The sequence below is a fragment of the Christiangramia echinicola DSM 19838 genome (assembly GCF_000423065.1).
GTDB lineage: Bacteria > Bacteroidota > Bacteroidia > Flavobacteriales > Flavobacteriaceae > Christiangramia > Christiangramia echinicola.
Genome location: NZ_AUHG01000011.1, coordinates 634385 through 749727, shown reverse-complemented (window position 1 = coordinate 749727; position 115343 = coordinate 634385). Strand labels below are relative to the sequence as shown.

The 115343-nt window shown below is 37.9% G+C and carries 85 protein-coding genes and 1 pseudogene (2 of these 86 running past the window's edge); 26 read left to right on the top strand and 60 right to left on the bottom strand.

Features of this window, described 5'->3' with window-relative positions:
- Positions 1 to 388, bottom strand: partial view of a hypothetical protein gene (locus G530_RS0108500; protein WP_026934127.1) — the 5' portion only. 1007 nt of this gene lie to the left of the window's left edge; 388 of the gene's 1395 nt are visible here — the first part of the coding sequence; the start codon lies at positions 386 to 388; its stop codon lies off the left edge, out of view.
- A gap of 397 nt (positions 389 to 785) precedes the next feature.
- Positions 786 to 1796: a helix-turn-helix transcriptional regulator gene (locus G530_RS16690; protein WP_035716036.1), complete on the bottom strand. Its 1011-nt coding sequence runs from the start codon at positions 1794 to 1796 to the stop codon at positions 786 to 788.
- A gap of 383 nt (positions 1797 to 2179) precedes the next feature.
- On the opposite strand from G530_RS16690, the pseudogene uvrA reads away from it, so the two are divergent.
- From uvrA to G530_RS0108465, 5 genes and pseudogenes are all read left to right on the top strand, one after another.
- Positions 2180 to 5011 (top strand): annotated as a pseudogene (gene uvrA / locus G530_RS16685) (excinuclease ABC subunit UvrA).
- A gap of 9 nt (positions 5012 to 5020) precedes the next feature.
- Positions 5021 to 5710, top strand: coding sequence for an LOG family protein (locus tag G530_RS0108485; protein ID WP_026934126.1), 690 nt, complete (start codon positions 5021 to 5023; stop codon positions 5708 to 5710).
- 77 nt (positions 5711 to 5787) lie between these two features.
- Positions 5788 to 8598 (top strand): gluzincin family metallopeptidase, encoded by a 2811-nt coding sequence (locus G530_RS0108480; RefSeq protein ID WP_026934125.1) that lies wholly within the window; start codon positions 5788 to 5790, stop codon positions 8596 to 8598.
- 195 nt (positions 8599 to 8793) lie between these two features.
- Positions 8794 to 11193: an alpha-ketoacid dehydrogenase subunit alpha/beta gene (locus G530_RS0108470; protein WP_026934124.1), complete on the top strand. Its 2400-nt coding sequence runs from the start codon at positions 8794 to 8796 to the stop codon at positions 11191 to 11193.
- 148 nt (positions 11194 to 11341) lie between these two features.
- Complete coding sequence (locus G530_RS0108465) at positions 11342 to 12079, top strand: hypothetical protein (RefSeq protein WP_156888611.1); 738 nt, start codon at positions 11342 to 11344, stop codon at positions 12077 to 12079.
- Positions 12080 to 12435: 356 nt separating this feature from the next.
- On the opposite strand, the gene G530_RS0108460 is transcribed toward G530_RS0108465, so the two are convergent.
- The 3 genes from G530_RS0108460 to G530_RS0108450 form a co-directional block, all read right to left on the bottom strand.
- Entirely contained in the window at positions 12436 to 13275 is an 840-nt protein-coding gene (locus G530_RS0108460) for a 1,4-dihydroxy-2-naphthoyl-CoA synthase (RefSeq protein WP_026934122.1), read from the bottom strand.
- Positions 13276 to 13484: 209 nt separating this feature from the next.
- Positions 13485 to 14966 carry a SusD/RagB family nutrient-binding outer membrane lipoprotein gene (locus G530_RS0108455; RefSeq protein WP_026934121.1) on the bottom strand — a complete coding sequence of 494 codons (1482 nt, stop codon included), beginning with the start codon at positions 14964 to 14966 and terminating at the stop codon, positions 13485 to 13487.
- Between the two features lie 10 nt (positions 14967 to 14976).
- Positions 14977 to 18117: a SusC/RagA family TonB-linked outer membrane protein gene (locus G530_RS0108450; RefSeq protein ID WP_026934120.1), complete on the bottom strand. Its 3141-nt coding sequence runs from the start codon at positions 18115 to 18117 to the stop codon at positions 14977 to 14979.
- 272 nt (positions 18118 to 18389) lie between these two features.
- Between G530_RS0108450 and G530_RS0108445 the strand changes: the two genes are divergently transcribed.
- A complete protein-coding gene (locus G530_RS0108445; protein WP_026934119.1) occupies positions 18390 to 18842 on the top strand; it encodes a hypothetical protein in 453 nt (150 codons plus the stop codon).
- Here G530_RS0108445 and G530_RS0108440 read toward each other — a convergent pair.
- The 6 genes from G530_RS0108440 to G530_RS17925 form a co-directional block, all read right to left on the bottom strand.
- Positions 18836 to 19672, bottom strand: a complete 837-nt coding sequence (locus G530_RS0108440; protein ID WP_026934118.1) for a CvfB family protein — start codon at positions 19670 to 19672, stop codon at positions 18836 to 18838. The genes G530_RS0108445 and G530_RS0108440 overlap by 7 nt on opposite strands.
- A gap of 99 nt (positions 19673 to 19771) precedes the next feature.
- Positions 19772 to 20116: a DUF2853 family protein gene (locus tag G530_RS0108435; RefSeq protein ID WP_026934117.1), complete on the bottom strand. Its 345-nt coding sequence runs from the start codon at positions 20114 to 20116 to the stop codon at positions 19772 to 19774.
- 62 nt (positions 20117 to 20178) lie between these two features.
- A complete protein-coding gene (gene menD, locus G530_RS0108430) occupies positions 20179 to 21912 on the bottom strand; it encodes a 2-succinyl-5-enolpyruvyl-6-hydroxy-3-cyclohexene-1-carboxylic-acid synthase (protein ID WP_026934116.1) in 1734 nt (577 codons plus the stop codon).
- Between the two features lie 50 nt (positions 21913 to 21962).
- Positions 21963 to 23105: a chorismate-binding protein gene (locus G530_RS0108425; RefSeq protein ID WP_026934115.1), complete on the bottom strand. Its 1143-nt coding sequence runs from the start codon at positions 23103 to 23105 to the stop codon at positions 21963 to 21965.
- Entirely contained in the window at positions 23102 to 23524 is a 423-nt protein-coding gene (locus G530_RS0108420; protein WP_035716034.1) for a PaaI family thioesterase, read from the bottom strand. Before G530_RS0108420 ends, G530_RS0108425 begins: the two co-directional genes overlap by 4 nt.
- 221 nt (positions 23525 to 23745) lie before the next feature.
- Positions 23746 to 26985, bottom strand: coding sequence for a thrombospondin type 3 repeat-containing protein (locus G530_RS17925; protein WP_084519433.1), 3240 nt, complete (start codon positions 26983 to 26985; stop codon positions 23746 to 23748).
- Between the two features lie 388 nt (positions 26986 to 27373).
- Between G530_RS17925 and G530_RS0108410 the strand changes: the two genes are divergently transcribed.
- Together G530_RS0108410 and G530_RS0108405 are read left to right on the top strand one after the other, a co-directional pair.
- Entirely contained in the window at positions 27374 to 28009 is a 636-nt protein-coding gene (locus G530_RS0108410; RefSeq protein ID WP_026934113.1) for an alpha/beta hydrolase, read from the top strand.
- A gap of 93 nt (positions 28010 to 28102) precedes the next feature.
- Complete coding sequence (locus G530_RS0108405; RefSeq protein ID WP_026934112.1) at positions 28103 to 29365, top strand: NRAMP family divalent metal transporter; 1263 nt, start codon at positions 28103 to 28105, stop codon at positions 29363 to 29365.
- 1 nt (position 29366) lies between these two features.
- Here the strand turns inward: G530_RS0108405 and G530_RS0108400 are convergent, their stop codons facing one another.
- Positions 29367 to 29708 carry a hypothetical protein gene (locus tag G530_RS0108400; protein WP_156888610.1) on the bottom strand — a complete coding sequence of 114 codons (342 nt, stop codon included), beginning with the start codon at positions 29706 to 29708 and terminating at the stop codon, positions 29367 to 29369.
- A 174-nt stretch (positions 29709 to 29882) separates the two neighbouring features.
- Positions 29883 to 31808, bottom strand: a complete 1926-nt coding sequence (gene dnaK, locus G530_RS0108395; protein WP_026934110.1) for a molecular chaperone DnaK — start codon at positions 31806 to 31808, stop codon at positions 29883 to 29885.
- Between the two features lie 215 nt (positions 31809 to 32023).
- Between dnaK and G530_RS0108390 the strand changes: the two genes are divergently transcribed.
- On the top strand, positions 32024 to 33457 hold the full coding sequence (locus G530_RS0108390; protein WP_026934109.1) for an L-serine ammonia-lyase: 1434 nt from the start codon (positions 32024 to 32026) through the stop codon (positions 33455 to 33457).
- Positions 33458 to 33517: 60 nt separating this feature from the next.
- On the opposite strand, the gene G530_RS0108385 is transcribed toward G530_RS0108390, so the two are convergent.
- Entirely contained in the window at positions 33518 to 35140 is a 1623-nt protein-coding gene (locus tag G530_RS0108385; protein WP_035716031.1) for a dihydroxyacetone kinase subunit DhaK, read from the bottom strand.
- Positions 35141 to 35308: 168 nt separating this feature from the next.
- Here G530_RS0108385 and G530_RS0108380 point away from each other — a divergent pair, with 168 nt between their 5' ends.
- A complete protein-coding gene (locus G530_RS0108380) occupies positions 35309 to 35992 on the top strand; it encodes a CPBP family glutamic-type intramembrane protease (RefSeq protein WP_026934107.1) in 684 nt (227 codons plus the stop codon).
- Between the two features lie 127 nt (positions 35993 to 36119).
- Entirely contained in the window at positions 36120 to 37151 is a 1032-nt protein-coding gene (locus G530_RS0108375) for a formylglycine-generating enzyme family protein (RefSeq protein WP_026934106.1), read from the top strand.
- Here G530_RS0108375 and G530_RS0108370 read toward each other — a convergent pair.
- Positions 37148 to 37606, bottom strand: a complete 459-nt coding sequence (locus G530_RS0108370) for a hypothetical protein (RefSeq protein ID WP_026934105.1) — start codon at positions 37604 to 37606, stop codon at positions 37148 to 37150. The two genes, G530_RS0108375 and G530_RS0108370, sit on opposite strands and share 4 nt — an antisense overlap.
- Before the next feature lie 64 nt (positions 37607 to 37670).
- On the opposite strand from G530_RS0108370, the gene panB reads away from it, so the two are divergent.
- From panB to ypfJ, 3 genes are read left to right on the top strand one after another with little or no spacing between them, the layout of a single operon-like run.
- Positions 37671 to 38489 carry a 3-methyl-2-oxobutanoate hydroxymethyltransferase gene (panB, locus tag G530_RS0108365; RefSeq protein ID WP_026934104.1) on the top strand — a complete coding sequence of 273 codons (819 nt, stop codon included), beginning with the start codon at positions 37671 to 37673 and terminating at the stop codon, positions 38487 to 38489.
- 23 nt (positions 38490 to 38512) lie between these two features.
- Complete coding sequence (locus tag G530_RS0108360) at positions 38513 to 39217, top strand: RluA family pseudouridine synthase (protein ID WP_026934103.1); 705 nt, start codon at positions 38513 to 38515, stop codon at positions 39215 to 39217.
- Positions 39218 to 39268: 51 nt separating this feature from the next.
- On the top strand, positions 39269 to 40102 hold the full coding sequence (gene ypfJ / locus G530_RS0108355) for a KPN_02809 family neutral zinc metallopeptidase (protein WP_026934102.1): 834 nt from the start codon (positions 39269 to 39271) through the stop codon (positions 40100 to 40102).
- Here the strand turns inward: ypfJ and G530_RS0108350 are convergent.
- Positions 40099 to 40986 carry a DMT family transporter gene (locus G530_RS0108350; protein ID WP_026934101.1) on the bottom strand — a complete coding sequence of 296 codons (888 nt, stop codon included), beginning with the start codon at positions 40984 to 40986 and terminating at the stop codon, positions 40099 to 40101. The two genes, ypfJ and G530_RS0108350, sit on opposite strands and share 4 nt — an antisense overlap.
- 10 nt (positions 40987 to 40996) lie before the next feature.
- Entirely contained in the window at positions 40997 to 42541 is a 1545-nt protein-coding gene (locus tag G530_RS0108345) for a hypothetical protein (RefSeq protein ID WP_026934100.1), read from the bottom strand.
- A gap of 148 nt (positions 42542 to 42689) precedes the next feature.
- On the opposite strand from G530_RS0108345, the gene G530_RS16675 reads away from it, so the two are divergent.
- From G530_RS16675 to leuB, 4 genes are read left to right on the top strand one after another with little or no spacing between them, the layout of a single operon-like run.
- Positions 42690 to 43862 carry a 2-isopropylmalate synthase gene (locus G530_RS16675; RefSeq protein ID WP_051199734.1) on the top strand — a complete coding sequence of 391 codons (1173 nt, stop codon included), beginning with the start codon at positions 42690 to 42692 and terminating at the stop codon, positions 43860 to 43862.
- A 6-nt stretch (positions 43863 to 43868) separates the two neighbouring features.
- A complete protein-coding gene (gene leuC, locus G530_RS0108335; protein ID WP_026934099.1) occupies positions 43869 to 45251 on the top strand; it encodes a 3-isopropylmalate dehydratase large subunit in 1383 nt (460 codons plus the stop codon).
- On the top strand, positions 45251 to 45868 hold the full coding sequence (leuD, locus tag G530_RS0108330; protein ID WP_026934098.1) for a 3-isopropylmalate dehydratase small subunit: 618 nt from the start codon (positions 45251 to 45253) through the stop codon (positions 45866 to 45868). The genes leuC and leuD overlap by 1 nt, the downstream gene beginning before the upstream one ends.
- Positions 45869 to 45879: 11 nt before the next feature.
- A complete protein-coding gene (leuB, locus tag G530_RS0108325; RefSeq protein WP_026934097.1) occupies positions 45880 to 46995 on the top strand; it encodes a 3-isopropylmalate dehydrogenase in 1116 nt (371 codons plus the stop codon).
- 65 nt (positions 46996 to 47060) lie between these two features.
- On the opposite strand, the gene argH is transcribed toward leuB, so the two are convergent.
- From argH to G530_RS0108140, 36 genes are all read right to left on the bottom strand, one after another.
- Positions 47061 to 48338, bottom strand: a complete 1278-nt coding sequence (gene argH / locus G530_RS0108320) for an argininosuccinate lyase (RefSeq protein WP_026934096.1) — start codon at positions 48336 to 48338, stop codon at positions 47061 to 47063.
- A 288-nt stretch (positions 48339 to 48626) separates the two neighbouring features.
- Positions 48627 to 49694, bottom strand: a complete 1068-nt coding sequence (locus G530_RS0108310) for a M20 family metallo-hydrolase (protein ID WP_026934094.1) — start codon at positions 49692 to 49694, stop codon at positions 48627 to 48629.
- Positions 49694 to 50470: an acetylglutamate kinase gene (gene argB / locus G530_RS0108305; protein WP_026934093.1), complete on the bottom strand. Its 777-nt coding sequence runs from the start codon at positions 50468 to 50470 to the stop codon at positions 49694 to 49696. Before argB ends, G530_RS0108310 begins: the two co-directional genes overlap by 1 nt.
- A 184-nt stretch (positions 50471 to 50654) precedes the next feature.
- Positions 50655 to 51602: an N-acetylornithine carbamoyltransferase gene (locus G530_RS0108300; protein ID WP_026934092.1), complete on the bottom strand. Its 948-nt coding sequence runs from the start codon at positions 51600 to 51602 to the stop codon at positions 50655 to 50657.
- A gap of 106 nt (positions 51603 to 51708) precedes the next feature.
- Positions 51709 to 52866 carry an aspartate aminotransferase family protein gene (locus G530_RS0108295; RefSeq protein ID WP_026934091.1) on the bottom strand — a complete coding sequence of 386 codons (1158 nt, stop codon included), beginning with the start codon at positions 52864 to 52866 and terminating at the stop codon, positions 51709 to 51711.
- Between the two features lie 2 nt (positions 52867 to 52868).
- Positions 52869 to 53663: a pyrroline-5-carboxylate reductase gene (proC, locus tag G530_RS0108290; protein ID WP_026934090.1), complete on the bottom strand. Its 795-nt coding sequence runs from the start codon at positions 53661 to 53663 to the stop codon at positions 52869 to 52871.
- An 82-nt stretch (positions 53664 to 53745) separates the two neighbouring features.
- Positions 53746 to 54711, bottom strand: a complete 966-nt coding sequence (gene argC, locus G530_RS0108285; RefSeq protein WP_026934089.1) for an N-acetyl-gamma-glutamyl-phosphate reductase — start codon at positions 54709 to 54711, stop codon at positions 53746 to 53748.
- A complete protein-coding gene (locus G530_RS0108280; RefSeq protein WP_026934088.1) occupies positions 54708 to 55895 on the bottom strand; it encodes an argininosuccinate synthase in 1188 nt (395 codons plus the stop codon). Before G530_RS0108280 ends, argC begins: the two co-directional genes overlap by 4 nt.
- 102 nt (positions 55896 to 55997) lie before the next feature.
- The gene (locus tag G530_RS0108275) at positions 55998 to 56639 is read right to left on the bottom strand and encodes a GNAT family N-acetyltransferase (protein ID WP_026934087.1); all 642 of its coding nucleotides are present in this window, start codon (positions 56637 to 56639) and stop codon (positions 55998 to 56000) included.
- 333 nt (positions 56640 to 56972) lie between these two features.
- On the bottom strand, positions 56973 to 58247 hold the full coding sequence (gene ilvA, locus G530_RS0108270; RefSeq protein ID WP_026934086.1) for a threonine ammonia-lyase IlvA: 1275 nt from the start codon (positions 58245 to 58247) through the stop codon (positions 56973 to 56975).
- On the bottom strand, positions 58247 to 59716 hold the full coding sequence (gene ilvC, locus G530_RS0108265) for a ketol-acid reductoisomerase (protein WP_026934085.1): 1470 nt from the start codon (positions 59714 to 59716) through the stop codon (positions 58247 to 58249). Before ilvC ends, ilvA begins: the two co-directional genes overlap by 1 nt.
- Entirely contained in the window at positions 59713 to 60252 is a 540-nt protein-coding gene (gene ilvN / locus G530_RS0108260; protein ID WP_026934084.1) for an acetolactate synthase small subunit, read from the bottom strand. The genes ilvC and ilvN overlap by 4 nt, the downstream gene beginning before the upstream one ends.
- Positions 60252 to 61985, bottom strand: coding sequence for a biosynthetic-type acetolactate synthase large subunit (ilvB, locus tag G530_RS0108255; protein WP_026934083.1), 1734 nt, complete (start codon positions 61983 to 61985; stop codon positions 60252 to 60254). The genes ilvN and ilvB overlap by 1 nt, the downstream gene beginning before the upstream one ends.
- 11 nt (positions 61986 to 61996) lie before the next feature.
- Positions 61997 to 63670 carry a dihydroxy-acid dehydratase gene (gene ilvD / locus G530_RS0108250; RefSeq protein ID WP_026934082.1) on the bottom strand — a complete coding sequence of 558 codons (1674 nt, stop codon included), beginning with the start codon at positions 63668 to 63670 and terminating at the stop codon, positions 61997 to 61999.
- Between the two features lie 489 nt (positions 63671 to 64159).
- Positions 64160 to 65683: a carbon-nitrogen hydrolase family protein gene (locus tag G530_RS0108245; protein WP_026934081.1), complete on the bottom strand. Its 1524-nt coding sequence runs from the start codon at positions 65681 to 65683 to the stop codon at positions 64160 to 64162.
- Between the two features lie 84 nt (positions 65684 to 65767).
- Positions 65768 to 66400: a response regulator transcription factor gene (locus G530_RS0108240; protein WP_026934080.1), complete on the bottom strand. Its 633-nt coding sequence runs from the start codon at positions 66398 to 66400 to the stop codon at positions 65768 to 65770.
- 1 nt (position 66401) lies between these two features.
- Entirely contained in the window at positions 66402 to 67181 is a 780-nt protein-coding gene (locus G530_RS0108235) for a sensor histidine kinase (protein ID WP_035716025.1), read from the bottom strand.
- A gap of 62 nt (positions 67182 to 67243) precedes the next feature.
- A complete protein-coding gene (locus G530_RS0108230) occupies positions 67244 to 67990 on the bottom strand; it encodes a hypothetical protein (RefSeq protein WP_026934078.1) in 747 nt (248 codons plus the stop codon).
- Positions 67991 to 68024: 34 nt separating this feature from the next.
- Positions 68025 to 68711: a hypothetical protein gene (locus G530_RS0108225; protein WP_156888609.1), complete on the bottom strand. Its 687-nt coding sequence runs from the start codon at positions 68709 to 68711 to the stop codon at positions 68025 to 68027.
- A 116-nt stretch (positions 68712 to 68827) separates the two neighbouring features.
- Positions 68828 to 69223: a hypothetical protein gene (locus tag G530_RS0108220; RefSeq protein ID WP_026934076.1), complete on the bottom strand. Its 396-nt coding sequence runs from the start codon at positions 69221 to 69223 to the stop codon at positions 68828 to 68830.
- A gap of 265 nt (positions 69224 to 69488) precedes the next feature.
- Complete coding sequence (locus tag G530_RS0108215) at positions 69489 to 70358, bottom strand: 5-oxoprolinase subunit C family protein (RefSeq protein WP_026934075.1); 870 nt, start codon at positions 70356 to 70358, stop codon at positions 69489 to 69491.
- Positions 70348 to 71079, bottom strand: coding sequence for a 5-oxoprolinase subunit PxpB (pxpB, locus tag G530_RS0108210; RefSeq protein WP_026934074.1), 732 nt, complete (start codon positions 71077 to 71079; stop codon positions 70348 to 70350). Before pxpB ends, G530_RS0108215 begins: the two co-directional genes overlap by 11 nt.
- A complete protein-coding gene (gene pxpA / locus G530_RS0108205; RefSeq protein WP_026934073.1) occupies positions 71079 to 71819 on the bottom strand; it encodes a 5-oxoprolinase subunit PxpA in 741 nt (246 codons plus the stop codon). Before pxpA ends, pxpB begins: the two co-directional genes overlap by 1 nt.
- 73 nt (positions 71820 to 71892) lie before the next feature.
- Complete coding sequence (locus G530_RS0108200) at positions 71893 to 73113, bottom strand: Nramp family divalent metal transporter (RefSeq protein ID WP_026934072.1); 1221 nt, start codon at positions 73111 to 73113, stop codon at positions 71893 to 71895.
- Complete coding sequence (locus G530_RS0108195; protein ID WP_026934071.1) at positions 73110 to 74273, bottom strand: DUF2891 domain-containing protein; 1164 nt, start codon at positions 74271 to 74273, stop codon at positions 73110 to 73112. Before G530_RS0108195 ends, G530_RS0108200 begins: the two co-directional genes overlap by 4 nt.
- Before the next feature lie 116 nt (positions 74274 to 74389).
- Positions 74390 to 75928 carry a YifB family Mg chelatase-like AAA ATPase gene (locus tag G530_RS0108190; protein WP_026934070.1) on the bottom strand — a complete coding sequence of 513 codons (1539 nt, stop codon included), beginning with the start codon at positions 75926 to 75928 and terminating at the stop codon, positions 74390 to 74392.
- 70 nt (positions 75929 to 75998) lie between these two features.
- On the bottom strand, positions 75999 to 77141 hold the full coding sequence (locus G530_RS0108185; RefSeq protein WP_026934069.1) for a sensor histidine kinase: 1143 nt from the start codon (positions 77139 to 77141) through the stop codon (positions 75999 to 76001).
- A 152-nt stretch (positions 77142 to 77293) separates the two neighbouring features.
- Positions 77294 to 78154, bottom strand: coding sequence for an N-acetylglucosamine kinase (locus G530_RS0108180; protein ID WP_026934068.1), 861 nt, complete (start codon positions 78152 to 78154; stop codon positions 77294 to 77296).
- Positions 78155 to 78255: 101 nt separating this feature from the next.
- Positions 78256 to 79257 carry a type I glyceraldehyde-3-phosphate dehydrogenase gene (gap, locus tag G530_RS0108175; RefSeq protein ID WP_026934067.1) on the bottom strand — a complete coding sequence of 334 codons (1002 nt, stop codon included), beginning with the start codon at positions 79255 to 79257 and terminating at the stop codon, positions 78256 to 78258.
- A 15-nt stretch (positions 79258 to 79272) separates the two neighbouring features.
- Entirely contained in the window at positions 79273 to 80259 is a 987-nt protein-coding gene (gene pfkA / locus G530_RS0108170; RefSeq protein WP_026934066.1) for a 6-phosphofructokinase, read from the bottom strand.
- Positions 80260 to 80384: 125 nt separating this feature from the next.
- On the bottom strand, positions 80385 to 81830 hold the full coding sequence (locus G530_RS0108165) for an alpha-amylase family glycosyl hydrolase (RefSeq protein ID WP_026934065.1): 1446 nt from the start codon (positions 81828 to 81830) through the stop codon (positions 80385 to 80387).
- Between the two features lie 29 nt (positions 81831 to 81859).
- A complete protein-coding gene (locus G530_RS0108160; RefSeq protein WP_026934064.1) occupies positions 81860 to 83719 on the bottom strand; it encodes a glycoside hydrolase family 13 protein in 1860 nt (619 codons plus the stop codon).
- 54 nt (positions 83720 to 83773) lie between these two features.
- Positions 83774 to 86083: a glycoside hydrolase family 65 protein gene (locus tag G530_RS0108155; RefSeq protein WP_026934063.1), complete on the bottom strand. Its 2310-nt coding sequence runs from the start codon at positions 86081 to 86083 to the stop codon at positions 83774 to 83776.
- A complete protein-coding gene (gene pgmB / locus G530_RS0108150) occupies positions 86083 to 86763 on the bottom strand; it encodes a beta-phosphoglucomutase (RefSeq protein WP_026934062.1) in 681 nt (226 codons plus the stop codon). The genes G530_RS0108155 and pgmB overlap by 1 nt, the downstream gene beginning before the upstream one ends.
- On the bottom strand, positions 86750 to 88183 hold the full coding sequence (locus G530_RS0108145; RefSeq protein ID WP_026934061.1) for an MFS transporter: 1434 nt from the start codon (positions 88181 to 88183) through the stop codon (positions 86750 to 86752). The genes pgmB and G530_RS0108145 overlap by 14 nt, the downstream gene beginning before the upstream one ends.
- A gap of 128 nt (positions 88184 to 88311) precedes the next feature.
- Complete coding sequence (locus G530_RS0108140; protein WP_026934060.1) at positions 88312 to 89340, bottom strand: LacI family DNA-binding transcriptional regulator; 1029 nt, start codon at positions 89338 to 89340, stop codon at positions 88312 to 88314.
- A 222-nt stretch (positions 89341 to 89562) separates the two neighbouring features.
- Here G530_RS0108140 and G530_RS0108135 point away from each other — a divergent pair, with 222 nt between their 5' ends.
- From G530_RS0108135 to G530_RS0108110, 6 genes are all read left to right on the top strand, one after another.
- Positions 89563 to 92478, top strand: coding sequence for a SusC/RagA family TonB-linked outer membrane protein (locus G530_RS0108135; protein WP_026934059.1), 2916 nt, complete (start codon positions 89563 to 89565; stop codon positions 92476 to 92478).
- Positions 92479 to 92492: 14 nt separating this feature from the next.
- A complete protein-coding gene (locus tag G530_RS0108130) occupies positions 92493 to 94112 on the top strand; it encodes a RagB/SusD family nutrient uptake outer membrane protein (RefSeq protein ID WP_026934058.1) in 1620 nt (539 codons plus the stop codon).
- Between the two features lie 13 nt (positions 94113 to 94125).
- A complete protein-coding gene (locus tag G530_RS0108125) occupies positions 94126 to 95259 on the top strand; it encodes a SusE domain-containing protein (protein ID WP_026934057.1) in 1134 nt (377 codons plus the stop codon).
- 64 nt (positions 95260 to 95323) lie between these two features.
- The gene (locus G530_RS16670) at positions 95324 to 98692 is read left to right on the top strand and encodes an alpha-amylase family glycosyl hydrolase (protein ID WP_035716021.1); all 3369 of its coding nucleotides are present in this window, start codon (positions 95324 to 95326) and stop codon (positions 98690 to 98692) included.
- Between the two features lie 3 nt (positions 98693 to 98695).
- On the top strand, positions 98696 to 99409 hold the full coding sequence (locus G530_RS0108115; RefSeq protein WP_026934056.1) for a hypothetical protein: 714 nt from the start codon (positions 98696 to 98698) through the stop codon (positions 99407 to 99409).
- Positions 99410 to 100084: 675 nt separating this feature from the next.
- Positions 100085 to 102640, top strand: coding sequence for an adenosylcobalamin-dependent ribonucleoside-diphosphate reductase (locus G530_RS0108110; RefSeq protein WP_026934055.1), 2556 nt, complete (start codon positions 100085 to 100087; stop codon positions 102638 to 102640).
- A 76-nt stretch (positions 102641 to 102716) separates the two neighbouring features.
- Here G530_RS0108110 and G530_RS0108105 read toward each other — a convergent pair whose 3' ends face one another.
- The 3 genes from G530_RS0108105 to G530_RS0108095 form a co-directional block, all read right to left on the bottom strand.
- Entirely contained in the window at positions 102717 to 105296 is a 2580-nt protein-coding gene (locus tag G530_RS0108105) for a cellulase family glycosylhydrolase (RefSeq protein ID WP_026934054.1), read from the bottom strand.
- A gap of 20 nt (positions 105297 to 105316) precedes the next feature.
- On the bottom strand, positions 105317 to 106213 hold the full coding sequence (locus G530_RS0108100) for a hydroxypyruvate isomerase family protein (protein WP_026934053.1): 897 nt from the start codon (positions 106211 to 106213) through the stop codon (positions 105317 to 105319).
- Positions 106214 to 106287: 74 nt separating this feature from the next.
- Positions 106288 to 106992: an NUDIX hydrolase gene (locus G530_RS0108095; RefSeq protein ID WP_026934052.1), complete on the bottom strand. Its 705-nt coding sequence runs from the start codon at positions 106990 to 106992 to the stop codon at positions 106288 to 106290.
- A 108-nt stretch (positions 106993 to 107100) separates the two neighbouring features.
- Here G530_RS0108095 and galK point away from each other — a divergent pair, with 108 nt between their 5' ends.
- Both galK and G530_RS0108085 read left to right on the top strand, forming a co-directional pair.
- Complete coding sequence (galK, locus tag G530_RS0108090; protein ID WP_084519430.1) at positions 107101 to 108264, top strand: galactokinase; 1164 nt, start codon at positions 107101 to 107103, stop codon at positions 108262 to 108264.
- A gap of 3 nt (positions 108265 to 108267) precedes the next feature.
- The gene (locus tag G530_RS0108085; RefSeq protein WP_026934050.1) at positions 108268 to 109305 is read left to right on the top strand and encodes a UDP-glucose--hexose-1-phosphate uridylyltransferase; all 1038 of its coding nucleotides are present in this window, start codon (positions 108268 to 108270) and stop codon (positions 109303 to 109305) included.
- A 56-nt stretch (positions 109306 to 109361) separates the two neighbouring features.
- Here the strand turns inward: G530_RS0108085 and G530_RS0108080 are convergent, their stop codons facing one another.
- The 4 genes in view from G530_RS0108080 to G530_RS0108065 are tightly spaced (at most 36 nt apart) and all read right to left on the bottom strand, a layout consistent with a single transcriptional unit that may run on beyond the window.
- Positions 109362 to 111011: a solute:sodium symporter family transporter gene (locus G530_RS0108080; protein WP_026934049.1), complete on the bottom strand. Its 1650-nt coding sequence runs from the start codon at positions 111009 to 111011 to the stop codon at positions 109362 to 109364.
- Between the two features lie 36 nt (positions 111012 to 111047).
- A complete protein-coding gene (locus tag G530_RS0108075) occupies positions 111048 to 112046 on the bottom strand; it encodes an aldose epimerase family protein (protein WP_026934048.1) in 999 nt (332 codons plus the stop codon).
- 2 nt (positions 112047 to 112048) lie between these two features.
- A complete protein-coding gene (locus G530_RS0108070; RefSeq protein ID WP_026934047.1) occupies positions 112049 to 113872 on the bottom strand; it encodes a DUF885 domain-containing protein in 1824 nt (607 codons plus the stop codon).
- A gap of 4 nt (positions 113873 to 113876) precedes the next feature.
- Positions 113877 to 115343 carry the 3' portion of a CocE/NonD family hydrolase gene (locus G530_RS0108065; protein WP_026934046.1) on the bottom strand. Its footprint extends 384 nt past the window's final position, so the window shows 1467 of its 1851 coding nt (coding positions 385-1851); the start codon falls outside the window, past its right edge; the stop codon is at positions 113877 to 113879.

Below are 115343 nucleotides of genomic sequence, written 5' to 3'. Positions count from 1 at the left end.
TCCAGACCACAAATTCTGTAAGCGTTACCGAAATAGTGGTTTCGCCCGCAGGTATAGGAAGTTCAAGGTCTTCAGAATAAGCAGTGAATAATCCCTGATCATCTTCTTTAATAGCAACTATTATATCTTCCTTTACAGTATCATCAGGTCCATATATAATAGACAACTGGGCAAACCCAGGAGTTTCACCTGTACAATCTGGAATGTCCTGTTCTTCCTGCTTCAGAAAAGCACGAGTTTCAGCATCATTTAAAAGCGGTCCCAATTGAAGGGTAGCTGTTTCAGCTGAATCAGGAACATTACTTGTTCCCGGATCATCCTTACTACATCCGGTTAATACCATTGCCATTACAGCAAAGTATGCCAGAAAAAGATTAATTTTTTTCATAATAAAAAAGTTTTGGTTTATAAAAATTTAGAATGGTTAATAAACTATTATATCACCTTATCTGAAGTGAATAACAGAAAGGGTCTTAGGATCAAATAAAAGACTTGGGAAAAATTAGAAATTGTGGGAGTGACTTAAGTTTTCATAATAGAAAGTATTGGTTAATAATATTTAGAATGGTTAATATATATACAGACCTTCCCCATGGAAGTAAAGTATCAAAACAATAAAAATTAGTGATTTGGGGGGTTATTGAACAGTTTCAAATAAAAGGTGTAGGAAAAGTACTTTTATTTAAATCCACAGTAAATTTATGAAAGTCGGTTATCGAGGCGCATGGGGGAAAACCCGTATAATTATAAAATAAACGCCTGTTTAACAGTATTTTATAATTTATTTAAGATTTTGGCAAATCAACTAGGTTATGGTTGATTGCGTAAACAATGCTTTCCAGTATAGTCTCAGAATTTGTTCTCTTAATTATATTAGAGCGGTGCTTTTCTATGGTTTTTGGAGATATGAATAATGCATCTGAAATTTCTTTAGTTTTGTATCCCTGGCATAATAGTGAAATAATTTCCTTTTCACGTTTAGTAAAACTAAACTCTGCCATTTCACTGTTCTCTTTAAAACATTTTTCTACCTGATTTGCATGACTTCCAATTCTATCATCCATCGTATCTTCCTCACCAGAGAAATCTATCATCATAATAAATTGATCTGTGATGTTTCTACTTAACTTAGAAAAACTTACTCTGGCATTTCTAAGTTTATCATTATTGATCAAAAGCGAAGTGGCGGTTACAGCCTTCATATGTTTGCCCCTGGCAAAATTTCGTAGACTTGTTTTAACCTTTGCTTTATTTTCAATATTCACAAAATCAGTTAGTTTATGTCCATCTATTTTCTCTAATCGAAATGTTTTTTTGAAAGCATCATTCATGGCTATGATATTATTCTGCTGTAAAAGCACAATTGGCTGGGTCATGAGATTAAATAAGCCCATAAAACAGTCATGCCAGTAATTATAGTTTTTACATTTCGTATCCCTCTGGATCTTAGCAACGATTTGATCTATATTTAATTGATCTGATACAAATTCGTCTATAATATTTTTATACCGCTTATTTAGAATTGAAAGGTCTGTATCGCTACCGTATACGATCAAAAAACTTTTTGTTAGAAAATGAGTGGATTTGAAATTTTTAAGATTTCTAAAGTCGGAAGCTTTATTATAGGAATTCTTATCAAAGAATATAGTATCCGGTAAGAGGTTTAAGGCAGTATTATAAGCTACATGTATAGATTTTTCCGAAGTAATTTCAAAATATACACTTACCTGTTCTACTAGTCTATCTATGAATTCCTGGTTACGGCTTACAATTAATAATTGTCTTTTTTCCATCATCAATCAGCATTAAATAAAATAAAATATTTTTCAGAAATACAGGGGGGCTTGCATTCTTAACATAGTTGAATGTCGTGGACATTCGTAGGAAATAGACTCGGGAAAGGTATTTTTGGATGAACCAAATATAAGTGATTCCCCCCATAATTGATAAAAAATCCGGTAATATTATACTGACACACAAATACTTAAAAAGAAGTTTAAAGGATAACTTTCAGATTTAAAAGCATTATAAATTTCAATCTATAAGATTCAATTTATAAGCTCCCTGGTAAAATTAATAGCCAAACACTCAAAAATTACAGCAACCTTAACATCAGTAGATTGGTATTAGCTTTTTATATATTAATACAATAAGTAACTTTGCCACCTTGAAAAAATTTATGGCAAAAACCGAAGATAAAATTGAAGTACTGGGCGCACGCGTCCACAACCTTAAAAATATTGATGTAAATATTCCCAGGGAAAAACTTGTGGTGATCACAGGTCTTTCTGGATCAGGGAAATCTTCATTGGCATTCGATACTATATACGCAGAGGGCCAAAGACGTTATATTGAAACTTTTTCAGCCTATGCGTGACAATTTCTAGGCAGTCTTGAACGGCCTGATGTAGATAAAATCGAAGGCTTATCTCCAGTGATCGCCATAGAACAAAAAACTACCAGTAAAAATCCCAGGAGTACAGTAGGAACTATAACAGAGATTTACGATTTTCTTCGTTTACTTTTTGCCAGAGCCGGTGAAGCTTATAGTTATAAGACCGGTGAAAAAATGGTTAGTTATACCGATTCACAGATCAAGGAATTGATTCAGGAAAACTTTACTGGTAAAAAGGTAAACATCCTTGCTCCGGTAGTTAGAAGTCGTAAAGGTCATTACAGAGAATTATTTGAGCAGATTGCCAAACAGGGATTTATTAAGGTTAGAACAGACGAGGAAGTTGTAGATATCGAGAAGGGAATGAAACTGGATAGATACAAAACCCATGATATAGAAATTGTTATAGACCGGCTTAAGATCGAGAATAAACCAGATTCAGATAAGCGACTTTCAGATAGTATAAAAACTGCCATGTATCACGGGGATGATACACTCATGATCCTGGAGCAGGAAACGGGTAATATCAGATATTTCAGCAGGAACCTGATGTGTCCAACAACAGGTATTAGTTACCCTAACCCAGAACCTAATAGCTTTTCTTTCAATTCCCCAAAAGGAGCCTGCCCCAATTGTAACGGGATAGGAAGCCTTTACCAGGTGAATATTGATAAAATAATTCCAGACAATACTAAATCTATTAAAAATGGGGCTTTAGCACCTCATGGTCCTCAGAAAAAAAACTGGGTGTTCTCTCAACTGGAATTAATTGCCGAACGATTCGATTTTAAACTAACAGATCCGGTTAAAAAAATTCCTGAGGAAGCTTTGAATATGATCCTTAATGGTGGAAAAGAAAAATTTTCCCGGGAATCCAAAGCTTTAGGTATAACCAGGGACTATAAAATAGACTTTGAAGGAGTCGCAAACTTTATTGAAACGACCTATAGAAATAATGATTCAACGTCTTTAAGACGTTGGTCTAAAGAATATATGGACAAGGTTATATGTCCTGAATGTGAAGGATCGAGACTTAAAAAAGAAGCGCTCTATTTCAAGATCAATGAAAAGAATATTTCAGACCTTGCGTATCTTGATATTAGTGATCTATTTGCGTGGTTCCATGGTCTCGAGAAAGACCTTTCAGAAAAGCAATTATTAATTGCCGAAGAAGTTATAAAGGAGATTAGAACAAGACTTCAATTTTTATTAGATGTTGGCCTTACTTATTTAAACCTTAACCGTGGTTCTAAATCACTTTCTGGAGGTGAAGCGCAGAGAATTAGACTGGCAACGCAAATAGGATCTCAACTGGTTGGGGTACTTTATATTTTAGATGAGCCAAGTATCGGTCTGCATCAAAGAGATAATGAAAAGCTCATTAACTCATTAGAATCCCTTCGCGATATAGGCAATACCGTTATTGTTGTGGAACACGACAAGGACATGATAGAAAGAGCAGATCATGTGATTGATATTGGTCCGCGGGCAGGTAAACATGGTGGAGAGATCATAAGTGAAGGCACACCAGCCGAACTTATGAAGCATAATACATTAACGGCAGATTATTTAAGCGGAAAAAAAGAGATACCTGTACCCAAAGAACGTAGAAAAGGTAACGGTAAGAAAATAGAATTAAAAGGAGCCACCGGTAACAACCTGAAAAAGGTAAATATCAGTATTCCTTTGGGTAAAATGATCGCAGTAACAGGGGTTTCTGGTAGTGGTAAATCTACTCTTATCAATGAGACCCTCTACCCTATCATGAACGCCCATTATTTCAATGGCGTTAAAATCCCGAAACCATATAAAAGCATAAAAGGTCTTGACCATATAGATAAGGTCATTGATATTAATCAAAGTCCCATAGGTAGAACGCCAAGGTCTAACCCTGCTACTTATACAGGAGTATTTTCAGAAATAAGAAATCTTTTCGCCAAAACTCCAGAAGCTTTAATTCGAGGCTACAAACCGGGAAGGTTCAGCTTTAATGTTAAAGGCGGTAGATGTGAAACCTGTAAAGGCGGCGGACTAAGAGTTATTGAGATGAACTTCCTCCCAGACGTTTATGTTGAATGTGAAACCTGCCAGGGTAAAAGATTCAATAGGGAGACTCTGGAAATAAGATATAAAGGAAAGTCTATTTCAGATATATTAGAAATGACCATAGACGAGGCTATTCCTTACTTCGAGAACATTCCAAAAATTCACAGAAAATTAAAAACTATTCAAGATGTTGGTCTAGGCTACATAAGTCTGGGACAGCAATCTACAACCCTTTCTGGTGGTGAGGCGCAAAGAATTAAACTGGCTACAGAACTTTCTAAGCGTGATACCGGAAATACTTTCTATATATTAGACGAGCCAACCACGGGACTACATTTCGAAGATATTCGTGTTTTAATGGAAGTTCTTAACACTTTAACCAATAAAGGAAATACAGTTTTAATAATTGAACATAATATGGACGTTATTAAGATGGCAGACTATATTATCGATATTGGATACGAAGGTGGAAAAGGCGGTGGACAGGTCGTAGCAACCGGTACACCAGAGGAAATTATTAAAGACAAAAAAAGTTATACTGCAAAATTCCTGAAAAAGGAATTACACTAATCAAAAAATATGAAGACACATAATAGGAATAAAGCCTGGAATGAGATAAAAACCAACGATTCCTGGGCTATTTTTAAAATAATGGGAGAGTTTGTGAACGGTTATGAAAAACTGAGTCAGATTGGCCCATGTGTATCTATTTTTGGTTCAGCCAGAACCAAGCCAGATATGAAATACTACAAACTGGCAGAAAAAGTGGCAAAAAAGATAGTAGATCATGGTTATGGAGTAATTACCGGTGGTGGTCCGGGTATTATGGAAGCTGGTAATAAAGGTGCTCATCTGGCAGGGGGAACTTCTGTAGGATTAAATATCGAACTTCCTTTTGAACAACATGACAATCCTTATATAGACAACGATAAAAGTCTTGATTTTGATTACTTCTTTGTAAGAAAAGTAATGTTTGTAAAATACTCTCAGGGATTTGTGGTAATGCCTGGAGGATTTGGAACTTTAGATGAATTATTTGAAGCGATCACCCTTATTCAAACTCATAAAATTGACAAGTTCCCAATTATCTTAGTTGGTAGTGAATTCTGGAGTGGCCTGGTAGATTGGATAAAAAGTACACTATTAGACAACTTTGAAAATATAAGCGCTGCAGATATAGATCTTGTTCAGGTTGTGGATACCGAGGATGAAGTAATAGAAATTCTGGATCAATTCTACGGGGAATATAATCTAAGTCCTAATTTCTAGTTAATAGGCCTGCTGAAGGTATCAAAGTTTGATTATATTTAGCCCTGATACCTTATCAGTTCTAAATCTATTGCTAATTGAAACACCTTCACTTTTTCCTATTATTTCTATTTTTCACAGGTGGCCTTTCTGCTCAGAATGCCATCACTGTGAACGCACGTCTTATAGACAGCATTCACACCTTAAAGATAGAACAGGAGATCAAGTTCGTAAATACTGAAGAAAGGGAATTAGTAAGTATCTATCTAAATGACTGGAACAACGCTTTCAGTAATAAAACTACGGCTTTAGCAAAACGTTTCGCAGAAGATTATGCGAGACGTTTTCATTTTGCCAAAGAAGAAGAAAGAGGTCATACAAACATTAATTCTATCAAAAGCTCTACAGAATCTGAGCTTAAATGGGATAGACCAGGCAATATTGCCGATCTGGTAAGGATCACACTCGATGAACCTTTGCAGCCCGGCGACACTATTCTTTTAAAATTAGATTATGAGCTAAAGATCCCCGACGATAAATTCACCAGGTTTGGAAGGGATGACCTGGGCAACTATAAATTAAGGTATTGGTATATGGTGCCGGCACCTTTGGATAATGGCTGGAAACTTTATAGCCATAAGGATCTGGGTTTGCAATATGTTAAACCATACCATATCAAAATTAATGTTGATGTTCCTACAGAATTCTATGCCGCCTCGGCTTTAAACCTTGAGAGAACACAAACAAGACAGGGTTTTAAAACCATCCAGTTCGAAGGCGAAGAGCGGGTAGATAGTGAAATGTATCTCACCAGGTCTTTTATATTTGAATCTATCAATGCCAAAGCCAATCAGGTTATTACCAATATCGAAGATGAAGATATTCAATTTGATCTTAAGAATTCACTACTAGAAAGATCTGTTAATTTCCTTAATGAAAGACTTGGAGCTTATCCTCACCAAAACATTTTTATTACTCAGGAAGATTATTTAAACAGTCCTATTTATGGTCTGAATCAATTACCAGGATTTATAAGACCTTTTCCTGATGGATTCCAGTACGACCTGAAGTTATTTAAAACCATAACCAGCAACTATCTAAAAAATACCATTTTTATAAACCCCAGGGAAGAAAAATGGGTTACAGATGCTATCATGGTTTCTTTAATGATGGACTATGTAGACACTTACTATCCTAAAATGAAATTAATAGGAAGTCTGAGTAAAATTATAGGACTAAGATGGTTCCATGCTGCCGATCTTGAGTTTAATGATCAATATCAGTTCTTATATATGAATATGGCCAGGTTAAACCTGGACCAACCTCTTACTACAAGTCAGGATTCACTGGTTAAGTTCAATAAAAATATTGCAAATGCCTATAAAGCCGGGGTTGGAATGAAGTACCTCGAGGAATTTCTGGGCGATGATTCAGTTAAAAAATCTATATCAGAATTCTATTCAGAATATAAACTAAAAAGGGTTACAGATGAGGATTTCGTGAACCTGCTTCAGAAAAATGCTACCAAAGATATCTCCTGGTTTTTCAATGATTATGTAGACTCTAATCAAAAGATAGATTTTAAGATCAAGAATGTTGAAAAACTTGATGATTCCTTAAAAGTGACCATTCAAAATCTTCGCAAGAATGATTTTCCTGTTAGTCTTTACGGGATCAATGATAAAAAGGTGGTTTATAAAACCTGGGTAGAAAATGTAAGAGACACCCTGAGTGTGACCATCCCGAAAGACAGTATTCAGCGACTGGCCTTAAATTACAATCAGGAAATTCCAGAATTCAATCAACGCAACAACTATAAGGGCGTTACAAAATTACTGGATAAACCAATACAGTTCAGGTTGTTACAGGATGTTGAGGACCCCAGGTATCACCAGATATTTTTCATGCCAGAGTTCGAATATAATTTATACGATGGTATATCTATAGGTCCTAAATTATACAATAAAACGGTACTTAGTAAAACATTCAATTTTGCGATTTCTCCTAAATACGGTTTCACTAGTGAAACCATTGTAGGATCTGCTTCTGTCTATAATTCACATCAATTTGAGAATAAAGAATTATACAATATTATCTATGGTATTGGTGGTTCCCGCTTCTCATACGGTTATGGTCTGTTTTACGAAAAATTCAGCCCCTTTCTAGCCTTTTCTTTTCGTAACTCTTACTTAAGAAGTAATGAAAGACAGAGGTTACTAATTAGAAATGTAAATGTGAGCAGAGATCAAAATCCCGTTGATCCTCTTATTCAACCAGATTATAATGTCTTTAATGTAAGATACAGTTATAGTAATCCTAACTTTCTAAAACATCTAACGGCTAATTTTGATTATCAGCTTTCAGATAAATTTAGCAAAGTTTCTATTACTGCAGAATACAGAAAACTTTTTACCAATAACCGTCAGATTAATCTGAGGTTTTTTTCGGGCGCATTCCTTTATAATGATTCTGGTTCCAACGATTATTTTAGCTTCGCCCTGGACCGACCAACAGATTACCTCTTTGATTACAATTATTATGGTCGTAGCCAGGGTAGCGGATTGTTCAGCCAGCAAATTATTGTCGCTGAAGGTGGTTTTAAATCTCAATTACAACCAGAATTTGCTAATGAATGGTTAACTACAGTTAATGCTAGCACCAATATCTGGAAATGGATCTATGCATATGGAGATGTTGGAATTGTTAAAAACAGAGGTGACAATGGTAAATTTTTATTCGATTCGGGCGTAAGAGTGAGTCTTGTACAGGACTATTTTGAGGTATTCTTGCCGGTTTATTCAAGTTTAGGATGGGAAATAGGTCAGCCAGATTACGACCAAAGGATTAGATTCATAGTGGCCCTGGACATTAATACCCTTATTAGATTATTCACAAGACGCTGGTATTAAGGGAGAAATCTAATTATTAAATTATCCCTACCGTAATTTCGGTATTATCAACAAATTCATAATACTGAAGCTTTTAATTCTGAAATAAATACTATTTAAAGGTTAAAATTACATTATTATCAATTTTTGCTGAAAAATTTGAATTGTATTTAATCATACTTTTCGCTACATTTGTTACCATTCAAAAATTAGTTCATGCAAAGCGAAACACAAACTGAAAATTCAATTTCATTTGATGAATTCAAGTCTCAGGTACTTGAAGATTACAAAACTGCTGTTACCAGCAGGGAATGCAGTCTTCTAGGACGTAGAGAAGTGCTTACCGGGAAGGCGAAGTTCGGAATATTTGGTGATGGAAAGGAAGTACCGCAATTAGCCATGGCAAAAGCTTTTAAAAAAGGTGACTGGAGATCTGGATATTACAGGGATCAAACCTTTATGATGGCAATTAATGAATTAACCCCCGAACAATTTTTTGCCGGCCTTTATGCCGATACCAATATAGAAAATGAACCGATGTCTGCAGGACGTCAGATGGGTGGCCATTTTATGACCCACAGTCTGGATGAAAACGGAGATTGGAAAAATCTAATGGAACAGAAGAATTCCAGTTCAGATATTTCACCTACTGCAGGCCAGATGCCACGTTTACTTGGTTTGGCACAGGCTTCCAAGATTTTTAGAAATGTAGAAGGAATTGATGCAGAGAAATTTTCTGATCAGGGTAATGAGATCGCCTGGGGAACTATAGGTAATGCTAGTACAAGTGAAGGTCATTTCTGGGAAACGATTAATGCTGCAGGTGTATTGCAAGTTCCTATGGTCATGAATGTATGGGATGATGAATATGGAATTTCTGTACACGCCAGGCATCAAACCACAAAAGAGAACATTTCTGAGATCCTAAAAGGATTCCAAAGAGATAAAGAAAAGGATGGGTATGAGATCATGGTTGTTGAAGGATGGAATTACCCTAAACTAGTAGATGCTTATGAAAAGGCTTCTACCATTGCTCGAAAAGAGCATTGCCCGGTGCTTATACATGTGATTGAATTAACTCAGCCACAAGGTCATTCTACTTCAGGCTCTCATGAGAGATATAAATCTGAAGATAGACTTAGCTGGGAAAAAGAGCATGATTGTAATGTGAAGTTCAGAGAATGGATGATCGAGAATGATTTTGCAACTTCAGAACAGCTTGAAGAACTTGAAAAAGGGATTAAGAAAGAAGTTAGAACTGCTAAGCATAATGCATGGACGGCTTATTTAAAACCAACCCTTACCAAGCAAAAGGAATTTATAAAATTACTGGAAAATGTAGCTGGTTCAAGTGCAAATGCAAATTTCATAAACTCAATTAAAAAGGAGATCGCAGGCACTAAAGAACCTCTAAAAAAGGATCTTGTCTCTGCAGGTAGAAAGTGTCTACGCTATTTAATTGGCGAAGATACTTCTGAAAAAAGTGCCCTGATCAATTGGTTAAATGATTTTAATGAGCAGGCACATGAAGATTATGCCACTTATTTATATAAAGAAGAAGATACTCAGTTAGAAGTCTTGCCAAGCTATGATGATGACGTGGAAGAGGTAGATGCGAGAATTATTTTAAGAGATAATTTCGACACAATATTCAGTAACAGACTAGACACCTTGATCTTTGGAGAAGATTCCGGTGAAATTGGTGATGTTAACCAGGGATTAGAAGGACTACAGAAGAAATACGGAGAATTCAGAGTTTCTGATACCGGTATTAGAGAAGCTACTATCCTGGGACAGGGAATTGGAATGGCTATGAGAGGCCTTAGGCCAATTGCCGAAATACAGTATCTTGATTACGTTATGTATTGTCTTCAGGGAATGAGTGATGATCTATCTACTGTTCACTATAGAACCAAAGGAAAGCAAAAGGCACCGCTAATTGTTAGAACCCGGGGTCATAGATTAGAAGGTATCTGGCATAGTGGTTCTCAAATGGGAGGCTTTTTAAATCTTTTAAGAGGTATGTATATTCTGGTACCACGTAATATGACCAAAGCGGCAGGATTCTATAACACCCTATTAGATCTAGACACTCCCGCTATGGTGATTGAATGTCTAAATGGATATCGCCTAAAGGAAAAGCTACCTAATAATCTTGGTGAATTTAAAACGCCAATTGGAGTTACCGAAACTGTTCGTGAAGGAAATGATATTACATTAGTTTCTTATGGCTCTACTTTAAGAATTGTAGAGGAGGTGGCGAAAGAATTGCAGGAGGTTGATATAGATGCTGAAGTTATAGATGTACAATCATTGCTTCCTTTCGATCTTAATCATGACATTGTTAAGAGCGTTGAAAAAACAAACAGATTATTAGTAATAGACGAAGATGTGCCTGGAGGGGCTTCTGCTTACATATTGCAAAAGGTACTTGACGAGCAGAATGCTTACAGATACCTGGACAGCAAACCTCAAACACTCACTGCTAAGGAACATAGACCTGCTTATGGTACAGATGGAGATTATTTCTCCAAACCTTCAGCAGAAGATATTTATGAGAAGATCTATGCCATTATGCATGAATCTAATCCAAACAAATATCCTAAGTTGAGATAATTCGAACTGATATAGATAGAAATACCCTAAATAATATTGCGCTGTTTTATTTTAATCTTACTTTAGAAGTATTATTTCCCTAATAAGGGAAGTAGAATATTTAATTTTATTTATAAAATAGTCCACTCAATTGTTAAATAATTATATTTTGAACCATATAAAAATACTTCTATTTTTTACACTTCTATCCGTTTTTGGCTATTCTCAAACCCCAGGACTTAATGATGTTACAAATATTGTAAGTACCACGGCTCCTAATAACCCCCTATATGGTCAACTTGAAACATTGAAGGGGGAAATTAGAATAAGGGGTAATTCAACTAAATATAAAGATATAGATGGGAGTCCGTATTATCAAAATACGAAAGAATTTCTTCCTGGAAAATTAATTTTGCCCAACGAGAAACTAATAAATGTAAATATTAGATATGATATCGCAGCGGAAGAAATGCAAATTCAATTGGAAGAAAATCAATATCAGGTTTTAAATAATGACTTTCCAGTTATAATTGAAAATTCAGTGTTTAGAAAATTCAGATATTTAGATAGTGAGGGGAAATATTATTTAGGTTATTTCAAAATGAAAAATCATGACTCAAACGCTAATTTACTTCTCTTGGAAAAACTAAGAAAAGAAGTTAGAGGAACAGAGAGAAATATTGCAAGAGGTTTTCCTCCAAAATTTACAGATGATTCAAAATTCTACCTTAAATTCAAATCATCGGGAGAAGCATTTTACTCCGAGACAAAGACTAAGAATCTTGTAAAAAGTTTTCCCTACAAAATTCAGGAACAAATTGAAAATTTCATCAATAAGAATAACTTAAAGCCAAAAAAAGAAGAAGACTTATTAAAAATTATTGACTATTATAATAGTGCATTTTAAATTTCAAACTTAAATACCATGTTTGAATCCCACCTCTAAAATTCAGCTAGCACCTATTATTCCATTGCAAGATGAAAATTTTTTAAATTAATTCAACATTACTACTTCTCATTCTGATTGATTTTTAAAATTTTTCAATCTTAATTGATGTACCTCCTCTATTTATTCTATAGTTAGTTATTTATAGATAAAATTTAATCTTAGTCTCTAATTTAATCTTACCAATTAAATTCACGAAAATTCCGATAATTCAGATCATATTTTTTCAGAATAATTTTAGTTGTTATTTTATTTAACTAAATAATATAAATAACTTCAAGTAAAACAATAATAAGGTACCGTATAAAACTCCAGTATTAAGGAATCCATTTCTTTTCAAAATTCGGTTTTCTCTTTTCCAGAAAAGCATCTCTTCCTTCTTTAGCTTCATCGGTCATGTAAGCTAGTCTGGTTACTTCTCCTGCAAAAACCTGCTGCCCAACCATTCCATCATCAGTCATATTCATAGCGAATTTCAGCATTTTAATAGAGGTAGGTGATTTTTCCATGATCTCCTGAGCCCATTCATAAGCTGTATCCTCTAACTCATCATGCGGGATTACGGCATTCACCATTCCCATTTCATAAGCCTCCTGAGCGGAATAATTTCTACCTAAAAAGAAAATCTCTCTGGCTTTCTTCTGCCCTACCATTTTAGCCAAATATGCCGACCCGTATCCTGCATCAAAACTGGTAACATCGGCATCGGTTTGTTTAAAGATCGCATGTTCCTTACTGGCCAGGGTAAGATCACAAACCACATGAAGACTATGCCCTCCTCCTACTGCCCATCCAGGAACTACACAAATAACCGCTTTAGGCATAAAGCGAATCAGCCTTTGAACTTCCAGGATATTCAATCTGTGATATCCATCTTCACCTACATATCCTTTATGACCTCTTGCCTTTTGATCGCCACCACTACAAAATGACCATTTCCCATCCTTTGAGGAAGGTCCTTCAGCAGATAGAAGAACCACCCCAATAGAAGTATCTTCATGAGCATCATGAAAAGCATCCAGTAATTCTGAAGTTGTTTTAGGTCTAAAGGCATTTCGAACATCGGGGCGGTTAAAAGCTATCCTTGCTACCCCTTCAGATTTTTTATAAGTGATGTCTTCGTATTCCTTTACTGTTTTCCAGTTTATTTTAGGCATATTCTTTATTTCAAAATTTCCGACTAAAATACGAATTACTATCTAAATTTTTATGCTGATCGAAACTCAGGATACTTCAATCCTCATATAAGGTCACGAATTAACTCTGACCAGGAACGTTAAAGAATACATTATTAAAATAAAAAAAACCGGCCAATATGTGGTTGACCGGTTTTATAAGAATTTCTATACTATATCTATGTCAGGAATTAGTCAGCATCCCACCAAACAGGTGTTACAGGAGTTTCCTGGTATTGCTGAACAACACTACCATTTCTATTTATCTCTGTAGTTGGATATGTAGCTCTTCTAAACCACTGACCTTCATACTCTACACTATTCTCTCCATCTTCCCTGATCGTAAGACCAGTAAACACTTCATCTGAAAAATCATATCTTCTAAAGTCCACGAAGGATTCAGGATTAAGAAAGTTATGAATATATTTTTCTTTCATAATATGATGAAGCATTAGATTTTCTGCTCCAACATCCACTGCGGGATCATTAATGTAGGCTGTACCATCTACACCATATTTAGCCATACTGGCCATGATACCTTCCAGATATGCCTGATATCCGGCCTCTGTAATACCTGCACTTGTAGTTGTTCCACCATTAGCCAGAAATTCAGCTTCAGCTTTAATGAATTGCGCCTCGGCATAAGTGATTATTACAATTGGAGCTTCTGCTCTTGTATAGTAACCTCCATCTGCAAACTGCACATTAGCTACCGTCCCGTCAGGTGCCAATCCGCCACCTCCACTTACATGACCTTTCCATTCGGTATCTTCAGAATTATCTATCTCTCCAAAGACAGGTAACCTGGGATCTATTTCTAAAGCGTCACTTTCGAAAGGATAATAATCACCGTTCATGCTGCTAACGATCTGGCTTGCCAGAACATTATGAGGATTCCCCGTGTTTCTAGCAAGTATCTCCAGAGAGTATCTTGGGTTTATACTCCTGTCATCGTAAAACATTTGAAAATCATCATCATTAGAAGTAAAACCATTTTCTATAGTATTAATTACCTCCCCAGGTGAAACCACACCTTTATTTACTAAATGTAATTGATAACGAGCTTTGAAAGTGTAAGCCGCTCTTAACCATTGCTCAACATTACCTCCATAAATTAAATCCTCACTACCTATATTAATACTAGATGTATCTTCCGCTTCCAGATCTGCAATTGCTCCATCCAGAAGATCGAAAATTGCACTATACACATTCTCCTGCGAAGCGAAATCTGGAAAAAGATTATCATCTCCCATGGATGCTTCGGTCAACGGGACATAATCCCATGAATCTGTAGCTATTCCAAGATTTACTGCCTTCAGAATATCTGCTATAGCAGCATAATGAGTTGCTCCAGATTCTGCGGCCTTTTCTTTAATAGTTTCAATATTTGGTAACGCATAAAGGTACACGTCTGCCCAAAGACCAGCAGCAGTTGTTTCACCAGCTGCATTTCCTGACTCCCCGGTAAAATTCTGTACATAATTCCCAAAGCTTAAACCTGCGGAATACTGTCCTTCTACTGTATGGAAAATAACCGGAGCCAGCAGGTCATTGATTCTTAACTGATCGACCTCTGCGGTACCGGAAGGTCTATTAACATCGAAATAGTCTTCACTACAGGAGAAGAGCCCTAGCAGTAATACTATATATATAATTTTGTTATAATTTATCATATTCAATTTTTTAAAATCCTAATTTAAGTCCTAGCGAAAAATTTTGTGTAAGAGGCGTACTCAAACCGGCAAAACCATAAACATTACTTCCCGCACTGTATTGATTTCCTTCGGGATCATAACCATCATAAGGAGTCCAGATCAAAATATTGCTTCCACTTGCATTAATCGAAAGTCTGTCGAGGTTCAATGTCTCTAGAATATTACCAGAAAAATCATATCCTAATGAGATATTTCGAAGCTTCACCCAGGAGGCATCCTGTACAAGGATTTCTGATGCACGATTATATGCGTTAGAGTTTCTGTAGTAATTTTGATCTATAAAAACTTCCTGTGTGTTAGGCACAAACCCACCATTACCATCATCCATGACTCCTTCTAATACGGTTGTTACATTACGAAATTCAGTAACTTCTAAAATTCCGTTTCTCAATGAGTTTCTTCTTCCAGAATCATAAAGATCCCCTCCTTCTTTCCATTCAAGTAGGAAATCAAAATTAAATCCTCTATAATTCACCCTGTTTCCTATAGACGCAATAAAGTCTGGGAATGCGTTTCCTACCTTTTTACGATCATCTGCACCTGTTTCAACCACAGGTAATCCATTTTCATCAATATAACGCTGGCCGTTTTCATATCTCCACGTATATCCATATAAGGAACCTAATTCATCCCCGTCTCGGATCTCAGAAGTTACCCCTGCAAATCCTGCGTCTGCAAATACCAGAGATTCTATATCTTCTGGTAAGGAAACCACTTCTCCTTTATTGGTAGAAAAATTAATATAAGCCTCCCAGGTAAAATCATCTTCCCTGAAGATATCATAAGAAGCTAGTAATTCATGACCTGATGATTCAAACTCCCCCGCATTTCTTACGATACCAGATAATCCAGTAGAATATGCTGTCCCTACGGTAAATATCTGATTGTCTACCGTCGTTTTATAATAAGCATAGTCAAATCTCAAACGATTCTCAAAGAATCTAAGATCGGCACCAACTTCAAAAGACCTGTTTTTTTCTGGTACAATGAGTGGATCACCTATTGAAGTATCGGCTCTATACCCACCTGTTCCACCAAAAGGAAAAGCTGGATCTGCAATATAATAACTTCCTATTTGTCCAAATAACGGACCTTTCCCTACCTCGGCCCAGGAAGCTCTCAATTTACTGAAGGTTAGAAATTCGCTATCTTCATCTATTAAATTATGAAAATCATAAGCTAAACTTACCGATGGATAGAAAAATGACCTATTTTCCTGAGGAAGTGTAGATACCCAGTCATTCCTTCCAGTCACCGTTAAGAACAATTCATTACGGTAATCTAGTTTCAGTTCTCCAAATACCCCAATATTTCTAATCTGGGTAATTGTTTTTCCTCCAAAAGTATTTATAGTATTCGCTAAATCATTAATTCCAGGCACATTTAGGGTTTCTCCTCGAACAAATGAATAATCACGTTTTGAATCTGAAATTTGATTTCCTATAGTGAAAGATGAACCAAAATCTTCTGTCCAGTCTTTTTCGAAATTGATGAGGAAGTTAGACTCAAGGCCTAGAAAATCATTATTCTGTTCTAATATAAATCCTCCAACCTGAGTACCAACATCCAGGTCTGGAGCTACAAAACGATTTCTTCTATCTGAGTAATTGTCAACTTGTGCGGCATAAGAAATATTCATCCAGTCTATAGGAGACCAGTTTAAAGAAATATTTCCCACCCAACGGTTCACATCATCGATCAGTGGGCTTTTTTCCAGTAAATACCTTGGGTTATCGATAATCCCGAAAGAGTAGTTTCTCTGGGTTCCGTCTGCATTTTGATAATCGTTTATTGGAAATGAACCTGAAAAATAAGACAGTGAACTAAAAACAGATTTATCACCTCCATTACCCCTGGCACCGCCAGAATTTGAATAACTAACCGAAGTATTAATATTAAAATCATCTGTCACCTGGTAACCTGCCTTTAATCTTAAATTGGTCTTATCATAATTAGTATTTGGCAAAACCCCTTCTTCGCTATCATTTCCTACTGAAAAATAGTAATTAAGTTTCTCGGTTGCTCCACTCAGGTTAAGATCTACCTGAGTAATAACTCCTGTTTTAAAGAGATCATACGGACTATAGAATTGATCATTAGAAAGATCTACAACCTGACCATCTTCCCTGGTTATTGAATCTTCAGAATATCTAGGTCCCCATGAATAGAATGATGTTCCACCCAATCTGGTAAATCCGGTCTCAGTTTCCGGAGTATACAAAGTGTTTGGCTCTCCACTGAAACCTTCACGATAGGTTGTTTGAAGCTCAGGAACTGTTTCAATACTTTTAAATGTGGTAGAGGCTGAAACATTTATCTGAGCCTTACCCTGTTTTCCTTTCTTCGTTGTGATAATTATTGCTCCATTGGCCGCTCTTACACCATAAAGTGCGGTAGCCGCAGCACCTTTTAGTACGTTATAAGACTCAATATCTTCAGGGTTTAAATCTGCCGCCCTGTTCGTGAATGAGAATTGTTCTGCACTATTTGGAGAGTTGGATCCTGCACTAGGCCTTACATCTCCAGAAAAAGTATCATTATCTAAAGCCAAACCATCTATTACAATTAATGGTTGATTTCCTCTTTGAGGATTTATAGAAGTTATTCCACGAATAAGAATATCTATACCTCCACCGGCAGAACCCGAGGTTTGATTGATCTGAACACCAGCAACACGTCCCTGTAGTCCCGATAGGGCATTTGTATTACCATTTAAATTAATATCTTCTGCATCTACCTTTGTAACAGAATAACCAAGGGAACGGGTCTCCCTTTCTATTCCAAACGCTGTAACCACTACTTCACTCAAGGCATTTTGATCCTCTCTCATGGCAACATTAATAGTGGAATCTGTAACTGGCATTTCTTGGGTAATGAATCCCACGAAAGAAAAGACCAAGGTACTCCCATCTGGGGCATTTATGGAATATTCACCATCGAAATTAGTGGTTGTCCCGGTATTAGTACCCTTCACGAGAATGGTTACACCTATCATAGGCACACCATTATTGTCTCTAACTTCACCTGTAACCTCATTTTCCTGAGCACTCAGGACTATAAAGTTTGAGGTAAAAAAGACAATAAAAAACAGGATGATTTTTTTTGTCATAATTGAATTTTTTGGGTTTAGAAGAAGAGTAAATATATGTAAAATATGACGCAATGTTAATTATATATTAATTTTTAAGAGAATCCTTCATCTTTTTAATATAAAAAACGTAATTATTTTTTATGTTTTAACTTATAACTCTTTTAATCTTCTTAACAGTTTTTTAGCAAATCAATAAAGAAGGATTTGAAACTTTTATTAAAATAAAAACCATGAAAAAAGCATTATCGCTTAATTTTGCATAATCTTTGATTAACTAAGGAAAAAACAAAATGAAACCGCTATACCTCTTTCTTGCTCTGTTTGCCTTTTCCAATGTAAGCGCACAGGAATATTGGGATCGTGAAGATTTTGAGATTGGTAATAGAGGTATTGAGAATACTTGGAGAGAATTCAGTTTTTCATGGCAGGAACAATCCCGCTTCAGTCTTCCAGATGGTTCTTTTCTACACTTAAAAAATCACATTCAAAATGACCAAATAGACATGTTGGCTGTGATAGATCAAACCAATAGAAACCGAGTACAGCGAGAGGTAGATCTGGGATCACCTCTTCCGCAAAGAAAAGAAAAAGAGAAAAAATTATTTGAAATATCGGGAGATGTCAGGGCCAGAGATGCCAATGATATTTTCCTAAATCCTTATTATCCCAGTCCGTTTATAAATAATTATAATCGACGTGGATTAAATTCGAGACGATACTCTCCCTATCGTTACGATTACTGATCTTTTAGTTGAATCCCGTCTTCTTTAATGTCAATTAGACGTTGTTTATAAAGATTTCCAACGGCCTTTTTAAAGCTCTTCTTACTCATTTGGAGTCTGCTCTTTATATCTTCTGGATTAGATTTATCTGAAATATCCATAAAACCACCAGCCATTTTCAATTTATCCAGGATTTTCTGAGAATTAGGCTCTATACTACGGTAGCCCGGACGTTGCAACATTATATCCAGCTTATTATCCTTCCGAATCCTTTTAATAAAGCCTGAGACAGCATCACCGATCTTTAATGGTTTAAAAACCTCATCATGGTAAATAAGGCCTAAATGCAATTGATTAACGATCACATTATATCCCAGGTCTGTTTGATTGCTAACCAGAAGATCTACCTCCTCATTTGGCTCAACAGTTAATACATCATTATCCAGAAAAGCATGAACCTTAGAAGACGCGGCTAATCTGCCTGTTTCAAGATCCAGGTAACAGAATACCAAATATTCATGTCCCGGTTGCATTGGGATAACCTGCTCCTTAAACGAAACAAAAAGATGTTTTTCAAGTCCCCAATCTAAAAAGGCACCAAATTTATTTACTTCAACACAAGTTAAACTACCGAATTGATCTAACTTAATTTTAGGCTTTAAAGTTGTAGCTACCGGTCTTTCTTCATGATCCAGATATACAAAGACCTCTATCTTATCATAAACCATCCAGGTTTCAGGAACATACTTGTTTGGCAGGAGCACCTCATCACCTTCATCATTTTCAAGATAAATACCGTGATTAGATTCTCTGATGATAATTAAATTATGGAACTCTCCTAATTGGATCATAAATAAAAACTTTAGCGTACAAAGATAGTCTTAATCATAAATAAAAAAATCCGTTTAAGGGAATATCCCATAAACGGATGAAATTCTAAAAAATTAATATTATTTGTACAGGTTTTCCTTTCCAAAATGCTTTGTAAGTAAATAGTATATTACTACCCTATATTTGTTGCGATTAGATTTGCCGTATTTTTCCAAAACCTGATTTACAGCTTCATTTACTTTACTTTCATCGGTTTCGCCTAACTTTTTCATTACAAAATTCTTCTTTACGGTATCTACTTCAGATTCGCTGGAAGATGCAACAGTTTCAGCATCAGCATTGTAAATACTAGGACCCATAGATTTAGCTATCTTACGAAGCAGATCTACGTCGGGATTTTTTTCACCTACTTTAGACTTTAGATCATCCAGGTATTGTCCTACTTTTTCATCAAGTTTACTCATAATTTTATTTTATGTGGTTAAATCACCTTCAATATAATAATTCCTGACAAATGTTAGACTATTTAAGATTTCATAAAATTGAAATATTCAAGTAATACCTCATCATTCAATTTTCTAGGAGTAAAAATCTCTAAAAGCTTAGGCCTATCAGATTTATTGAAGAAACCTTCAAGGGAAGATTGAACTGTTTCTTCTGAATCTGCCTGAAAATACTCGAAATTGTAAAGATCACAAATAGGCTTAGCCTTCATATTATGAGTAGTCTCGAAAAATTTTTCAAAGTTTTCCGAATTCTTATTTCCGGGTAAGATCCTGAATATCCCTCCTCCATTATTATTCAAGACAATGATCCTGAAATTTGAAGGAATATGATCATTCCACAATGCATTGCTATCGTAAAAGAAACTAAGGTCGCCTGTGATCATTAAAACTGTCTCGGGACTGCTCACTGCGGCACCAACTGCGGTAGAAACACTACCATCTATCCCGCTGGTTCCACGATTGCAATATGTTTTTAAGCTAGGTTCCCATTGAAACAACTGAGCATATCTAATGCTAGAGCTATTCCCGAAATGTACTATAGAATTTTCCGGTACTTGTGGGACAATTTGCTGCATGACCTTAAGATCTGAATATGGGATCTCAGCCATATATTCTTCATGCCTGGTTTGTCTTTTGCTTTTTACCTGCTTCCAGAACTTTCCATAATCACTCTGAGTATTTTTTGTAAGCGGAAAGAATTCTGAAAAAAATGAATTCACATCAGTTTCAAAATGTTTATTCAGGCAGAAAAAAGTATTATATGCCTTCTTTGAGTCTACATGCCAGTGATGATCTGGATTGTAATTCCTTAAAAAGGCTTTTATTTTTTTCGAAACTATCATACCTCCAAAAGTCAGCAGCAAATCTGGCTGTAATTTTCTGAAAAGTTCTTCTTTATTTATATCCTTTTCAATGGGTCCTATAAGCGTATCAATCCTCGTAAAAAATTCAGATTGATGTAAATTAGAAGTAGTTTCGGTTAATACGATCACACTTGGATCATTAGCCAGGCTATCCAGAAATTTCTGTTCAACGGCATTTGGCTGGGCTACACCAACAATTACCATTTTACGCTTCGCAGAATTCCATACCTCTGCATAGTTTGATAATTGATTTTTTGAATAATGCCTTTCTTTGATCTCTGGAAGGATCTGTAAAGGATTTACCTTAATATTTTCAACAGTATCATATAACGGCTCATAAAAAGGGACATTAATATGTACAGGTCCTTTTTCTTCGATAGCCTTATTCAAGGCCAGGTTTACTTCTCTCTCATTATGTTTTTGGGCTTCAAATTGCTTTTGCTGAAGTTTTGGATCTATTGCTTCATTTTCCAGAACCAGTTCAGAATACAGATTTGCTGAATATAAAATATGGTTCTCAAAGACATTCTTTTGTCGTATTGTCTGCCCATCCCCAATATCTATTCGCTCTATAGGTCTATCTGCAGAAATGACCACCAAAGGGATATCGCTATAAAATGCTTCAGCAATGGCCGGATAATAGTTAAGTAAAGCAGAACCTGAAGTACAAACAAGTGCAACTGGTTTCTTTAATTGCTGAGCCATTCCCAGGGCAAAAAAGGCCGCGCAGCGTTCATCAACAATACTATATGGAGTAATTTCATCATGGTGAGTAAAACCAATGGTAAGCGGAGCATTTCTTGACCCTGGAGAAATAACGACATGTTTTATATCTTTTGCCACGCATAAAGCAACCACAGAGCGGGCAACTGGAATTTTTGAGTACTTCATAGAAGACCAAAATTACAATTTACCAATAATTTTAAGACCTGTTTTTGAGCTTATTTAACAAGTACAGCTTTCATGGTCTGTGATTTATTCACCGTTTCCATCCATTCATCCCCGGCATTCGAACCTTTTGTCACGCCTCCTCCTACAAAAATTGTAGCATTGCCATCTTTTAATTTCATACATCGAAGATTTACAAAAAGATCGGTTTGTTTTAGAATAGAAGTGAATTGCTGGTTTTCCTGGTTTCTCCTGTTAGAATTTCGCTTTTGCTCAGTTTTTAAGTTGACTTCGCCTAAGTAACCCGAATAAAATTCTCTAGAATGATCTTCATTTTCCAGAATAAAATTAAGCGCTTTCTCTTTAGGTAATCCGCAAACTGCAGGAGTTGGATGCAAGGCCTTAACCAGGTCTTTTAGATATTCAGGATCTTTTAAATGGCCAGAAATATCTGTACAAATATGCAGTAGATTTCCAGCTTTAGCAGAGTAAGGCCTGGAGGCCTGAATATTTTCTACATTCCGTAGTTTTTCTAAAGACTCAAGAATATAATCGGTCACAAAAAGTTGTTCCTCGACTTCCTTAGTTTCCCACTCTACATCTGTCTCCCCCTTAAATAACTGAGTGCCGGCTAGAGCCATGGTCTTAAATTTATTCCTTTCTGCTTTTAGCAATGTTTCTGGAGTTGCTCCCAACCAAACCCCTGTTTCCGGATGAAACCATACATATACCATTGCATGAGAATAACTGGACAGTAGTCTCTTAAAAATTCTGATAGGATCTGGATCCAGCACCTGTACTTTTTCAGACCTGGAAAGCACAACCTTTTTAAAGTCCCCTTCTTTTATATGGTCAATTCCTTTTTGTACCAGATTTTCATGCCTTTTCTGGTCTTCTTCCATGTATTCAAAATCAACACCGTTCAATGAGTTTTCTACTTCAACAGTATCTACATCAATATTTTCATGTTCCAATATTGCGGACTTATCTACCGGAATTATATAGGAATTTGCTTCAGAATTAAAAGGCGCAAATACAAATCCACTTTCAGACAGATCTTTAGAATAGTATATTTCTGAGTCTGTTTGGAGTAAAGCTTTTACAGACTGAGAACCAGGTTTTCTATATGCAACAAAAGGCCTTTCCTCTTCTAACTGGCTTCTAAGCTTATCGTAAAATTCTCTTGCATTTATCATTTCTCCTGCTTTGGTAAGGCTATAGTAGTAAGTTTCACAATTGAGATCAAATTCGCAGCCTCATCGGTAATTCTTATTTCAAAAAGCTGAGTAGTCATTCCTTTATGAATAAAAGTAGCTTTAGCAAAAACCCAACCTTCTTTAATACTTTTTAAGTGATTTGCAGTGATCTCGATTCCTCTTACGAAGAAATTATCAGTATCAAGGAACACATAACTAGCCATGCTACCAACACTTTCTGCAAGGGCTACACTAGCTCCGCCATGCAAAACTCCATCGGGTTGATGTACCCGGGAATTAACCGGCATTTTTGCAATAAGATAGTCTTCACCTATTTCTGTAAATTCAATTTCCAGAGTTTCCATCAAAGTATTTTTACATACTTTTTTAGAAAGCTCGAGCATTTCTTCCTTCGTCATCATATAAAAGATTGGTTACTTTGTAAAAGTACAAAACTGTCATAAATTATATCAAGATAGATAATTAAAGAGAGCCGCATATAAGCAGCTCTCTTCATATGTAAAAAAAATGAATTAGTTTCTTTAAAAGAGTTTTGAAACTGATTTAATTTTGATTCAAAACTAATAGCTTTAAACTACCAAAATTTTATATTCTCTAATTTATCAAAACGAGCCTATTTTCACCAGGATGTTGTGAGTATATAGTTGCCCGAACCGTTGGTACCCCAGTCATCCACAATCACTCGATATGTACCAGTTTCTGACGCATCCTCCACTACAAGAGTGGCAGACCCACCCCCGGGTGCCACAACGTCCACAACTTCTCCGGATGGCGACATCAACCGAATTTGAGGACTTAAGTTACCTGTTGTGGTAGCCATTGTCAATTGGATAAAATCGCCCGCTTCCGCTGTCAAGGTCCATTGGTCTATGTCTCCATATGGAATATCACCTGAATGATTTGAACTGTTAGTTAATTCTCCTCCTTCATCGCCATTAGGCACCTCAAAAACTTGAGGCACTTGAGCCAATCGAAGGACATATTCACCTCCCCCATTAGTACCCCAGTCATCTACTATGACACGATAGGAGCCGCTTTCAGGAGCATTAACAATATACAAGGCAGCTGATCCGCCCCCGGGAGCTGATCTATCCACTTCAGTTCCATTCGGTGTAAACAAACGAATCTGCGGACTCAAATTTCCCGACACACCAACCATGGTCAACTGAATAAAATCTCCTTCATCCGCCGCGAAGGTCCATTGGTCGATATCGCCATAAGGTATGTTTCCTAAATGATTATCCCCGTTAGCGAGGGCTCCTCCTTCATCTTCAGTGGGTACCATATAACTTTTTGGTGTCTGAGCCAAACGTAGGTTATATTCACCAGATCCATTAGTACCCCAGTCATCTACTATAACACGATACTCACCGCTTGTAGGAGCATTCACTACTACAAGTGATGCTGAACCGCCACCAGGGGCTATCCTATCCACTTGATCTCCACTAGGGTCAAAGAGCCTAATATGGGGACTCAAATTACCCGTAACCCCAACCATATTCAGCTGTATAAAATCTCCTGCTTCCGCCGAAAATGTCCATTGGTCGATATCGCCATAAGGAATGCTTCCTAAATGATTATCCCCGTTTGTGAGAGGTCCTCCTTGATCGTCAATAGGTACAATGTAACTATTCGGTGTTTGGGCCAGACGGAGAATATATTCACCAGAGCCATTTGTCCCCCAATCATCTACTATAACACGATACTCACCGCTTTCAGGTGCATTCTCCACTACTAGAGAAGCCGAACCTCCACCGGGAGCTACAACATCTATAACCTCACCTGTGGGTGACATTAATCTAATCTGCGGACTCAAATTACCCGAAATTCCAACCATAGTAAGCTGTATAAAATCTCCAGCCTCAGCGTTAAAAGTCCATTCATCTATGTCTCCAAGTGGAATCTCTCCGAAATGATTTTCGCCATTTATTAAATTACCACCATCTCCGGGAGTACCATTATTTTCACAAGCATCTCCTACTCCATCCTGATCAGAATCTTCCTGGTTAGGATTGGCTTCAGCCGGACAGTTATCACAAGTATCACCTACACCGTCACCATCGGTATCTCCCTGGTCGGGATTAGCTTCATTTGGACAGTTATCTTCGGAGTCGGGTGTGCCGTCTCCGTCTCCATCCGGTGCAGCTTCACAGGCGTCACCTACTCCGTCTTCATCTGTATCTGCCTGGTCTGGATTAGCAGTGTCTACACAATTGTCACATACATCACCTACTCCATCACCATCTTCATCAGCCTGGTCATCATTAGCGGTATCTGGACAATTATCTTCAGCATCTGGTATACCATCTTCATCGGCATCAGGAGTAACCTCTTCACAGGCATCACCTACTCCATCTTCATCTTCATCTGCCTGGTCTTCATTAGCTTCATTCGGACAGTTGTCACAAACATTACCTACGCCGTCACCATCTTCATCAGCCTGATCTTCATTAGCGTTATCTGGACAATTATCTTCAGCATCTGGTATACCATCTTCATCGGCATCAGGAGCAACCTCTTCACAGGCATCGCCTATTCCGTCTTCATCTGCATCTTCCTGGTTTGGATTAGCATCATCAGGACAATTATCACAAGCATCTCCAACGCCATCTTGATCTGTATCAGCCTGATTTTCGTTCGCGGTATCAGGACAATTATCTTCAGAATCATCGGTGCCATCACCATCTGAATCGGAGTCATCACAGGCATCTCCAATACCATCCTGGTCGGTATCCGTCTGTTCAGCGTTCGGTGTTTCCATACAGTTATCGCAGGCATCACCTACTCCATCTTCATCAGTATCAGCCTGATCTTCATTAGCAGTATCTGGACAGTTATCTTCCGCATCGTCTGCTCCATCTCCATCAGAATCTACAGGTTCTCCTCCGCCATCGTCTTCATCACAATTTATAAAGGCATGGAAATATTCAGAGGTTTCACCATCTTCATTTAATAGACTTTCAATGTCAATCCAACTCCAGGTACCGGAAACAGTCTGCCCGTCCGCACTTCCATAATTACCTTCCCAGTCCTCTAAAGTGGCTTCATAATATAAATATGGATCGCCATCGGCCTCATCATTCTGAGGTCCGGGTATAGCCAGACATAAAGGATCTGCAAAGTATCCACCATCTTCACCCGTTACCGGAACTTCACCCGAATACAACGGAATACCCTGAGCATCGGTTCCGTAATAAAGGTCCAGACTATAGTTCGCTGTATAGTGCCTTCCGGACTCACTACAGTAGTTCGCGAAAAAACAGACTTCATATACAGTTTCCGGATTTATATCGAAGAATTGATAGCCATAAAAGTTTACAAGCCTATTATCAAAACATAAAACTTCGACATGGGTATAGGTTTTTGTTCCACCTCGAAGATCCCAGGTAAATGGAAGCGGATTATCAGAGAATACTTCAAAATCACTATCAATCTTAGGTGCAGCCCAAATTATTTCTCCTGGTTCACCAGAATCATTAGACCATACTAGAAACTCATTTAGTGTTACAGTAACAAAATTAGATCCCTGTGGTATTGGTATTTCAAGAGCTTTATCATATGCAGTAAACAAACCATTATCATCTTCAAGAATTTCAACCACCAAGTCTATTGGCGTATTTGCATCTCCATAAAATAAAGATATTTGAGCATACGCAGCTACTTCATCTGAACAAGTTGGAATACCATCTGTAGTCTGTCTTAAGTTATTTTGGACAAAATCGTTAAGCACAGGACCTAAAGAGATTACTCCTACATTTTCATCTATTTCAATCAAAGCAGCATCATCTTCCTTGCTACAAGAGTAAAACAGAATTAGGCACATCACTAGAATAGTGATGCATTTTACGTACAATTTCATAATTTAAAAGTTTATTGGTTATTACATATATCCTACACTTTTCCTCTCAACTGGAAAATGCATTCGAGATCTAGTAGGGGGAAATTTAATGTAGGGTTATAGGGTTACCATAGAGGGAGGAGATAAGTCTTAAGTCTGTCTGATTTGGGAAGGGCTTTTTCTTCAAAGATTACAGTAAATTTAAAAGAAGAAATCAATAAAATTTATAGGGGAATTCCCTAAATTATTTTAACGCTTAGATATAGAATAAATATCCGGAAAGATCACATGAAGGTTAGATGTTTTTTGTTCGAGAATCAATTAAACTGTTCTCATTGATTTTCCTTTCGAGCTTACCTTGGAAAATTTAATCGCTAGTTTTGCAAGAGCATCAATTAAAAAAGCATTTATGAAAAAAGAATTTTCGGTCTCGTATCAGATTTTGAACACTTATGAAACCCTGAACTCAAAAACAAATAAAACAAAAACGGTCTGGCTTGTATTTCACGGAATTGGCTATTTGAGCAGGTACTTCCTGAAATATTTTAAACACCTGGATCCCGAAGAAAATTATATCATCGCTCCCCAGGCGCAATCCAAATATTATTTAAATGGAGAATACCGTCACGTAGGTGCTTCCTGGCTAACTAAAGAAAATACGGAGGCTGAAATAGAAAATATGCTGAATTATCTTGATGCTGTTTTTGAAGCTGAAAATTTATCTGAAATTCAAAATTTGAATATTCTTGGTTATTCTCAGGGAGTATCGGTAGCTACCAGATTCGTTGCAAGAAGACAGATTCAATGCAAAAATTTGATCCTGCTTTCCGGAAAAGTTCCGCAGGAATTGAGCATGAAAGATTTTAATTTTCTCAATGAAACTGAGTTTAGTTTTATATACGGAACTGAAGATGAATACTTAAAATCTGGAATTGTAAAAGTAGAGGGAAAACGATTACAGGAATTATTCCCCAATAATCTTCAGATCTACTCTTTTGAAGGCGGCCATGAAGTAAATACTGAATTGATCTCTAAATTTGCTTAATTTCACTTTAACTTGTCCTCCTGAATATATCTCAGGTTCTACTTAGAAGCTGAATTAAATTCACTTTGACAAATTAATTACAACCTTATTTTAATGCAGAAAAAATCCTCCGGAAAAACCTCTATTTTCAAGACTCTAGGACCCGGATTCCTTTTAGCCGGAGCCGCCATTGGAGTCTCACATTTGGTCCAGGCTACACGAGCAGGAGCCGACTATGGATTTTTATTAATATGGGTTTTAATTATAGCCTGTATAACCAAATATCCCTTTCTGGAATTCGGCCCACGTTATGCTGCAGGAACCGGGAACCATCTCATAACCGGATATAAAAAATTAGGCAAACTCCCCTACTGGACCTTTATAATTATAACGATTGGTGGCATGTTTATAGTTGAGGCTGCCGTTACTATTGTTACTGCCGGTCTCGCTGAAAGACTTTTTGGAATGGGCTGGTCAACCTTTACTTGGAGCTTTGTAATAATTGGTTTCTGCATAGCCCTGCTCCTTATAGGAAAATATCCCGCCCTGGATAAAACGATGAAAGCTATAGTGAGTTTACTAGGGTTAGCAACACTCACCGCGGTAATTCTAGCCTTTGGAGAAGGCAGACTGGAAACTGCTATGGCAGTTGAAACACCCGATGTCTGGAACAAAGTAGGTATCGCATTTATTATTTCATTTATGGGTTGGATGCCTATACCTCTGGACGCTTCGGTTTGGCACTCCATCTGGACCAAAGAAAAAGCCCTGAGTAATAAAAGGAGTACCTCTTTAAAGGAGGCTTTTTTCGATTTTAATATTGGTTATCTCGCTGCCGCAGTTATCGGACTTTTATTCTTTCTTATGGGAGCTTTGATTATGTTTGGAAGTGGCATTGGCTTTTCAGGTAACGGGGTAGAGTTCTCCGGACAACTCGTGGACCTTTATGGAAAGACCCTGGGTGACTGGAGCAAACCAATAGTTGCCGTAGCCGCTTTAATCGCCATGCTCTCTACAACTCTTGCCGTTACCGATGCCATCCCCAGGGTTATTTCAGAAATTTTTGCTGAAGAAAAACCGCAATGGACAAAGGAACAGAAATGGAAAAATTACAGGTTAAATGTATTTATCATTCCAATTCTATCGCTATTAATTCTATATTTTTTCACAGCCTCATTTACTGTTTTAATCGATTTTGCTACTGCCCTATCTTTTCTTTCGGCACCTGTTCTCGCCTGGTTCAATTATAAGTTAGTGACCAGCGATCAGATGAAAATAGAAGACAGACCTGGAAAAAAGTATAGGATTTTCAGTATTATTTGTCTGGGAGTATTAATTCTATTCAACCTGGCATATATAACTACCTGGTTCATTTAATTTATTCTGAACAAGTGTAGATAACTTCATCATCCCTACCATCACCATTCAAATATTCTATACTTTGATCATTAGTGAGTTCGACAATAATATTACCCCTACAATCCAGCATATCCAACCTTGGTGAAAAATTCACTCTTGGATCTGTAATCAATACATAGTATACAATTCGCCCATTATATACTGCCTGAAAAATAGAAGTTTTAATTGAACAGTCGGCATCCAGGTGATCTTTAAGACCCTGAAACCACACCTGGTTTGATCCTGATGAACAATCTGGAGAATCATCATTAGAACATGAACAAAGGGACAAAAAAGCCGCAAAGAGAAATAGCCTTTTCATTTTTCTAATTTTATATAAAATGATCAAATCTGGTTTAGTAGGTACGAAAATAAAAAAGCCTCGCATTTCTGCGAGGCTTTTCAAATTTATTGTGATTCGATTCTATGAAGATCCCTCGCTATGCCAGGGATAAGTGAGACGTAAGGCTTTGCTTAAGCAAAACTAACGTCCTGCTTACTTAACTTCTTCGAAATCTACATCTTCTACATCATCTCCACTCTTAGCGTCTCCACCTTCAGCTCCGGTTGCACCTTGTTCAGGTCCACCTGGTTGTCCGTTTGCACCGCCCTGAGCTTCTGCCTGAGCTTTATACATTTCTTCTGAAGCAGTTTTCCATGCCTCATTGATCTTATCTAAAGCTGGAGTGATTTGATCAAGCTCCTTAGTTTCATAGGCTTTCTTCAATTCTTCCAATGCATCTTCGATTGGCTTCTTCTTATCATCAGATAATTTATCACCAAATTCTTTCAATTGCTTTTCAGTCTGGAATATCATTGCATCAGCTTCGTTCAGCTTATCAACTTTCTCTTTCGCTTGCTTATCAGCATCAGCATTCGCTTCAGCCTCTTTCTTCATCTTCTCGATCTCTTCTTCTGTTAATCCTGAAGAAGCTTCGATACGAATATCCTGAGACTTACCAGTTGCTTTATCTGTAGCACTTACTTTAATGATACCATTAGCATCAATATCGAAAGTTACTTCAATTTGAGGAGTTCCTCTTGGCGCTGGTGGAATTCCGTCTAAATGGAATCTACCAATCGTCTTATTATCTGTCGCCATTGGACGCTCTCCCTGCAATACGTGGATCTCAACCGATGGCTGATTATCTGCCGCCGTAGAGAAAGTCTGTGACTTTTTAGTTGGGATCGTAGTGTTTGATTCAATTAGCTTTGTGTTAACTCCTCCCATAGTTTCAATACCTAGAGAAAGTGGAGTAACATCAAGTAGCAAAACATCTTTTACATCTCCTGTAAGTACACCACCCTGAATCGCAGCACCAATTGCTACAACCTCATCTGGGTTCACCCCTTTAGAAGGTTTTTTTCCGAAAAATGCTTCAACCTCTTCCTGTATCTTAGGAATACGAGTTGACCCACCCACAAGAATTACCTCGTCTATATCACTTTTAGAAAGACCTGCATCGCTAAGAGCTTTTTTCACAGGCTCCATAGATCTAGTTACTAATTCCGCAGCTAATTGCTCGAATTTAGATCTTGAAATAGTCTCTACAAGGTGTTTTGGTCCGCTAGCAGTAGCTGTTACATAAGGTAGGTTGATCTCTGTTTGAGAAGAAGAAGATAACTCGATCTTCGCTTTCTCTGCAGCCTCCTTTAAACGCTGAAGTGCCATAGGATCTTTTCTAAGATCAATGTCTTCTGCTTTCTGGAAGTTATCTGCCAGGTAATCGATCAATACTTCATCAAAATCATCCCCACCAAGGTGAGTATCACCATTAGTAGATAGTACTTCAAATACACCATCACCTAGTTCAAGAATAGAAATATCGAAAGTACCACCACCAAGGTCATACACAGCGATCTTCTGATCCTGAGACTTTTTATCCAATCCGTATGCAAGTGCTGCAGCGGTTGGTTCGTTTATAATTCTTCTTACTTTAAGACCTGCGATCTCACCGGCTTCTTTTGTGGCATGACGCTGAGAGTCATTAAAATATGCAGGAACGGTAATAACCGCTTCGGTTACATCCTGTCCAAGGTAATCTTCAGCAGTTTTCTTCATTTTCTGAAGCACCATCGCTGAAAGTTCCTGTGGAGTATAAAGACGACCGTCAATTTCTACACGTGGAGTATCATTATCACCTTTCTTTACAGTATAAGGTACTCTTCCTGCCTCTCTCGAAGATTCAGAATACTTATTCCCCATAAATCTCTTTATGGAAGAAATAGTTTTAGTAGGGTTAGTTACTGCCTGACGTTTTGCAGGATCCCCAACTTTTATCTCGCCACCTTCAACAAATGCGATAACAGATGGTGTAGTTCTTTTTCCTTCAGCATTAGGTATCACTGTTGGCTCACTACCTTCCATTACGGCAACGCAGGAGTTGGTGGTACCCAAGTCAATTCCAATTACTTTACTCATAACTATATAACTTATTTTTTACGTTAGTTTATCAATTTTACAACCACAAGAAGTCAATCATTATGCCAGCACAAATCTTCTGACAGACTGTCACTTTTTCTAAACACCTTGTCACTAGTCTGTTCTGCGTTGTTAACTACAACGATATAATTTTAGCAAATTCTTATGGGCAGCATTGACAATTCACTATTTTTGTCACCAAATTTATACTCTGAATGCGAAAAATAGAATGCATTAGCGTTTTTGACATGTTAAAGGTGGGTGTGGGTCCTTCCAGTTCACATACTTTGGGTCCCTGGAGAGCATCACAACGCTGGATAGATGAATTAAAGAAAAAAGATCGCTTTGAAGATGTCGAGAAGATCCATATAGATCTTTATGGTTCTTTAAGTCTTACAGGGAAAGGACATGCGACAGATATTGCAACTCTGCTTGGTTTATTAGGTCATGATCCTGTTACCATGGATATTTCTATTATCGAATCTGAAATTGCAAGGATCAAGGAGACAGGAAAGCTAATGCTAAATGGTGAAAGAGATATAAATTTCAGTTTTGTTGAGAATATCAAATTCAATAGAAAGTTCCTGGAATTTCATCCTAACGGAATGACCTTTAGAGCTTGCTTATATAACGGTAAAAAAATATCTTCTTCATTTTATTCTATTGGTGGCGGTTTCGTAGTGAAAAAAGAACGAAAGAATGCCAGTAAGAAAATGAAGAATTTCAAACAATTCCCTTTTCCTATTGAAAAAGCTATAGAGCTCCAGCAATTTTGTAAGGCAGAAAACAAACCGATTTCAGAAATAGTTTTAGAGAACGAAAGGTCTTTAAGAACCGATGAGGAAATTGATGCCAATTTTAAGCAAATATGGGATGTGATGCTGGAATCCATGTATATAGGTTGTCATACTGAAGGAACACTTCCTGGTGGACTTAATGTAAAACGACGAGCATTCGAAATGCATCAGCGACTTATTGGAGAAACCGGTTATACCAGTGTTGAAGACTGGATCCCTGCAATAAGACAGACAGAAGTAAAATTCCGTCAGATATTAAAATGGGTTAGCTGCTTTGCTCTTAGTGTAAATGAAGTGAACGCGTCTTTAGGAAGAGTAGTCACCGCACCAACTAATGGTAGTGCTGGAACTGTACCTGCTGTTTTAATGTATTACCTGGTAATTGAAAACCATGATGCAACCTATGAGGATATTAAAAAGTTCATGTTAGTGGCTGGTGAGATTGGTAGTCTTTTCAAAAAAGGAGCGACCATTTCTGCAGCTATGGGAGGATGCCAGGCAGAAATTGGAGTGTCATCGGCTATGGCGGCTGGTGGACTTACTGAATTAATGGGTGGAACACCAGAACAGGTTTTAATGGCCAGTGAAATTGCGATGGAGCACCATCTGGGTTTAACCTGTGATCCAATTGCTGGATTAGTTCAGGTTCCATGTATCGAGAGAAATGCCATGGGTGCGATCAAAGCGATCAATGCTGCTGAAATTGCTATGGAAAGTGATGCAAGTCGCGCTAAAGTTCCACTGGACAAAGTGATCGAGACTATGTGGGAAACCGCAAAGGATATGAATTCTAAATATAAAGAAACTTCTGAAGGTGGTCTTGCAGTAAAAGTAAGCCTTAGTGATTGCTAATATTTAATAAAAAACCCACCCTGATTAAATTTCAAGGTGGGTATCTTAATTTGACATAAATTATTTAATTGCCGCTAGTTTTTCAAAAACCCTGGCAACAACTTCTGCTCCCGGATCTGGAACATTCTTCAAACTATCTTCTGATAGATAAGAAGATCTACCAAATTTAGTATCGGTGATTTCTTTAGTAGCATCAGCTCCTTTTCGTGCAGCCGACTTAACATTCTCCATACTTTCACCATTGGCGATCGCTTCAAAAGCTGGTTGCAGGGCGTCTATCATCGTACGTTCCCCTTGTTTGGCGCCACCATAATCCTTCATTTTATCCAATCCGCTTAATAAAGCTTTTCCCAGATCATCATTTTCTTTCAATGCGTTTCCGGCTCTGGTAAATAAGAGTGAAAAAAGCACCCCACTGGAGCCTCCTATTTCTCTGGAAAAGATTCTTCCTATACTAATGAATAGTTCCCAGTTTTTGGCATATGGTAATTTATCAATGACCTCCAGAACATTCTTCCCTGCACTTGCAAAGGTAGAACCGGCATCGCCATCTCCTACTTTTTCATCCAGAGCATTGATCTCATCCTTCATGTCGATCAATTCTTCAGAAATTTCCTTTAGCCACTTTTTAGTTCTGGCGTTTTCTGAAGATTCAAAAGGAAGGGTTTCCGGAAGTTCGGGACTGTTGATCGAGCTGGCTTTTCCAAATTCACTAATGAACCAGGAAACAGGATCACAAGTTGCCAGCAAAGCTTCTCTGATCTCCTCATCCAGTTTCACGACAGAAATAGAAAAACCTTTCATATTCAGTGAAGTCATAAAACTTCCGGGACCTACGAGTAGTTTTACATTCTCAGCCATAGAAGTTTTGCTAAAAGAATTCAGTAATACATTCATTTCAACCGGAGTTACACTTCCAAGGTTATTCAAAATAAGTGCATATTCAGTTCCACTTGTATATTCCTGAAGTTTTTTCACCGCGGTTTTCATAAGCTCATCGGCTTTCGCAACAGCTATTTTTTCAACTCCTGGTTCCCCGTGAATTCCAAGACCCAATTCAGCTTCAGATTCATCTAATCGAGATTCTTCTTTACCCTGGAATTTCTGTCCTTCTTCTAAAGAAAGGCCTATGGAATAAGAATTTTGAGCAACTCTCTTTACCAGCTTTAAAATTTCTTCCAGAGACTTTCCTTCTTCAGATAAATATCCGGCCGTTTTATGTACAAAGAGAGTTCCGGCTAATCCTCGTTGTTCTGTATCTTCTCCTAAGGCTATATCATCTCCTACGATGATAGTTTCCACTTTATAACCCATTTCTCTAGCCTGCTCTGCCGCAAGACCAAAATTAAGTCTATCTCCCGTATAGTTCTTGATCACTAAAAGACAGCCTGCATCGCCTGTTGTAGCAATAATTGCTGAAAGCACTGCATCTACCGAAGGGGAAGCAAAAATATCACCGCATACCGCTGCAGTGAGCATTCCTTTTCCAACGAATCCTGCATGAGTTGGTTCATGACCAGATCCACCGCCAGAAATAATTGCTACTTTTGATTTATCCCAGTCCTTACGTAGAACTACACGAACTTCAGGGAAATTATCCAGTCTCGTAAGCTTAGGATTGGCAAGTAATCCTTCTATTCCCTCATTTACAACCTGGTTTGCTTCATTTATAAAAAACTTCATAATCCAATTTTTCTTAAAGATAGAAAACACGAAAAACTAAACTTTTTGATGAGCCTTAATCTATTCTTAAAGTTTTCAGACTATTAATCATATAGAAGACATTTTCAATTTAGAAAGTTTATTTAAGCAGTTCCTATTCTTATATTGCAGACTCAAATGTTACCATGAATGCCGCCAGAAGCCACCCTGAGGTTTAAGATTATCAACCTGCTTACTAATTTCGGAAAGATGCTAGGTTGTTATTTCCTTTTCTTCATGCTATTGGCCATTATACAATCCTCATTTCCATCTTTTAATTTCGATAAATATCAGCAAACCGAGATCTTCGAATTATTAAAAACACAACCATGGAAATTTGCTTTTATGGCGGCCATTTTCGCTCCGGTCATAGAGGAAGGTTTATTCCGAAGTTTACTTAAACCCACCGAATTCAGTCTTAAATTCTTTCTATGCTGTGTACTATTTATGATTGGTATCATACTTATCCCAGAAGAAGCGCACTGGAGTTTAAAATATGGAATAATTGGCGGTACTTTACTACTTGCTTTTTATGCATTGGGGGAATTAATCCCGGAACATGTATTCAGAAAAACATGTTACTGGCTACACAGGTTTTACCTGATCAATTGGATCCTTGGTGCCATCATTTTCGGTTTTGTCCATATTTTTAATTACGTAGACAGTTTTCAAATTGATCTGGCATTATTCATTATGATCTTCCCGCGCATTATCGCAGGATTTTTCTTCGGAAAAATAAAACTGGAAAATAAAGGAATGATCTGGCCAATTTTGATGCACAGCATGAATAATTCAATAGTCATTTTATTTATATTTCCCTTTACTAAATTTTAATTCATCTTAGCATTTTTTATAAGATTCCTTTTAAAATAAGTTTAGCTATAAGAAGATGAGTGTGTCTGAACAGCCATAAACCAGACGGATAATTTATCGTTATATTTGAGCTTTAATGTGAAGCTAAATGTCATCAAAATTTAAGTCAGTCATTATACTTGCTTTAAGTATATTCATCATTTCATGCAAAGAGAACAAAAAATCATCGCCAATTCAGGTCGTAGAACAGGAACCCGAAACTGAAAAGGTAAATTATCATGAAAACTATTTAAGGGAGATCTCCTACATAAAAACCCGGGAAGATTCTGCCTCCACCAGGGGCATGATAAAACTTGATGGCGGCAGCTATATGATGGGCGGTAATAATAATCAGGCTAAACCAGACGAGTTTCCCAGGCATAGAGAAAACATCGAACCCATTTACGTAGATGAAACTGAAGTTACCAATAAACAATTTCGGCAATTTGTTGAAGAGACTGGTTATGTTACTACCGCAGAACGCTCCTTTGAGATCAAAGGAAAGCAATACGAGCCTGGCGCCCTTGTGTTTGATCCATATAATCCTGAATGGTGGTGGAAATTTGAAAAAAAGGCTAATTGGAGACATCCTGAAGGACCAGAAAGCAATATTGAAGGAAAGGATAACGAACCTGTAGTTCAGGTATCCTGGTATGATGCCATGGCTTACGCTAAATGGGCTGGGAAAAGATTACCTACTGAAGCTGAATATGAATACTTTAACAGAGCCGGTAATGACACCCTGGTTTATCACTGGGGAAATGATTTTGAAAAGGCTCCTGAAATGGTAAATTTCTACCAGGGGGAATTTCCCAGAAAGAATTTATTAGAGGATGATTTTAAAAAGAGAGCACCTGTAAAAAGTTTCCCTGCGAATCCTTATGGTTTATACGAAACTGCTGGTAATGTTTGGGAATGGTGTCTTGATACCTATCGCCCGGATGCCTATTCAAAAACTGAAGATAAGGTAGATGGTTATTTTCAGGAATTTGAAAATATGGATCAGCAAAAAGTAATTCGTGGCGGATCTTTTTTATGCAGTGAAAGCTATTGCACAGGTTATAGAAATGCGGCCAGGATGAGTTCTGCTCCAGATACGGGTCTTGAACATACCGGTTTTAGATGCGTTAAAGATATTTAATCGCAATTTTTCTTAGTTCTTGTATCTATCAGGCTAGTGATCTTCCATTCTCCATTAAATTTTACGAGTTGAAAACTGTTTACGCCGCAATGAGAAAAATTCTCGTTGAAATAAAATGAGTATGGAGTAGTCACTGTAGCCAGTAAACCATTTTCCTCAACTCTAAATTCGTGTAATTTCTCTTCAAAACTAGCGTCAGCAGGAATAGAAGCTATAGATTTCAGGAACTTCGAATAGTCATCTGAATTCAATTTGGTATTTCCTTCCGCATCCATAGAAACAGATTGCATTTTAATACCGTCTAAAGCGAAACTTTTGAGTTTTATGGTATCCTGAGCGTGAAAAGCCTCGAAGAAATCTACCACCAATTTTTTGGGTGTATTCGTAGTTTTTTCAGTTTGAGCGAAAGCAGTCATATTAATAAGCAGAAAGGCAATAAAGAAGATTCGTTTCATGATGAAGTAGTTTTGAATGTGGTTCACGAATTTACTACTTTTACTCAAATTTAAAATTGACCAGATGTCTGTTGCAAAAAAGGAATACAAGCGTATCACAACAAAGTCTCTTGTAGATATGAAATCTAACGGTGAAAAGATCAGTATGCTTACGGCTTACGATTTCACCATGGCTCAAATTGTTGATGGTGCAGGCATCGATGTAATCCTTGTTGGTGACTCTGCCAGTAATGTAATGGCGGGACATGAAACTACTTTACCAATAACCCTGGACCAAATGATCTATCACGCCACAGGTGTTGTAAGAGCTATTAATCGAGCGCTGGTTGTAGTTGATCTACCTTTCGGAAGTTATCAAAGTGACCCTAAAGAAGCCTTAAGATCTGCGATCAGGATCATGAAAGAAAGTGGCGGACATGCCGTAAAACTTGAAGGTGGAAAAGAAGTAAAAGAAAGTGTGAAGCGTATTCTTCATGCCGGAATTCCTGTAATGGGACATCTAGGACTTACTCCACAGTCTATCTATAAATTTGGAACTTATACTGTAAGAGCTAAAGAAGAACAGGAAGCTGAAAAACTTAAATCTGATGCGAAAATGCTGGAAAAAATGGGTTGCTTCGCTATTGTTCTCGAAAAAGTACCGGCAGATCTGGCTAAGGAAGTAGCTGAAAGTTTAACAATTCCCGTAATTGGAATTGGTGCCGGAAATGGTGTTGATGGTCAGGTTCTAGTGGTACATGATATGTTAGGTATGACCCACGAATTTAATCCAAGATTCTTAAGACGTTACGCTGATCTTCACGGGGAGATGACCAAAGCTTTTCAAAATTACAGGGATGATGTGAAAAGTAGAGCATTTCCATCTGATGATGAGCAATATTAATCTCTGTATTTAAACCTAAATTTTTGAGTCAGGATAAAACGCTTTCTAATAAAGATAATCTTCAGGTTTTGCATGAGGATAATCATATTATCATCGTAAATAAAAGAGCCGGTGATATTGTCCAGGGTGATAAGACCGGGGATAAACCACTAAGCGAGGTTGTAAAATCTTTTATAAAAGAAAAATATAATAAACCCGGAAATGTCTATTTAGGAGTTGTACATCGTCTGGATAGGCCAACAAGCGGTATTGTTGTTTTCTCAAAAACGTCTAAAGCTTTACCAAGGCTTAATAAGTTATTTCAAGATAAAGAGGCTAAAAAGACCTATTGGGCAGTGGTGAAAAATGCGCCACCAAATGATTCAGGTGAGTTGATCCATTTCATGAAGCGAAATTCCAAGCAGAATAAATCTTATGCTCATAAAAATGAAGTGCCAGATTCTAAAAAGGCAATTCTGGATTATCGGATAATTAAAAAACTGGATAATTATTTTTTACTAGAAATAGATCTTCATACTGGAAGACATCACCAGATAAGGAGTCAGTTATCTGCCATAGGTTGCCCAATAAAAGGCGATTTGAAATACGGTTTTGATCGCAGTAATAAAGATGCAAGTATTCATTTACATTCCCGGGAGCTAAAGTTCCTCCATCCGGTAAAAAAAGAGCCGATTCATATTATCGCTCCTCCGCCATCAGACTCGATCTGGGACGCCATTATGAATTAATTTTGAATTTTGTCTCAGATTAATTCTTATTTTTAGAAAAACTCTCTGAAAATGAAATGGCGAGGTCGAAGACAAAGTGGAAATGTTGAAGATCGAAGAGGATCTTCAGGAAAAGGAAAATTAATCGCCGGAGGTGGTATTATTGGAGTAATCTTTTTGATCGCACAATTTGTTCTTAGTGATGGGGATATCTCTGTCCTTGAACAACTCGATAATGTAAGCTCACCATCTACAGAATCTCGTGAACTTACGGCCGAAGAAAAAGAATTAGGTAATTTTACTGAAGTTGTCCTGGCAGATACAGAAGACATCTGGAATAAGATCTTTGCAGAAAATAATATGGAATATCGCGAACCTGGATTAGTATTATTCTCTGATGCGGTACAAACTGCTTGTGGTGGTGCATCTGCTGCCAGCGGACCATTCTACTGTCCTGCGGACCAAAAGATCTATATGGATCTAACTTTCTTCGAAGAATTAAGGCGAAGATTCGGAGCCAAAGGTGGAGATTATGCCATAGCTTATGTTATGGCTCATGAGGTTGGCCATCATGTTCAGAATTTACTTGGAACAGCTTCTGAAGTAAGAAGGTTACAACAACAAAGTAGTAATGTGGAAGCCAATGAACTTTCCGTTTCTCTGGAACTTCAGGCTGACTTTTATGCCGGCGTTTTCACGTCACATAACCGGAAATATTTAAGTGAAGGTGATATTGAGGAAGCACTAAGTGCCGCAAACGCGGTAGGAGATGATGCCATTCAAAAGAGAACCAGAGGCCAGGTAAACCCTGATTCATTTACCCATGGAACTTCGCAGCAGCGTAAAGAATGGTTTATGAAGGGATTTAGAACCGGCGATATCAGGCAGGGGAATACCTTTAATTAAGAATTCTCTGCTTCCGGATTTTTTCTCATTGAGATCAGGCTTTCTATCACCACGGCACTGATTATAAGCGTTCCTCCTATTACGGTCTTTAAAGATGGGATCTCATTAAGGAAGATCATTCCTAATATTATTCCGTAGACCGGTTGAATACTACTCATGATACTAGCCGCAGTAATGGTGAAATTTTTAAAGCTCTTTAGGAACAAGGTATGTCCTATACAAGTTGTAATCACTGCAAGCATCAATAAGGGTTTCCATTGCGTTAAGACCATTTCGAAATCACTGAAAAATACCGCCGGAACAAGTAGAATGGAGATCACAAGGATCTGATAGAACATTAACGCTGAACCATTGTAGCGCTCTACTTCCCGCTTCATTAATAGATTCCGAAAAGCATAAAATATAGCCGAAGCTATTCCGAAAATAATGGCAATAAAATAATCGTTCTCCAGATCAAATTCCGGACTCAGAAAGTAGATACCCGCCAGTACCAGTAATCCCAGTGCAATATGAATTTTATTGAACCTGGTCTTAAAAAGTATCGGCTCCAGGAATGCAGTTATCACCGGATAAGTAAATAATGACAGTAATGCGATCGCCACGCTGGAATACTGCAAGGAAAAAAAATAAGTGATCCAGTGACCACCCATTAATACTCCCCCGAGAACCATTTTTAAAAGGTCTCGTTTATTCTCAATTTTAAGGTCTATTTTTTTCCATCTGCAATAGAGGTAAAAAACAAGCACCGCCAAAAGACATCTGTAAAAAATGGTAACAACAGGATGTAAAACGATATACCGGCCTAAAACACCAGAAGTACTAATGAGTAAAACCGCTAGATTTAATTGAAGAATATTGGTAAAATATTGACGTCTTTCTGACAAATCCCGCGCTTTATCTATAATATTCCTGACTTTTTTCCATCATTATATCTTTCACCGGCCTGTTTTCAATATTACTTTCCAGCCAGGAAATGATATCCAGATAAAGGAAAGCTCTCCGCTCATAAGGATGATCTTCAAATTTCTTTAAAGTAGAGTGCAATTTTCTAAATTCATCTTTGATATCCAACGGGGAAACGTCTGGTAATTTTCTTAAAAATTTAATCATTTCAATCTGCACTTCATGCATATCATCCATTTTGATCAGGAACTTATAGGTCGATTTCACCAGACTATCCAAATGATAATCCATCCCAGCCTCATAATGTGCGACCAAATTTAGAATTCTTGCAAAGCACATAAGATCCTGACGCATTTCTAGCGACTTATTAGTAATAATTTTCTTCAGAAAATCAATACATTTTTTGTTGTTTCCGTCCCCGAAATACAAACAGGCGATCTTATAATAAAATACCATGATGTGATGCTCGTCCAGTCTGCCTCTGAATTTAACAACCTTTTCATTGATCTTTTCAATCAATTCATCAGCATTACTAAACTCCCCTTTCATAAATCGAAGGTTCAGTTTATTGGAATAGACGTAAAGAAAAGACAATGCCGAAATATTGTCATTATGGGGGATCTTTGGATCACGCAATGAGTTTTCTAACTGTTTGAGCGTCTGCTCGAATAATTCGGTATGATTCAGGTAAAACAATGATTCCAGGAGGTAATGACTTCCTTTTAAATAAGAAACCGGATGTATCGGGATAAGATGATTATATTCAATAAAAAGATCTTTCCATTTCATCGAATATCTATAGCAACCCAGGAAATCCTGAATCAGGAAACTACGCCAAAGATGGCATTTATACAACCACAAACGCTCTCTAAAGCCCAACTCCTGATAATGATATTCCGGTAATTTTTCCTTAAAATATGCCTTGATCTCATCTGCTTCCTTTTCACTTTTGCAATAACCTTTCTTTAAAAAAATAGAATACAGTTCCAGAGATAAATTAGATAGTTTACCCCAAATGGTATTCAAGTTGCTAATATCTTCAGTCTCTTTGATAAGGATTTCTGCACGGTTGCTCATACTACGAGTTATATACTGAGATTCTATGATCTTTTCCAGTTCCAAAATCTCGTAAGTGAGATTTTTTTCCTCGTAATTGATGGCCAGGGTCTTTACTTTGTCCAGCAACTTTAAACTTTGCTGATAAAGCCCTTTGTGATAAAGGATATAAGCAAAATCAACCTGCTCCCTTATTTGAACCGGAATACTTTGATGCGCGGGATTCAGCCGAAGTGAGATCAGCAGCTGTTTATAAAGATGTGATTTTACGTTTGAAAGCTGAATCTTGGTGATCTTTGTTCCCTTTAGAATTTCAGCTTCATTGTATTTCTTTTGACGCAACATGACCTTGTATAAATTCAGAAATTTAGAATCTGAATTCACTCCTATTCGTCCCACATATAATGAAAACTGTCTTTTCTCTGAGGCTGATAATGATTTGATCAGAGAAAAAAGATTTTCGGTTAAGTCATTGGTCATTGTAATTCAATATTTTACAATACACTGCAAAACAACACTTTACAGTAATTATTATCCACTTCAAGTATCGTAAGCCTTTCCGTTAATCAGGGCCAAAAGCATAATGATTCCGATACTTTAGATAAAGATAAAGTAAAATAAATCTCATATGCGTACTGAAAAGGTAGAAATTTTTGACACTACATTGAGGGACGGAGAACAAGTCCCCGGCTGCAAACTGAATACGGAACAGAAAAAGAAGATCGCTGCGAGACTCGATGAACTGGGTGTAGATGTAATCGAAGCTGGTTTTCCGGTTTCAAGTCCAGGTGATTTCAACTCTGTAACCGAAATATCTAAACTCGTAAAAAATGCTACCGTTTGCGGACTCACCCGCGCAGTAAAAAATGATATCAAGGTTGCTGCAGATGCGCTTAAATATGCCAGAAAACCAAGGATTCATACAGGTATTGGAACCTCAGATTCTCACATAAAATATAAGTTCAAATCAAGCAGACCCGAAATTATTGAAAGAGCTGGAGAAGCGGTGGCTTATGCTAAAAGCTTCGTGGATGATGTGGAATTTTATGCGGAAGATGCCGGAAGAACTGAAAATGAATTTTTAGCCAAGGTTTGTACTGAAGCAGTGAAAAATGGCGCCACCGTGCTTAATATTCCAGATACCACTGGATATTGCCTTCCTGAAGAATATGGTAAAAAGATCAAATATCTTAAGGAAAATGTAATTGGAATTGAAAATGTGATCATTTCATGTCATTGTCATAATGATCTTGGATTGGCTACAGCTAATGCCATTGCAGGAATTACCAATGGTGCAAGACAAATTGAATGTACCATTAATGGAATAGGTGAGCGTGCAGGTAATACCGCATTGGAAGAGGTCGTCATGATCTTAAGACAACATCCTTATTTACAATTAAATACAGATATCAATCCGCAGTTGTTATATGACACTAGTAAAATGGTTTCAAGGGAAATGGGAATGTACGTCCAACCTAATAAGGCAATAGTCGGCGCCAATGCATTTGCGCATAGTTCAGGCATTCATCAGGACGGCGTCATAAAGAACAGGGAAACTTATGAAATTATAAATCCAGCCGATGTAGGGGTAACCGAGTCGGCTATTGTTTTAACTGCCCGTAGTGGTAGAGCAGCACTTGCTTATAAAGCCAAGAAAATGGGGTATGATCTAACCAAGCTTGAATTAGATCACGTATATCATGAATTTCTGAATTTCGCCGATGCGAAAAAAGAAGTTGCAGATCGTGATATTCACACCATTATGGACATTTTTAGAAAGAGCTCAAGAGCAATAGCTTAAGTGATTATGAAGAAAACTTTATTTGACAAAATATGGGACTCCCATGTGGTGGAGAGCATACCTGATGGTCCGGATATTTTATATATCGATAAACATCTGATACATGAAGTAACGAGCCCACAGGCTTTTAATGAATTAAAGGAAAGAAATATTCCTGTTTTTCGTCCGGAACAGATCGTTGCAACGGCCGATCATAATACACCAACCCAGGATCAGCATTTACCGGTAAAGGATCTTTTATCCAGAAAACAGCTGAAAGAACTGAGTCAGAATTGTGAAGAGAATAATATCACCTTATATGGACTTGGCCATCCTTACAATGGCATTGTCCATGTAATGGCTCCCGAGCTTGGAATCACACAACCTGGAATGACCATAGTTTGCGGAGATAGCCACACCTCTACTCATGGAGCCTTCGGAACTATTGCCTTCGGAATTGGCACCAGCCAGGTCACCCAGGTTTTTGCCAGTCAGTGTTTATTGGTAGAAAAGCCGAAAAAACTTAGGGTGAATGTAAATGGAAAACTGAAAAAGGGAGTACTTCCAAAAGATGTTATCCTATACATTATCAGTAAACTGGGAACAAATTCCGGAACGGGTTATTTCTGTGAATATGCAGGAAATGTTTTTGAAGAAATGTCTATGGAAGGCCGAATGACGGTTTGTAACATGAGCATTGAAATGGGTGCCCGTGGTGGGCTTATCGCTCCAGACCAGACCACCATAGATTATGTGGAAGGCAGAGAGTTCGCTCCAAAAGGCGAAGAATTTGAAAAAATGAAAGCTTACTGGGAAACATTAAAAACCGATGAAGGAGCAGAATTTGACCAGGAATATTCATTCGAGGCTGAAGATATAGAACCTATGATCACCTACGGAACAAATCCGGGAATGGGCATTAAATTAACAGGTTCCATCCCAATTGAAGGGGATAAAAGTGATGCGAAAGCACTGTCTTATATGAATTTTAAGCCAGGTGAAACATTACTCGAAAAACCCATTAATTATATATTCATAGGTAGTTGCACGAATTCGCGAATCGAAGATTTTAGGGTCGCTGCTTCCTATATTAAAGGAAAAAGAAAAGCTGATAATGTGAACGCATTGATCGTTCCCGGAAGCCAGCAGGTTGCAACGCAGATCAGAGAAGAAGGTCTGGATAAAGTTTTTGAGGAAGCTGGATTTACGCTTCGTCAACCCGGGTGCTCAGCCTGTCTAGCAATGAACGACGATAAGATCCCGGAAGGGGAATATTGTGTTTCAACTAGTAATAGAAATTTTGAAGGAAGACAGGGTCCTGGTTCCAGAACAATCCTGGCCAGCCCGTTAACTGCTGCAGCAACGGCAATTTCAGGGAAAATTTCAGATCACACTCTAACATTAAACTAATGGAAAAGTTTATAAAATTAATAGATACGGCCATTCCTTTAGATGCTGAAAATGTGGATACAGACCAGATCATCCCTGCAAGATTCCTTAAGGCAACAGATAAATCTGGTTTTGGAGAGAATCTATTCAGAGACTGGCGATTTGATAAGAATGGAGAACCAATTGAGGATTTTGTCTTAAATCAGAATAAATATTCAGGTTCCATACTCATAGCCGGGAACAATTTTGGTTGTGGATCCAGTCGGGAACATGCCGCATGGGCCATTAAAGCCTACGGTTTCAAAGCTGTTGTTTCCAGCTATTTCGCAGATATATTTAAAGGCAATGCCTTAAATAATGGGTTATTACCTGTTCAGGTAAGCCCTGATTTTCTGCATAGGTTGTTTACTTCAGTTGAAAAAGATCCGAAAGAAAAATTCAGTATAGATCTGGAGCAACAAAAGATCACGATCAAAAGTTCAGGAGATTCAGAACATTTTGATATTGATCCTTATAAAAAGACCTGTCTCATTAATGCTTATGATGATATTGACTTTTTAACCAGTAAACTGGCAGAAATTAAAAAATTTGAAGAAAAACGAAGCGGTAAAGAATCTATTCCGCAGGAAACCCTATAAACCTAAAACATATGAAATTCAATATAGCTGTACTTCCCGGAGACGGGATTGGTCCCGAAATAACGCAGCAGTCAGTTAAAGTGCTGAGAGCTGTTGCAGATAGATTTGATCATGAGTTCATTTTTGAAGAAGCTGAAGTGGGTGCAATTGCAATAGATTTAATGGGGGATCCATTGCCTGACACCACACTGGAACTATGTAAAAAATCTGACGCTGTGCTATTTGGGGCAATTGGCGATCCTAAATATGACAATGATCCTTCGGCTAAAATAAGGCCGGAACAGGGATTATTGAAACTTAGAAAAGAGCTGGGTCTTTTTGCAAATATCAGACCGGTGCGGGCTTATGAAAGTCTCATTCATAAATCACCTCTGAAACCCGAAAATATCGAAGGGGCAGATATGGTAATTTTCCGCGAGCTCACCGGCGGGATTTATTTTGGTGAAAAAAGTACTTCTGAAGATGGAAGAAGTGCTTCAGACCTTTGCACCTATTCCGTAGAAGAAATTGAACGTGTGGCACATCTGGCTTTCAAAGCTGCTCAGGAAAGAAGAAAGAAACTTACCCTTGTAGATAAAGCAAATGTCCTGGAAACTTCTCGCTTATGGCGAAAAACGGTGACCGAACTAGCTAAAGCATATCCAGATGTAAAAGTTGATTATCTATTTGTAGACAATGCTGCCATGCAGATGATCCTGAATCCAAAGCAGTTTGATGTCATCCTGACCGAGAATATGTTTGGAGATATCATCTCAGATGAGGCCAGTGTAATTGGAGGAAGTATAGGTTTACTGGAATCTGCCTCGGTAGGAACTGAAAATGCGCTTTTTGAGCCTATTCATGGTTCATATCCACAAGCCACTGGTCAGGGAATTGCAAATCCATTAGCATCGGTGCTTTCTGCCGCAATGCTACTGGATCATTTAGGACTTAGAAAGGAAGCAGAAACAGTGAGAATGGCTGTGGATCTTAGTATTAAACTTAACGTTTGCACCATCGATATTAATAAAGACAATCATTATTCTACCGAGCGGGTTGGTGACTTTCTGGAAAGTGTGATCAGCGATACTGAAGGTCACATTGTGAACAATGAAAACCTTAGCCTCGGCCAAATGACCATCATATAAAGATTAGTTCATGTTTGTTTAGACAGCTGCCTCCTGCTAGAATTTTCTTCAGGAGGCATGTCTTTTTATAACTGCTGAAGTTTTAACCTGATGAGGTTCAATGATAAATTATCTTTACTGCCTGAGTGTGAATGTTGCATTCCCTCGGAAGCTTTATAAGTTCCATTCTGAACCTGTTCTCCTATTATTTTATAGGCATCCCTGAAAGATTTGCCACTCATCACTAATTCATTAATACTGTCTACGGTAAAAAGATATTTATATTTTTCCTCTTTTAGATCTACCTCTTTCACTTTGATCTGCGCAATAGAATGGGTAAAAACATCAAGTATTTCTTTCATATTTTCCACCGCGTAAATACTATTCTCTTTTATGAGCTGAAAGTCCCTGTGGTAACCACTGGGAAGATTATTTGTGATCAGGATCATTTCATTGGCGATCGCCTGGAGTTTATTACATTTCCCTCTGATCAGCTCAAAAACATCCGGATTTTTTTTGTGCGGCATTATGCTAGAGCCCGTGGTCAATTCATCCGGAAAGCTGATAAAATCAAAATTCTGACTCATATATAGGCAAATATCCATGGCAAATCTGGATAATGTATTGGCCAGCGATGCGATATTTGAAGTTACCGTCCTTTCACATTTTCCCCTGCTCATTTGTGCGGCGACCACATTATATTTCTGTGTTGAAAATCCAAGTTCCTGCGTTGTATATTCTCTGTCTATGGGAAAAGAGGAACCATAACCTGCTGCAGAACCTAATGGGTTCTGATCTACTATCTTTAAGCCGGCTTCCAGTAAATAAAGATCATCAATAAGCAATTCTGCGTACGCTGAAAACCATAACCCGAAAGATGAGGGCATGGCCACCTGAAGATGTGTATAACCCGGCAGTAGTTTTACTTTATGCTCATCGGCGAGCTCAAGAAGAACATCAATTAATTTCCTGGTTTTACCAGATATTTGTTGAAGGTTATCCTTAAAATATAATTGCTGCGCCACTAAAACCTGGTCATTCCTGGAACGGGCAGTATGAATCTTTTTCCCAGTGACTCCCAGTTTCTTTGTTAGTTCATATTCTATCTTGGAATGAACATCTTCAAATTCTTCCTCGATATGAAATTCACCATTTTCAAGCTGAACTTTTAATTTTTCCAATTCTAGCAGTAATGATTCAACTTCATCACTTTTTAAAATCCCAACTTTTCCAAGCATTTTTGCATGTGCCTTGGAGGCCTGAATATCATATTCAGCCAGATACATATCCAGTTCACGGTCATTGCCTACCGTGAATTTTTCTATTTGCTTGTCTATTGAAATACCTTTGTCCCAGAGTTTCATATTTTAATTTTTTATTTCCCAGTCAATCCTAAAGAGTTCACAACTGAGCAATCTCAGGTTTCTCTACTTTCGGAATGACTTCTAAAGATTTATGCTTTATGCTCATTTTTTCGTCAAGCTGAACTTGATTCAGCTTCTTTAGAGATCCTGAGCCTAGTTCAGGATGACGAATTATTTTTTTGTCATTCCGAAAAAGCTCGCGACTGTGTAATCTCCGATTTCTTACTTTGTTCGATATGACATTTTTCATAGTAATAATATCGCACTTCGACAGGCTCAGTGCTGCATTTACTTAAGAGCTTTCTCAAGCAGTTTTATATATTTTTCAATTCCTTCTTCGATCTCTTTCACATAAATAAATTCATCTGCCGAATGTGATCTTGTAGAATCTCCCGGACCTATTTTCAATGACGGGCAACTCAGCATCGCCTGATCAGAAAGTGTTGGAGAACCATAAGTTGCCATTCCCAGATCAATTCCGGCTTTCACCAGTTCGTGGTTTAATGGAATCGAAGATGAATTCAATCTTAAACTTCTGGCGGTTATTTCATCTACCGGAGCCTCTTTTTGTAAAATCTCTTGGATCTCTTTATTGCTGTATTTATCATTCACCCGAACATCTATAACCAAGTGAGTCTTTGCGGGTACCACATTATGCTGGCTCCCGGCATTGATCTGCGTAACGGTCACTTTCACTTCGCCTAGAGTTTCAGAGACTTTATCTAATTTGAAATTTTCAAACCATTTCAGAACCTTCGCTGTTTTATAAATAGAGTTATCTGTATTTGGATGTGCAGCATGAGAGGGAGTTCCTTTCACCACCGCATCGAATACTATTAATCCTTTTTCGGCAACGGCAAGATTCATCAGTGTTGGTTCGCCAACGATCGCCACATCAATAGGTGGGATCTCTGGAATTAAAGCTGCAATCCCATTTTTACCATTGATCTCTTCTTCAGCGGTTCCGGCAAAAAGAATATTATAAGTCAAATTTTCAGCATAATAAAGATATGTGAAAGTTGCCAATAATGAAACCAGGCAGCCTCCTGCATCATTGCTTCCCAAACCAAATAACTTTCCTTCTACGATTTCCGCTTTAAAAGGATCACGAGTATAGGCCGAATTTGGTTTTACCGTGTCATGATGAGAGTTTAGCAGCAAAGTAGGCTTGGCTTTATCAAAATCTTGATTCACCGCCCAGACATTGTTAAGGTGTCTGTTATAGGGAATTTGATGTTCTTTGAACCATTTCTCAAGCAGATCGGCAGTTTTATCCTCTTCTCCTGAAAAAGACTGAGTCTCGATCAGGTTTTTCAATAATTCTATGGCTTGTTGCTGAAGTTCTTTTAACTGCATTATTTTACAATTTTGGTATGGCTTACATTTTCCTTCAATAGATTAGCGTCACCTAGAAAAACAGCAGAAACACCTCTGCTTATAGCTTCAAAGCAATTGTGCAATTTAGGTAACATCCCATCAGTGATCACTTTTGAAGCTATTAGCTCTTTATAATTTTCAGAATTTAGTTCAGTAATTACAGAATTGTCATCCTCAATATCTCTTAAAACTCCTTTCTTTTCAGAACAATAATAAAGTTGAGTTTCATAAGTTTTACTCATTGCAATGGCAATTTCTGAAGCTACAGAATCTCCATTAGTATTTAACAACATCCCTTCATCAGTACACGATATTGCCGAAAATACCGGCACAATATTTTGCTTCAGTAGTGATTCTATAAAATTAATATTCACATGTACCACGTCGCCTACATATCCATAATCGATCTCCTTATTTTCACGCTTTTTGGAGATCAAAACCTTTCCATCTGCTCCACATAGACCAATTGCATTCTGCTTTTTTGCCTGAAGTCCTGCCACGATACTTTTATTTAAAAGCCCACCATATACCATCGTGATCACTTCCATGGAATCCTTATCGGTGATCCTTCTACCGTCGATCATTTTCGTTTTAAAACCAAGTTTACCGGCAACTTCAGTAGCTTTATTTCCACCACCATGCACCAGGATCTTTGGCCCTTTTAATTCTACAAAGTCGTCCATAAAGGAATTCAGTAAAGCTTCATTTTCTATTAGCCTTCCTCCTATTTTTAGGACTTTTAGTGTTTGTTTCATACCATTTATTCGCTTAAAGTCATTCCGAGGGAGAATTCGACCGAGGAATCTCATATTAAAAGATTTCTCACTTCGTTCGAAATGACATATAATTAAACGTTATCCTTAACTTATTTAACTTCGTTGAATCTTCGATTTCAGCTTCTCCAGAGATCCTGAATCAAGTTCAGAATGACGGAACTGTTTATTTAGCACACTCTAAAATTCTTTTCAAAACAGCCTGGGCTGCATAGGTTCTGTTATTAGCCTGCTGGATCACAATTGAGTTCTCACTATCCAGAACATCATCTGCAATCACCACATTTCTTCTAACTGGTAGACAGTGCATAACTCTGGCATTATTTGTATGCTTTAGTTTTGACTTATCTACCGTCCAGTTTTTTTCAATCTCCTTAACCTGGCCATAATCCTCATAACTACTCCAGTTTTTCACATAAATAAAATCTGCATTTTCAAATGCTTTCTCCTGGTTATACTCCACCTTGACATCTTTTCTAATTTTTGGATCCAGGTCATATCCTTCCGGATTGGTGATCACGAAATCTACGTCCAGACGCTGCATCATTTCTGCAAAAGAATTAGCAACAGATTGTGGTAAAGCCTTTGGATGTGGAGCCCAGCTAAGTACGATTTTTGGCTTTTTGGCCTGATTAAATTCCTGAATAGTAATTGCATCGGTCAATGCCTGTAAAGGATGTCCAGTCGCACTTTCCAGATTTAACACCGGTACAGTAGCATATTTTTTAAAACTATTCAGCACCAGTTCAGATTCATCTTTTTCCCTGTCTTTTAAACCCGGAAAAGCTCTAACCGCTATTATATCGCAATATTGGGAAAGTACGGCGGCTGCTTCTTTAATATGTTCAGCCTTATCTGAATTCATTACCGCTCCATCCTCAAATTCAAGCGCCCAGCCATCTTTACTTGCATTCATCACCATTACCTGCATCCCCAGCAGTTTTGCTGCTTTCTCTGTACTCAATCGAGTACGCAGACTCGGATTAAAAAACAGCATCCCGAGAGTTTTGCCTTCTCCAACTTTGGAACTCGTGTTTTTAGTTTTTAAACTTCTGGCCTCCCCGATCATAGATTCCAGGTCATCGATGTCTGATATACTAGTGTAGTTTTTCATTTTAGAATTTTGTTATTTGTCATTCCGAAGAAATTTGCGCCTAAGGAAGATTAGATTTCTCACTTCGTTCGAAATGACATTCTTTCTTTATAAAGCTGAATCAAGTTCAGCTTGACGCCTCGATTTTTTTTGTTTGGCTTTTTAATGCTTTCTGCAAAGCATCGAAAAAAGTTTCAAAATGTTCTTTTTTAATATTTAATGGTGGCAGGATACGGAGCAATTTTTTGTTTGCTGATGCTCCGGTAAATACCTGGTACTCGAATAACAATTCTTTGCGAAGAGAAGCAATTTCGAAATCGAATTCCAGCCCGATCATCAGGCCTCGTCCCTTTATCTTTTTAATCTCCGGAATCCTGGCTGCTTTTTCTTTTATATATTCTGAAATTTCAGCGGTATTTTGCATCAAATTCTCCTCCTTGATTGCATCCAGCACCGAAATTCCGGCGGCACAAGCGAGATGATTTCCACCAAAAGTGGTTCCCAGCATACCGTATTTCGAGGAAATATTATTATCTATTAGAATTCCTCCAATGGGAAATCCGTTACCCATTCCTTTAGCCATAGTTATAATATCGGGCCTGATACTATGTTTTTGAAATGCAAAGAAATCACCGGTTCTTCCATAACCCGATTGAACTTCATCTACTATCAACATTACCTTATTTTCCTTACAAATTTCCGCAGCTTCTTTATAGAATTCTGAACTGGCTTCATCAAGTCCGCCTACGCCTTGAATGACTTCAAATATCACCGCGGCGACATCCTCTTTTTCGATCTCAGCTTTAAGAGGATCGGTATCATTAAAAGCCAGTTTTGTCGCTTTATGCCCAAGGTTAAAAGGTGCTTTAATATTTTCATTATCGGTGATCGCCACCACTCCGGAAGTCCTTCCGTGGAATGCATTTTCAAAATAGATGACCCTGTCTTTGCCGGTATGAAATGAGGCGACTTTTAAGGCATTCTCATTCGCCTCAGCTCCTGAACTGCATAAAAACAGGCTGTAATCCTGTACTCCAGAAACCTCTTCAAGTCTATCGGCCAGTTCCTTTTGCAAAGGGTTCTTGATCGAGTTCGAATAAAATCCAAGTTTCGAAACCTGCTCCTGGATAGCTTTTACATATTTAGGATGCGCATGACCAATAGAGATCACCGCATGACCTCCATAAAGATCCAGGTATTTTTTTCCGCTTTCATCAAATACATAGCAACCTTCTCCTTTAACCGGAGTTATATTATATAGTGGATAAACATCAAATAATTCCATAATTATTGATCTGAGATATTATTAATTTTTTTGAAAGAAGCCTGGATTCCTTTAATAAGAGAGGAACTGAGTCCGTTATGTTCCATTTCGTTTAGACCTTCAATGGTGCAGCCTCGCGGAGTAGTGACTTTATCGATCTCCTCCTCCGGATGTTTACCGGACTCGATCAATAGACTGGCAGCACCCAGGCAGGTTTGCATAGAGAGCTCCTGAGCGTCTTTCGCGTCAAACCCAAGCTGTACAGCTCCCTGAGTAGTTGCGCGTATCAAACGCATCCAGAAAGCGACACCGCTTGCACAAATTACAGTCGCTGCCTGCATCTTATTTTCCGGAATGATGATACTTGTACCTAAACGGTTGAAAATGGCTTCGGCGATCTTGATCCTTTTTTGCCCGATTTCGTTACTGCAAAGACAGGTCATCGATTTTCCAACCGCAATCGCGGTATTGGGCATGGATCTGATGATAAAATGATCCTTTCCAATTACTTCTTCCATTCGCGGAATCATAAATCCGGTAACCGTAGAGATTAGCACATGTTTATCGGTAAGTTCGTCTTTGATCTCTGTAAGAATTCTTTCGAATTGGGTGGGTTGAACAGCGAAGATCAGAATATCTGAATTCTTAATTGCCTCCACATTATCTGAAGTCAAAGTGACCTTTGAATATTCAGAAAGTTCCTGAATATCATCAAGATCTCGCTTGGTAAGATAAAGCGTGGTAAAAGCATTACTAAAGATCAATCCTTTAGCGATCGAAACTCCCAGGTTCCCTGTACCGATAATTGCTATTTTCATATTAAAATTTGTTTTAAAATCGTCAAGCTGAACTTGATTCAGCTTCTCTGAGATCCTGAATCAAGTTAAGGGATGACGTACATCAAAAATAACTTGCCTTTAAGTTCAAGCCTGATTTCTCATCAAGGCCAAACATTAAATTCATGTTCTGTACTGCCTGACCTGAAGCGCCTTTCAATAAATTATCGATCACACTCGTGATCAAAAGTTTATCACCATATTTCTCCAATCTCAGAATACATTTATTTGTATTAACCACCTGCTTTAAATGCAGTTCCTCTTCAGTTAGAAAAGTAAATACTGCATCCTTATAGAATTCATTATAGAGCTTTTTGGCTTCTTCAAACTCTCCTGAAAACTTTGTGTACGCGGTCGCATGAATTCCCCTTGAAAAATTTCCTCTATTCGGAATAAAATTAATTTCTGAACTATGATTTTTCTGCAGCTGTTTTAAACTCTGCCCTATCTCATGCAAATGCTGATGTCCAAAAGACTTATAGGCTGAGAAATTATTATCCCTCCAGGTAAAATGTGTAGTGGCAGATAATGAAGTTCCTGCCCCGGTTGAACCGGTAACCGCGTTAACGTGCACCTCATCATTCAATAAATTTGTTTCGGCTAAAGGAAGAATGGCCAGGGTGATAGCGGTAGCAAAACAACCCGGGTTAGCAATGTAATCCGCTGATTTGATTTCCTTTTTATTCAATTCCGGAAGTCCGTATACAAATTCGTGATCTTCAGCTTTCATTCTGAAATCTGTACTCAGATCAATTATTTTTGTGTTTTCTGAAAACTGATTTTCAGAAAGAAACTTTTTAGAATTTCCGTGACCTAGACAAAGAAAAACCACATCTGCTTCAGGATTGATCTTATTAGAAAACTTAAGTTCTGTATCGCCGATTAGATCCTGATGAATACTATGAACAGGTTTCCCCGGTTGTGAAGTACTAAAAACAAAATTCAGATTCACCTCTGGGTGATTCAGCAGGATCCTGATTAATTCGCCAGCGGTATACCCCGCGCCTCCTATGATTCCTGCTTCTATCATGAATCCTGATTTACATGTTGATAGATTTTCCCTGAATTTGAAAGTATCTTAATAAATCCTTTCGCATCATCGGCAGTCCAGGCTTTGTTCTCTTCGCCATAATTCCCAAAACTGCTGTTCATGAGATCGTTTGGAGACTTTATTCCGTCTAAAGTGAATCTATAAGGATGAAGCGTAACAAACACATCTCCGGTAACCTTGCCCTGGGAACTTTCCAATTGAGCCTCAAAATCACGCATCACTGGATCAAGGTATAGACCTTCATGCAAATGCATTCCATACCAATTGGAGGTATAATCTTTATGCTGAAGTTGCCATTTACTCAAAGTATGCTTTTCCAGTAAATGATGTGCTTTGATCGTGATCAATGCGGCAGCGGCTTCAAATCCTACTCTACCTTTAATTCCAATAATAGTATCCCCAACGTGAATATCTCTGCCAATGGCATATTTTGAAGCAATCCCTTCGAGAATTTCGATATTCTTTTCCGGTACATTTTCCTTCCCATCGATCGCAGTCAATTCGCCTTTTGTAAAGCTTAGTTTGACTTGCTTTTGTTTCTTATCCTTTAGTTGCGATGGATAGGCTTCTTCCGGTAATGCTTTTTCTGAAGTCAGAGTTTCCGCTCCTCCAACACTGGTTCCCCAAAGACCTTTATTCACCGAATATTTGGCTTTTTCCCAGTTCATCTCAACGTCTTTACTTTTAAGGTACTCGATCTCTTCCTGTCTTGAAAGTTGTTTATCTCTTATTGGGGTTATGATCTTAATTTCAGGAGCAATGATCTGGAAGATCATATCAAATCTCACCTGGTCGTTTCCGGCACCGGTACTTCCATGAGCGATATATCCTGCACCGACTTTCTTAGCATAATTTACTATTTCTATCGCCTGGATTATTCTTTCCGCACTTACCGATAATGGATAGGTATCGTTCTTCAGCACATTTCCGAAGATGAGATATTTTACCACTTTCTGATAAAAAGAGGAGATCGCATCGATATTCTTATAACTGCTGGCTCCGATCTTTTTAGCGTTATCTCCTATCTTTTGAATTTCTTCTTCTGAAAAACCTCCGGTATTCACACTCACCGCGTGAACTTCAAATCCTTCTTCTTCAGATAAATATTTCGCGCAGTATGAGGTATCCAATCCTCCGCTGTATGCTATAACTATTTTTTTCATTTTATTCTTAGTAAATCGTCATCCTGAACTTGTTTGACTTCGTCGAATCTTCGATTTCAGGATCTCTTCAGAAGCTGAAATAAATTCGGCTTGACGAATTTGTTATTTATTCTCTGCTTTTTCCTTTTTATAAAAAAGCGTTTGTTTTATATGCTTTAATCTTTGAAATGCCTTATCGTTAAACTTACTTTTAGGCTTTTCGGGTTTCTTGGTTTCTTTCTTTTTTTCAGGATCATACATCATCCCCGTACATAAACACATCTTGTGTTCTGTTCTGGTTAGGACGTCGTAATTCTTGCAGGTCTGACAACCTTTCCAGAAAGATTCATCATCGGTAAGTTCAGAAAAAGTTACGGGCTGATATCCAAGATCGTAATTGATCTTCATAACAGCAAGACCTGTAGTGATCCCAAAAATCTTCGCCTCCGGATATTTTGTTCTGGAGTGTTTAAAGATGACCTCCTTTATATCCTTGGCGAGGCCCTGATTTCTGTAATCGGGATGAACTATAAGTCCGGAATTGGCCACATATTTATCATGGCTCCAGGTTTCTATATAACAGAATCCGGCGAACTTTTCACCATCAAGAGCGATCACGGCATTTCCCTTTTCCATCTTATTAATGATGTAATCTGGTGTCCTGCGGGCAATACCTGTCCCACGGACTTTCGCCGACTCTTCTATAGTATTACAAATGATCTCAGCATAAGAAGCATGAGATTTATTAGCAATGACAATTTTCATCTGCTAAAAATTTATGTTGAAAAAAATATTTTGATTTGGGTTTTCGAGAGCGGAACCGGACTCACCTAAGTTCCATAAATATATAGACGCACTTACGTGCGACGGGGGAAACGGCGGCGCATAAGAGAAATATCAGAAAATGTGCTGATATTAAGTTTGTATTCTATGCTGTTTAAGTAAGTCAAAATGGAAAAAATCAAATAATATTAATAGAAAATCGTTTCGGGTCACTGCCTAGAAGCGGCGGGGCCTGAAATTGAAACGGGGTAATATTATCTGTTTGATAGACATCATGTTACAAATGTATACAAATTTTTAGTTTACAGGCATTTACTAGATCAAAAATTGAAATAAATTTGGATTATCATTCAGATATTCACCATAAAAATTTCTTTTTTTCATCCTGTCTACAAGCGGTCCGAAGTCTTTCGGATCTTTTAATTCAATCCCGACAACTGCTGGTCCATTAGACCGATTGTGCTTTTTTGAGTATTCAAAATGGGTAATATCATCATTAGGTCCCAACACCTTAGCGACAAATTCCTTTAATGCTCCTGCTCTCTGCGGAAAAACAACCACGAAATAATGTTTCAATCCTGAATAAAGCAGAGCTCTTTCCTTTATCTCTGCCATCCTGATGATATCATTATTACTGCCACTAACGATACAGACCACGTTCTTGCCTTTGATCTTTTCCGCATAAAGATCCAGCGCTGAGATTGCCATGGCTCCTGCCGGTTCTACCACCATAGCATCCTGGTTATAAAGATCAAGAATGGTCTGGCATATTTTACCTTCAGGAACGGTGATCATTTCATCCAGATTCTCTTTACAGATCGCGAAATTTCTGGATCCCACTTTCTGAACTGACGCTCCGTCCACAAATCTTTCGATATTAGCCAATTCTATTACCTTTCCTTCCTTGAGGGAAGTTTTCATAGAAGGTGCCCCAGCGGGCTCAATCCCTATAATTTTTGTATTCGGTGACAACTCTTTAAACATAGAAGAAACCCCTGCAAGCAATCCGCCACCACCAAGGGGAGCGAAAATATAATCTATTGGGGCATCAGCCTGCTCGAGAATTTCCAAAGCGATGGTCGCCTGGCCTTCTATTACTTTTTCATCATCGAATGGATGAATAAATACAAGACCCTGCTCATGCATTTGCTTCATGGCACTCTTAAAAGAATCGTCATAGGTATCGCCTTTCAGAACGACCTCTACCCATTCACCACCAAACATTTCGGTTTGTTCCACCTTTTGTTTTGGAGTGGTACCGGGCATATAGATCACTCCCTTAACCTTCAGTTTATTGCAGGCAAAAGCGACACCCTGCGCATGATTCCCGGCGCTGGCACAGATCACTCCTTTTTCAAGCTGATCTTTGGGCAAGCTGGAAATCTTATTATACGCACCGCGAATCTTATAAGATCGAACCTGTTGCAGGTCTTCTCTTTTCAGCATTACATTGGCTTCAAACTTCTTGCTATAAGTAAAAGATTCAGCCAATGGTGTTTTTAAAACCACTTTGGAAATTCTTTCAGCAGCCTGTTTAACGGCTTCGTGGGTTGGTTTGTATATTTTATCTTTTTCCAGCAGTGTATCCATTACGCGTATATTTTCTTCATTGCGGTCATCGCAGATCTTAGTTTTGCTCCGACCTCCTCAACAGGGTGATTTCTTACTTCAGCATTTATTTTCTCCAGTTTTTGATTATCTGGTTCCTTTCCTTCAAATGTTTTTCCTGCAACTTCAGGCTCAAGGGAATTCACATAATCCTTGATAAGCGGTTTAGCGGCATGATCAAACAGATAGCAACCATATTCAGCAGTATCAGAGATGACACGGTTCATTTCGTATAATTTCTTTCTGGCGATGGTATTTGCTATCAGTGGAGTTTCATGCAAAGATTCATAATAAGCAGATTCTTCAATGATCCCGGCATCTACCATAGTTTCAAAAGCAAGCTCTACTCCAGATTTCACGAATGCTACCAGCAGCACTCCTTTGTCGAAATATTCCTGTTCAGAGATCTCCTCAGAAGTCGCTTCTGTTTTTTCAAAGGCAGTATTTTCGGTTTCAGCTCTCCAGGTATGTAATTCCTTATCATCGTTGGCCCAATCGCGCATCATTCGACTACTGAACTCACCTGAAATAATATCATCCATATGCTTCTGAAAAAGCGGACGCATTTTAGATTTCAATTCCTCTGAAATCTCATTAGCTCTCAGCCTGGCCGGATCAGAAAGCCTGTCCATCATTTGAGTGATTCCGCCGTGCTTCAATGCTTCGGTAATAGTTTCCCAGCCATACTGGATGAGTTTTGCAGCATAATTCTTATCTACACCTTCAGCAACCATTTTGTCAAAGGTTAAAATTGAGCCGGTTTGCAAAACACCACAAAGAATGGTTTGCTCTCCCATAAGATCAGATTTTACTTCAGCTACAAAAGAAGATTCCAGCACTCCCGCTCGGTGACCCCCGGTAGCATAAGCATATGCTTTCGCCCATTCCAAACCAATTCCCTTCGGATCGTTTTCAGGATGCACTGCAATTAAGGTTGGTACACCAAACCCTCGTTTGTATTCTTCACGAACTTCAGAACCCGGACATTTCGGCGCTACCATGATCACGGTAACATCCTCTCTTATCTTCATACCCTCTTCCACGATATTAAAACCATGAGAATAGGAAAGTACCGCTCCTTTTTTCAAATAAGGCTGAATAGCTTTAATAACATTAGTATGTTGTTTATCCGGGGTAAGATTAATTACCAGGTCAGCTTCAGGAATTAGTTCCTTATAGGTGCCAACGGTGAAATCATTTTCAGTAGCATTTTTCCAGGATTGTCGTTTCTCTTTGATCGCACCTTCTCTCAAGGCGTATGAAATATCGAGTCCGCTGTCGCGCATATTAAGTCCCTGGTTGAGACCCTGAGCTCCGCAGCCAACTATGACTATTTTCTTACCATAAAGGGTTTGGGTTCCATCGCTGAATTCATCCAGTTCCATAAATCTGCAGGTACCTAATTGATTTAGTTTTTCAGCTTTAGATAGGCTATTAAAATAGTTGGTCATGATAATGAGTTTGTGGTATTAAATTTTTCTAGAATTCCTGATATTGGCATCTCGTTCTTGGTTACCGCAATGGTTCCCGATCTTACGAACTGCATTAATCCGTATGGTTTCAAGGTTTCATAAAGAGCATCGACCTCGGTTCTTTTTCCGGTCTTTTCAATTACAAAAAATTCCTTGGTTACCGTTACGATCCTTGCGTTGGTCTCTTTAATAAAATCCTGGATATTATGATCATCTAAAAAGTCTTCAGATTTGATCTTATACAAAGCCGTTTCCTGATAGATAGTTTCGGCGTCGGTATGATAAAATGCTTTGATCACCTCGATCTGTTTCTCTATCTGGCCTACGATCTTTTTGATCTGTTCTTCGGTCACTTTTACAATAATGATAAAACGCATTACCTCGGTTACCTCACTTGGCGAGGCGGTAATACTTTCAATATTGATATGCCTTTTCAAAAATATAGCTGCGATCCTTGAAAGTAGTCCAAGGTTATTTTCAGTATAAATTGAAACTGTATAATTTTGCTTTTCCATTACTCTAATAATATTTCTGAAACTGCAGCTCCCGTTGGGATCATGGGGAACACATTTTCTTCCTGTTCAACTTTTACTTCCAGAAAATAGGCCTCCTTACTTTCCATCATTTCTTTCACTGCGGCTTCCAGCTGACTTCTCTCTGTAACCTGTTTAGCCTGGATATGATAACCCCTGGCGATGGTTATAAAATCTGGATTTATCATGGTGGTGGAAGCATATCTTTTATCAAAGAATAACTGCTGCCATTGTCTAACCATTCCCAGGAAACCATTATTTAAAAGCACAATTTTCACCGGTACTTTGGTTTGGAAAATAGTTCCCAGTTCCTGAATAGTCATCTGGTAACCGCCGTCACCAATAACTGCGACAACATCCCTTTCTGGCTTAGCCATTTTTGCTCCAATTGCTGCCGGAAGTGCAAAACCCATGGTTCCCAGCCCCCCAGAAGTTACGTTGCTTCTGGTTTGATTGAATTTAGTATAACGGCAGGCTGCCATTTGATGTTGACCAACATCAGAAACGATGATCGCATCACCTTTAGACTGAATATTGATCTCCTGGATAACCTCAGCCATTCCAAGATCTTTTTTGGTGACATCCAGATTTCCTTTTATGACCTTTTCATATTCGGTTTTATACATATCCTTGAATTCCTGATGCCATTCTTCATGAGAATTTGGCTCTAATAATTCATGTAATGCTTTCAGACTTTCTTTTACATCTCCTAAAACGGGAAAATCTGCTTTTACATTTTTATTGATTTCCGCAGGATCAATTTCAAAATGAATGACTTTGGCCTGCTTCGCATATTTCTCCAGGTTACCGGTTACACGATCATCAAAACGCATCCCGATAGCGATCAATACATCACATTCATTCGTGAGCATATTTGGACCGTAATTACCATGCATTCCCACCATTCCCACATTTAGAGGATGATCTGTTGGTAATGCTGAAAGACCCAAAATGGTCCATGCCGCAGGAATTCCTGCTTTTTCCACTACTTGTTTTAATAGATCTTCAGCTCCACCAAGGATCACTCCCTGGCCCCACACGATCATTGGCTTTTTCGCTTTATTAATAACCTCTGCAGCTCTTTGAACCTCTAAAAGATTCAACTCAGGATATGGCTTATAGCTTCTAATGCCGGAGCATTTTTTATAGCTGAATTCCAGGGAAGCGAACTGTGCATCTTTAGTGATATCAATAAGAACAGGCCCTGGTCTACCAGATTTGGCGATATAAAATGCTTTGGCCATTACTTCCGGAATCTCTTCTGCTTTCGTGATCTGGTAATTCCATTTCGTTATTGGCGTTGAAATACCTACAATATCGGTTTCTTGAAAAGCATCGCTACCCAGTAAATGAGAACCAACCTGACCCGTAATACAAACCATAGGCGTAGAATCTATCTGCGCATCTGCAATCCCGGTTACAAGGTTCGTTGCTCCGGGACCAGATGTAGCAACGGCCACACCAACTTTTCCTGAAACTCTGGCATAACCCTGAGCTGCATGTGTAGCGCCCTGCTCATGCCTGGTGAGGACGTGGTGAATTTCCTTCTGATATTTGTACAGCTCATCGTAGACGGGCATGATCGCCCCTCCGGGATAACCGTAAATTGTTTCCACACCTTCTTCAAGCAAACATTTAATCACCGCTTCAGCTCCCGAAACAGTCAAGGTGTTCTTTGTGCTTACCTTTTCAAAACTTGCTGTTTTTACCTGCATAATTCACCATATTAAAATTCATCTGTCACACAGCCTTCTGAAGCTGATGCCACTGTTTTTGCATATTTATAGAGTACACCTCCGGTCACCTTGAAAGCTGGTGCTTTCCAGGCTTCTTTCCGTTTTTTTATTTCTTCATCACTCAAATGAGCTTCAATTCTATTTGTTTCAGCATTGATACTTATCTCATCCCCGTCTTTAAGCAATCCAATAAGTCCACCTTGTTGAGCCTCCGGAGTGATATGACCTACTACAAAGCCGTGGGTTCCTCCTGAGAATCTTCCATCGGTGATCAGGGCTACTTCTTTCCCAAGTCCGGCACCCATAATTGCTGAAGTAGGCTTAAGCATTTCCGGCATTCCCGGGCCGCCTTTGGGGCCTTCATAGCGAATAACGACCACGTCTCCTTTTTGAACCTTTCCGGAGGAAATTCCTTCGTTAGCTTCAAATTCACCGTTAAATACTTTCGCTTTTCCTTTAAATTTCAAACCTTCCTTTCCCGTTATTTTAGCAACGGATCCATCAACAGCCAGATTACCGTATAGTATTCTGATGTGTCCGGTGGCCTTGATAGGTTTCTCCACAGGATGTATCACATCCTGATCGAAAGGCATAGGTTCCACATTTTCAAGATTTTCGGCAATCGTTTTACCGGTAACGGTCATGCATTCGCCATGAAGTAATCCTTTTTCAAGCATATATTTCATCACAGCTGGGATTCCTCCTATCCTGTGAATATCTTCCATCAAATATTTTCCACTTGGTTTAAGATCTGCCAGAAATGGAGTCTCTTCGCAGATCCTTTCAAAATCCTTTAACCCGAAACTGATCTCTGCAGCCTTGGCAATAGCCAGAAAATGAAGAACTGCATTGGTAGAACCTCCAAGAACTGTAAGCAATCTAATAGCGTTTTCTAAAGATTTCGCGGTTACTATATCTTTTGGCTTTAAATCCTTTTCCAGCAAAAGTTCCATTGCCTCACCGGCTTTAACACTTTCCTGAATTTTTTCAGGACCGGTAGCTGGATTTGAACTATTAAAAGGAAGGCTCATCCCTAAAGCCTCAATTGCTGAAGCCATCGTATTGGCCGTATACATTCCCCCGCAGGCACCAGCACCAGGGCATGCCTTTTCTATCACCTGTTGATATTCTTCTTCCTGCATTTCTCCGGAAACTTTAGATCCCCAGGCTTCAAATGCAGAAACCACGTCCAGTTTTTTACCATTATGACAACCTGAAGCTATTGTTCCGCCATATACCAGAACTGAAGGACGGTTCAATCTTAACATAGCCATTAAGGCACCGGGCATATTCTTATCGCAACCAACTACAGTTACCAACCCATCATAAGACATCCCGCCAACTACAGTTTCCATTGAATCGGCAATTAGATCACGGGAAGGAAGCGAATAGCGCATCCCAGCCGTTCCCATAGAAATACCATCACTTACTCCAATTGTATTGAAGATCAATCCGTTTATACCTGCCTGCTGAGTGCCTTTTTTGACTTCTTTTGCAAGGTCATTTAAGTGCATATTACAGGGATTACCTTCGTAACCGGTACTCCCAATTCCCACAAATGGTTTTTTAAGATCTTCCTTGCTTAATCCTATAGCATGAAGCATGGCCTGGGAAGCAGGTTGAGAATCGCTTTGTGTTATGGTGCTACTAAATTTGGTATTCATTTAATTCGTTTCGTTTTCAATAAGATTTAAAAATACTTGGTTCACTACAGTGTCCTGGCTAACTAACAATTGCTGAATTAAGCCCAAACAGTAATCAAAAAATATAACTATCTGTTTTTTAGATATTTACATCATTTTGTTTTACAATAGCTAATGGCTATGAATACTGCAAAACTTAGAAACAGGAAATAAAAAAAGCCATCTATAAAGATGGCTTTGATTTATAATGAATAGAACGCACATCTCTCAGGGTCGATTTTCGAAAACGAAAAGGACCTCAATAATTGATGCGATAATGTTCTGAACTGCTGTAATCATATTTCTAAAGTAAAAAATAAAATTTAATAACCTGAAAATATGATCATTAAATTTATTTTAAATCGATCATTGTGTCTTTCTGAAATTTTTCAGAATCTCATTTTCTTGTAATAGTTTAGAGACCCTGAATCAAGTTCAGGGTGACGGTCTTAAATCTAGGCCAGCCTTTCTTTACTTTTTCTTTTTAAGAGAATAAAGATCCTTTCTTCTATCCTTCATGTTTCTAACACTTCCGAAGTTATGAAGCTCTTTTAAAAGATCCAGGTCTACATCTACCAGTAAAGTACTTTCGGTATTCGGAGTTGCTTCAGCTTTGATCCCATTTACCGGAAAAGCAAAATCTGAAGGTGTTAAAACCGCACTTTGAGAATACTGAATATCCATATTATCAACTTTGGGTAGGTTTCCTACAGATCCAGCTATGGCAACATAACATTCATTTTCTACAGCCCTGGACTGAGCACAGATCTTCACACGGGAATATCCATTTTGAGTATCGGTCATAAATGGCACAAATAGAATATTCATTCCTTCTTCGGCCAGCAGTCTCGATAATTCCGGAAACTCTACATCATAACAGATCAAAACTCCAATTTTTCCACAATCGGTATCAAAAGTTTCCAGTTTATTCCCGCCTTTCATTCCCCAGGCAGTTTCTTCAGCCGGAGTGATATGAAGTTTTTCGTAACGTTCGTAACTACCGTCTCTTCGGCATAAATAACCTACATTATACATATGCTCTCCTTCAGGCAACGGCATACTCCCAGTAATGATATTAATGTTATAATTAATCGCGAATTCCCGGAAAGTCTCCAGTAATCTTTCGGTATAATCTGAAAGTCCACGAATTGCCTCAGGTTCAGATAAATGATTGAATTGAGCCATTAATGGCGCATTAAAGAGTTCAGGAAAAAGAATAAAATCGCTCTGGTAATTACTCACCGCGTCTACAAAGAATTCTATTTGTGAAACCAAGGCATCATAATCTTTAAAAAGACGCATTTGCCATTGCACCAGGCCAAGTCGTACAACCGTCTTAGTGGTGTTTACTAGCTTCTGAGGTTTGGTGTAATAGATGTTATTCCACTCCATTAAGGTGGCAAATTCCTTGCTTTCGTGATCTCCGGGCAAGTATCCTTTAATGACCTTTTTTACATGAAAATCATTTTTAAGCTGAAAGGATAAAACAGGATCATGTATTTCCTGTAGTTTGACTTTGTCTATATACTTTTTAGGAGTTAGTTCATGGGCATATTTAGAGAAATTAGGAATACGGCCTCCAAATATGATGGCCTTTAAATTGAGATGCTCGCATAGCTCTTTTCTGGCCTCATAAAGTCTACGTCCCAATCGCATTCCGCGGAATTCGGGATGAATAAATACATCAATCCCGTACAGAATATCTCCGTTCTTAGTATGCGTTGAAAAATTCTCTCCACCAAGGATCTCTTCGTAATTATGAGTATCATCGAATTTATCATAATCTACAATAATAGAAAGTGCGCAACCGGCAATACGGTTATCTATAACGATACATAGTTGCCCTTCAGGGAATTTATTTACCAGGGTTTTTATCTCTCCTTTACTCCAGTATTCATCAGGCATGGCCTGATAACTCTTCACCATAGAGATCTTTAATTCCTCGTAGTCTTTAACCTGTAAATTTCTTAGTTCTATTTTTGCTGAATCTATCACGGCAATGTAATTTTTGGATACGCGAAGATACTGCAGAATATGCAGTTATATAATTTGAAAATAGAGATTTGAATTAAAGTATTCTTAAACTTCGCAAATACCTTCCTTAATAGCGAAAATCACCAGACCAACCCTACTCTTTACATGCAATTTACTGAATAGACTTTCACGATAATTTTCCACGGTTTTAGGGCTCAGGTTCATTTCACCTGCAATGGCCTTATAGGTAAGCTCGCTGCAAGCGTGATTTAAAAACTCTAATTCCCGGTGGGTAAGTTCTTCATATTTCTGCTTTCTCTCGTCTCTGCTCAGAGCTTCAGAAATTGTTTTATTAGAATAATATCCAGTACGATCTATGGCATTCAAGGCATGCTCAAATTCTTCAGGATCAATATCTTTTAAAAGGTATCCTCTACAGCCTAATCTTATCATTTTAATAATGGTTTCGTCTTCCTGATCTACAGTAAGAGTAAGCACCTTTTGATCAGGATGCTGCTCTTTTAACCACTTCATGGTTTGCATTCCATCCATAACCGGCATACGCATATCAAGTAGAATAAGATCTGGCATGGAATTCCCTGCCTGAAGGTAATTTACAAGCTCTTCTCCGTTTTTACAAACTTCTATTACTTCAAAACCGTCGAAAGAACTGACTAGTATTTGAAGGGATTGTGCAAAAAGTTTATGATCATCAACGATAATAATCGTCTTGTTCATATTAGTTCATCTTGGTTGGATATCGTAAAGATAAAGAAGTTCCTTTACCTATCGAAGAATTTAAATTAAAATCGGAGTGAATCATCTCTGCACGGCTTCGCATATTAAGTAGCCCGGCACCAGATTCTTCTTTCTCCATGTCAAAGCCACGACCATCTTCAATCGCTTCAATAAAAATTGCATCCTCAACATACTCGAATTTCACCTTAAGATTAGAGGCACCAGCATATTTAATAACATTAGAAAAGTATTCCTGAAGAATTCTAAAAAGAATAATGCTATGCTCTTGTGGAATAGTGTAACCTTCTCCTATTATTTCCAGTCGTGCTGCAACAACTTCAAGTCTATTAAAACGATCTATCTCATTTTTCACAGAGGCTTCAAGGCCTACGTATTCTATCACTTCATTATTTAAGGATCTTGAAAGTGCCCTTATCTCTGCAAGGGAATTTGCTACAAGATCTTTAACTTCGAGAAAACCATTTTTATTCTCCTCGGTAACTTTTTTATTCAGAACATTGAGCTGCATACTTGCCACGGCTAATAATTGACCGATATTATCATGCAATTCCCAGCTAACATTCTTTAATGTGGCTTCCTGTATCTCTAATCTCGCAGTAGTAAGTTCATTTTTAAACTCCTGTTCGGCCTGAAATTTCTCCTGAAGAATTTTATTCTTCCTTCTTTGGTAAGTTATAAAGAATAAAATAGTGAACCCTGCCAGAAATAAGATCACGAGTATAAAATAAATAATGAGTAAGATCTCTTCTTTTCGAAGCATGTTATTAATTGATTAGCACAACAATGTTACATAAAATAATACATAAGCTAGAAAAACCTGATTCAACTATTTTTAACCGATTGGCCTTTTCCATTTCTATTCATTCTATAATCCATATAGAATCCTAGCGAAAATAAGGAATACAGAAAAATGCTCGCATAACGATGAATTAATGTATGAAGCTCTATGTAAAGAGGATTTTTCAGACTGAAAAAGCTACTATAAATATCAAGAGGAACCATACACAGGCTCCAGAGAATCATTCCGAAAGAAATATAGAATCTAATATCACCATAAAAAGTAAGTATACGATCTGATCTCAGAATTTCTACATAAAATGAACCTACACTAATAAGGATTATAAAGGTTCCAATGATATTTACATAGGGATCATATGCATTGAAAAATTCTCCGATAGTAAAAAAACTAATGATACTCAAGACCGGGTAAACTAAAAGGATATAAATAAGATTTCGTCTTAATTCATGATTTCTCAGTGCCTTGATATATATCCATGAAACACACAGCGTCGTGATAATTTTAAGAATATTAGCCCACCATACATTTCTTCGAAAAGGGGAATCCTTATAAAAACCGAGAATCTCATATTCTTCAAGATAGGCCCAAATAGGTAAATAGGCATAAATCTCTAAGAATACTATTAAAACCAGATAATAGACAAATAGTTTAATCTCTAATGCCGTACTCTCTGATTTTCTTAAAAACCATAATCCGAAAAGTGCCGCGATTATTTCGAATATCGTCCCAATGTATAATTTTGTTTCTAGAAGAAATTCTATCAGCTTCACACAAACGCAGAATTAACGGTTACCGGTAAAGATATCAGGTATTTTGTAATAACCATTTTTTCCTGTACCTATAATCCATATAAAAGCCCATAGCAAACATGGAATACATAAAAATGTTAGTATATCTTACCAGGTCATAAAACAATTCAAGAAAAGCATCATTCCTTTCATTGAAATAGGCTCCATATATACTAATGGGTACCCTCACCAGGTAGGAAATGGTAACGCCTATGGCAACGTAAAAAAATAGATTTTTATAAAAGGTAAGTACCTTATCACTAATCATCATATCAAAAAAATAGAAGAATACAGATAATACGATCAAAAAAGCCCCTAACATGTCATTCAACATAAGGTCCCCAGTAAAAAAATCATCACTTAAATACATATTTAGAACTGCAATTATCAGATAACCCATCATACTCCATTTGAGTAAATATTTCATTCTTCTTCCAGATAATTGGCTACGGAAAAGATAGGTATATATAAGAATAAAATAAACCTCTACTATATTGAAGTACCATTCATTGCGAACAAATGGTGTTCCCTTTATGAATCCAAATAATTCGTAGTTACTGAAATACGCCAGTGCGGCATATCCACCAAGTATATCTATTAACAGGACAGACCATAAGAATCTTACGAAAATTTTATAATCAGAATTTTCCCGGTTAGTTTTTGTGAGAAAAATGCTGCCTGCTACGGCAGCAATTAATTCCATTAGATGAGTAATATAAATTTTCGTTTCGAAAATATAAATAAGATATTCTTTCATTTAAAGATAAACTTCTCTACGGCGTTCACCGGCAGAGGAACAGTTATTATAATTTAATTCATTTAAGCATTCGGGTCATAAGGTGCAGGAGGAATTCTTCCTGTTCCTGAATTATATGGATCTGTATCATAATCGTTCACGTTTTCTATAGCATCAACCCTTTCTTCACTGGCACCTCTGGTTGGAGCAAGAAAAACAGTACAGGAATTATTGGCCGGCCCTATGTTTTTACCATAATTCCCAAAATAAATTCGAATACCCGGATTATCCTTTATTTTATCCTTGACGTACTTTAAATATTTTTCTAGTTCATCTACACTAAACCAGGTTTCATAAGTATCCTCAAATCCAGCACTTCTAATAGCCTTTCCCGGGCTCTTTGAATTACCAGGTTGTTTGGAACCTGTCCAGTTTTCACACATTCGTTTAGCGTCATCTTTAGGAATTCTTTGCCCCATAATTATCAGATCTAATTAAATAATTGATTAATTGAATGTTAAAAATATAATTATTTAGAACTATTTCTACTTTCAGACTGAATAAAGGGGAAATTTCCCCTTTTGACCATTGATCTTCTAACCTATATTTGTTTCAGTCATTTTAGTAAAGCTAAAGTGTTTTGGGGCAAAAAAGTGCTAACCAAGGTTTGTTATAGTTCTGAGTAGGGTCTTTTCTATAACATAAAACCACGGTGGCACTTTTTTATGTTTAATGAATTTACATTTAGAAATTAGGATATTCTTTTCTAAAAAGGCCGACCTTTTCTCCAGGTAATTTTTGAGCTAATACCTGTATTCCATATTCCGAAAGCTGTAATATCCTGGGGTATCCACCAGTAGTCTGGCAATCTCTCATAAGTAGAATTAGCTTTCCTGAAGGTGTTAATTGAACGGTTCCCGGCATTACAGGACCGGTTATTATAGGTTCCAGCTCATTTTCAAAATCTTCTTTAAATTGAACCGCCATTCGATTACTGGTTTCTTCAATTGTATATTCAGAATTAAAAATTGTTTTCTGCTGGTCTACCGATAATTTATCATATTCAGGTCCAGGATAAACTTCTATTTCTTTGGAAAGCACATAGTCAGATTCAATTTTTAAGGAAGAGTAAGTATCAACTTCTACCAAATTCTCTGAGGAATAATGCAACTTCATTCCCTTCGTCAACCTGATATTCTCTGTAAGACCTTCATACCAGCTACTACTACCCATAAGCTCTTCAGAAATAAATCCGCCCAGGATTCCCATATAAGCACGGAAACCTGACCTTGGCTTACCAAATTTCAACTCATCTCCAGCATTTATTTCAATACGCTCGTTCATCGGAATTAAATTTCCGTTCAAGCTTGCAGAAAGATCTGCTCCACTAATAGAAATTGAAGTTGACTCAGTAAATTTTAAATGCGGCCCCTGCATGGTAAATTCCAGCACTCCGGTGTCTTCAGGATTACCCAGTACCAAATTACAAATTCGCATAGCATATCTATCCATTACACCACTAGCCGGGACACCATATTTTTGATATCCGAATCTACCCAGATCCTGAATACTTGAAAACAAACCTGGTTGTAAAATTTCAATTTCAGCCTTCATAATTTTCAAATTTCAAAGTGTAATTTTGATCTGCGATTTCCTTTTCAATTTCGACAAATTCATTTTTAGAAACAGCAACAAATCTAATTTTATCACCAGCTGAAAATTTAGTTGGAGGATCTTCATTTTTATTGAATAAATCAATAGGAGTTTTACCTAAAATCTGCCATCCTCCAGGACTGGATTTCGGGTAAATTCCTGTTTGATTTTCACCTATACCAACGGCACCTTTTTCAACAGATTTGCGGGGTGATTTTTTTCTTGAAATATGAAGTCTTTTATCAAGACCTCCCAGGTATAAAAAACCGGGTAAGAAACCTATAAAATAGATCTGATATAAAGGAGCTGTGTGAAGTTCAATTATATCTTCTATGGTGAGATTATTTGCTTTAGAAATATACTCCAGATCGAGACCAAAATCCTTGTCATAACAAACCGGGATTTGAAAAATTTTATAGTTCGATTTTTTTGGTATATTAGCCTGCCTTACGAGGCCTTTTAAGCGCAAAACCTCTCCATAGACATCTTCTATAGTGAATAGGTAACTAATTAATAACGAGTTGTATGTATTAATTACCTCAACCTTTTGTTTAAAGTTTGATTTTTCTATCTTTTTCTTAAAGAAAAGGACTTTTTCCAGCGATCCAGAACTAATTTCTCCACCAAAATCTATTAGTATAGAGCGGTCTCCAAGTGGTGATATTTGAGGATATTTTGACATTAAGTATTCTTTACTCCTATTCCTTTTTCAGCAAACTTTTTATGCAAAAATTGAATAATCTCCAGGGAAGAAGGAGTGTCACTATGCACACAAAAAGTATCAGCTTTTCCATCTATTTCAATACCGGAATTGGTGATGATTTTTCTATCATTATATAGGGAGAAAACATGTTTAAAAACCTCTTCTTTTTCGGTGATCAAAGCATGCCCTTCAGAACGTGAAACCAGGCTGAAATTTTCATTATAATTCCTGTCTGCAAATGCCTCAAAAACCAGGTCGAATTTCCCCATCGCAAATTCAGAAATCTTGGAATTTAGAGGAACAAATATCTTGAAATCATCCTCGAGATCCTGGAGACATTCAACAATTAACCGGGCAATTTTTTCATCTTTTGCGGCATCATTATAGAGTGCACCGTGAAGTTTAATATGAGTCATTTTTCCGCCTTCAGATTCTGCGATCTGTTTCAAACTTAAAACCTGACCTTCTATGGAGAGCTTAAGATCTTCTGCAGACATTTCGAGATGATTTCTGCCAAAGTTCTTACGATCTGGATATGATGGATGGGCACCAATTTCTACATTATTCTCCATGGCCAGTCTAACGGTTCTATGCATGCTTTCTAAATTACCTGCATGACCTCCACAGGCAATATTACAGGCAGAAATCAATGGCATAAGCTCCTCATCAAAATCTCCGCCTTCTCCAAGGTCACAATTAATATGAATCATCCTTTTCATCTGTTTATAATTATTTTTTTAATCTGTAAGATGCGCCCTATAACTAGATATCAAATTCTTCTAAAGGCTGATCTTATAAGTTCTGAATTACATTAAAAATAGACTTCACACCTAGAAAAATTGCCAATGTTATTACTACGCCCCCTATCAGGTTTTGGAGAAAATTATTTCTGTGCTTACCTAAAACAGATCTTTGGTTCACTATCCAAAATAAGAAAATCGCAATGACTGGCAGCACCAGGCCATTGGCAATTTGGGCAAATTGTATAATTTCAACCGGCTTTACTCCTAGAGATGAAAACAATACTCCAAGAATTATAATGATCATCCAGACCATTTTAAATTTAGCCGACTGCATTCCTCCTTTCCATCCCAAGCACCCTTGCACAACATAGGCTGCAGCAAGCGGAGCAGTAATAGAAGAGGTGATCCCGGCAGCCAGAAGTCCTACGGCAAGGAAAATAGTAGCCGAACTACCAAATAATGGTTCCAGTCCTACGGCAAGATCTGCAGCACTTTCAATATTACTAATATTTGAAGCTGCGGCACATACTACTATAGCCATTGACACCAATCCACCCAGCATAAGAGAAAAAACCAGCTCCTTTCTAACGGCTCCCAGAAATTTGGGACCACTCCACTTTTCACTTACCAGTGAAGCATGTAGAAAAAGGTTATAAGGAACTACCGTAGTCCCGACCAGAGCTATAATGGTTAACAGACCAGAATCGAAAGATCCGGGTACAAATCCTTTTAAAACCTCAGATAGATCAGGCTTAGTTAGAAATGCTGTTAAAATGAAAGCTATACTCATTAAGAGAACCAGGGCTATAAATACTTTTTCAAGTTTTTTATAGCTCCCCAGGTAAAGAAGAGAAAAAGCGACCCCTCCTATTATTAAACTCCAGATATTGATGCTGAATGCACCAATTTCAAAATTAACCGAAGAAAAAACAGCTTCGGCTCCCAAAACTGCACCGGTGATATTCCCTGCTTCATAAGCCGCATTACCAATCACAATGGCTGAGAAAATAAGAAATAGAATAAAGATCCTGATCACAGGATTTTTCATTTCATCACGGATGCAGTCACTTAAACCTTTTCCGGAGATCAGACCTAAACGAGCCGACATTTCCTGAAGTACAATACAGGCAAATATTGAAATTAATAATGCCCATAATAGCGTATAGCCGAAGTTCACCCCGGCTATACTACAAATAGTTACAGTTCCGGGCCCAATAAATGCCGCTGAAACCAATATACCGGGCCCGAGATTTTTTAAAAATTTTTTCACTTCTTCACATTCATCTGTGCTTCCTGTAAAGCATAAATAGCGAAGGTTCCAAGCCAGTGTCCTCCTTCATAACTATCACCTACAACATTAGGAAAGGAATAAGCGATATGCTCATTGGCAAGGCTTTTTAGATGCCCGAAGTTATCAGGGTATTGCTTTGCCAGACCATAGAATATCCAGGCACGACTAAAATTAAGACCATCAAGATGCACTAATTTCCCGTCGGTTCTATCTGAAACCTCGGCCACTTCCATCTCAAAATCTTTATTCTTTAACTGAGGCATAAAATCATCTACCCATAAACTAAAAGCATTTTTAGGCAACACCCTTCTCATAATATCAATTTCAGAAAGACAAGGTGATAGAAAATCATATCCTCCAGGTTCCCAGGTAACAGGACAGTCATCATCTTTCAAATAAAAATCCTGAGCCCTTTTCTTAAGGGTTTCCAGTAATTTTTCATTTTTTGTAGTTTCAGCATAATCATAAGCCATAGTAAGACCAAATGCGGTATTAGTATGCTCCCCTACTCTTATAGGATAATTAAGTTTAGGTAAAAACTGTATATATTTTTGCACAATAAGATCGGTCAAAGGTTGCAAATTACCTGATAACTCCTGGCCCATTGGATCTTCCCAAGTGTTAAGTTCCTCTTGCAGTTTAAGTAACCATGCCCAGCCATAAGTCCTTTCGAAGGATCCGCTTTCCTTACGTTCGAAATACTTAATTTCACCCTGGATATTCTGGGCTGAAAGTGAATTTTGTAGAGCTTCTCTAATCGCTTCTTTTCTTTCAATTTTTGGAAATTGTTTTAATAAGCTAACCAGAGACCAGTGTGCGTGCACTGATGAATGCCAATCAAAACATCCATAAAAGGCAGGATGTAATTCGTGAGGCTCACCTAAAGCTTCTTTATTTTCGAGTGTCTGTCCTAATTTATTTGGATATTCTGTATTTATACAACTTAGTGGTAATTCTACGAGTTTATTTGCTTCTTCTAAGTCAAGAATCACAGGTTCAGAAACAGCAAGTCCTTCTGGCAGGAGCCCTTCCACATCTAAACTATCATTATCGGTTTCATTAATTTCGGTTTCCTTAGCTTTATCTCCTTTACAGGAAAAAATTACAAGACATATTAATACAAGAAAAAATCTTTTCATCAGTTTAGGTTGTTGGTTTCCGAAGAAAAACTTCCGGAAAACGTAGATTGGTATTTACGGTCTTTCCAAAAATATAAAAAAGCCAGTTAGGTTTAGTTAATTAAAACTCAAGATATTCAGGCAAGCCAGCCTTCGCGATCTAAACTTCTATATTGAATGGCTTCGCTAATATGATCTCCTTTTACCCCCTCACTACCTTCAAGATCTGCAATACTCCTGGAAACCTTTAAAATTCGATCATAGGCCCTGGCTGAAAGGTTTAGACGTTCCATGGCAGTTTTCAACAGATTTTTGGATGCATCATCAAGTTTACAAAATTCAAGGATTTGCCTTGGTCCCATTTGAGCGTTATAATGGATGTGCTCCAGGGCTTCAAAGCGTTTTGTTTGAATTTCCCTGGCTCTGGTAACTCTTTCCCTGATCTTTATACTACTTTCTCCCTTTCTTTCCTCGCTTAACTTTTCAAAAGGCACAGGAGTCACTTCAATATGGATATCTATTCTATCTAAAAGCGGACCACTTATCTTGCTTAAATATCTTTGCATTTCATAAGGAGAAGAAGTCACCGGAGACCCCGGGTCATTGAAATACCCTCCGGGACTTGGATTCATACTCGCTACCAGCATGAAGCTGGAAGGATAGGTTACGGTGAATTTAGCTCTTGATATCGTAACCTCTCTGTCTTCCAAGGGCTGTCGCATAACTTCCAGCACACCCCTTTTAAATTCTGGTAATTCATCAAGAAATAGAACACCATTATGTGAGAGTGAAATCTCACCCGGTTGAGGGTATGCTCCACCTCCGACCAATGCAACATCAGAAATCGTATGATGCGGGCTTCTAAAAGGTCTTTGCGCCATTAATCCTATATTATCCCTGATCCTTCCTGCTACACTATGAATCTTAGTAGTTTCTAGAGCTTCCTGTAAGGTCATAGGCGGTAAAATAGTGGGCAGACGCTTAGCGAGCATCGTTTTTCCTGCACCTGGCGGACCAATAAGAATTATATTATGACCGCCGGCTGCAGCTATTTCCATGCAGCGTTTAATGGACTCCTGCCCTTTAACGTCTGCAAAATCATGTTCCAGATTATCTAAACTTTTAAAGAAGGTCTCTCTTGTATTTATCACCGTTTTTTCAAGATCCAAATCTCTATCAAAGAAATCTATTACCTGGGTTATATTATTCACTCCATACACATCAAGGCCAGATACTATAGCAGCTTCTCTGGCATTCTGCTCTGGTAATATAAAACCTTTAAATCCTTCTTTCTTAGCCTGGATAGCGATGGGAAGAGATCCACGAATAGGCTGCAGACTTCCATCAAGAGAAAGTTCTCCCATTATTAGGTACTCTGAAATGTTTTCTGCTTTTATCTGCCCTGAAGCGGCAAGTATACCTAAGGCAAAAGTTAGGTCATAGGCCGAACCCTCTTTTCGAAGATCTGCCGGAGCCATATTAATAATGATCTTTTTACCCGGCAGCTTGAATTTATTATTCTGAAGTGCAGCGGTGATCCTGTAACTGGATTCTTTTACGGCATTATCTGGAAGACCAACCAAATGATATCCAATCCCTGATGCCACATTAACTTCTACAGTGATCGTAGTGGCTTCTACCCCATAAACCGCACTGCCAAATACCTTTACCAGCATATTTTAATATATTTTTCAAAGGCAGGGTTTTTGAAATTATTTAATCATTTGAGATCCGAAATCTAGATCATTATTTTTCGGAATAATTTAATTTAGTTCGAACCTTCCCAGGTTCATTAAAATATTTCTTCAGGCTTAGAGAAAAAGTAGTACCATGTTCATCAGTACTTTTTAGATCTACCTTTCCACCGTGAGCGATGGCTACACTTTTCACAATAGTTAGCCCCATTCCCCAGCTTTCAAGTCTGGAATTATCAGTCTCTCTACCTCTTTTCAGGAATTCGAAGATCTCAGTTTGATGTTTTTCATCAATAGATTCTCCTTCATTGTGAACTCTAATAACAATATTTTCACGACTATCTTCTAGAATTACTCTTACAGGTTCATCCCGAGCACCATATTTAATGGCATTAGTAACAAGATTTTCAACGACTCGTCTAATAGCCGTACCGTCAAATACTCCAAAGGACTCTTTTGTATTAGATTGTAGAATTACCTCATTTAGATATATCTGGTTTGCTTCCTCACAAACCCATTTAATTTCTTCTATTATATCAATTGCTTCAAAATTAAGAGTGATTCCTTCACCTGCTTTTATACTTATAGCATCAAGTAATCCTTCAACCAGTTCAAGGGCTTTTTTAAGGCTACCCAATCCCATGGATTTTAACCTTTTTATCCTTTCTTTATCATCATCAGGGTCGATGATATCCAAAGCGAAATATGCTGCAGAAATAGGATTTCTTATGTCATGTGCCAGGGCGCCAATCAATTTCTCCCTCATCTCCTGTAACGAATCACTGAAAGAACTTGCCGATGTTAGCATCGCTGTTTCTAATGTATATTTAAGAACAATACCTACCTCCTTGGAATAGACTTCATTTTCCTCCAGTACCTCGGTTAATACACGATGAAAAATGACATATTCCTGAAGAATTTGCTTTACGGTATAATGAGAAGAGGTCGCACGATGACGTCCATGATCCAGACTATTTTTTATGATCTCATTATATTTCTCATTTCTTTCTACCTCCAGAAATCCATCATACCTTGTAAGGATTTCAGAAATATCATCCAGAACATTTGGCAACTGATTTCTTAAGGCAAGGTTACTAGAAATTTGAGAAGCAGAAATTTCATTTTTCACACGATCCTCCCAGGATTTCATAATCCTGTTACTATTAGATTTAATAATATCTGCTGCAGTTTTCATTTCTAACGCTTAGAGCCTTTTAAATTAAATTAAATTTTTGTCTTCCAGCTAATTACCAGCTTCAAAACTTAAAATTTGATTAAATAATTATAAAAAACACAAAAAGGCCTGCTGAGATAGCAGGCCTTTTAAATACATTAAAAAAATGAGTTTTAAGATACTTTAATCACGTTCTCACGATAATAATCGATCAGGGCGTCAATTGGTCTTCTAACAATATTCCCTAATTGTATTCCATAAGGTTGTAATACTGCTCGAATGATATCTTCACTAAAATATGCAATCGTTCCAATAAAATGCACCGGAACTGATGATACCTGAGGATAAGCCAGTACTCTCGAATGTACAAAATCTGTCAAACCTTCATGAAGTAACTTATAGAAATACCCGTTACGTTCATTGGTGAATATAAATTCAGCAAAATGTGCGAGATATGTATTTGGATTATCTTTTCTATAAAGATTCATTTTAATAGTATCTGAATTCAGGTCGAATTTTTCTTCGAACTTTTCAGCAATTTCGGGAGGCATACGCTTATAATAATAATCCCGGATCAATCGTTTTCCGAAATAATTACCACTAGCCTCATCCATCAAAATATAACCAAGTGAAGCAACTGCCTGATGAATATTTTCTCCATCAAAATAGCAACTGTTAGAACCAGTACCTAAAATACAAACAATTCCAGGCTCGGTAGTAGCAGCGTATACTGCGGCCACCATATCTTCCAGAACAAGTACCTCATCTGCATTAGTGAAATAATTCCCAATGATACTCTTTAATAATTCTCTGGGAGTTGGAGTACCAGCTCCGGCACCGTAGAAATGGACCTTTTCAACTTTATCTTTAATTTCGGCAAGCTCAGGATTTTCTGCAAGTCTTTCCTCCAGAACCGGTTCTTTAAAAACGGCTGGATTCAGACCCTTTGTTCTGGTCTTAAAAATCTGCTCCCCTTCATTATTCAGAAGTATCCAGTCACACTTGGTGGAACCTCCATCAGCAATTAAAATCATCTGTTCTTATGATTAATTAAAACCTGAAATAAACACAGTTAAGTCTACTAAATTTACAATTTAATCAGGTAAGACTGTGCTTATTTCAGATCTAAAAAATATTATAATGACGCTACGTGAGAAGCAAGGTCAATAAGTTTAGCCGAATAACCGTACTCATTATCGTACCATGCAATTAGCTTGAAGAAATTATCGTTCAAAGCAATACCAGCTCCAGCATCAAAATTACAGGTATGTGCATCTGATACAAAATCCTGGCTTACTACTTCTTCATCAGTATAAGAGATAACACCTTTAAATGCTCCACTTTCAGAAGCTTTTTTGAAAGCCGCTTTGATCTCATCATAAGATGTGCTCTTTTCTGTACGTACTGTAAGATCTACTACTGAAACATCTGTAGTTGGAACTCGAAAAGCCATCCCGGTAAGTTTTCCTTTTAAAGAAGGGATCACTTTAGTTACAGCTACTGCAGCTCCTGTAGAACTAGGAATGATATTAGCCATCGCGCTTCTTCCTAATCTAAAGTTCTTCTTTGATGGAGAATCTACTGTAAACTGTGTTGAAGTAGTTGCATGAACTGTAGTCATTAAACCTTCAACAAGTCCGAATTCATCATCGATCACTTTTGCTAGTGGCGCAAGACAGTTAGTAGTACAGGATGCGTTAGAGACAATATGATCATCTGCTGTTACATCCTTATGGTTTACTCCCATCACGAACATTGGTGCAGTTTTAGAAGGGGCCGAAATAACAACTTTCCTGGCTCCTGCATCTAAATGCGCTTTAGCATTGTCCAGGTCTGTGAAGATCCCAGTACAATCTAATACAACCTCTGCTCCTACATCTCCCCATTTAAGGTCTGCAGGATTCTTCTCTGAAGTTACTCGAATATTATTTCCGTTCACGATCAGGCTTCCGTCTTTAACTTCAACAGAACCATCAAATTTACCGTGTACCGAATCGTATATTAATAAATATGCCAGGTGATCTACATCTAGAAGATCATTGATAGCTACAACTTCTACATTCTCATTTTGAGCAGCAATTCGAAAAGCAATCCTTCCAATACGCCCAAATCCGTTAATTCCAATTTTTGTACTCATTTTCTTGGTTTTTAATTATACCGAAGTGATGTCTGCCACCCTTCTTAATTCTTTATCTATTTTCGCGTCACCTTTTATTGCGGTAACCAGGTCTACATGCACTACTTTCTGGTGATGTATACCTACCATGATTTCAGATTTTCCTTTCATTAAGGCTTCAACCGCACCAACGCCCAGTTTACTGGCCAAGACACGATCAAAACAACTTGGAGATCCTCCACGCTGAATATGCCCTAAAACAGAAACTCTAATTTCATATTCGTCCAGGTTTTCCTCGATGTAACTGGCAAGTTCAAATATATTCTTACCACTTTTTTCACCTTCAGCCACCACAATAATACTTGAGGTCTTTCCTGATTTTTTACTTTTCCGAAGTGAATCTATAAGCCTTTCTGCTCCCAGGTTTTCTTCTGGGATCAAGATTTCCTCAGCTCCTGCACCAATACCACTATTTAAAGCAATATCCCCAGCATCTCTTCCCATTACTTCTATAAGGAAAAGTCTATTGTGAGAACTGGCGGTATCACGAATCTTATCGATCGCTTCTACTACTGTATTCAATGCGGTATCGTAACCCAATGTGTAATCTGTACCATTGATGTCGTTATCTATGGTCGCAGGAATACCTACTATTGGGAATTTGAATTCCTGGCTAAAGAGTTGTCCACCGGTAAACGTACCGTCACCTCCTATAACTATTAAGGCATCTACATTGTTTGCCTTTAAATTATCGAAAGCTTTCTTACGACCTTCTTTAGTTTTAAATTCTTCGGAACGGGTGGACTTTAAGAATGTTCCACCTTTATTTATTATATTTCTTACTGACCGGGCATCAAGTGTTTCGAAGTCAGCTTCTATTAATCCCTGATAGCCTCTATATACGCCCGTGCATTCTAATTTATAAAATGAACATGCACGCACGACTGCTCTTATTGCAGCATTCATTCCCGGAGCATCTCCTCCGGAAGTTAGAACTGCGATGTTTCTTATATTTTCAACCATTTACCTCAAAGCTAACCTCTTTCATTCCATTAACCTAATTTCGGAAAAAACTAAAACGTTTTCGGTTAATAACTAATAAAAAAAGCCACTATTAAGTGGCTTTTTGCAAATATTTAGGACTTTAATTACTTATTTATCAAAATTTTATACTCCCAGGGCCCAAATTGCATTTCCTGGTCTTTAGAAAACGACACTTCAGATCCACTCATATATTCTATAAAATCACCTTCTATTTCTGCTTTAAATGAAACCGGTTCAGAAGTCATATTAGCTACATAATATAAAGTCTCACCATTTTTCTCTCTCTTATAAGCAATTATCTTGTCTTCAGCAGAAGTATTCACGTTGGCATAACTTGCAGCTTCCTTTCCACCATTAAGCGCTGGATTCGTATTCTTTAATTCACCAAGTTTCTCTAAAAGTGGATAGACCTTTCCTTTTGTTTTAGGAATTGTGTCTTTCTCAAAGAATAAAAGTCTTTTATCCATATCGTATTCCTGCCCGCTATAGATCAAAGGCATTCCCGGCAAGGTATAGGACATGGCGAGCATCGCTTCTGAAGCATCTCCCATTCTTTCTCTTACCGTCCCAGCCCAGGAATTCTCATCATGATTGGTCACAAAATTCATCAGGTAATCATCGTCCTGAAAAGTTGAATCAACCTTCTTCATATATTCATCCCAATCTTTAGCTGATTTTTCTCCTTTTGCGATACTGTTCATTAGGTGATGACCTTCCCAGTTATAGCCCATTTCAAAAGCATTATGGAAAAGATCTTTTGGATTATCTGCTTCTGCAAGCATAAATACCGGCTTTACTTTTCTTATCTCTTCAGCCGCAGTTTCCCAGAAATCTGTAGGAACTGAGTGCGCTGCGTCGGCTCTAAAACCATCAATATCATGCTCTTCTACCCAGAATAACATTTCATCTATCATCGCCTGTCTCATTTCCTGATTATCAAAATTAAGATCTGCCACATCTGTCCAACCCCAGGATTCGCCGGTTTCATCATTGATAGGATCTACAATTTCTCCTTTTTCATTCTGAGTGTACCAGTCTTTATGATCTGTGATCCATTGATGATCCCATCCGGTATGATTTGCCACCCAATCCAGGATCACATACATATCATTCTCATGAGCTGTTTGTACCAATTCATCAAAATCTTCCATGTTTCCATGCTCAGGATTTACCGCGGAGTAATCTGAAATAGAATAATAACTTCCAAGGTATTTCTTTCGTTCTTCAGGATCCTCGATATCTTCAACGTCACGACCTCCGGTAGCTTTTCTGTTCTTTTCAGAAATTGGATACATCGGCATTAGCCAGATCACTTTTACTCCAAGTTCTTTTAATTGCGGAATATCTTTCGTAAACGCATCAAAAGTGCCTTCCGGCGAATACTGACGTAGGTTCGCTTCGTAGATCACTGCCGATTCCAGCATCTCATTATCTACAGGAGCCAGACTTAGCGTATCCTCTTTTGTTTCCTCTAAATTATCTTTTTTGGGCTCATCCTTACATGATATCAGAAAACTGAATACCATCAATAGTAAAACAACCTTTTTCATTAATTGTGGGTTTAGGGTTTATTAAGTTTTTAGTTAAATTTTGTGGTGTAGAAATAAACTCCTCTTTCAGGAAGTTCTAGAGTTTGATCCCAGGTTATATTTTCCTTTGAAATCAGGTTTTGCATTTCTGAATTCTGAAGATTTAATTCTTTAAATCTCTCCAGCTCCAGATCATATGCCTCCTCATTCTTATTTAGAATAAGTACAATTTTTTCATTTTCTGAAATTCTGGAAATTAGATAAATTCCATTTTCAGGTGCAAAATGAATGGTTTTCCCATTATGTATCGCTTCACTTTCCTTCCTGTAATTAAGGATAGACTTAAGGAAAGACTGCATATCCTTCTGGTCTTCAGTCAAGCCTTCAGAGGTAAAGGCATTTACTTCACTATCGCTCCAGCCGCCAGGAAATTCAGTTCTAATTAATCCGTGGTCACCTGGTTTTTCAGTATCATCCATTAAAATTTCAGTTCCATAATAGATCTGCGGTATTCTTGGAAGCACTAATTGATAAGCCAGCGCCATTTTCGTGTTTGGGATATCTTCTTTAAGCTGAGTATAAATTCTACTCATATCATGATTATCCGGGAAGATCATGATATTTTCAGGTGAAGCATAAGAGAAGTCATTAGAAAGACCTTCATATAATTTATGAAGCCCGCGCTCCCAACCTTCATCTTCATTTAGACCTTCTACTATTTTTCCCTGCATGGCAAAATCCATGGTAGTTTTAAGATTTGAATCGTACCCATTATCAACCCCATCCTGCCAGAATCTTATTAATAAAGGATTGTAGCTCCATTCTTCTCCTACAATATTAAAATTAGGATACTCGTTCATAATAGCCCCGGCCCAATCGCTCATAAATTCCTTATCTGGATAAGGATAGGTGTCCTGACGAATTCCGCCAAGCTTCAAAGTTTCAATCCACCAGATGCTATTCTGAATAAGATATTTTGCCATAAAAGGATTCTTTTGATTGAGGTCTGGCATAGTATCTACAAACCAGCCGTCATTCAACCTTTTCTTATCATATTCTGAAGCGTAATTATCCTGATTAGCCGTTCTCTTATGGTTAGAATGCAAGATCTTCTCGCCTTTTTCAAATTGCTCCTGATAATTTATCCAGTCGCTAAATGGTAGGTCTTTCATCCACCAGTGTTCCAATCCTATATGATTAGCCACCAGATCCATTATCATTTTAATTCCTCTTTTTTCAGCTTTATCAGCCAGCTCTTTGTATTCTTCAAGAGTTCCAAATCGAGGATCAACACGATAAAAATCGGTCATGGCATACCCGTGATAAGAGCCAGATTTCATGTCATTGATCAACAAAGGAGAAGACCATAGGGCCGTGAAGCCCATTTCATCTATATAATCCAGGTGATCAATAATACCACGAATATCACCACCGTGACGAGCATAGTCATCTTCCCGATCTATAGTTTTTTCATTCAGAGATTCATCTATATCATTAGATTCATCACCATTAGCAAACCTGTCTGGTGTAATAAGATATACAGCGTCTGTATTATTGAAACCTATATAATCCTCAGCAGGCCTGGTACGCTGCTTTAATTCATAATCATAGGTCTCTTTTTTACCATCGGGCATTTCAAGGATAAGATCAAAAGTTCCCTGCTCAGTATTTTCTGAAATATTCAGATCAATAAAAAGATAATTAGGACTTTTAGCCTGGTTTACTTTTTCAATAGTAACTCCGTCATAGTTTATTACAGGCGTAGCTTTTCCTATATTCTCTCCATATACAAGCAATTGAAGGTTTGATTCTTCAAATCCCACCCACCAGTTAGGTGGTTCCACCCGGTCTATCTGGCTATATGAATTTATTACTGACATGAGAAGTACGCAAAACAAAATTTGTTTCATATTATTATTAATTATAAAAAAGGCTTCCCGATGATTCAGAAAGCCTTTGATAGTTTATGCACTAATTGGAGTAGTATTGGGTTGAACTTCCAACACTTTATCATTTACGAGAATCTCAAGAGATTTATTTCCTTCCAGTGAGAATTCAGTCTTCTCTGAAGAAACATCTACCTTTAGAATTCTATCCCTGAAATTCACTTTGAAAGAGTAAGCATTCCATTGTTCCGGAATTTGAGGTTTGAAGGAAAGCATATCATTCTCAACTCTCATTCCGCCAAAACCTTCCACGATACTCATCCATGTTCCAGCCATACTGGTAATATGACAACCTTCTTCAACCTCTTTATTATAATCGTCTAGATCCAGTCTGGAAGTTCGAACATAGAATTCATAAGCCTGTTCCATTCTGCCTAATAACGCAGCCTGAATACTATGAACACAAGGAGAAAGCGATGATTCATGAACGGTAAGCGGTTCATAGAAATCAAAATGCTTCTCAAGATCTTCCTTAGTAAAATGATCTGCAAAGAAATAGAAGCCTTGCAGTACATCTGCCTGTTTTATATAACATGATCTAAGGATCCTGTCCCAACTCCACTTCTGGTTAATTGGGCGTTGTTTTTTATCAAGATCTGATACCGGGATTATTTCCTTATCCAGGAATCCATCTTGCTGAAGGTAAACCCCATGTTCTTCAGAATACGGGAAATACATATTTTCAGCCACTTCTTTCCATTTAGAAAGTTCCCCTTCATTCAGGGAAGTGAGTCCCATGATTCTGGTATAATCTTCCTGATGCCCATCTTTCACCTTGCGTATCATTTCAAGACAGTATTCAATGCACCATTTAGCGATATAATTGGTATACCAGTTATTGTTTACATTATTCTCGTATTCATTAGGGCCGGTTACGCCAAGGATGACATATTTATCTTTATTCTTGCTGAAGTTAGCTCGCTGATGCCAGAACCTGGCGATAGCGATCATTACTTCCAGCCCTTTTTCCGGGATATAACTGAAATCTCCAGTAAACCTCACATAATTGTAAATGGCGAAAACCATGGCGCCATTCCTGTGGATCTCCTCAAAAGTGATCTCCCATTCGTTATGGCTTTCTTCACCATTCATGGTAACCATAGGGTAAAGAGCGGCACCATTCGAAAATCCTAATTTTGAAGCATTCTCTTTGGCCTTTTCTAAATGATTATGCCTGTAGGCTAATAATTTCCTGGCAACTTTCTGATCTTTAGTAGCCATATAAAATGGAATACAATAAGCTTCGGTATCCCAATAGGTACTACCTCCGTATTTTTCTCCCGTAAATCCTTTCGGACCAATATTCAGTCTTTCATCCTTTCCAAGATAGGTTTGATTCAGCTGAAAAATATTAAAACGAATTCCCTGTTGAGCTTTTACATCTCCGGAAATCGTGATATCTGCCATTTCCCAGATAGAAGCCCAGGCTTCTTTCTGTTCATTCTTAAGCTGATCGAATCCTTTTTCCATGGCTTTATCCAGAACCATAGATGCTCCCTGAATTAGCTCAGATCGTTTATGATTCATATCAGAAACATACCCGGCATATTTTATAATTCCAGCAGTTTCAGCTTTTGCTGTTTCCAGGGAATAAGAGAAAGATATCCGGTCCTCATCGGTTTTCACTTCAGGAGACATTTCAATTTTCTTACCGGACTTCAGAATTTCAGATCTCATATAGGTACCTACATGAAATTCTGTTTTTAAAGTCTTGGATACTATAAAGCCTCTATCGCCATCTGTCTTTACTTCCTGAGTCTCCCAGAAACGCTCTTCCCAGTTAGCATCTGTATTGGTAATACTTCCGTCCAGGTAAGGATCAAATTTTACGGTCGCATCCTGGTTTAGCGGAGTCACTTCATATTTAATAGCTCCCAGCTCATCGTTAACTATAGAAAGAAACCGAACGGCTTTCACCTCAATCTCAATACCATTAGGTAGTGTTGCTTCAAAAGACCTGGCAAGAAAACCTTCTTTCATATTAAGTTCTCTTCTAAAGTTTTTCACCTGGGTACAGGTAAAAAGGTCTAAAGGCTCTTCATTAATAAAAACATTGATCCCTATCCAGTTTGGTGCGTTCAATACTTTCGCGAAATATTCAGGATAACCATTCTTCCACCAGCCAACTTTTGTTTTATCTGGATAGAAAACACCTCCTATATAACTTCCCTGGAAACTTGGCCCCGAGTACTGCTCTTCAAAGTTCGCACGTTGACCCATGGCTCCGTTACCTATACTAAATAGACTTTCAGAAGATTTTACTCGGCCCGTATCAAACTCTTCCTCTATAATGGACCACGCATCAGGTTTAATATAATCTTGATTCATTAGTTCTCTTTTCTCAATAAATTTTCTATAAATTCTATTTTAATCTCGGTGAAGTCTGCGAAAATATGATCTGCTTCGTTCAGCACATCGGTATCTCCAATTCCAACACTTGTCATATTGCCGATATTGGCAGCCTGAACTCCCGCAACCGAATCTTCAAATACCACACATTGATGTGGTGGTGTATTTAATTTGTCTGCCGCGATCAGGAAAACTTCAGGATCTGGCTTTGCCTTACTAACATCTGTACCATCTACTATTGCATCGAATTTATCGTACAGATCGAGCTTTTTTAAGATAGGCCTGGCATTTTTACTGGCAGAACCTAAAGCGAATGGAATGTTCTTCTCGGTAAGATAATCCAGCACTTTACGAACGCCTGGAAGAATCTCGTTATCGTCCATCTCATTTACATAAGATAAGTAATTTTCATTTTTCATGGCCATTTGCCTCTGAAATTCATCTTCAGACAGCTCCATATTTCCCCATTTAAGGATCCTTTTTAAGGATTCTACGCGGCTCACGCCTTTTAACTGCTCATTCTGCTCTTCGGTAAAATCGAACCCCAGGTCATTCGCTAGTTTTCTCCAGGCCAAAAAATGAAACTTAGCAGTATCTACTATTACGCCATCCAGATCGAAAATGAATGCTTTATGATTTTCTATATTAGGCTGGTTCATATTTTATTGCTTTTCTGTCTGTTATTAATAAATTAGAAAATGCCGCCAACATTAAGAATATTCCGGCAATGGTCATAGCATGTATAGATTCATCACCTATTAATTTCTGAAGAAATACTACACCCCCTAAAGCTGCTATGATCTGAGGAATTACAATAAACATATTGAAAACCCCCATCATTAGTCCCATTTTTGAGGACTCTACAGAACTGGAAAGCATAGCATATGGCATTGAAAGTATACTACCCCAGGCAAATCCTATAAGAGTAAAAGAAACGTATAGCATATCTGGATCTCCGGGAATAAAGAACATTAAAAGGAACCCTAATCCTCCCATTATCAAACTTCCCATGTGTACGATCTTTCTATTTATAGAAAACCTGGAAGTATAGAAGGTAAGTAATAATGCAAATGCCATGGATGACAGGCCATAAATTCCCATTTTAGATCCTACATCATCACTGGCTTCGTTATATTGTTTATCCAGTTGAGAATACTCTGCTTTTGACTGATCATCTTCAAAAAGAATTACCCTATCTGCATCATACATAACCTCGCCATCTGCGTCTTTTTGAGCAAATTCTTGTATTTGAGGTTTCGGCGCATTATATATATGACTTGTTAAAGCAGGATTCGCCAGGGTCCACATGGCAAAAAAAGCGAACCAGGAGAAAAATTGAACGACGCCTAATTTTTTCATGATCTTCGGCATTAAGGCATAGGTACCGAGAATTGTTTTCAGCATTCCCTTATCCTCTTCTTCTACCGAATCTGGATCGAATTTCTTCATTTCTTCCGGAGAAAATTCCTTGGTGGTGAAAATTGTAACCAGAATCGAACCTAAGAATACAACGGCTCCAACAATAAATGCAACTTTCACAGATTCAGGAACAACTCCTGGTGCTGCTTCATTACTTATATTAAGAACGTTGTTCATGAATTTAGGAAGGTTACTGGCAACCCAGGTTCCTATTCCAATTATCAATGTTTGAATCACAAAACCGTAACTCCTTTGAGAGTCTGGTAATTTATCTGCGACCAAAGCACGAAAAGGTTCCATGGAAATATTAATAGAGGCATCTAAAACTAATAGTAGCCCGGCCGCCATCCATACTGCGGAAGAATATGGCATCGCTAATAAAGCGATGGAACTTAAGATGGCTCCCAGCAAAAAGAATGGTCTTCTTCTACCAAGGGTTTTATGCCAGGTATTGTCGCTCAAATACCCAATAATAGGCTGAACGATTAAACCTGCCAACGGAGCTGCTATCCATAATAAAGGTATATTATCTTTTTCTGCTCCAAGAGTTTCAAAAATACGGGACATGGTCGAGCCCTGAAGAGCGAAACCAAATTGAATACCCAGAAATCCAAAACTCATGTTCCAGATATCCCAAAACTTTAAACGGGGTTTTTGCATATCGCGATTTTAGTTATTCTACGATAAGCACTAAGACTTATCAAAACTTAAACAAGGTAGGAAGTAAAAATATAAGTTCTGATAAATTTCAACTGAGGCAAATATATATAATTTTTAAAACGTCGGGCTTATTTCTTTGATTTTGTTGAATTTCTGGTCACCAGGCCTGTCTCTACTATAATTGTTTTGTAATATTCTTCTTCTGAAGGGGTTCTCTCAAGTTTTTCTATCAATAACCTGGCAGACTCCTCTCCTATTCTCATCCCATGCTGACTAACTGTAGTTAAACTTGGTATGAACCTTTTAGAAAGCTCACCATCTGTAAAGCCAATTACCGAAACATCATCTGGAACTTTTTTACCCTGTTCCTGTATCGTCTTGATCGCTGAAATGGCAAAATGCTCATTCACAGCAAACACCCCATCAACGTCTTTCTCTTTAAGGAATTGCTCTATTTCAGCCTCAGAATCTTCCATTTCTTCGATCTTTAATATCAGATCTTCATTTACCGAAATTCCGTTTTCTTCCAGGGCATCCTTATAACCTTTAGTTCTAAGTTTCCCGACACTTACATAATCTACTGTAGAGATCAATGCAATCTTTTTACAGCCAATATCCACAAGATATTGTACCGCTTTCTTACCACCCGTAACATCATCTATGATCACTTTATCACAGGAAATATCTTCTACCACTCTATCAAAAAGAACTAGTGGCATCCCTTGATTTATAGCTTCTATTAAATGATGATAATCTCCCTTTTGCATGGTTTCCTTGGCAAGGGAAAGAATAAATCCATCTGTACTACCATTTGCCAGCATTTCCATATTCAGGACCTCTTTATCAAAAGAATTGTCTGAAAGGCAAACCAAAACGTTATACCCCATTTCATTGGCAACCTTCTCTACACCACTAATGACGGTAGTAAAGAAATGGTGTACAATTTCAGGAATAATGATACCTATGGTCTTGGTCTTTCTATTTTTAAGGCTAAGAGCTATATTATTTGGCTTGTAATTATAATGTTTGGCAAAAGCCTTGATCTTTTCGCGGGTTTCTTCTCCGATTTCCGGGCTATCGCGAAGGGCTTTCGAAACTGTAGAAATTGAAACATCTAATTCTTTCGCAATCTTTTTTAGGGTAAGTTTTGGCTTCATTTAGTTTCGATATTCTTGATTTTGGGTGGCTTTGATTCTGGAAATATCAAATTTACCATATTTATATTATTAATGCCTTAACTGAAAAAAGTTTTCAACACGAAAACGTTTTCGTTGTAGTAGTGGCGCTGAATGCCCCATTATTGGTGAGGAATTTACATACATTTAACCTCAGGAAGTAAAAATATAAGGTTAATTTTTAGTAAAACCAATAGAAAATTTATGAGAACTTTATTTAAAAGCACATTGTTTTTGCTGTTTATGCTACCAATGAGCTTTTTTGCCCAAAACACCGTTAGTGGGACCGTGACCGAAAGCGCCACAGGTTTACCAGTTCCAGGTGTGAATGTAATTGTTCAGGGTACCACAAATGGTACCATTTCAAATTTTGATGGTGAATATTCCATCGAAAATGTTTCAGACGGTGATATCCTTTCTTTTTCATTTTTAGGATTTGCCACTCAGGAAATAACTTATAGTGGCCAATCCACTCTGGATATTCAGTTAGAAGAAGATTCTGCTGCTCTAGATGAGGTTGTGGTTATTGGTTATGGCTCTGTAAGCAAAAAAGATGCAACCGGAGCTGTGGACCAGGTTAGTACCGAAGATTTTAACCAGGGTCCAGTGCAAACTGCTGGTCAGCTTATTACCGGTAAAGTTGCTGGAGTAAGTGTAACTTCTGGTGGTGGTGCTCCTGGTGAAGGCCAAACTATTAATATTAGAGGACAGGGATCATTATCCCTTACAAGTTCTCCGCTTATTGTAGTTGATGGGATTCCATTATCAAACGATGCCGTAGGTGGATCCAGAAATGCTTTAGATTTCATTAATCCTAGTGATATTGAAAGTATGACCATTCTAAAGGATGCATCTTCAACCGCGATTTACGGTTCGAGAGCTGCGAATGGTGTAATTATGATCACCACCAAGAAAGGAAAAGGAAATGAATTTAAATTCAATCTTTCTACTTCTACAACCGTTTATACTCCAACAGATTATGTAGATGTACTTAACGGGGACCAGTTTAGAACACTAATTAATGAAATAGGTGATGATGCTGCAATTGAAAGATTAGGAAACACTAATACAGACTGGCAGGATGAAATTTATACTACTTCTTTTGGATCTGAACACAATCTAAGCACCACAGGTAGAGTTGGTGATTTTATGCCAGTACGTGCTTCATTAGGTTATACAGATCAGGATGGTGTTTTAAGAGGTGATAATTTTACAAGAACTACAGCCTCTATTAATTTACGACCTAGTTTTCTTGATAGTCACCTAACCGTTGAACTGAATGGTCGGGGAATGTATACTGAAAATACTTTTGCCAATAGAGATGCTATTGGAAGTTCAGTAGATTTTGACCCAACACAATCTGTGTTTGACGAAAATTCTCCATTTGGAGGTTATTTCACCTGGTTAAATTCAGAAAATGTTCAAAATAGTCTTGCTCCAACCAACCCGGTTGCACTTTTAGCATTCAAAGATGACACTTCTGAAGTTAGAAGATTCATTGGTAATGCTAAAGTTGATTATGATTTCCATTTTCTTCCGGAATTAACCGCAACAGTGAATGTAGGTTTAGATAAATCTAACGCAAATGGAAGAGTTGTGACTTCAGATCAAATGCCGTCTTCAGCACAAGACTGGAATGGATCATATAATTCTTATAGCAATGAAAACACAAATAAATTATTTGATGCTTATTTAACTTATGATAATGATTTTGATGTCCATTCAGTAAACGCAGTAGCCGGATATTCTTATCAGAGTTTTGAAAATGACAATTATAGCTATGATAGTGAATTAGAAGAGGATGGTCTTGATTTTGAATTTATCGATAAAGCTAAGAGTGTACTCCTATCTTACTTTGGAAGATTCAATTATAACTTCGATAACAGATATCTTTTTACAGCTACTATGAGAGCTGACTCTTCTTCTAAACTAAATCCAGATGACAGATGGGGTTATTTCCCGTCATTCGCATTAGCATGGAATCTAAATAACGAAAATTTCTTAGAGAGCTCTGCCGTTGTTGATCAACTTAAATTGAGAGTTGGTTATGGTGAAATTGGTAACGTAAATGGCCTTGGTGATTATAACTTCCTTACAAAATATGCCGGAAGTATTGGAGGCGCCAGCTATCAGTTAGGTAATCAATTCTATCAAACTTACAGACCAGAACCTTTAAATAAAGACCTTAGATGGGAAGTTGGAAAAACCTATAACCTAGGTTTAGATTACGGACTATTTAGTAATCGAATTTCAGGTTCTGTGAATGTCTACCTTAAAGAAACTGAAGACCTCATAAGCTTTGTAACTGTAGATCCATTTACAAACTTCGCTAATGCCATCGATGATAATATTGGTGATATGGAAAACCGAGGTATTGAATTTGAAATAAATGTAGTCCCTGTTAGAAAAGAAAATTTTAACTGGAGCATTGGTTATAACATCAGCTACAATGAAAACGAGATCACAAACTTACCGGATGAAGTTCAGGTAGGTGGAATTAACGGTGGTACCGGGAATACAATTCAACTTCATAAAGAAGGATTTGCTCCTTTTAGCTACTGGGTTTTTAAACAGGTATATGATGAAAACGGAAGACCTGTTGAAGGTGCATATGTAGACAGAAATGGAGATAATGAGATCAATGATGATGACAAATATCTTTATAAGGATCCTTATGCAGATATCAGTATGGGTCTAAACACCAATTTAAATTATAAGAGCTGGGATCTGGCAATTGTAACCAGAGCTAATCTTGGAAACTATGCCTATAATAACATGGCATCGAGTAAATCTTTTGAAACCCGTGCTACGGCAAATGCTATTCTAAGAAACCTGCAGTCAGATTACTATAACTCTGGTTTTGTAACTACTACAGAAACAAACCTGTCTAGTGATTACTACGTTCAGGATGCGTCTTTCTTTAAATTAGATAATATCACTTTAGGCTACACGCTACCAGAAATATTTAAAGAGTCAACCTTAAGAATTTATGGTTCTGCTTTAAATGTATTGACGGTAACCGACTACGAAGGTCTGGATCCTGAGATTAGCGGAGGAATAGATAATAACTTCTATCCTCGCCCTAGAACATTCGCAATCGGAGCAAATCTTAACTTTTAAAAAATAGTTTGAAAATGAATATTATAAAGAAATTAATCCTGATCGTACCGGCTTGCTTCATTGTAAGTTGCCACGCCGATCTAGATCAAGATCCTATAGATCCTGATAGTTTTACAGAAACTAACGTTTTTGCAGATGCTCAGGAAGCTAAAAGCGCCCTGGCTAAGCTTTATGCCAGTTTAGCGTTAACTGGTCAGCAAGGTCCTTCTGGACAAGCTGATATTACAGGAATAGACGAAGGTACTTCTCAGTATACGAGAATGTTATACAGTCTTAATGAATTAACCACAGATAATGCCGTAGTAGGATGGGGAGATCCCGGACTTCCTAACTTACATGCAATGAACTGGGGAGCTTCTAATGACTTCTCTACAGGTATGTATTACAGACTTGCTCAGGAAGTGTCATTTTGTAACTCCTTTATTACTAATGCACAAAGCTTTGGTGATGATCCAGAAGTTGCAGCTTATATAGCTGAAGCAAGGTTTCTAAGAGCTTTTGCCTATTATAACCTTATAGATATTTACGGTAACGTTCCTTTGGTTACACAGGTATCTACAGTTCCACCGGAGCAGGCTTCAAGAAAAGAGATCTTTGATTTTGTAGAGGCTGAGTTATTAGATATTCAGGCTAATCTTAAGGAGAGTGGTGCAAATGAATATGGTCGTGTAGATAAAGTAGCTTCATGGGCACTATTATCTAAATTATACCTGAATGCAGATTCATGGGTTAGTGAAGATAGATATTCAGATGCCGTGGAATTCTCAAAAATGGCGATCAATTCAACTTATTCTATTAATACTACAGATGCGAACGGAAATGGTTCTGCTTATGATGAATTATTCCTAGCCGATAATAATAGCAATGGTGCTCAAAGTGAATTCATTTTCACTGCTAATTTTGACGGAAATGAATCCAAAACCTTTGGAGGTACTACCTTCCTGGTACATGCTTCAATTGGAGGCTCTATGGAAGCCAGCGAGTTTGGTGTTAATGGTGGATGGGAAGGTTTAAGAGCTACAAAGGCTCTTGTAAATCAATTCGATTATGCTGTGACTCAGACTGACGATGATGGAAACCCTGTAGAATGGGAAGACTCAAGAGCTATGTTCTATACAGATGGACAAAGCTTAGAGATCAATACCATCGCAAATACATTTACAGATGGATACGCTGTCACCAAATTCAAGAATATCGATTCTGAAGGCAACCAGGGAAGTGATGGCGGTGGAGATTTCGTTGATACAGATCTACCTCTTATTCGCCTTGCTGAGATGTACCTTAACTACGCAGAAGCTGTAGTAAGAGGTGGTGCTGGTGGTGACCTTGCCACAGCAACAGGTTACATCAATGAGCTTAGAGAAAGAGCATTTGGTGATAATAGTGGGAACATTAACAGTTCAGATCTTACCCTGAATTTCATCCTTGATGAAAGAGCAAGAGAATTGTACTGGGAAGGTCAAAGAAGAACAGATTTGATACGTTATAATTTATTCACTACAGGAAGTTATTTATGGCCTTTTAAAGGTGGTACCCGTAGTGGAACAGCGGTTGAAGACTTCAGAACTTTATTCCCTTTACCAGGCAATCTTATTTCAGTAAATCCAAATCTAACTCAAAATACAGGTTATTAAAATATCTCATAAAATGAAAAAATTAAGTTTTTTATTATTCGCATTAATCGGGCTAATTGGCTTGAATTCATGTACCGAAGATGACTCATTCACTTTTGTGGCAAAACCAGATCCTGCTGGCCTGGCCTTTACCAGTGCTACTGCAGACAATTATGATTTAAAAGCATCTAATGGTGCCAGTCTTGCCGAAAGATTCGTTTGGAATCCTGTAGATTTCGATGTTCAAACTCCGGTGAACTATCAGCTTGCAGGTTCTGCAGATATGACTTTTGATTATTCAGACCCAATTTTTGGAGGAGAAGTTACAAATGCTGGAGTAACAGTTAGTGAAATGCTAAGTCTTGCTGCAGATGCTGGTTTGGATAATGATCCTGAAACAGATGCTCCAAACACTGGAACTATTAATTTCCAGGTGCGTGCATATGTTGGCGGTGATGGTGGTAATGTAGTAGAGCAATTCTCTGACGTGATCACTGTAAATGTTACTTTACCAGAGGCTGAGGACGAAGAACCAGAACTTCCTAAGATCTATGTTACCGGAAGCTTTCCAGAAGATAGTGGATATGCAGCAAACTGGAGTCCTGAAAATGGTATTCCTTTAGCAGCTGAAATGGGCAACACTAATTATGAAGGTTTCATCTACATGAATGTCGACCAGCCTATGTACAAATTCCTTCCAACTAATGAAGGTTGGGATGGGAATTATGGTGATGCTGGTGCAGCAGATGGTGATTATACAGAAATCCTGGCCGCACCGGGTGTAAATGCTGGAACTCCAGATGGAACTGGTGGCTATTATCTTGTAAAAGCAGATCCTGAAGCACTTACATATTCTCTTACTAAAACTAGCTGGGGAATAATTGGTAATGCTACTCCAACAGGTTGGGATAGCGATACAGATATGACTTATGATGCAGAAAATAAGATCTGGACATTAACTCTGGACCTAACTGCACAGGTTGCTCCAGATAACGGTATTAAATTCAGAGCTAATGACGCTTGGGATCTCAATATTGGTGATAGTGGAGCAGATGGGACTATGGAGTTCGGAGGAGAAAATATAGGTGTGCCAGAAGATGGTAATTATACTATTACTTTGGACCTAAGCAATCCTAGAATGTATACTTACACTCTTACTAAGAACTAAGAATTAGCTTATAAGAAAAGGGGGTATATTTTATATAGCCCCTTCTTTTTTTAAACATTATAATATGAAACAAAAATTACTTGTTTTTTGGTTATTCACTATCGGGTTTTTCCAAATGGTCGTGGGACAGCAACAAACAGCTTCTGTAGAAATAGATCCTGATCCTTTTGGAGAAAATGATACCGTAACCTTAACATTTTCAGATATAGATCTGGATCAATGGGGAGTGACCGATGCCTATTTATGGGCATGGAGTTACAATAATGCAGATGTACAACAAAATGCTCCAAATAATGGGAGCTGGGATAATTCTAATGAAGCGCACAAGCTTACAGCGGATGGTGAAAAATTAAGTATCACCTTTAAAGTCTCTGAATTTTTTGGTCGAACCGGCATTACAAGAATTGGCTTTTTAGTAAAGGCTAAAGATGGTAACGGTGACAAAAAAACTCAGGATTTTATAGTGGATGTGGGTACTTTCGAGCTAACCTTAAACAATCCGACTGCTAGTTTTACTTTATTAGAAAACGGAAATCCTTTATCGATCTCTGCAACTTCTAGCATCGATGCTCTTTTTGAATTATATGTAGGCGGTGAATTAGTTAACTCCACTTCTATTCTATCCAAGAATTACTCTTACTCTTTAAACTTATCAGATTATAGTGAGATAAGTTTAAAAGCAATAGACGGTGATGATTCACAGTCTGTGATCTTTTATGCCGCTGCTAAAGCAGACGTACCCGAAGTTTCCCTGCCGGCCGGATTAGAAGATGGGATCAATTTTGATCCATCTAATCCTACAGAGGCAACATTCGTATTATACGCTCCTAATAAGGAGGTTGTTCATTGGATTGGTTCTCTTACTAACTGGGAAATGTCTAATGACTATTTAATGAATTATGATTCGGCAAAAGATCGTTTCTGGATCACCTTAGATGGACTTACTGCCAATAGCGATATTCTTTACCAGTATAAAGTTGATTATTCAATCTCTATAGCAGATCCTTTTTCGCATTTGATCCTGGATCCATGGAATGATCAATATATAGAATCTGAAACTTATTCTGATATTCCTTCCTATCCTTCAGGTAAAACAACAAATGCAGTAACCTGGTTTCAAACAGATACTAGCACTTATACCTGGAATGACTCTTCTTTCGAAAAACCAGCTAAAGAAGACCTCGTAATCTATGAACTTCTTCTAAGAGATTTTGATGAAGATCATTCTTATAAGGCCCTTATAGACAGATTGGATTACCTGGAGAATTTAGGGATAAATGCTATTGAATTAATGCCGGTAAATGAATTTGACGGTAATGAAAGTTGGGGATATAACCCTTCTTTCCATATGGCCACAGATAAATATTACGGTTCCCCGGAAATGCTGAAGAAATTAATAGACGAAGCACATCAACGAGGAATCGCTGTAATAGCCGATATCGTATTCAATCATGCAACAGGACAGAATCCATATTTCAGATTATATAATGACTCAAATGGTGATACGAATGGGACGCCATCTGCAGACAATCCTTTTTTCAATCAATCTGCGAAACATTCATATTCTGTATTTTATGATTATAATCATCAATACCAGGGAACGCAGGATTACGTAAAAAGAATTGTTCAATATTGGATCGAAGAATTCAAATTTGATGGATTTCGCTGGGATCTTACAAAAGGATTTACCCAGAATTGCTCAGCAAGTGATGAAGGTTGTACTGGTTCCTACCAGGCAGACCGCGTTGCATTGTTAAAAGAATACGCCGATTATCAATGGGCGGTAGATGATGACTCTTATGTGATCTTTGAGCACCTTGGCGGAAATAACGAAGAGACCGAATGGGCAAATTACCGCCTTGATGAAGGGAAAGGTATTATGCTTTGGAGCAATCTTACCGGTTCCTACGGAGAAGCGATCATGGGATATCACGATGGTGGTAAATCTGATTTTGCCTGGGCATCTTATAAAAATCGTGGATGGGAAGAACCTAGAAACGTAGTTTATATGGAGAGTCATGATGAAGAACGTTTAATGTTCAAAGCATTAGAATATGGCAATTCCTCCGGTGACTATTCTGTAAAATCACTGCCTACGGCCTTAGACAGAATGAGCATGAATGCAGCCTTCTTTTTTACAATTCCAGGTCCTAAGATGATCTGGCAGTTTGGTGAACTTGGCTATGACTTTTCTATAGATTATAACGGAAGGGTGGGAAACAAACCTATTCGCTGGGATTATTTTGAAGATGCAGATCGCAAAGACCTATATAAAGATTATTCAAAATTGATCGCTTTAAGGAATTCTGAAGCCATCTTTGACACTGATGATTTCACTATAGATGCAGATAATACAAATGGAATTAAAACCATTCATCTTAACTATTCTTCAGCCGGATCTAACCAGATCTCAAAAATGCTTATTGTTGGAAATTTTGGTGTGACAACAAAATCTACTGAGGTAGAATTTCAGCAAACAGGAGACTGGTATGACCTCTTTAATAATAACAAAAAGAAGACGATCACTGCCAATACTACTACCCTTAGCCTTGCTCCGGGAGAATGGCATATTTATGCAGATCAGCCTTCGGCCCTGTTCCCAAACGATAATTTCCCTGATGCCGATGAAGATGGGGTTCCAGATGCAGAAGACAATTGTCCTGATACACCAATTGGTGATTCAGTAAATGTAGAAGGATGCACAGTTTTTAATCTTCCGGCAGATGCATTTAATGTTGAAGCTGTAGGTTCAAGTTGTAATGGACAGGATAACGGATCTATAAATGTAAATGCAACAATTCCAGATCATACTTATTCAGTATCTATTAATGGCGGGGATGCCATAGTATTGAATAATGAAAATGATCATGCTGGAAACTTTCAGAACCTGGCCACGGGAACTTATGAAATTTGCTTTACCGTAAATGGAGAAAGCGATTTTGAAAGATGTTATACGGTAACTATTACTGAACCGGATGATCTTTCTACCACTTCGGCCGTAAACCAATCAAGAAAGCAGATCACTTTAAAACTCGATGGAGCAGAAAGATATTATATAAGCCTTAATAATGAACATTTTGTAACCTCAGAATCTGAGATCACATTGAACCTGGAGAGTGGTTCGAACAAAATTCAGGTGAATACAGACCTTGATTGTCAGGGAAGTTATTTTGAAGAAATATTTGTTAGCGAGAAAGTTTCATTTTACCCGAATCCAACCAGGGGTTACCTGCAGGTATATGTAGCTGGGGATGACTCAGAAGTACTAGTTAAAATATTTGACGGAACCGGAAACCTTTTAAATCAAAAATCAAAATCGGTTGCAGCGAATAGGGTAATAGAACTAGATCTTAAAGGAAGAAGCTCAGGCCTTTATATCGTAAGAATGCAGGGCGCCACGGTAAATAAAACTATTAAAGTAATTAAAGAATAAGAGATGAAAAAGTTATTTACTTTATACATATCAGGACTCATACTGCTTACTTCCTGCGATAGCGGAAGTGATCCAACTCCAACTCCACAACCGGATATTGATGAACCCGGAATGGCCACTTTAAAGCTTCCGGAAAACAATAAAGAATGTGAACAGGGAGAAATTTCAGGCAATTCAGCCATGGTAGAATTTAGCTGGGAAGAAGCTTCAGAAACAGAAAGTTATGACCTAAAGATCACTAATTTAGATAATCAGACCACTTCAGTTAAAACAGCGCTCACTGCTACTTTTACAGATGTAAGTCTTGGAAGAGGACACCCATATTCGTGGCAGGTTATTTCCAGAAATAGCGGTTCAATTACAAACAGTTCTAATACCTGGAAGTTTTACCTGGCGGGAGACGGAGAATCCAATTTCGCTCCATTCCCGGTAAATGCACTATCACCAACTCCGGGAGCTACAGTTACGCCAGATAACGGTGAAGTATCTATTAGCTGGGAAGCGTCCCAGGATCCAGATGGAGAGGCCGTCACTTATACCCTATTTGCAGATAAGGTTGATGCAACACAGGAACCACCTGCAAATTGGAAAAATATAACCAGTACAAGCGTAAATGTTTCTGTAGAGGCGAATACTGTATATTACTGGAGAGTAGTAACCAGTGATGGCAGCAATACTTCCACCAGTAGCATTTATACATTTAAGACCACAAACTGATTATTAAAAACCTTTATCTCAGTAATTTATGATAAATAGATGTTAATATCGAAAATAATGAGAGTTTGAAGTTTGTACAATAACTTTCAAAAATTCACGAAAAGACGCTGTATGAGTGTAAAACCAAAGATTTATTATATATATTAGCGTCGGTTACGGCTAACAAATCATGCCGTATGTTCTTAATAAATGAATGTTACTCTGTTACTTTATAAGTGTAACTTAAAATATAACCCTACCTCCTTTTGAAAATGGAGTGGTGCCAATTTATATTCTGAATAGGAATAGAAAATTTGGACTATCAAGGATAAACGATTTTATTTTTGAATTTTCATAGGTGTTAATTCAAAGAAGGCCCTGCTATTAGCGGGGCCTCTTTTTTTTCTGAAATTCACAGAATATAATTTCCTATTAACCCTGAAATTTATCTAATTTCACTTGCGAACCCGAAAAACAATTCACATTGTAAGTATGTAACACAAATTCAAATAAGAAAATTATAATTTTCATTATTTGTCAACTTTCCATTGTTAGTAATTTTTTATAGTGCTGATAATCAATATATTAACAGTTTTTTCTTGATAACTTTTTCTAAACAAATTGTTAATTATCTCATTTCTTTGTTTAGTTTTATACCAGACTAAAACGAAATTCTAACCTAAAAATCTCATTTATATGCCTGTAGAAGAAAAACCAGTTGTTCCACAAACCTATACCCAGGATCAGGCTTATGATGCATCCTTGAAATATTTTAAAGGAGATGATCTTGCAGCCAGAGTTTGGGTAAATAAATATGCCCTTAAAGATTCTCAAGGGAATATTTACGAACTCACTCCAGACGATATGCACAGACGCATCGCCGGGGAAATTGCAAGAGTTGAAAAGAAATATCCGAACCCGATGAGTGAGGATGAAGTTTTTGACCTTATCAAAAATTTTAAATATATCGTACCACAGGGAAGCCCTATGGCAGGAATAGGAAATCCTTATCAGGTTGGTTCATTATCTAACTGTTTCGTAATTGGAAATGATGGAAATTCAGATTCTTATGGAGGCATCATGAAGATAGACCAGGAGCAGGTACAGTTAATGAAACGTCGTGGTGGTGTTGGTCATGACCTTTCACATATAAGACCTAAGAGTTCTGCAGTAAATAATTCTGCTTTAACCTCTACCGGAATTGTTCCTTTTATGGAGCGCTATTCAAACTCTACGAGAGAGGTTGCTCAGGACGGGAGACGTGGAGCACTTATGCTTTCGGTTTCTATTAACCACCCGGATGCTGAAGACTTCATCGATGCTAAAATGGAACAAGGGAAAGTTACAGGCGCCAATGTCTCGGTTAGAATTGATGATGAATTCATGAATGCCGTTAAGAATAACGGTTCATATACTCAAAAATATCCGGTCTTTAGTAAAGAACCTAAATTCCAGAAAGATATAGAAGCTGATAAGCTTTGGAAAAAGATCGTACATAATGCATGGAAATCTGCAGAGCCAGGAATACTTTTCTGGGATACTGTAATTAATGAGTCGGTTCCAGATTGTTATGCAGATCTTGGTTATAAAACGGTTTCTACTAACCCCTGCGGTGAGATCCCGTTATGTCCTTATGATTCATGTCGTCTTCTGGCTATCAATCTTTACTCTTATGTTGAAGATCCATTTACAGATAAAGCTCAATTCAATTTTGAACTTTTCAAAAAACATATTGGAGCGGCACAAAGAATCATGGACGATATTATTGATCTTGAACTTGAAAAGATAGACAATATATTAGCTAAGATCGATGCCGATCCTGAAAATGAGGAGATCAAAGCTGTAGAGAAAAATCTTTGGCTGAATATTCGTCAGAAAGCCTATGAAGGTCGTAGAACCGGAATTGGTATTACTGCTGAAGGTGATATGCTTGCCGGACTTGGAATTAGATACGGAAGCAAGGAAGGAATAGACTTTTCCGTAGACATTCATAAGACTATCGCTCTTGCGGCTTACAGAGCTTCTGTAGATACAGCGAAAGAAAGAGGTGCTTTTTCAATATTTGAATCAGATAGAGAAAAAGACAATCCGTTTATCCTGAGACTTAAGGAAGCTGATGAAAAGCTTTATTATGATATGCTGGAATACGGTAGGAGAAACATTGCACTTCTTACTATAGCTCCAACAGGAACAACTAGTTTGATGACCCAGACAACTTCTGGGATCGAGCCTGTTTTCCTTCCGGTATATAAAAGAAGAAGAAAAGTAAATCCTAATGATAAGAATGCTCGAGTAGACTTCGTTGATGAAGTTGGAGATTCCTGGGAAGAATATGTGGTTTTCCACCACCGTTTCAAAGAATGGATGAGAGCTAAAGGTCATGATACCGATAAGAATTACTCTCAGGAAGAACTTGACAAACTGGTAAAACTTTCTCCTTATTATCAGGCGACATCAAACGATGTGGATTGGTTGAGTAAAGTGAAGATGCAGGGAGCAGTTCAAAAATGGATAGATCATTCTATTAGTGTAACTATCAACCTTCCAAACGATGTTGATGAAGAGCTGGTAGGGAAACTATATCTAGAGGCCTGGGAAGCTGGCTGTAAAGGTGTAACGGTTTATCGTGATGGTTCGCGTTCTGGAGTCCTTATCTCTAATGAAGAGAAAAAGGAGGAAGAAGCTGAAACTACTGGCGGGAACTTCCCACTTAAAAGACCAGAAGTACTAACTGCAGATGTAGTTCGTTTCCAGAATAATAAAGATAAATGGATCGCATTTATTGGTCTTGTAGATGGACGTCCTTATGAGATCTTTACCGGTTTTGCCGATGATGAAGAAGGAATCCTGATCCCTAGATGGGTCAACGAAGGCTATATCATCAAGGCCAGAAATGAAGACGGAACTTCAAGATATGATTTCCAGTATGAGAACAAACGTGGTTATAAAACTACTATTGAAGGACTTTCGCATAAGTTTAACCCAGAATTCTGGAACTATGCAAAACTAATTTCGAGTACGCTTCGTCACGGAATGTCTATAGACAACGTGGTAGATCTCATCAATAGTCTGCAGCTGGATAGTGAATCTATCAACACCTGGAAAAATGGTGTAGTAAGAGCACTTAAGCGCTTTATAGCGGATGGTACTGTAGCTAAAAAGGAAAAATGTACAAATTGTAATTCCTCAAATCTGATTTACCAGGAAGGATGCTTAACCTGTAAGGACTGTGGTTCCTCTAAATGTGGTTAATTTTCTGTTATAACTGAAAAAAAGGTCTCGCTTATTAGTGAGACCTTTTTTTTTATTTCAGTTTTGTAATTGGATATTATTCCAATCTTACCTCTCTTATTCCTACGGAAAGTGGCTTCTGAAGATTTTCCTGTTCCATCCCGGGACCAATGGAAAACTGAATGGCCTCTATATCTTCTATTTTGAATTCACCCGAATAAGAATGATCAAAATAATAAGGCAGGAATCCAGGATATGGTCTTGGCAGCGTTACCGTTTTAACCGGTTCCAGGTCTTCAAGATCGATCTCTATCTCCTGTATTTCGTTGGTTAGTTCGATAGTCTTCCCAAAAGAAGCTCCGTTATTCATTAGCAGGGCTACCTGGATTTTTCCTGTTTTATCATGGAGAGTGCTTGCTTTTATTACAATTCTATTCCTCCCATTCAGGTTGCGACTCGCAATTTTCTTCTGAAAATTATATCGGAAAGAATAATCATAAATAGGCTTTGCTTCTGTATTCTCAACATCTTCTTTGAACAAACTATCTATCCCTACCTGGAATTCTGCTTCATTTTCATGTACCGGAACCAGGTTGTTCTTAGGAGACCAACCAATTACCAAATTATTCGAATCTGTCGCCGGATTGAAAAGGGTAATTGGAGAAGCTTCTTTTAAGATCCTGGTCTGGTATTTCGCTTCAGAATAAAAATCCCAGTTTGAGGGGCTTCCTTCTACTCCACCAGGAAAGGTAACCGAACCATCATCTGTAGAAACAATTATTCTATAGCTCAAAAAACCATTTTTGATCAAGCTTTCCGGAATTTCAGCTGAATAATCATAATTGTTCTTCGCAGTCAATTCTACCGAATTGTATGTACTTCCATTCTGGAACCAGGCCTCTACTTTTTCAATTTCTCTATCTGAAACTACAATAGCTTCAATATTCAATCTGCTGTTGGCTGTGATTGTTTTAGATGGCTCATGGATCAAATAAGTCCTGTCTACAGTAGACTCTTGGGCTTCAAAAGATCTAAGGTCGAAATTCCAGTTATTCTCAAAATCGTTGATCTTAAAATTGGCATTTACAGATTGAACTAAATAGGTGCCGGGTGAGATACCAAATGCTCTTCCGTTAACTTCAAATTCTTTCATATTCCCCTCGTTCAATCCCGAAATTTTAAAGTTTTTGCCTAGATCTGCTAAATCTATCTCCATAGAATTCTCTTTCCAGCTGATCACTGAAACTGTCTTTTCCAGGCTATTACTACCGAAAGGGTTGTTGATCAATATTGGATCTGGCATCACTTCCAGTCTCCATACTCCATCTTTTAGTTTATCCAGAAAATATGCTCCTTTGCCCTCATAGTTCACAAGCTCAGAATTTCCATGTCCGGCAACTTTCTTCAGTTCCAAAGAACTTTTTGGCTGAATTGTATTCGTATTCGTATAAATAAAAGTATCCCCTGAATTATAAGTTGCCACATCACCCTCATAGCTGATCTTAAAATCACCAAATTCGAGGTTTTCTGGATAAGTACCAAGCTCCTCACGCATGGGAACTTCATGAAAAATTTCTGAAGCGATCATTAAAGCCAGGGCCTTATGAGGAGTATAGTTCAGGTTCATAAAGTGTGTATTATACTCTGTATTAGCATAGGCCAGAAAAGTAGGGTCGTACGCAAAATGTGTCGCGAGTTGAATACCCGCCTCACGAAAACTCCTGGCTATAGCTGGATACATATAAGATTTATTAACGTCTGCCGCGTCAAATTCATAAACCAGTTTGGCTTTATTGTTCTTCTTAATCACATCATTAAAAGGAATATGATAATCATTTACATTTGGCAGAAGATTCCCTTCCAGTTCTTTCTGAAACCCGAGACCAGTTGGATACCACTGGAAAGTTCCCCCGTCAATATCTGAAGTAAAATAAGTTTCAGCCAGCTGCACGCTATGACTTACGTTGTAAAAAATTGGCTTTTCAGTGCCGGTCTTACGCATTGCCGCCACCATTTTATTGATGAAATCTTTAACCTCCTCCGGTTCTCCGCGGTGGTGAGGTTCATTACTAATTTCAAAAGCAATGAGATTGGGTTCGTCTTTATAGGCAACTCCGGTATAAGGGTTCACATGATCAAGAAATTGCTCCAGGTAATTCTGCTGAGCTTTGATAGCTTCAGGATCGGTTAAACTGTTCTCTTTCCCGTATTTATTTGAAAAGCCAGGAGTATCTTCGTCCGGTTCCGGCCAGCCATTTCCCCAATATGCAATTGGCGTTATCACAAAATTGATATCTCGTTTTTTAAGTTCATTTAGCAAATAATCAAATGTTTCCAGCTTATCGTTTTCCAGTAAATTCCCTTTTTCATCACTTATTTCGGTATCCCAGACATGTAAACGGTACAGGTCAAAACCTAACCTGGTAAAATGATAAACATCTTTGTCTATTTCAGACTTTATATCTAATCCCTTCTTCTCTGCAGATCTATAGGCATGTGCAAATGGCGCAGAATAATTTACTCCGAAACCATGAACTTCCTCATTGGTCCCACCCCAGCGCATCACACCGTCTTCGTCTACAAATACATCCTTCCGGGTAGTATTTTGTCCAATTACTACCGAGTTTATTAGAATTAAGCCCATAAAAAGCAGGCTAAAATTTAGTTTTAGATTCATATTCAATAAAAAGATTGTAATTAAATATCACAGATTTGAATCCCTTCTCTTAATGCAGCTAACTTATCATCATAAGTAGGAATAAATTCCTGGGCTACAAATCCGTCGAAGCCGGTTTCGTAGATCGCTTTCATGATCGCAGGATAATTTAGTTCCTGAGAATCATTTATTTCATTTCTTCCAGGATTGCCTCCGGTATGATAATGGCTGATATATTCGTGATTTTCTCTGATCGTTCTTATCACATCTCCTTCCATGATCTGCATATGGTAGATATCATAAAGAAGTTTGAAGTTAGGCTTATTAAGAGCCTGGGCAAGTTCTATCCCCCATTTGGTATGGTCGCACATATAATCTACATGGTCTACTTTGCTATTGAGTAACTCCATTACCAGATTTACATTCAATCCAGCTGCATAATCTAAAAGCGGAGTAAGACCGGTAACGCAATTTTGGATGCCTGTTTCTCCGTCCATTCCTCTTCGGTTGCCTGAAAAACAGATCACATTTTGAATATTATGTTCCGAAGCCTTTTTAATTAGTGCTTTATAGGCCGACTGTAATTTCTTATGATTAGCGGGATCGTTGAATCCATCGGTAATACTGGCAAAATCATCTGTGGCCATGGAACATACCAATCCTTCTTTCTCCACGGTATCCCATTCTGAAGGTTTTAAAAGATCTATGGCCTGAATGCCCATTCCAACGCATGCCCTGGCAAATTTCTGAAGCGGAATATCCTGATAACACCATCTGCAAACAGAATGATTGATCTTACCTGAATACTGAAAATCAGTTTTAGCTTCTACAGGTTTTAAGCTAGATGCAAATACACCTGGTATTCCGCTAAAACTTAATAATCCGGCACCAAGTCCCAGATTCTTAAGTAATTTTCGTCTGTTGATCTTCTCAGCCATCGAGTTAATTTTTCTAAATTTAATAATAAATGTATTATTTACAGTTATAAATCAGAAAAAAACCTCTTGCTGGATTAGGCGATTTCAAAGTTATAGCCAGAAGTCAAAAGTTTCTGATAATTCTCGTAATCAAATTTGTAAAGGAATGCTCCTCTTTTACTAGTAGTTTTATCTTTCTCATCAAGTTTCTTCAACACATTTAAAGACAGTACTTTTTTCCTGAAATTCCTTGCGTCGAGCTCTCTCTGATAAATTGCTTCGTATAAAATCTGTAATTGAGGTATGGTGAACTTTTCTGGTAATAGTTCAAAACCAATGGGTTTATACCTTGCATTGTGTTTTAACTGATACATGGCATCCTGAACCATCTCATTATGATCCAGAATTAAATTTGGTAATTGATCAATTTCATACCAGTGCGCGCCGTGCTCTTCCACCAGTTTCTCATCATATTCATCAATCCTGATCAAGGCATACTGGGCAATAGATATACAGCGATATCCTGGATCCCGGTCTTTTTTTCCGTAGCTTTTCAATTGCTGCATAAAGACATTTTCAAGTCCGGTAGCCTCTTTTAAAACTCTTCTACCCGCTACATCCAGATCTTCATCTAGCCTCACAAAACTTCCTATAAGAGAAGATTCACCCTTCAGGGGTTCCACTTTCCTTTTAAATACCAGGAGCTTTAATTTTCCTTCATGAAAACCGAAAATAATGCAATCTGTAGCTACATACATCTTTTCTTTTACCTGGTAGAGATCTGTGGTAATTTCTGTCATCAACAACTGTAATTTGCATAAAGATAGAGAATCTAAAATTTTGTTCAAATTAGAATGAGCGTATATTTTACATTTATTACCTTTGAAGGATATAGCTAATTATAAACCTTGACGAATATTAGATCTTTTTCCAGAAAACCTGCTTTCTTTCAGAAAAATGAAGGCACCATAAAAGTGGAATCTCCCGGTCGTATCAACCTTATTGGAGAACATACAGATTATAATGATGGCTTTGTGATGCCAACTGCAATTGATAAAAAGATCATTCTCAGGTTTCAGAAGAATCAAATCGAGAACTTTTGTCGCATCTATAGTGAAACTTTTAGCAAAGGCTTCGAATTTCATCTGGATAAAAAGATTGAAAAAGGATCAGGCTGGGAGAATTATGTCCTTGGCGTGGTTCAGGAATTACTAGGCAAGAATGCAAAGCTGGAAGGCTTCGATTGTATTATCGAAAGTAAATTACCAGTTGGTGCCGGCATAAGTTCTTCTGCAGCCTTAGAATGCGGAATTGCCAGCGGTCTAAATCACCTATTCGATCTTGGCCTGGAAGATCTTGAAATAGTAAAATTATCTCAGAAAGCTGAAAATGACTTCGTAGGTTCTAACTGTGGGATCATGGATCAGTACTCTTCGGTTATGAGTAAGAAAGATCATATTATCCTTCTTGACTGCCGAAGTCTAGAAGCCGAATATATTCCTGCCCACTTTCAGAATTGTAAATTATTACTGCTCAACACCAACGTATCTCATAATCTGGCAGATAGCGATTATAATTCCCGCCGGGAAGAATGTGAAGCAGCTATTCGTATTATTCAGAAATCGAAACCTGAAATAAGATCGGCTAGAGACCTGAATTTTGATACTCTGGAAGAATTCAAAGAAGAACTGGAAGGTAAAATGTACGAAAGATGCCTTTACGTACTTAAGGAAAATGGGCGAGTCTTAGAGGCTGCCAAAACTTTAAAGTCCGGAAACCTTCGAGATTTCGGTAAGTTGATGTACGAGTCTCATGAAGGCCTTCAGCATAACTACGAGGTAAGTTGCCAGGAGTTAGATTTTCTGGTAGCTTTCTCCAGGGAAAAAGATTTCATATATGGTTCACGTATGATGGGTGGCGGATTTGGCGGCTGTACTATTAATCTTATTGAAGAAGATAAAATTGATGCATATGTTGAAGAAGTGTCTTCAGCTTACTTCAGTAAATTCAATATAGAGCTGGATGCCATTAGTGTACGCCCAGGTGAAGGCACTAAAATTTATAAAGAATAAAATATGGATAAGGAACTGAATAATACTCCACATAGAAGATATAATATTCTAACGGGCGAGTGGATCCTGGTTTCCCCCCACAGGACTAAGAGGCCATGGCAGGGTAAAACCGAGGAAAATAAAGCAGATAAGAAGGATAATTATGATCCTTCCTGTTATTTGTGTCCTGGAAACACCAGGGCGAGCGGGGATACCAATCCAGATTATCAGGAACCTTATTCTTTCGTAAATGACTTCTCTTCTTTACTCCCAGATGCACCTGAAATAAAATTTGAAAAGGGATTATTACAGGCTGAAAGCGAAAAGGGTATTTGCAAGGTAGTCTGCTTTTCACCAGACCACTCTCTAACTCTTCCCCTCATGGAGGTTGAAGATGTTACAAAGGTGATCGAAATATGGAAAAAGGAATACCTCGAATTAGGATCTGCAGAAGCCATTAATTACGTTCAGATCTTTGAAAATAAAGGAGCCATCATGGGCTGTAGTAATCCGCATCCGCATGGACAGATCTGGTCGCAATCCTCAATTCCTACAGAAGTATTGAAGAAATCAGGAAAATTCAGGGAGTATTGGGAGAAGAACAATAGAAGCTTATTATTAGATTATCTTAATCAGGAACTGAAAGCCGGAGAGAGGATCCTTGATGAAAATGAGCATTTTGTGTCGCTTATTCCGTATTGGGCAGTCTGGCCATTTGAAGCTATGATCATCCCGAAAAGGCATCTTCAGCATATTGGTGAGTTAAGCCAGGAAGAGGAAAAAGCTTATGCTGAAATTCTGAAAAAACTTACCATTAAATATGACAACCTTTTTGAAACTTCATTTCCCTACTCCTCTGGAATTCACCAGGCTCCTACAGATGGAAAGGAGTATCCCGAATGGCATTTTCATATGAGTTTTTATCCGCCCTTATTACGATCTGCAACTGTAAAAAAATTCATGGTGGGTTACGAAATGTTCGCGGGACCTCAGCGTGATATTACCGCAGAACAGGCTGCAAGGCGACTAAATGAATTGTCTTCAACTCATTATTTAAAATAAAAAAAACCGGAAATTTAAAAGCTCCCGGTTTTCAATGTTTTAATATTCAGCATCCTTTATGCAAAATATGCATAGATCCCAATAACTACTACTACAATTAAGATCCCTACCGGCTTAACGTATTTCCATGGGGTGATATCCACCTGCTTGGTATGCTCCTGTAAATAAGGCACTTTTCGAGGCCAGATCTTACCAATTACCAGCATAATTATAACATTCAGTGCAAATAATATGGCCATTACGTCCAGGAAGTGAGGATAACCACTTGCTTCTATAGCAGCTAATTCGGCCGCATCTGTAATTCCATTAGCACGTGCCTCTTCAACAGCTGCCGTCTGAAAATACGGTTGAAGGAAAAACTGGCTAATTATATATAATAACGAACCAGAAATAAGACCAATTTTAGCTGCAATTGCCGGAACATATTTTGTTAAATATCCAACTACAATAATGGTTAGAATCGGGATACTATAGATACCGTTCACTTCTTGCAGATAAGCAAATAAACTTCCAGCATTTGCTATAAAAGGCGCTATAAACATAGCAGCAATAGCAAGAAAAGTTCCGAATATCTTTCCGTATTTTACCACGGTTTTTTCATTCGCGTCTTTATTGATATGTTGCTTGTAGATATCTATTCCGAATAAAGTAACCGAACTATTCAGCACACTATTAAAAGAACTCAGAATCGCTCCAAAAATAACCGCTGCAAAGAAACCTATAAGTGTACTTGGTAAAACTCTATTTACCAATAGCGGATAAGCTTCATCTCCATTTTCAAGATCTGCTCCAAAAATATGGAAAGCAATGATCCCGGGTAGAACTACAATAAGAGGACCTAATATTTTTATGAAAGAGGCTAACATTAAACCTTTCTGACCTTCTTTTAAGTTTTTCGCGGCCAGAGCACGCTGAATGATCTGTTGGTTTGTACCCCAGTAAAACAACTGTACCAGCATCATTCCCGTGAATAACGTATGAAATGGAACAGGACTGGTTTCTGACCCCATAGACTTGAACTTCTCTGGATTTGATTCCATCAAAATAGTAATCCCTTCGAAGAAATCACCATCACCAATGATGACCAATCCAAAAACCGGTACAAGAATACCGCCAATTAAAAGTCCGATTGCATTTATACTATCTGAAACTGCAACCGCCTTAAGACCACCAAATACGGCATAAATGGAACCTACGATCCCTATTCCCCAAACACAGATCTTTATCGCTGCATCATCTGAAACATTGAGCAAAGTCGGCACATCGAACATCCCGCTAATTGCAACAGAACCAGAATAAAGTATAATAGGTAAAAGAACCACTACATAACCTGTTAGGAATAAAGCAGAGGTTAAAGTTTTAGTTGTGATATCATAACGTTCAGCCAGAAACTGAGGCACTGTAGTTAGTCCACCTTTAAGATATCTGGGCAATAAGAAAATTGCTGTAACCACTATGGCTATTGCAGCTAAAGTTTCCCATGCCATTACTGAAAGGCCGTTCGCATAAGAGCTTCCGTTCAATCCAACTATCTGTTCTGTAGATAGATTTGTAAGTAATAAAGACCCGGCTATTACACCTGCCGTAAGACTTCTCCCCCCTAAGAAATAACCGTCACTGGTAGATTCATCAGTTTTTCTGGTTGCGAAATAAGCGATTACAGCTACCAGGGCAGTAAACCCCACAAAGGATAGAATTCCAATCATAACGTTTTCTTAAATTTTCGGTTAAATATAGAATTATTATTTTACAGAAAAAGCATAAATGATGTTGTTTTCATACAAGTCTCCGGGCTTTAATAAACTCGATGGAAAGTTTCTAAAATTTGGTGCATCAGGATAATTCTGAGCTTCTAATGCTACCGCCGGATAGCTACTATCTATTTCAGTTAAGTAAGTCCAGTCTTCTGGCAATTTTTCAGGAGAATAAACAACCAATACCGGTTGATTACTACTTAATTTCATCTTGATACCGCTAAGAGGTGCGAAAAGTTGTGCCTGCACTTCATCATCCATTACATCAAGTATATATACATCGTCCAGTTCGCGATTTCCCAATAACTTATTCTCTATGTAGTTTTTAGGATTACTCTTCAACCTGGTAAGATTCCCGGTAGGTAATTTTTCTTCATTGAGTTCAAGGATCTTTGTTGCATGGATTTGCATAAAATGATCGCTCACACTTCCCGATCCATTCAGGTTGAAGTAGGAATGATTCGTAATATTAACGATTGTATCCCTATCTGTTTTTGCTGAATATGAGATTTTAATCTCGTTTTCTTCAGTTAAAGTATACTTAGCGGTCACTTCCAGTTTTCCTGGATATCCTTCTTCAAGATGTTCGCTGGTATATGATAGCGTAACCGATGGATTTTCTCCTTCCTCTATCTTATCTATTTCCCATAATCTATATTGAAAACCATAAGCACCTCCATGTATGTGAAATCCACGCTTTACCTCTTCAAGTTTATATTCTTCATCTTCAATTCTGAATTTACCTTCGGCAATACGCCCGGCGAATCTACCTATAGTTGCACCAAAACATTTATTTTCCTCCCGGTACGCCGGAGATAAATAATCCTCTGCTTCTCTTGGCCCAACTACAAGGTTTATTAGGTCCTCATGTTTATTGCGCATTTTGAAACTGAAGATAGCTGCGCCGTAGTTAAGGATTTGTAATCGACTCTTTTTCGAATTTACAAGATCTATGACCTTTAGATCAGATTTTCGGATCTCTTTCAATTTTATCTTTTTTTAGATTTGATCCAGGAATCTACTCTAGATTCAAGTATCGTGAGTGGTAAAGCTCCATCTGTTAATACAACATCATGGAATTCGGCGATTTTAAATTTATCACCTAATCGCTCTTTAGCATTTTCCCTAAGATCCAGGATCTTGTTCATCCCAATCTTATAAGCTGTCGCCTGTCCCGGCATAACAATATGTCTTTCTACCATTTTTACACAGGCGCTTTCAGCCGCAGGTGTATTTTCTTTATAATAATCTATACCTTCCTGTCTGGTCCATTTTTTTGCATGTATTCCAGTATCCACTACTAGTCTGCACGACCTCCATAGCTCCATCGCGAGTCTTCCAAAATCTGAATATGGATCTTTATAGAAGCCTATCTCCTTCGGAATATATTCACTATACAACCCCCATCCTTCTACATAAGCGGTATACCTGCCATACTTTCTAAATTCCGGGATACTATCCAGTTCCTGGGCGATCGCTATTTGCATATGATGACCCGGGATTCCTTCGTGATATGCCAGAGCTTCCATCTCGTATTTAGGCATCGCCTTCATATCATATAGATTAGCATAATAAGTACCAGGTCTGGAACCGTCTATCGCTGGCTGTTGATAAAATGCTTTTCCAGCACTTTTTTCTCGGAAGGACTCTACAGCTTTTACAATGATACCGGCTTCTGGTTTGCTATTAAAAAGCTGCGGAAGCCTGGCTTTCATAGAGTTGATAATTTCTTTCGCTTCCTCTAGATAAGCCGCTTTTCCCTCCTCAGTGTTCTCATAATAAAATTGTTCATCATTTTTCATGAATTCAAAGAAATCTACCAGAGTTCCTTCAAAACCGACTTCTTCCATGATCTGTTCCATTTCTCCATGGATTCTGGCTACTTCGTTGAGCCCTATTTTATGGATCTCTTCTGCCGTAAGATTGGTTGTTGTGACTCGTTTAAGCGCATTATTATAAAATTCATCTCCTTTTGGAAACTTCCAGACACCAGCTTCCTCTGTGGCTCTCTTCTGCTGGTTAGCTAGAAATTCTATAAGGCTTTCATAAGCGGGCTGCATATGTTCCACTAATGCAGTCTCTGCCTCATTAATAAGAACGGTCTTTTGTTCTTCTGAAATGTCGAGTTTTTCGATCTTGGAAGTAAAGTCTTCCATCAATGTACTGGCTTCAGCTGAATTGGTAAAAGGTTTCCCCTTTATAATATTTCTTGAGGCATCCAGGGTTCTGTCAAAAACAAATTTAGGCGGAACTACTCCATTCTGCTCCCTTATTTTAAGTTGCTCAATAATATCATTCATAACCTTTTCCACACCTACCAATCTCGAGATATAAGCCCTGGCATCTGCAATGGAATCCACTCGATGCATATTGATCAAAAACGCAGGTAATTCAGCATGTATACCATGCATTTGCTCCACCGGATAATCATAAAATCTATACTTATAATCATCGATCTCATTCTGCACCTGTCTTTTAAATAGGTCATAACTTAACCTGGTATCTTCATCCAATGCCTCTTTATTAACCTTATCTAGATAACCTAATCGGGTTTTTGCCTGTTCCAGGTCTTCTGCATATTTCAAATTCGAAAAATCATCCCATTTCCCATAATCAGATTTCATCCCCATTCTGGTTTGCATCATCGGAGATTCATCAACTTCTTTCTGAAATTCTTTATTAAAATATTTATTCAATTCAGCTGATTCCTGCGCCACATCGCCAGACGATAAATTATCTTCATTTTGATTATTTCCGCATGAAAAAATCATAGCAGCTAAAAGGATGGATAATATGCTATTTCTTATTTTCATAATTCTATTCTTCTATTACAGAAAATTTAATTGCTGAATCTCCGTAAACGGTATGAGTTTGCTTTTGAAAATCTTCTTCTTCCGCTTCAAAGATATTATCCACATAAGTTTGAGGATTTCTATCAATTAACGGGAACCAGGTGCTCTGAATCTGCACTTGCAGCTTATGTCCTTTTTTAAAAGTATGATTTATTCCCTGTAATTTAATGTTCACATCTGTCTTTATATTAGGCTCAAATGCCTGAGGATCTTCAAAACTGTCTCTAAATCTACCTCTCATTACTTCACTACGAACCATCATATGATAATTCCCCATTTTTAGATGCGGCATGGTTTCTTCATAATTTTCAGCATCTGGAGGATAAACATCAATTACTTTTACCACCCAGTCTGCAGCGCTACCAGTAGTAGCAACTTTTAACATAGCTTCTATAGGGCCGGCAATTTTCATGTCTTCTTGCAGAACCTCAGTTTCAAAAACCAGCACATCTGGTCTTCTTGCTGCGAAACGCTGATCGCCGGTCATATATTCACGTGGAGTGAATACCATTTTGATCTCATCATTATAAGAAACAGGCTTGTCAGGATCACTAATAAACTCTTCTTTATTATCTGTTGGCTCTTCGGTGAATTCCTGTTCATCTCCTAGATACCAGGTTTTTGGAGTAGTATTTTTTGGAGGCCACTCAGCATAATCATTCCATTCTCTTGCTCCAGTGTCATAAATATGAGCTTCCGGAAGTCTTAAGGCATCTTTAGTTTTCTTTTTCAGAAAATGATTGAAGAATTCAGTTTCATAATCTCTTTGAAAATGAGTAGATATACTATCTCCAAAATAAACATTCCCCACACCTTGTCTACCTGATTCTCTTGCCCAATCTCCATGGCTCCAGGGTCCAAAAACAATGGAATTATAATTATCGCTATTCTCTTCTATACTTTTATAAATGGCAAAAGGACCGTAAAGATCTTCAGCATCAAATAGCCCACCTACGATCATAACTGCCGGTTTGATATCTTTCATATGCTGAACGATTCCGCGTTTTTGCCAGAATTCATCATAATTAGGATGTTCCTTTAGTTGTTGCCAGAACTCATTGTCTTCCTTGTAATATTCATCAAGATTGCTCAACGGTCCTGCATCCAGAAAGAATTGATATTGATCTTCAGTACCCAGCTTTGGGAAATCATACCATGAGGAATCTGTTGGTTTATCATGCTGATAACCAAAAACAGCCGTAGCTCTCCAGTAACTTAATAAATAAGCCCCATTATGGTGAAAATCGTCAAAAAAGAAATCCCCTATACTTGCTTGTGGTGAAGCTGCTTTAAGTGCAGGATGCCCGCTAAGTAAGGAATAGGTCGCATAGAATCCAGGATACGATATACCCCAGGTCCCAACCTTACCATTATTATTTTCAACATTATTGATCAGCCATTCAATCGTGTCATAAGTATCGCTGGCTTCATC

Excerpts from the sequence above, each read along its gene's own strand:
- ilvC (WP_026934085.1), bottom strand. The coding sequence starts at position 59,716 with ATGACCAACTATTTTAATAGCCTATCTAAAGCTGAAAAACTAAATCAA.
- G530_RS0108235 (WP_035716025.1), bottom strand. The coding sequence starts at position 67,181 with ATGCTTCGAAAAGAAGAGATCTTACTCATTATTTATTTTATACTCGTG.
- G530_RS0108130 (WP_026934058.1), top strand. The coding sequence starts at position 92,493 with ATGAATATTATAAAGAAATTAATCCTGATCGTACCGGCTTGCTTCATT.
- G530_RS0108445 (WP_026934119.1), top strand. The coding sequence starts at position 18,390 with ATGAAACCGCTATACCTCTTTCTTGCTCTGTTTGCCTTTTCCAATGTA.
- pgmB (WP_026934062.1), bottom strand. The coding sequence starts at position 86,763 with ATGAACCAGCCTAATATAGAAAATCATAAAGCATTCATTTTCGATCTG.
- G530_RS0108140 (WP_026934060.1), bottom strand. The coding sequence starts at position 89,340 with ATGAAGCCAAAACTTACCCTAAAAAAGATTGCGAAAGAATTAGATGTT.
- G530_RS0108240 (WP_026934080.1), bottom strand. The coding sequence starts at position 66,400 with ATGAACAAGACGATTATTATCGTTGATGATCATAAACTTTTTGCACAA.
- G530_RS0108095 (WP_026934052.1), bottom strand. The coding sequence starts at position 106,992 with ATGACAGAAATTACCACAGATCTCTACCAGGTAAAAGAAAAGATGTAT.
- G530_RS0108485 (WP_026934126.1), top strand. The coding sequence starts at position 5,021 with ATGAAGACACATAATAGGAATAAAGCCTGGAATGAGATAAAAACCAAC.
- G530_RS0108225 (WP_156888609.1), bottom strand. The coding sequence starts at position 68,711 with ATGGAATTAATTGCTGCCGTAGCAGGCAGCATTTTTCTCACAAAAACT.
- ilvN (WP_026934084.1), bottom strand. The coding sequence starts at position 60,252 with ATGGAAAAGCAAAATTATACAGTTTCAATTTATACTGAAAATAACCTT.
- G530_RS0108455 (WP_026934121.1), bottom strand. The coding sequence starts at position 14,966 with ATGATAAATTATAACAAAATTATATATATAGTATTACTGCTAGGGCTC.
- G530_RS0108280 (WP_026934088.1), bottom strand. The coding sequence starts at position 55,895 with ATGAAAAAAATAGTTATAGCATACAGCGGAGGATTGGATACCTCATAC.
- ypfJ (WP_026934102.1), top strand. The coding sequence starts at position 39,269 with ATGAAATGGCGAGGTCGAAGACAAAGTGGAAATGTTGAAGATCGAAGA.
- ilvD (WP_026934082.1), bottom strand. The coding sequence starts at position 63,670 with ATGAATACCAAATTTAGTAGCACCATAACACAAAGCGATTCTCAACCT.
- G530_RS0108460 (WP_026934122.1), bottom strand. The coding sequence starts at position 13,275 with ATGCCTAAAATAAACTGGAAAACAGTAAAGGAATACGAAGACATCACT.
- G530_RS0108115 (WP_026934056.1), top strand. The coding sequence starts at position 98,696 with ATGAAAAAGTTATTTACTTTATACATATCAGGACTCATACTGCTTACT.
- G530_RS0108300 (WP_026934092.1), bottom strand. The coding sequence starts at position 51,602 with ATGAAAAACTACACTAGTATATCAGACATCGATGACCTGGAATCTATG.
- G530_RS0108275 (WP_026934087.1), bottom strand. The coding sequence starts at position 56,639 with ATGAAAATTGTCATTGCTAATAAATCTCATGCTTCTTATGCTGAGATC.
- G530_RS0108195 (WP_026934071.1), bottom strand. The coding sequence starts at position 74,273 with ATGAAAAGATTTTTTCTTGTATTAATATGTCTTGTAATTTTTTCCTGT.
- G530_RS17925 (WP_084519433.1), bottom strand. The coding sequence starts at position 26,985 with ATGAAATTGTACGTAAAATGCATCACTATTCTAGTGATGTGCCTAATT.
- G530_RS0108185 (WP_026934069.1), bottom strand. The coding sequence starts at position 77,141 with ATGAAAACTGCAGCAGATATTATTAAATCTAATAGTAACAGGATTATG.
- argH (WP_026934096.1), bottom strand. The coding sequence starts at position 48,338 with ATGAAACTCTGGGACAAAGGTATTTCAATAGACAAGCAAATAGAAAAA.
- pxpB (WP_026934074.1), bottom strand. The coding sequence starts at position 71,079 with ATGTCAAAATATCCTCAAATATCACCACTTGGAGACCGCTCTATACTA.
- G530_RS16690 (WP_035716036.1), bottom strand. The coding sequence starts at position 1,796 with ATGATGGAAAAAAGACAATTATTAATTGTAAGCCGTAACCAGGAATTC.
- G530_RS0108145 (WP_026934061.1), bottom strand. The coding sequence starts at position 88,183 with ATGCAAAAACCCCGTTTAAAGTTTTGGGATATCTGGAACATGAGTTTT.
- G530_RS0108070 (WP_026934047.1), bottom strand. The coding sequence starts at position 113,872 with ATGAAAATAAGAAATAGCATATTATCCATCCTTTTAGCTGCTATGATT.
- G530_RS0108105 (WP_026934054.1), bottom strand. The coding sequence starts at position 105,296 with ATGAATCTAAAACTAAATTTTAGCCTGCTTTTTATGGGCTTAATTCTA.
- menD (WP_026934116.1), bottom strand. The coding sequence starts at position 21,912 with ATGAAGTACTCAAAAATTCCAGTTGCCCGCTCTGTGGTTGCTTTATGC.
- leuC (WP_026934099.1), top strand. The coding sequence starts at position 43,869 with ATGAAGAAAACTTTATTTGACAAAATATGGGACTCCCATGTGGTGGAG.
- G530_RS0108450 (WP_026934120.1), bottom strand. The coding sequence starts at position 18,117 with ATGACAAAAAAAATCATCCTGTTTTTTATTGTCTTTTTTACCTCAAAC.
- G530_RS0108110 (WP_026934055.1), top strand. The coding sequence starts at position 100,085 with ATGCCTGTAGAAGAAAAACCAGTTGTTCCACAAACCTATACCCAGGAT.
- argB (WP_026934093.1), bottom strand. The coding sequence starts at position 50,470 with ATGAAACAAACACTAAAAGTCCTAAAAATAGGAGGAAGGCTAATAGAA.
- G530_RS0108345 (WP_026934100.1), bottom strand. The coding sequence starts at position 42,541 with ATGACCAATGACTTAACCGAAAATCTTTTTTCTCTGATCAAATCATTA.
- G530_RS0108420 (WP_035716034.1), bottom strand. The coding sequence starts at position 23,524 with ATGACGAAGGAAGAAATGCTCGAGCTTTCTAAAAAAGTATGTAAAAAT.
- G530_RS0108080 (WP_026934049.1), bottom strand. The coding sequence starts at position 111,011 with ATGATTGGAATTCTATCCTTTGTGGGGTTTACTGCCCTGGTAGCTGTA.
- pxpA (WP_026934073.1), bottom strand. The coding sequence starts at position 71,819 with ATGAAAAGGATGATTCATATTAATTGTGACCTTGGAGAAGGCGGAGAT.
- G530_RS0108135 (WP_026934059.1), top strand. The coding sequence starts at position 89,563 with ATGAGAACTTTATTTAAAAGCACATTGTTTTTGCTGTTTATGCTACCA.
- G530_RS0108380 (WP_026934107.1), top strand. The coding sequence starts at position 35,309 with ATGCCGCCAGAAGCCACCCTGAGGTTTAAGATTATCAACCTGCTTACT.
- G530_RS0108470 (WP_026934124.1), top strand. The coding sequence starts at position 8,794 with ATGCAAAGCGAAACACAAACTGAAAATTCAATTTCATTTGATGAATTC.
- G530_RS0108190 (WP_026934070.1), bottom strand. The coding sequence starts at position 75,928 with ATGCTGGTAAAGGTATTTGGCAGTGCGGTTTATGGGGTAGAAGCCACT.
- G530_RS0108100 (WP_026934053.1), bottom strand. The coding sequence starts at position 106,213 with ATGGCTGAGAAGATCAACAGACGAAAATTACTTAAGAATCTGGGACTT.
- G530_RS0108310 (WP_026934094.1), bottom strand. The coding sequence starts at position 49,694 with ATGCAGTTAAAAGAACTTCAGCAACAAGCCATAGAATTATTGAAAAAC.
- G530_RS16670 (WP_035716021.1), top strand. The coding sequence starts at position 95,324 with ATGAAACAAAAATTACTTGTTTTTTGGTTATTCACTATCGGGTTTTTC.
- G530_RS0108085 (WP_026934050.1), top strand. The coding sequence starts at position 108,268 with ATGGATAAGGAACTGAATAATACTCCACATAGAAGATATAATATTCTA.
- proC (WP_026934090.1), bottom strand. The coding sequence starts at position 53,663 with ATGAAAATAGCAATTATCGGTACAGGGAACCTGGGAGTTTCGATCGCT.
- G530_RS0108400 (WP_156888610.1), bottom strand. The coding sequence starts at position 29,708 with ATGAAAAGGCTATTTCTCTTTGCGGCTTTTTTGTCCCTTTGTTCATGT.
- G530_RS0108385 (WP_035716031.1), bottom strand. The coding sequence starts at position 35,140 with ATGAAGTTTTTTATAAATGAAGCAAACCAGGTTGTAAATGAGGGAATA.
- G530_RS0108370 (WP_026934105.1), bottom strand. The coding sequence starts at position 37,606 with ATGAAACGAATCTTCTTTATTGCCTTTCTGCTTATTAATATGACTGCT.
- panB (WP_026934104.1), top strand. The coding sequence starts at position 37,671 with ATGTCTGTTGCAAAAAAGGAATACAAGCGTATCACAACAAAGTCTCTT.
- ilvA (WP_026934086.1), bottom strand. The coding sequence starts at position 58,247 with ATGGATACACTGCTGGAAAAAGATAAAATATACAAACCAACCCACGAA.
- G530_RS0108435 (WP_026934117.1), bottom strand. The coding sequence starts at position 20,116 with ATGAGTAAACTTGATGAAAAAGTAGGACAATACCTGGATGATCTAAAG.
- G530_RS0108390 (WP_026934109.1), top strand. The coding sequence starts at position 32,024 with ATGCGAAAAATAGAATGCATTAGCGTTTTTGACATGTTAAAGGTGGGT.
- G530_RS0108295 (WP_026934091.1), bottom strand. The coding sequence starts at position 52,866 with ATGGAATTATTTGATGTTTATCCACTATATAATATAACTCCGGTTAAA.
- ilvB (WP_026934083.1), bottom strand. The coding sequence starts at position 61,985 with ATGCAGGTAAAAACAGCAAGTTTTGAAAAGGTAAGCACAAAGAACACC.
- G530_RS0108405 (WP_026934112.1), top strand. The coding sequence starts at position 28,103 with ATGCAGAAAAAATCCTCCGGAAAAACCTCTATTTTCAAGACTCTAGGA.
- gap (WP_026934067.1), bottom strand. The coding sequence starts at position 79,257 with ATGAGTACAAAAATTGGAATTAACGGATTTGGGCGTATTGGAAGGATT.
- G530_RS0108215 (WP_026934075.1), bottom strand. The coding sequence starts at position 70,358 with ATGAAGGCTGAAATTGAAATTTTACAACCAGGTTTGTTTTCAAGTATT.
- G530_RS0108410 (WP_026934113.1), top strand. The coding sequence starts at position 27,374 with ATGAAAAAAGAATTTTCGGTCTCGTATCAGATTTTGAACACTTATGAA.
- dnaK (WP_026934110.1), bottom strand. The coding sequence starts at position 31,808 with ATGAGTAAAGTAATTGGAATTGACTTGGGTACCACCAACTCCTGCGTT.
- pfkA (WP_026934066.1), bottom strand. The coding sequence starts at position 80,259 with ATGGTTGAAAATATAAGAAACATCGCAGTTCTAACTTCCGGAGGAGAT.
- argC (WP_026934089.1), bottom strand. The coding sequence starts at position 54,711 with ATGATAGAAGCAGGAATCATAGGAGGCGCGGGGTATACCGCTGGCGAA.
- G530_RS0108160 (WP_026934064.1), bottom strand. The coding sequence starts at position 83,719 with ATGAAACAAATTTTGTTTTGCGTACTTCTCATGTCAGTAATAAATTCA.
- G530_RS0108180 (WP_026934068.1), bottom strand. The coding sequence starts at position 78,154 with ATGATTTTAATTGCTGATGGAGGTTCCACCAAGTGTGACTGGATACTT.
- G530_RS0108165 (WP_026934065.1), bottom strand. The coding sequence starts at position 81,830 with ATGAAAAAGGTTGTTTTACTATTGATGGTATTCAGTTTTCTGATATCA.
- G530_RS0108440 (WP_026934118.1), bottom strand. The coding sequence starts at position 19,672 with ATGATCCAATTAGGAGAGTTCCATAATTTAATTATCATCAGAGAATCT.
- leuD (WP_026934098.1), top strand. The coding sequence starts at position 45,251 with ATGGAAAAGTTTATAAAATTAATAGATACGGCCATTCCTTTAGATGCT.
- G530_RS0108155 (WP_026934063.1), bottom strand. The coding sequence starts at position 86,083 with ATGAATCAAGATTATATTAAACCTGATGCGTGGTCCATTATAGAGGAA.
- G530_RS0108125 (WP_026934057.1), top strand. The coding sequence starts at position 94,126 with ATGAAAAAATTAAGTTTTTTATTATTCGCATTAATCGGGCTAATTGGC.
- G530_RS0108375 (WP_026934106.1), top strand. The coding sequence starts at position 36,120 with ATGTCATCAAAATTTAAGTCAGTCATTATACTTGCTTTAAGTATATTC.
- G530_RS0108220 (WP_026934076.1), bottom strand. The coding sequence starts at position 69,223 with ATGGGGCAAAGAATTCCTAAAGATGACGCTAAACGAATGTGTGAAAAC.
- G530_RS16675 (WP_051199734.1), top strand. The coding sequence starts at position 42,690 with ATGCGTACTGAAAAGGTAGAAATTTTTGACACTACATTGAGGGACGGA.
- leuB (WP_026934097.1), top strand. The coding sequence starts at position 45,880 with ATGAAATTCAATATAGCTGTACTTCCCGGAGACGGGATTGGTCCCGAA.
- G530_RS0108425 (WP_026934115.1), bottom strand. The coding sequence starts at position 23,105 with ATGATAAATGCAAGAGAATTTTACGATAAGCTTAGAAGCCAGTTAGAA.